Below are 108540 nucleotides of genomic sequence, written 5' to 3' on the forward strand. Positions count from 1 at the left end.
ATCTGCCGCCCAATCCGCACAACGAGCGCTATCTGGCGACCAAACGTGACCGGACGGGGCACCAGTTCTGACAAGCGAGTCGGCCTGAAAGGCGGCATCAGGAGAGCGACGCATGCGACCACGTTTCGGCAAGACGCTTCTGATGCTGCTCCTCGCCGGTTGCACACCTGCCAACGATCCCTTCTTCGACAGCGCGAACCCCGCCCACTGCGCCGCGATCTTCGGGCTCGCGGCCAATCGCGCTCAGCAGGCATCGAACTCCGACGTGGCGGACGAAATGGTGATGCGAGCGACACTGCTGGCAGAGCAGCACGGCGGCGCGGCGTGGATCGAGGCGATCACTCCGGAAGCGCTGGAGATTGCGGCAAGGATGGAAGCCGCGAACGACAGGGAGGCGGAGCTCCGCTGGCTCGACGAATGCACGGCGCAGCAGAATACCGATCCGGCCTTTCAGGCGCGCGTTGCGAGGCGCTGACCGCGTTGGTGCGGAACCCCGCTGGCAAACGCCAGCGGCTCAGCGCATGCGGTCCGGCATCCCGCTCTCCTCTGCCCGAAGCGTGAGCACCTCGACTCCGTTGCCCGTCACCGCGACGGTATGCTCGAACTGGGCGGAAAGCTTTCCGTCGCTTGCCACCACCGTCCAGCCGTCGTCGTTCGTCGACACCTTGCGGCTGCCCTGATTGATCATCGGCTCGATCGTGAAGACCATCCCTTCACGCAACCGCATGCCGGTTCCGGGACGCCCGAAATTGAGCACCTGCGGCTCCTCATGCATCTCGCGACCGATCCCATGACCGCAGAATTCGCGCACGACCGAATAGCCGTGCCGCTTGGCATGGCGCTCGATCGCGAAGCCGATGTCCCCCAGATGCGCGCCGGGCCGGACCTGACGTATCCCCTGCCACATCGCCTCCCGGGCAACCCGCACCAGCCGCCGGGCAGCGGGCGGAGCATCGCCGACGACATAGGTCTTGCTCGAATCGGCGATGAAGCCATTCTTTTCGAGCGTGATGTCGAGATTGGTGATGTCGCCGTCGCGAATGAACTCGGCCGCATCGGGCACGCCATGGCAGACGACATGGTTGATCGAGCAGTTCAGGACATATTCGAAGCCATATTGCCCCTTGCTCGCCGGCCGCGCACCCAGATCATGCGTGATAAAGCGTTCGACCAGGTCATTGACCTGCAACGTCGACATGCCGGCGAGCTGTTGGCGGTCGAGCATCTCGAAAACCGATGCGAGCAGCCGCCCCGATGTGCGCAGGAGCGCCAGTTCCTCAGCCGTCTTGACCATGTCAGCCGTGCGCAAGCTCGGGAATGCGCACCTTCGCCGCCGCAAACTGCATCCGGACGATCTCGTTGAACGAAGCGGTGGGATTGGCCTCGGCGAGCATGCCGATCTTCATCCAATATTCGGCCTGCGCATTGATCGAGCGGCACATGACGGTACTGGCGCGGCGCAGTTCTTCATGCAGCGCGTCGTCGATCTTCACGATTCCCATCACGGCCTCCGGAAACGAGCTAACGATCCGTATATGGATCGTATATTGCTCGGTCAATCAGGAGACCACGGGGGCGAAGACGCCCTCAAAACACAAGCCGAGCGACGTCCTCGAAATCAGCGGCGATGTCATGAACGCCGAGCGCGCGCAGCCGCTCGGCGTGATCGGGAGCGCAATGGCGACCGGCGCAAAGACCGATGACATGCGCGCCCGATGCTACCGCACCCCGTACGCCGACGGGTGAATCCTCCAGGATCACGGTGCGGCGGATGTCGGCGCCGATCGCCTCCGCGGCGTGGAGATAGAGATCCGGCGCGGGCTTTCCCCGTCCGACATGCTCCTTGCCGCTGTAGAGATGCTCACCGAACGCATCGCGGATCCCGAGGTGATCGAGGTGAGTGGCGATCCAGTGAGTCGAACTCGACGAGGCGATCGCTCGCGGGAGCTCGGCCGGAAGACCCCGGATGAAGGCAATGGCGCCGGCGACCGGATCGAGGCCCTCGAGAAGCACGCGCTCATTCTCGGCCACCCGCTCGCCTTCGAAATGCGGCGGAAGCGGGCGTCCGATCCAGCGCTCGACCGCGCTGACGAAGTCCTGGCCCGAAAGGCCCATGAAGTTCGCCATCGAATCTTCGGCACTGGTAGGATGCCCATTGGCGGTCAGGAAATTCGCGATGTGGCGATTGCCCTCATATTCGCTTTCAAGCAGCACGCCGTCGAAATCGAAGAGGATCGCATCGAACTTCATGCGCGCGCTCCGAACAGGGCCGTGCCGACCCGGACGTGGGTGGCGCCCAGCGTGACGGCGGTATCGAAATCGCCTGACATACCCATGCTGAACCCGGCGAGACCATGGTCCCGACCAAGCTTCGCCAGCAGCGCAAAATAGGGCGCGGGCTCGACGCCGAAGGGGGGGACGCACATAAGCCCTGCCACCGGGATTTCGGCGGCGCGCGCTTCGCCAAGAAGCGCGGGAAGATCGGCAATCGCGCAGCCGCCCTTCTGCGGCTCGTCCCCGATATCGACCTGGACGAAGCACGATGGACGGCGATCCGCCTTGTCCATCGCCTTCGCGAGCGCAGTGACGAGCGAACTTCGATCGAGCGAATGGATCGCGTCGAACAGCGCGACGGCGTCATCGGCCTTGTTCGATTGCAACTGGCCGACGAGGTGAAGGTCGATGCCGGGGGTCGCTTCGCGCAGCGCGGGCCATTTGGCGGCGGCCTCCTGCACCCGATTCTCTCCGAAAACGCGTTGCCCCGCGGTGATGAGCGGGCGGATCGCATCGGCTTCATGCATCTTGGAAACGGCAATCAGGGTGACCGCGTCGGGCGATCGCCGAGCGGTCTTCGCGGCACGCGCGATCTCCTGCCGGACGGATTCCAGGCGGTGACGGGCATCGTCGGGTTGCATGAGCCGCGCTATAGGGAGCGTCATGCGCCGCCGCCAGTCCCTGCTCCCTACGATCTGGCTGATGACCGATGAGCGCATGGGGGAGCGACTGTGGGAGGCACTGGAGCGGTTGCCGCGCGGCAGCGGCGTGATCCTCCGCCATTACTCGCTGCCGATCGGGGAGCGCCGCGCCCTCTTCGCCAAGGTGGCACGAGTCGCCCGACGGCGGCGGCTGATATTACTGCGTGCGGGCGAGGGGCCGCTCGGGCCCGAGGAGCATGGCGTGCACGGCCGCACGGCTCGCCGAACGCGTCCGGGGCTGCGCACGATGCCTGTCCATTCGCGGACCGAGGCAATCACCGCGGTCCGCCGTGGTGCCGATGCGCTGTTCGTTTCTCCGGTCTTCGCGACTCGATCGCACCCTGGCGCCAGGGCCCTGGGGCCCGTGGGGCTCGGGCTGATGATCGCGGGACTCGACGTGCCGGTGATCGCACTCGGCGGCATGGACGCGCGTCGCGCGCGCGCGCTCCGCGTTCCGGGACTATATGGCTGGGCGGCAATCGACGCCTGGAGCGCCGCCGATCAGAAGCGGAAGGCTGTTCCGACGTAGACGGCCTGGCTGTCGCGGCGATCGTCGGTGAGCCGCGGCAACCGCTCGCGTTCGCTACGCTCGTAGCGGACTCCGGCAGTGACATCGAGGTTCCGAGTCAGCGAATAGGAGCCCATCACGTCGATCGTCTGGCGCTGGCTTTCCGAGCCGACCAGCTTCGGCGCCGGGCCTTCCACGGGGCGGCTGTTCGAAGCGCTCACTCGCGCGCCGGCGCGGTCGCCGCGATAGCTGACCCCCACTTCGGTGCGCTCGGTACCACCCGGCTGGCTGACCAGATCGACTCGAGTGACATCGGCCGAAACGGCAAACCGCTGCCAGCCCACCGAGGCGCCGAGATTATAAGCGATCGGCGCGAGGCTAAGCGATTCTGGCTGAGCGGCGGCGGCGCGACTACGCTCGGCCTCGCCGACCGTGCGATTGGTTCGCGCGCGAACTGCGACGGTGACTGCGCGGTTGGCGGGGCGGCGGGATGCGCTGGGCGTAAACCGGAAGCCGCGTTCGGCCATGCCGCTCTGCGCGAGCACGGCGGCAAGCTTGGGATCGGCCGCGGCGGGCGTGAAGCTGTCGATGCTCCGGATCATCGAACGGCTCGGCTCCATCGCAGCGACACCGCTCTCGCGCGCCTGAAGCGCAGGCGCAACGGCGACCCCGGCGGCAATCAATGCCCCCAGACCCAGCCCTGCCATCCAGCGCCCCGAAATCATCGTCATTCCTTCCCTGTTGATAAGTGCTACCACGAACCGGCCGCATCGTTCCACTGGCTATGCGAGAATCCTCATGACTGTTGCACAGGGTCCACAGCCCGCAGCGCTTGCGGCGCCCGTGCGACCATCTATAGAGGCTGTTCGAGCCAACTTCTGCCTTGGGATTTGCCGATGAACCGCCTGTTGAGCACTGCGATCCTGGCATCGCTCGCCTGCACCACCGCCGCATGCGGCGGCGGCGACCGGCCGCGCGCCGATCTCGCCGCGTCACAGGTGACGACGATCGGCGTGAACAGCTATCTGTGGCGCGCGAGCCTCGACACGCTGAGCTTCATGCCGCTGCTCCAGACCGATTCGAACGGCGGCGTCATCGTGACCGACTGGTACGTCAATCCGAACGTTCAGAACGAGCGCATGAAGGTGACCGTCACGATCCTCGACCAGGATCTGCGCGCCGACGCGCTGCGAGTCGCCGCACTGCGCCAGGTGAGCCAGAACGGCCAGTGGGTGGAGGCCCCGGTGCAGGCGGCAACGGTGCAGCGGCTGGAGGACATCATCCTCACGCGCGCTCGCGATTTGCGCCGCGCCGCACTCGTACAGGACTGATTTTTCAGGAGTTTCCATGGCGTCGCGTTTCAATCCGCTGAAGGCGGACGCGGCGTGGCAGAAAGTGTGGGAAGAACGCCGCACTTTCGCCGCGCGCGACGATTCGCCCAAGCCGAAATCCTATGTGCTCGAGATGTTTCCCTATCCGTCGGGGCGCATCCACATGGGCCATGTGCGCAACTATACCATGGGCGACGTGCTCGCGCGGTTCCGCCGGATGCGCGGCATGGAAGTGCTCCATCCGATGGGTTGGGACGCGTTCGGCATGCCGGCCGAGAATGCCGCGATGGAGAAGAAGGTCCATCCAGGCGCCTGGACGCGTGAGAATATCGCGACGATGCGTGCGCAGCTGAAGCGGTTGGGCTTCGCGCTCGACTGGAGCCGTGAGCTCGCCACGTGCGAACCCGATTATTACGGGCATGAGCAGGCGCTGTTCCTCGACTTCTACGAGGCGGGGCTCGTCTATCGCAAGGAAGCCTCGGTCAACTGGGATCCGGTCGACCAGACGGTGCTCGCCAACGAACAAGTGATCGACGGCCGCGGATGGCGCTCCGGCGCGCTGGTCGAACGGCGCAAGCTGAGCCAGTGGTTCCTGAGGATCACCGACTTCGCGGACGAGTTGCTCGAGGGATTGCAGGGCCTCGAGCATTGGCCGGACAAGGTCCGGCTGATGCAGGAGAACTGGATCGGCAAGTCCGAGGGGCTGCGCTTCCGCTTTGCCCTTTCCGATGACGGCGACGTCGAGGTGTTCACGACGCGGCCGGACACGATCTTTGGCGCGAGCTTCGTCGCAGTCGCGGCCGACCACCCGATCGCGCAGAAGCTAGGCGAGAGCGATCCTCAAGCCGCCGCCTTCATCGAACAGTGCAAGGCGGGTGGCACCAGCGCTGCCGAGATCGAGACTCAGGAGAAGCTGGGGCTCGATACGGGGCTGCGCGCCACGCATCCGTTTGATCCTGAACTGGAATTGCCGGTTTATATCGCGAATTTCGTGCTGATGGACTATGGCACGGGCGCGGTGTTCGGCGTGCCGGCGCACGATCAGCGCGACTTCGAATTCGCCTCCAAATACGGCCTGCCGATCCGGCGCGTCGTATCCGACGGCACGAAGCAGGCGCCGGAATTCGCGGAAGCCGAAGCCTATACCGGGCCGGGCACACTTGTGAATTCGCACTTCCTGGACGGCATGGACGTTGCCGACGCCAAGCGCGAGGTGATCCAACGCGCGGAAGACGAGGGCTGGGGAACCGGCACGACCGTCTGGCGGCTGCGCGACTGGGGCGTGAGCCGTCAACGCTATTGGGGCACGCCGATCCCGATCATCCATTGCACGCACTGCGGCCCGGTTCCGGTGCCGAAGGACCAGCTTCCGGTGGTGCTGCCCGAGGACGTTTCGTTCGAGATTCCCGGCAACCCCCTGGTGCGGCATCCGAGCTGGAAGCACGTCGACTGCCCCAACTGCGGTGGCAAGGCCGAGCGAGAGACCGACACGCTCGACACGTTCGTCGACTCGTCGTGGTATTTCATCCGCTTCGCCAGCAGCCCCGAAGATCGCCCGTTCGATCCGGCAGTGGCGAACGCCTGGTTGCCGGTAGGCCAATATATCGGCGGGGTCGAGCATGCGATCCTGCATCTGCTCTATGCGCGCTTCTTCACTCGGGCACTCAGCCGCATCGGCAAGCTCGACGTTGCGGAGCCGTTCGCGGGCCTCTTCACCCAGGGCATGGTGACGCACGAGACCTATTTCCGCGGCGAAGGAGGGGAGCGCCAGTGGTACAATCCTGAGGAACTCGACATCTCCGCCGACGGCGCCGTGCTGAAGACGGATCGGCAGCCGGTCTCGATCGGCCGCGTCGAAAAGATGTCGAAATCGAAGAAGAACACTGTCGATCCGACCGAGATCGTCGATCAGTACGGCGCAGACGCCGTTCGCTGGTTCATGCTTTCGGACAGTCCGCCCGAACGCGACCTGGAATGGAGCGAAAACGGAATCGAAGGTGCCTGGCGCTTCGTGAACCGGATGTGGCGGCTTTTCGACGGCCTGTCCGAAGCGGCGGGCGAGGACATCGAGCTTGACCGCAAGCTCCACCGCACGATCGCCGGCGTTGCCGAGGATATCGAGGCGCTCTCGTTCAACAAGGCCGTGGCCAAGCTGTACGAGTTGGTGAACGCGATCGAGAAGGCTTCGCCATCGGCTTCGCGCACGGCGGCCGTGCGCGCGCTGGTGCGGATCGCCGCGCCGATGGTTCCGCATATCGCCGAAGAGGCCTGGGCAGCGATGGGAGAGGACGGGCTGATCGCCGACGCCGCATGGCCCGAGGTCGACCCTTCGCTGCTCGTCGACACCCAGGTGACGATCGCCGTGCAAGTGAATGGCAAGCTGCGCGATACCTTGCTATTGCCCAAGGGCATGGCGCGTGCCGACATCGAAGCGGCAGCGCTCGAATCGGACAAGATCGTGCGGACGCTCGAAGGAAAGGCGCCGAAGAAAGTGATCGTCGTGCCCGACCGGCTCGTGAACATCGTCGCATGAGGGCGTTGGCGGCCCTGATGGCGCTGGCGGCGCTTTCGGGCTGCGGCCTGCGGCCGCTCTATGGCGGCGGCGCATCGGGGCCGGTGCGATCCACACTCGCGGCAGTGTCGGTCGCTCCGATACCGGGTCGTTCGGGATGGCTGGTGGCGCATGCGCTGCGCGATCGGCTCGACGTCGGCAATGACGCTCCGGCGCGCTACCGGCTCGACGTGCGGCTCGACGATCAGATCACCGGTCTTGGCGTGCGGCGCGACGATAGCGTTGCACGCGAGCGTCGCTCGCTGCGTGCCCGCTACCAGTTGATCGACCTGAGCACCGGCGCCGTCGTGCTCGATTCGACCGCGGGTTCGGACGCTGGCATCGATGTGGTCGGTTCCGAATATGCGACGATCGCCGCCGAGCGCAGTGCCCTCGAGCGGCTGTCGAACATCGTCGCCGACCAGATCGTGGCTCGGCTCGCGCGCTACGCCCAGAATGAGGCGCAGTGAAAGTCAACGTCGCGCAGATGCGTGCGCGCATCGCCGCGCCAACCCCCGACATCCGCCTGTATCTGCTGCACGGTCCCGATGAGGCCGGCGCGCAGGCGCTGGGGCAGCAGCTTGCCCAGGCGCTAGGGCCCGAGGTCGAGAAAATTGACGTCGAATCCAAAGCGTTGCGCGATTCCCCCGGGACTCTCGCGGACGAAGCCGCGTCGCTTTCGCTATTCGGCGAGAGGCGGCTGATCCGGGTCCGTGGCGCTGACGACGCTACTGTAGAAGCGGTCACGCTGCTGCTGGACGCCGAGCAGGCCATCAATCCGGTGGTCGCCTTCGGACCCGGACTGAGGACCAGCAGCAAGCTGGTGAAGCTGGCAATCGCCGCGCCGGCCGCATTGGCACTGGCCTGCTATCCGCCCGAAGGACAGGATGCCGTTCGGCTGGCATCGGCACTGGCGCAGGAGCAGGGGCTCCGCCTGACCGGCGACGTGCCGCAGCGGCTCGCAAGCGCCGCGGGCGGGGACAGGGCCGTGCTTGCGCGCGAGATCGAGAAGCTTGCGCTGTTTCTCGATGCAGCGCCCGATCGGAAGCGGGATGCGGATTCGACAACACTGGAAGCGATCGGCGCGGACCTGGACGAATCGGAGCTGTTCGAAGTGATCGAAGCGGCGATCGACGGGCGCGTCGCAACGATCGGCACCGCACTCAGGCGACTGCGCGAGGCGGGCGGCTCAGGTATCCCGCTGCTCCGCCAGCTGGCGCGGCGGCTGATGACACTTGCCGAGCTGCGTGCGCAGGCGGATTCGGGAGTACCAGTCGATCAGCTCGTCGAGCGGATCTTTTTCCGCGAACGTGCCGACACTGCGCGGGCGCTCAAGCGCTGGAACGCGCCCCAACTGGCACGGGCGATAGAGCGGGTCCGCTCCGCCGAGCGCGCGCTGATGCAGACGGCAAATGCAGGCGATGTGATCGCCGAGGCGGAATGCGCCGCGCTGACGCGCGCGGCCGCGCGCATGCGGGGCTAGATTCGGTCTCCGCTCAGCCGCTGGCACACCATGTCGAGCTGGTCGAGCGTCGAATAGCCGAGGGTGAGGGTGCCGCCCTTGGCACCATGGGCGATCCGCACGTTGAGCCCGAGTGCATCGCTCAAATGCCGCTCGAGCGCAGCGATATCGGCATCATTGCCCGGGCCCGCTTCGCTCCGGCTCGCGCCGCGCGGTGAATCGCCGCGCGGCTTCGATTCCCGCGCAAGCCGTTCGGTTTCGCGAACCGAGAGCCCTTTTTCGATTACTCGATGCGCAAGCGATTCGGCGTCAGGCGCACCGATGAGGGCCCGTGCATGGCCCATCTGAAGCCCCCCCTCGACGACCAGACCCTGCACGCCCGGCGGAAGATCGAGCAATCGCATGAGATTGGCGACATGGCTGCGGGACTTATGGACCAGCCGCGCAAGCGCATCCTGGGTGTGGCCGAATTCATCGATCAGCTTGCGATAGGCGTCGGCCTCTTCGATCGCATTGAGATCCTGGCGCTGAATATTCTCGACCAGCGCTATCTCGAGCGTCTCGGCCTCGCTGAGCTCGCGGACGACGACGGGAACCTCGTGGAGCCGCGCCTTCTGTGCGGCGCGCCAACGACGCTCGCCGGCAACGATCTGATATCCCTTGCCGTGCGGCCTGGCGACGATCGGCTGAATCAGGCCGCGCGCCGCGATTGACTGGGCAAGATCGTCGAGCGCGGCTTCGTCGAACCGACGGCGCGGCTGCCCCGGGTGAGGGGCGAGTGCGCTCACCGGCAGCATCCGAATGCCCGTTCCACCGGCCGGCGCTCCCTCTGCGGGCGCTTCCCGTTCGGTATCGCCGAGCAACGCGCTGAGACCACGGCCAAGGCCGGGGCGCGGCTTGCGGGTGGGGGCAGGGGGAGAGGCGCTGGTTTCTTCGGTCATGCGGCCTTCTGGAGCTTGGGCAGGCGATCGATCACTTCGCGTGCGAGAGCGATATAGGCCTCGGAGCCGGCGCAGCGGTGATCGTAGATCAATGCGGGCACACCATGGCTCGGCGCTTCGGAAAGGCGAACGTTGCGCGGGATCACCGTGTCGAAGACGACGCGGCCCAGCACAGCACGCACGTCATCCGAAACCTGATCGGTCAGCCGATTACGCCGATCATACATGGTCAGCGCTACGCCGAGGATCGAAAGCCCCGGATTGAAGCGGCTGCGGATCCGCTCGACAGTCGTGAGCAGCTGGCTCAGTCCCTCAAGCGCGAAAAACTCGCACTGTAGCGGCACAAGCAACGCATGCGCCGCGACCATTGCGTTGATGGTCAGCAGCCCCAGCGATGGCGGACAATCGATCAGCACCACGTCCCAGCGTTCGCTGGTATCGCGGCGCAGCGCGGATTCAAGGCGGTGCGTCCGCGCCTCGAACTCGATTAGCTCGATCTCGGCGCCCGACAGGTCTTGCGTGGCGGGAACGATATCAAGGCCCGGCACCCGCGTCGCGACCGCCACTTCCTCGGGCGCGGCCTCGCCGACGAGCAGATCATAGGTCGAGCGCTCACGCTCGCCACGCCCTATGCCAAGGCCCGTCGATGCATTGCCCTGCGGATCGAGATCGAGCAGCAGGACGCGCTTGCCGGTGGCGGCCAGCGCCGTGCCGACGTTGATCGCCGTCGTCGTCTTGCCGACGCCGCCCTTTTGATTGGCAATGGCGATGCAGATCATCTCGGGCGTACCTCCCGCGCGACCACGATCAGGGACTCGGACTGCGTGATACTCGGTTCCACGTGGAACGAACCTTGCCACGCGCGCCGCGCCGCTTCCACCTCTGATTGCGCATTCCGGCCTTTCGGCAGAAGCCAGAGCGTCGAACGCGTGCTGCAATTGCGCGCTGCGGCGAGCAGCGCAGGGAGCGCCATCACCGCGCGTGCGGTGATAACCGCAGCCGCGAGCGGCACGACGCTCTCGACTCGCATGGCGTGAACTTCGACGCGGTCGCCGATACCGAGCGCGTCTGCGGCCGTGCGGAGAAACTCGGCGCGCTTCGCCCGCGGCTCGATGAGATGCACCGGGCGCTCCGTGAGCAGCGCGACTACCAGCCCCGGCAGGCCCGCACCTGACCCGATGTCGAGCCAGACTCCGTCACCGGCAGGCTCCGCCAGCGGGACGAGCTGCGCCGAATCGACCAGGTGCCGAACCCAGATCGACTCGAGCGTCGAGGCTGCAATCAGGTTCTGGCGGCCCGATTCTGCGATCAGCAATTCGGCGTATTCGGCGAGCCGGGTTTCACGTGGAACACCAAAGGTGCTGCGGACCCACTCGCGTGCCTCCTCCTCGGTCATGCCGCCCTGCGCTTCCGAGCGTGCAGCAGGATCGCGGAAAGCGCGGCAGGGGTGATCCCGCGAATTCGCGAGGCGGCGCCGAGCGTCTCCGGGCGCGCCGCCGAGAGCCGCTCCACCATCTCTGCCGAGAGCCCGGGCACGGCGGCGAAATCCAGCCCAGCCGGCAAGCGGATCGCATCATTCGCGCGTAGCTCCGATACCTCCGCCTCCTGCCGATCGAGATACGGGGCATAGCGCGCATCTTCTTCGGCCTCGGTCAGGACGTCGCCGCGGCAGTTCGCCAGGACCTCCGCTGGCAACAGCTGGGCAGCAGTGACCCCGGGGAAGCGAAGCCACTCGCGGATCGTCCGGCGGGCGCCATCGGCCGCGACCGGTGCACCTCTGGCACGCACAGCACTCGACGTCGTCTCGACGTCGAACGCGGAATCGATCCTGCTCCGCTCCGATTCGCGCTGCGCGAGACGCTCCAGCCGATCGGCACCAAGGCAGCCGAGTGCCCGCGCCACCGGTCCGAGCCGAGTCTCGGCATTGTCGGCGCGCAACCGCAGGCGGTATTCGGCACGCGCGGTGAGCATGCGATACGGCTCCGTCACCCCCTGAAGCACGAGATCGTCGATCATCACCGCAAGATAGCTTGTCGCGCGGTCGAGCTCGAGCGGCGCGATGCCCAGCGCATGGGCGGCGGCGTTCAGACCGGCGACCAGTCCCTGGCCTGCCGCTTCCTCATAGCCTGTGGTGCCGTTGATCTGCCCCGCACAGAACAGCCCGGAGATCGCGCCGAGCGCCAGACGAGAGTCGAGCGCGCGCGGATCGATATGATCATACTCCACTGCATAGCCCGGGACGGTGATCGTCGCGCGCTCCAGCCCGGGAATGCTCGCGACCATCGCCTGCTGCACTTCGACCGGGAGCGACGTGGAGAGCCCGTTGGGATAGACGAAGCTGGTCGCCAGCCCTTCGGGCTCGAGAAAGATCTGATGCCCGTCGCGATCGCCAAAGCGGTGGATCTTGTCCTCGATCGAGGGACAGTAGCGCGGCCCCTGCGCCTCGATTGCCCCGGAGAAGAGCGGCGACCGGTGCAGCCCTGCGCGGATCGCGGCATGGGTCGCGGGAACGGTACGCGTGATGCCGCAGTGGAGCTGCGGGAGCGACCGGACACGGGTGAGCGGCGACATGGTCCAGGGATCCGCATCGGACGGCTGTTCGGCCAAACGACTCCAATCGATCGTGCGCCCGTCGAGGCGGGGCGGGGTCCCGGTCTTGAGCCGAGCCATGGGAAGCGCGAGCGCACGCAACTGCGCGGCGATGCGGCTTGCCGCCGCCTCACCGATCCGGCCGCCATCAAGGCGCTCCTCGCCGCGGAAGATGCGGCCGCCGAGGAAGGTGCCGGTAGCGAGCACGACGGCGGGGGCAGCAAGCAGCGTCCCATCCGCCAAGCGGACGCCCGTCACGCGATCGGACGCGATCTCGAGTGCAGCGGCTTCGCCTTCGACCAGCGTAAGCAGCGGCTGTGCCTTCAGCATCGCCTGAATCGCGGCGGCATAGCGAACGCGGTCCGCCTGAACCCGCGGCCCCTGAACCGCCGTGCCCTTGCTGCGGTTGAGCATCCGATAATGGATCGCCGCGGCGTCGGCGGCGCGTGCGATCAGACCATCGAAGGCATCAACTTCACGGACGAGATGCCCCTTGCCCAATCCGCCGATCGCCGGATTGCACGACATCGCGCCGACCTTGGCGAGATCGAAGCTCAGCAGTGCGGTGCGGGCGCCGCGCCGGGCCGACGCTGCCGCGGCCTCGGTGCCGGCGTGACCGCCGCCGATAACGATTACATCGAACGCGTGCATGCCGCTGCGCTAATCGCTCCGACAGGCGGCGTCAAAGCGGTTCCACGTGGAACATCTATTTGCCGATGCAGAATCGCGCGAACAGCGAATCGAGCATCGCCTCGGTGCTGGCCCTGCCGGTGACGGCATCGAAAGCGCGAAGCCCCGCCCGCAAATGTTCGGCCACGATCAACTCGTCCCCTTCGCGGGATGCGGCCCGCAACGCCCCAGCCGCCTCACCGAGCAGCGCACGCTGCCGTGCATTCAACGCGACATGATCGAGCGGGGGAAGCAGCGATCCCGCACGCGTACCCACCAGTGCCCAAAGCGCTTCCACCGAATCGACGTCGAACGAGGAGACCGAAATATCCTTTGCGGCCGCGTCCGCCTGCCGCTCGGCGAGATCCGCGCGTGCGTGTACCCAGATCACCTGTGGATGCGGTGGCGGGCTGTCCTCTCCGAGCCACAGCAGCATGTCGGCCGTCTCGATCGCCGTCCTCGCGCGGGCTATGCCGATCGCTTCGATCGCATCGTCGGTGGCGTCCGCAAGGCCGGCGGTATCCGTGAGCACATAAGCGGTGCCGTCGCGCACGACCGGGATCTCGATCCGGTCCCGCGTCGTTCCCGCCTGCGGCGAGACGATCGCCGCTTCGCGACCGGCGAGCGCATTCAACAATGTCGACTTGCCGGCATTCGGCGGTCCGGCGAGCACGATGTGCAGCCCGTCGCGCAATCGCTCGACCGGAGGGCGTGCAACCGCCGCCTCGATCTCTGAGGCGAGTCGGGCGGCGCGCGCGGGCAGCGTCGAAGCCGAGCCTGTGCTGTCGGCAACATCGCCCTCGTCGCTGTGGTCGAGCGCCGCTTCGATTTCAGCCGACAAGCCAAGCAGCGCCATGCGCCACCGCTCCACCTCGCGGCGAACGCCGCCTTCGGCCGCGCGCAGCGCGACCCGCCGCTGCGACTCGGTTTCCGCCATGAGCAGATCGCCGAGCCCTTCGGCCTCGCTGAGATCTATGCGGCCGTTGGCAAGCGCCCGCCGCGTGAATTCGCCCGGCTCGGCGGCACGGAGCCCCGGCATTCGACCAAGAACAGCCTCGGTCGCACGAACCACGGCGCGGCCACCGTGCAGGTGCAGTTCGACCAGATCTTCCCCTGTCGCCGAATGGGGCGCGCGAAAGACGAGCAGCAAGGCGCGATCGAGCAGCGTGCCGTCGGCGGGATCGCGCAGCGCGCGCAGCGACGCACGCCGGGGCTCGGGAAGCGCTCCGACGAGCGACTCGACCGCTCCGAACGCATCGGCGCCGCTCAGTCGAAGAACGGCGATCGCGGCGGGCGGCGCTCCGCTGGAGACAGCAAAGATCGTCTCCATCGCCTTCAGCCCGGCTTGCCCCCGCTTTCGAACATCCGGCGCCAGAAGCTCATGCCAGCCTCGCCCATCGGCGCCCAATTGCGCATAAGTGTTTCGATTACCTCGGGATTCTGCGTCCCATCCATCGCCTCGAGCAGCATGCCGACATATCTGTCGTGTACCGCCGTGAAGTCCGGCAATCCCATTGCGCGGCGCGCCTCCTCGGGCGTGCACTCGATCTCTACATTGATCTTCAAGGCTCATCTCCGCTTGAGCGCGCCCGCGCGCGGCTGCTAGCAGCCGGTCTAGGCGGGGCTGCGGCGCAACGGCAAGGGAAGGATTCATGAGCAAGACCATCACCATTGAGGCATCGGACGGCAGCGGGCGCTTCGACGCCTATTGCGCCGAGCCCGAAGGCACGCCGAGAGCGGCGATCGTCGTGATCCAGGAGATCTTCGGCGTGAACGCCGGCATTCGTCGCAAGTGCGACAAATGGGCCGAAGCCGGCTATCTCGCGCTTGCGCCCGATCTGTTCTGGCGGCTCGAGCCGGGGATCGAACTCGATCCGGACGTCGAGCCCGAGTTTCAGCGCGCGCTCGAGCTGATGGGCAAATTCAATCAGGATGCGGGGGTGCGCGACATCGAAGCCGCGATTCGCAAGGCGCGCGCGCTTGTCGACGGAGCGAAGGTGGGTGCGGTCGGCTATTGCCTGGGCGGACGGCTCGCCTTCATGACCGCGGCGCGCACCGATGTGGACGCTAGCGTCGGCTATTACGGCGTCGGGATCGACGGGCTGCTCGGCGAGAAACAGGCGATCGCCAACCCGCTGCTGCTGCACATCCCCGAGGAAGATCACTTCGTCGACAAGCCGACTCAGGCCAAGATGCACGAAGGACTGGACGAGCATCCGAAGGTCACGCTGTACGACTATCCGGGCGAGGACCACGGCTTCGCGACCGAACACGGCAAGCGGCGATCCGAAGAATCGGCGCAGCTGGCGGACAAGCGGACTGCGGAGTTCTTTGCCGAACATCTCGGCTGACTTCGCCGATCAAATCGGAAAACAAAAGGGCGCCTCTCGGGGCGCCCTTTTTTATCCTACTGAAAGAACGAGATTAATCCGATTGTGTGCGCATCGCCGACCCAACCTTCATAGATCATCTTGAAGGCGACGAACACGATCACGGCGAGGCCGAAATAGGCGATCCAGCGATAGCGATCGATCAGCTTGGCGATGAAGTTGGCAGCGAGCCCCATCAGCGCGACCGACAGCAGCAGCCCGACCACGAGGATGCCGGGGTGCTCGCGCGCCGCGCCGGCAACCGCAAGAACATTGTCGAGGCTCATCGACACATCGGCCACGGCGACCGCCCAGGCGGCGCTGGCGAAGCTGCGTGCCGGCTTGAGACCCGAATGCTCGTCGCCTGCGACTTCGTCCGATCCGACGTTGGACGTGTCGTGGCGGATCTCGCGCCAGAACTTCCAGCTCACCCAGAGCAGGAGCAGTCCGCCGGCGAAGATCAGCCCGACGATGCCCATCAGCCAGGTGACGACGAGCGCGAAGGCGATGCGGAGCACCAGCGCCGCACCGATGCCGATCAGAATGACCTTCTTGCGCTGCTCGGCCGGCAGGCCCGCCGCGAGCGCACCGACGACGATCGCATTGTCGCCGGCGAGCACCAGGTCGATCATCAACACCTGGCCGAAAGCGGCCAGCGCCGCCGGATCGCTCAAGTTCGAAAAGTCGTGAACGATATTCGCCCACATGTCGCCGATCGAGCCAGGCCCGGCCGCGGCAACGCCATAGGTGGCGATCGATAGCAGATCCAGCATGCGACTCGGCCCCGCTTACTGGTTCATCGAGTCGAAGAAGTCTTCGTTGGTCTTGGAATCCTTCATCTTGTCGAGCAGGAATTCCATCGCGTCGACGGTGCCCATCTGCATCAGAATGCGACGCAGCACCCACATCTTGGAAAGCGTACCCTTGTCGACCAGCAGCTCTTCCTTGCGGGTGCCCGACTTGCCGACGTCGAGCGCCGGGAAGATGCGCTTGTCCGCCACCTTGCGATCGAGCACGATCTCGGAGTTTCCGGTTCCCTTGAACTCTTCGAAGATCACTTCGTCCATGCGGCTGCCGGTGTCGATCAGCGCAGTGGCGATGATCGAGAGCGAGCCGCCTTCCTCGATGTTACGGGCAGCACCGAAGAAGCGCTTGGGACGCTGCAGCGCGTTGGCATCGACACCGCCGGTCAGCACCTTGCCCGAACTCGGCACGACAGTGTTGTAGGCGCGGCCCAGGCGCGTGATCGAATCGAGCAGGATGACCACGTCCTTCTTGTGCTCGACCAGGCGCTTGGCCTTTTCGATCACCATTTCAGAGACTTGCACGTGGCGCTGCGCGGGCTCGTCGAAGGTCGAGGAAATAACCTCGCCCTTCACCGAGCGCTGCATGTCGGTGACTTCCTCGGGCCGCTCGTCGATGAGCAGCACGATCAGGAAGACTTCGGGATGATTGTCGGTGATCGCCTTGGCGATGTTCTGGAGCAGCACCGTCTTGCCGACGCGCGGCGGCGCGACGATCAGCGCGCGCTGGCCCTTGCCCTGCGGCGCGACGATGTCGATCACGCGCGCCGACTTGTCCTTGATCGTCGGATCATGGGGATCGAGCGTGAGCTTGGATTCGGGATAGAGCGGCGTCAGATTGTCGAAATTGACGCGATGGCGGACTGCCTCGGGATTGTCGAAATTGACCGACACGAGCCGCGTCAGCGCGAAATAGCGTTCGCCGTCCTTCGGACCGCGGATCTCGCCTTCCACCGTATCGCCCGTGCGCAGGCCGAACTTCCGGACCTGATTGGGCGAGACATAGATGTCATCGGGGCCGGCGAGATAATTCGCTTCGGGCGAGCGCAGGAAGCCGAAGCCGTCGGGCAGCACTTCGATCGTGCCTTCGCCCATGATCTGATCGCCCTGCTCGGCCTGCGCCTTGAGGATCGCGAACAGCAGGTCCTGCTTGCGCAGCGTCGACGCACCTTCGACGCCGAGCGCCTCCGCCATTTCGACCAGTTCGGCCGGTGCTTTCTTCTTGAGGTCCTTGAGGTGCATGCAGAGTCCGGAAGCTACGCTTTGCGGGGAGGGCGTCGGTCGGCGAGGTGCTGGAAGCGCTCGAGACGATGCTGGAGGAGTGTGCCGCCGCCGAAAAGCGCACGACGCCAATGCAAGTAAGTCCCGCCCCGGCCCAAGTCAAGCTGGGTTCAGAACCCCTGTTCCGTAAGCCTGTTACCGATCGCGGTCAGCGCAATGCCCTTGTCGCGAATCTGCACTCCACAACGCTCCAGATCGTCCTCGATCTGCTCGGCCCACGCCGATTCGCTGAACCTGCGCACCAGCCCGGCCTCGACATCGAAATCGGGGCTGCGCCCTTCGATACGGCCGAGGAAGTACATGATGCCCACCGTCATGCCGCTCTTCCCCTCGTCGGAAACGGTTTCGCTCGCTGCCGCCATCGCGGCGACGCAGCGAAGATCCTGTTCATTGGCAGCGGCGGTCGCGTCTTGGCCAAGCAGGGCGAGCAGCGTCATAACCAGCATGCAATCACTCTGTCAGAAGGGTTTCACCACCGCCAGGATGACGATCAGCACCACCGCCAGCGCGGGCAGTTCGTTGAGCATCCGCAGCGTGCGGTCCTGAAGATGACCGGCGCCGCGCGCGAGCTTCTTCGAATAGCCGACCGCCCAGCCATGGAAGCCAGTGAGCAGCACGACCAGCAGCAGCTTGGCATGTAGCCAGCCGAGCCCGTCCGCGCCTTCGAACAGGCCCCAGTGAACCGCTAGGACGATGCCGATTGCCCAGACCGCGATCAGCGACGGGGTGAGGATTACTGCGCGGAGCTTGGCTTCGCGCTGGGCCCAGGCGGCCGCTTCCTCCGGCTGCGCCAACGCCGCCTGGTGATGCACCAGATAGCGGGGAAAGAGGAACAGCCCCGCCATCCAGAAGATCACGAAGATGATGTGGGCGGCTTTCACCCACAGATAGGCGCCGCCCAAAAACCCCGTCATCGCCGCTCTCCCCGTACCAGTTCCAGCACCTGCTCGACATATGCGATCGGCGTATCCTGCTGAATGCCGTGCCCAAGATTGAAGATATGCGGCCGCGAGGAAAAGGCGGCAAGGATGCGCTCGGCCGCCGTGCGCAGCGCGGAGCCGCCCGTCACCAACGCAAGCGGATCGAGATTCCCCTGCACCGGCAGCCCCGGCGGCAAGGCGGTGTCCGCCCATTGCGGATCGACGCTCTCATCGAGGCCGATCGCATCGACTCCCGTCTCGCGCGCATAGGCGGCCAGCTTGCCGCCGGCCCCCTTCGGAAAACCGATCACCGGCACGTTCGGCGCGCGATCGCGAAGCGCAGTGACGATCCGCGACGTCGGCGCGATTACCCATTGTTCGAACTGGGCGGGCGAAAGGCTGCCGGACCAGCTGTCGAACAACTGGACCGCTTCGACGCCGGCGGAAATCTGCCCGAGAAGATACTCGATCGTAGTCTCGACAATCCTGTCGATCAGCGCCGCGACAAGTCCGGAATCGCCATAGGCGAGACGCCGCGCCTCCGCCTGCTCGCGGCTTCCCTGGCCTGCGATCATATAGGTCGCGACGGTCCAGGGGCTTCCTGCAAACCCAAGGAACGTCACTTCCGGTGGCAGCTCTGCCGCGACGCGGCGAACCGTCTCATAGATCGGATCGAGCGCCCGCGCGTCGGCGGTGAACCCGTCGAGAACCGATCGTGCCGTAATTGGCGGTGCGAGGCGCGGACCTTCGCCTGCTTCGAACCAGAGTCGCTGGCCGAGCGCCATCGGCACGATCAGGATATCGGAGAACAGGATCGCGCCGTCGAACCCGAACCGACGGATCGGCTGCAGAGTCACTTCTGCCGCAGCCGTGCTGTCGTTCACCAGCTCCAGGAAGCCGCCCTTCTCGGAACGCAAGGCGCGATACTCGGGCAGATACCGCCCGGCCTGACGCATCAGCCAGACGGGAGGCACCGGCTGGCGGGTGCCGCGAAGCGTCGCGAGCAAGGGCTTGGCAGTGTCGGTCTCAGTCAGAGCTCGGTCTTCCTTCATTAAAAGAGAAAGAGAATCTTAGAGATTGTTGAAGGTAGTTGGGGCGTGGAAGCTGTGGCTTATGCGCTTGCCCGCACACTGCCAACAGCTTGACTCTATGCGCGGCATGCGGCGCTCCGGATTCGACGGCCTGATCCCCGGTTTCCACAGCCTGTGGAGGAACGGACCCGGTTGCGTATGAGTCTGTGGATGACGCGCGGCGGAATCGTCGCATTCGGTACGCTTGGTTCATCCCTCGCGTTGCGCTAGCGGTTGTGCGCATGTTTTCCACAGTTCGATCCCGCTCCTGATGCGCCTGCATCTCCATCTGCTTTCCGACTCCACCGGCGAGACACTGGAGAATATCGCCAAGGCCGCGCTTGCCCAGTTCGACGACGTGGAGACTCTCCGGCATTTCTGGCCGATGGTGCGGTCCGAGGCACATCTCGAGCGGATTCTTCAGGAGATCGCCCAGAATCCGGGCATTGTGCTGTTCACTCTGGTCAACAGCGAGACGCGACGCACGCTGGAAAGCCGATGCCGGGCAATGGGCTTGCCGGCGATCGCGCCGCTCGATCCGGTGAGCCATGCGCTTTCCAATCTGCTCGGCCAGGAAGCCAAGGCGCGCCCCGGGCGCCAGCACATGCTCGATGCGGCTTATTTCGAACGCGTCGAGGCGATTCAGTTCACGATCGCGCATGATGACGGAATCGGCGCCGAAGACTGGGAAGAAGCGGATATCGTGCTGGTCGGGGTTTCGCGTTCGTCGAAGACGCCGACCTCGATCTATCTCGCCAACCGCGGATTCCGCGTCGCCAATATCCCGGTGGTGGTCGAATCGCCTCCGCCGCCCGAGCTGTTCGCACTGAAGCGTCCGATGATCGTCGGTTTGACGACCGGCGCCGACCGGCTGGTGCAGATCCGCCGGAACCGGTTGCTTTCGCTCAACCAGCAGATCGAAACCGATTACGTCGCGCGCGATTCCGTGGCGCGCGAAATCGCCTTTGCGCGCCGCATGTTCGCCGACAATGGCTGGCCGGTGATCGACGTGACGCGCCGGTCGATCGAAGAAACGGCGGCTGCGATCATCACTCTGTGCAACGAGCGCAACTTGACGGAACGCGACGCGTGACTCTGATCCTGGCATCGCAGAGCACTGCCCGACGAGCGATGCTCGAAGCAGCCGGTGTCCCGCATGAAGCACTGGCCGCACAAGTGGACGAGGAAAGCGCGAAAGCATCGCTCAAGGCGGAAGGAATCGGTGCGCGCGACCTGGCCGATGCCCTTGCCGAGCTGAAGGCACGTAAGGTCTCGACGCACAATCCCCGGGCATTGGTGTTGGGATGCGATTCGGTCGTGGCGCTCGACGATGGCACGCTGCTGGACAAGCCGACGAGCCGCGAGGACGCCGCCGAGCAGCTGCGCAGCCTGTCGGGTCGGACGCACAGCCTCCATAGCGCCGCCGTGATATGCGAGGCAGGCCGGGCGGTGTGGCGGCATGTCGAGGTTGCAAAGATGCACGTCCGCACGCTCAGCGATGCATTCATTGACTCCTATCTCGTTGCCGAATGGCCGGCGATCTCGGGGTGCGTCGGCTGCTACCGGCTCGAAGGAAGGGGGGCGCAGCTGTTTCTGCGCGTCCAGGGCAGCCATTTCACGGTGCTCGGGCTGCCGCTGCTGCCGTTGCTCGATTATCTGCGCGTTCGGGAGGTGCTGCCGTCGTGAATCCGATTGCCCGAATGCCCTATGCCGAAGTGATCGGCGATCCGATCGCACATTCGAAATCGCCCCTGATCCATCGCTTCTGGCTCGACGCGATGGGAATCGCGGCAGAGTATCGCGCCGAGCGGGTATCGGCAGACGGCCTGAAGGCATATTTCGAGTCGCGACGCGAAGATGATGACTGGTGCGGCTGCAACATCACCATCCCGCACAAGGAAACAGCGCTCGACCATGTCGAGGACCGGGGGGACGTGCGCGGCTCGATCGGCGCGATCAACTGCGTCCTGCGCGCCGAGGATGGAGCGTTGATCGGCACCAATACCGATGCGGCCGGCTTCTATGCTCCGCTAGCCGGCTTTTCTCTGGAAGGAGCGCATGCCGCGGTGATCGGCGCGGGGGGCGCGGCGCGGGCGGTCCTCTTTGCGCTGTCACGAGTCGGGATCGGTCGAGTCACGCTGTTCAACCGCAATGCGCTCAAGGCAGCGGGGCTGCTTGCCACCTTCGGGATCAAGGGGGATGCAGTACCGCTCGATGCGCCGCTGCCACCGGTCGATCTGCTGGTGAATGCGAGCCCGCTGGGCATGGCTGGCCAGCCGCCGCTCGACCTTGATCTCGCGCCGCTCCCCCAGGACGCGCTCGTGTACGACCTCGTCTATGCGCCGCTCGAAACTCCTCTGCTGGCGCGCGCGCGGGCGCGGGAGATCGATACGATCGACGGACTCGAGATGCTGATCGGCCAGGCTGCTCTGGCGTTCGAGCTGTTTTTCGCCGTCCAGCCGCCGCGCGATCGCGACGACGAACTCCGCGCACTGTTGCTGCGATGATCGTGCTGGGGCTCACCGGATCGATCGGCATGGGCAAATCGACGGTCGCGCAGATGTTCGCCGACGAAGGAATCCCCGTGTTCGATGCCGATGCAGTGGTGCACCGGCTCCAGGGGCGGGGGGGCCAATTGGTCGCGGCGATCGAGGCGGCGTTCCCAGATACGACCGGCGAGGCAGGGGTGAATCGCACGGCCTTGGGCGAAGCGGTGTTCGGCGATCCCGCCGCGCTCGCCCGGCTGGAGGCGCTGGTGCACCCCGCCGTCGCCGCCGAGCGAGAGACGTTTCTGGCTGCAAACAGCGATGCGCCGCTCGTGCTGCTGGATATTCCGCTTCTCTTCGAGGGTGATGGCTGGCGGCAGGTCGATAGGATCGCCGTGGTGTCGGCGCCTGCCGAGGTGCAGCGTGCCCGCGTGCTGGCCCGGCCGGGCATGACCGAGGACCGATTCGAAGCCATCCGCGTGAAACAGCTTCCGGACGCGGAAAAGCGCGCACGCGCCGACTTCGTCATTCCGACGGGTGGGTCCCTCGATGCGACGCGAGCGGCGGTGCGTGAGGTGATCGCTTGCCTCACCGGCGCGCCCGAGGAATAAGCAAGCCATGCGCGAAATCGTGTTCGATACCGAAACGACGGGACTGAGCTTTCCGGGCGGCGACCGGCTGGTCGAGATCGGCTGTGTCGAGCTGGTCAATCGCGTGCCCACCGGGCGCAGCTTCCACGCCTATCTGAACCCCGAGCGGCGCATGCCGGCCGAGGCGTTCGCCGTGCACGGCCTTTCCGACGTGTTCCTGTCCGACAAGCCGCTGTTTCCCGATATCTGCGAGAAACTGCTCGAGTTCCTCGGGGATTGCCCGCTGGTCGCGCATAATGCGAGCTTCGACTTCGGGTTTCTGAACGGCGAACTCGGCCGGTGCGGGCGCCCCCAGGTGCACGGCGACCGGATGGTCGATACGCTGACGATCGCTCGCGTTCGGCACCCCGGGGCGAAGCACACGCTGGACGCCCTGTGCACGCGCTATGGCATCGATTTGAGCCAGCGCACGGTGCACGGCGCGCTGCTCGACGCCCAGCTGCTGGCGCAGGTCTATGTCGAGCTGACGGGCGGGCGTCAGATCACTCTGGGTCTCGTCGAGGACGCGCCCGTGATGCCCGAAACGCCGCGCGAGGCGCCTTCGCGGGTGCATGTGCGCCCGGCGCGGCCATTCGCCGCCACGCGCGCAGAGCTAGAGCGGCATGCCGCCTTCGTCGCGACGCTGGAATCGCCGCTGTGGCACGCGGCGGGCTCCAGTTGACGCTCCCCGGGCGGGTGCCTAGGTGCACGCCCTAAACAGCGTTTGGAGAGTATGTCATGGATATCCGCGTTTCGGGCCATCAGGTCGATACGGGAGACGCCTTGCGGGCTCATGTGGACGACCGCCTCCAGGGTATCGCCGACAAATATTTCTCGCGCGCGATTTCGGCCCAGGTCACTTTCGGCAAGGGGCCGCACGACAATGGCTTCACCTGCGACATCGTCGCCCATGTGATGCAGGGGCTGGTGCTCAAGGGGAGCAACAGCGGCATGGATGCGCATGGCGCATTCGACGGCGCGGCCGACAAGATCGAAAAGCAGCTGCGCCGCTACATGCGGCGGCTCAAGGACCGGAACAACAGCCAGCAGATCGCGGCGATCGAAAGCGCCGCCGTCGACAATGCGGGCTATACGGTGTTCGGCAGTGCCGAAGAGGAAGAAGCATCCGATGCGCCGCCGATCGTCGCAGAGACGCGAGTCGACGTGCCGGATGCGAGCGTGTCCGACGCAGTGATGATGCTCGATCTTCGCAATACCAATGCGCTTCTCTTCCGCAACAGCGTTAGCGGCGCCTACAATATGGTGTATCGGCGCGACGACGGCACGATCGGCTGGGTGGAGCCCAATCGCACGTCCTGACCCCGATTCTGCCGCGCCTCCGGCAATCTGGAACTCGAATGACCGATCTCAGCGATTTGCTCTTGCCCGAGGCCGTCGTCGCGGGCTTGACCGTCGGCAGCAAGAAGACACTGTTCCATCAGCTCGGGGTGATCGCGAGCAGTGCCTATGCCGTGGATTCAGAGCAGGTGACTCGTGCGATCTCCGCACGGGAGCGACTTGGATCAACCGGCTTCGGCGGTGGGATCGCCATTCCGCATGGCAAGCTCGAAGGGCTGCGGCGCGTGGTGGGCGTTTTCGCTCGACTGGAACAGCCGATCGACTTCGCGGCAGTCGACGATCTTCCGGTCGATCTGGTGTTTCTGCTGCTGTCGCCGGTGGGAGCGGGTGCCGCGCATCTCAAGGCGCTGGCGCGAGTGTCGCGCCAGATGCGCGACCGCGCCTTCACTGACAAGCTTCGCGGTGCAGGCTCCACCGATGCGCTCTTCGCACTGCTGTCGGCCGTGGAGTCCCGTGACGCTGCCTGATTCCGCTCCGCCCGCCGTCGTGGGCGCCGAGGCGCATTTTCGCGCGCTCGAGTCGCTCTACTCTGCCGCGCCGATCAACCGACTGTTCGAATCCGAGCTCGAGATTCCAGCGAGCGGCTTCGCGCGAATTCTTTTCACCATCGACAGCCGGTTCTTCCACGCCGGCGGCGCCGCGCATGGCACCAGCTATTTCAAGATGCTCGACGATGCGGCCTTCTACGCCGCCAACAGCCTCGTGACCGATCGGTTTCTGCTGACCACCGCGTTCAATCTGCTGTTCACTCGGCCGCTGCGGGAGGGGCCGGTGGTTGCCGAAGGACGTTGGGTAAGCGGGCAGCGGCGCGTGTTCGTCGCGGAGGCGCGACTCGTCGATTCGAGCGGCGAGGAAGCGGCACGCGGTACGGGCACCTTCATGCGGTCCCGGATTCCGCTCGCTACTCTGCCGGGCTATCGCAAGGATGCGGCGTGAGCGACCGGCCCGCCAGCGGCGTGCTGGTGAGCGCACTGATCCGCCGAGTGCATTCCGAAGGAGGCGCTGCCGCAGTGCTCGCCCGCGGCGACGCCCAGGCGGGCGGAATCCTTATCCTGGCGCTGGAACGCGGCGCGAATCCGAGCTTCTACGAGCGTGGCCTGGGACCGCAAGGAAGGGCGGTTCTGCTCGAATCCGGCCCTTCGGATCTGGCGCAGGAAGCCGATGCCACGGCCTATTGGCAGCGGCGGCGCGCGCGCGATCCGGATCTATGGGTTATTGAGCTGGATATCGCAGCGGCGGAACGGTTCGCCGCTGAAACGATCCTTTTCGATTGACTTTGGTGCACTGCGGAAGGATTAGCGCGCCTCGTTAAGATCGCGTTGTGCCTGTCGAGGTGTGAAATCGGCCGGTTACGCAGTCGGGGGGGAACCCGGCAGTCCCTGATTATGAAAAGGGACTGAGCCGCGTACTCACCGCATTCACACGAAGATAGATGAAGCTCACGTTTCGCGCTGCGGCAATCGCGGCTGTGACTTTTTGTGCTGGCGCAGTGGCAAGTGCCACGACGCCGGGGTTCGCATTCGAACTCCAGGACGCGGCCCTCCAACAGTTCAACCCTCAGGAACCCGAAATGGTTCCCCCGCCGCCCGCTGCGGCGGTTCCGCTTCCCGCGATCGGCAATATCCAGACCGGCGACTCGCCTGTCGTCGCCGACGCCTCCGAGGAAGATGCGATCGATGCGGAGTTCGCTTCGCTCTCCGAGGCCGTCGATGCGCAGAACACCGCTGCCGCGGCCGATCGGGAACTCCGCTGCCTTGCGACCGGCGTTTACTACGAGTCGAAGGGCGAGCCGCTGGCCGGCCAGCTGGCGGTGGCCAATGTGATCCTCAATCGCGCAGCCTCCGGCCGCTATCCGCGCTCGGTCTGTTCGGTGCTCACGCAGCGTGGCCAGTTCTCCTTCGTTCGGGGCGGTCGCCTGCCGACGCCGCCGAACGACCGCGCATGGCGGCGCGCGCTGGCCGTGGCGCAGGTCGCTGAGCGCGACCTGTGGGAAAGCCCCGTGCCCGAAGCGCTGTTCTTCCACGCTAATTATGTCTCGCCGAACTGGGGCCGCCCGCGCGTGGCCGCCATCGGCAACCATATCTTCTATCGTTGATCGACGCGGGGGGAAGGGGCGCCCTTCCCCCCGTTCGTGAAACGTTCTAGCGTCCGGCGCATGCGCCAGGAGCCGCTCCCGACCGCCGGCAGATCGGATTCGCCGCTTCCTCTCCAGGCCGGAGACGTGGCGCGCGGAGTCTGCCGGATGCTGCTTCGCCACGACTGCGTGGCGATGGCCGAGGTTTCGCTGAGCGACGGGCGTCGCGCCGACCTGATGGCGCTCGATTCGCGTGGCACCATCGTCATCGTCGAGATCAAAGTGTCACGCGCGGACTTGCTCGGCGACTCGAAATGGACCGATTACCTCGCGCATTGCGACCGCTTCTTCTGGGCGGTGCCTGCGGGATTCGATCATAGTCCGCTCGCGCAGCCAAGCTTCCTTCCAGAGCGCACCGGCATCATCGTGGCGGATAGATATGACGCGGCGATCCTGCGCGAGGCGCAGAGCGTGCCAATGGCGCCAGCGACTCGGCGCAAATGCACGCTTGCCTTCGCTCGACGGGCAGGCCGGCGCCTGCTCCACCTGGTCGATCCCGAAGCCGAGCCGCCGGTCTGAGCGGCTCGCGGGCCCGCAGTCAGCGCAGCGTCGGCCCGGAAACATTCGCCCGCTCGATGCGCGGCGCTGCTTCGAGGAGGTTGCGGATCGACTGCGACCGAACGTCGCGCGCGGCATATTCGCGCGCGGAAAGTCCGGCGAGAAGATCGGGACGGTCCGGGTCGGCACCGGCATCCAGCAACGTGCGGACGAGCTGGTAATCCTCGCGCTGCACCGCGACGATCAACGGCGTCTCCCCACGGGTGTTGGCCAGGTTCACGTCCGCGCCCTTTGCGATCAGTGCCTCGATTCCCTCCAGCCAGCGCAGATTGGCCGAGAGCATCATCGGCGAATTGCCGTCGCTGTCGCGAATGTCGGGGTTGGCGCCGCGCTGAAGCAGGAAGCGAAGGTATGTGAGGTCCTTGCGCTTGGCGACGATGTGCAGCGCGGCCTCGCCGGTCGTTTGGTCACGCGCGTTCACGATCCGCTGGCCCGGAGTGTTGAGGAAGTTCATTACCTCCGTGCCGTCGGCATCGCGAATCGCCTTCAGGAACTTGTAGCCGTCGGAGAAATTCTGCGCCGCTGCGGGGGTGGCGACGAATGCGAGTGCGACGGCTGCTGCGGCGACGCGCACGAGCTTGCGGGACATGACGGAAAGCGACCTCTTGCCTGGGAACCCTTGTAAATCGAAGCCTATCAGATCATTTCCAGCGATACCATGAACAGGATCGCCACTTCGCTCGCCCTGCTGCTCACCGCCGCCTCGCTCTCGGCCTGCGGCAATGGCGGAGAGCCCATGCGGCCGCCGCTCGCCGGTGCCGCGATCGGGGGCCCGTTCGCGCTCACCGACCAGCAGGGGCGGACGGTGCGCGACAGCGACTTCGCCGGCAAGTATCGGATCGTCTATTTCGGCTACACCATGTGCCCCGACGTCTGCCCGGTCGACGTGCAGAACATCGCCGCCGGGCTGCGGGCATTCGAGGCCGCGAACCCGGAGCGCGGCGCCCGGGTGGCGCCGATCTTCATCACCGTCGATCCCGAGCGCGATACGCCCGAGGTGCTGGCGGAATTCACGTCCGCCTTCCATCCGCGTCTCGTGGGATTGACCGGCAGTGAAGAGGCGATCGCCGAAGTCGCCCAGGAATATGCGATCTGGCACGAGAAGCAGCAGTCGCCGGGGAACGACGCCTATCTCGTCAACCACAGCCGCCAGGCCTATCTCATGGGACCCCAAGGCGATCCGATCGCGCTGCTGCACGCCGACGAGTCGCCGGAGGCCGTGGCGGAAGGCCTCGATCGCTGGGTCCAGTGAGCGGCCGCTTCTGGGAAGACGTGCCGCTCGAGCGGCTCGACCGGGCGCAGTGGGAAGCATTGTGTGACGGATGCGGCAAATGCTGCGTCCACAAGCTGGAAGACGAAGATACGGGCGAGCTGCTGCCAACCAATGTCGCCTGTCGGTTGCTCGATCGGTCGAGCGGGCGATGCAGCGACTATCGGCACCGCCATGCCTTCGTCAGCGAATGCGTGCGGCTGACGGCAAGGAGCGTATGGACGATCGATTGGCTCCCTGCAACCTGCGCCTATCGTCTGCGGGCAGCGGGGGAGCAGCTTCCCGAGTGGCACTATCTCGTCTGCGGTGATCCCGAAGCAGTGCACCGCGCAGGCGAATCGACGCGCGGCTGGACCGTATCGGAAGACGATGCGGGCGATTTCGAGCACCATCTCGTCGAACGGGCGCTGTGAACGACATCGAAGTCGTTCGTCATCCGCGCGCGCGGCGAATGAAGCTCTCTTTCGATCCCGCAACCGGCCAGGCACGCTTGACGCTGCCGCCGCGGGTGGCGTTGCGCCACGGCCTCGATTGGGCGGAGGAGAAGCGCGGCTGGATCGAGGCCCAGCGCGCCCGGCTGGCGCCGGCACTGCCGTTCGTGCCGGGCGCGCGGATTCCGTTCGGCGACGCCGAACTCGAAATCGTCACCCTCGATGCGCGCGCGCGCACGCCCCGCCGCGAAGGCAACCGGCTGCTGTGCGGCGGACCGGCGGAAGGGCTGGACAAGCGAGTCGAGCGTTGGCTGCGGAGCGAGGCGCTGGACCTGCTGCGCTCCGAAACCAGCGAACTCGCCGCGCTTGCCGGAGTCACCGTCTCGCGGGTGGCGATCGGCGATCCGCGGTCGCGGTGGGGGAGCTGTGCTTCGTCCGGCGCGATCCGCTACAGCTGGCGGCTGGTGCTTGCACCCGATTTCGTACGCCGAGCGACAGTGGCCCATGAAGTGGCGCATCGCGTCCACATGAATCACGGACCCGCCTTTCATGCACTCACCGCAACGCTGCTCGGATGCGATCCGGCGCCGGCGCGGGCGTGGCTGCGCGCCCATGGCCCCCGGCTACACCGGATCGGCCGCTACTCCTGAGCGATCGTCGGGATCGGCGGCGGAGTGCGCGCGGGCTCGCGCTGGCGGTCGCGCGGATCGCCAATGCCGGCGGAAGGGCCACCCCCTGCAGGCGGCGGCGCGCGATCGGAAGGCGGCGTGAGCGAGGGTTGCCGGGCTTGCGGTTGAGGCTGGGGCGGTAGCGGCTGCTGCTGGGCAGGCACCTCATCCTGAGGCGTGCGGCCAAGTACCCGGTCCATCCAGTCCTGGTCGAGCCGGCCTTCGCCTTCCGCCGGATCGGCAGGCATATCGCCCTCGGGAAGCGGCGCGCCCGAATCGATCGGATTGCCATATTCATCGACGAAGAGGCCGTTGTCCGGCCCTTCATAATAGGCGTCGGCTTCAGGCTCGAGCTGCCACTCGGGAAGTGTCACTTCGGTCGCGAATTCTTCAACCGGTCGGCCGGCAACCGCGGGTCGCATGAAGGCGGCGAATGCCCGGGCGGGAGCAGTGCCGCCGCCCAGACCCGGTACGGCGCGCGCATCGTCGCGCCCCATCCAGACGCCCGTGGTGAGGCCGCTCGAAAAGCCAAGGAACCAGCCATCCTTGTTGGCCGTGGTGGTGCCGGTTTTTCCGGCGACCGGCCGGCCGATCTGCGCCGCGCGTCCCGTGCCGGTATTCACCGCCGTCTGCAGAAGGTCGATCATCTGCGCGGCAACATAAGGCGCCACCAGCACGCGCGATCGATCGACCTGATGAGTATAGATCGTCTCGCCGTTCGCAGTGACTCGCGTGATGCCGTAGGGCGTGACCGCGACTCCGTTCTGGCTGACAGCCGCGAAGGCGCGAGTCATGTCGATCAGCCGCACGTTGGATGTGCCGAGCACCATCGCCGGCTGCGTGTTGATCTCAGTCGTTACGCCGAAGCGGCGCGCCATGTCGGCAACGGTCCCGAAGCCGACTTCGGCACCAAGCTTGGCGGCGACCGTGTTGACCGAATAGGCGAACGCCGTGCGCAGCGACATCTCGCCCGAGAAGCGGCCGGAACTGTTGCGCGGCTGCCATCCGTTGATGTCGATCCGCTCGTCGGTGACCAGATCGTCAGGGCGGTAGCCCGCCTCCAGCGCCGCGAGATAGACAAACAGCTTGAAGGCCGATCCCGGCTGGCGCTCGGCCTGGGTCGCCCGATTGTAGATCGACGAGACATAATCCTTGCCGCCCACCATCGCGCGCACCGCGCCGTCGCGGTCCAGCGAGACGAGCGCACCCTGCACCCCTGTCGGCGCATTGTCGCGGATCGCCGCGTCGGCTGCGCGCTGCATCGCGGGGTCGAGCGTGGTCCAAACTTCCAGTGGCGCTTCGGTTTCGTCGATCAGCACTTCCAGCTGCGGCAGCGCCCAATCGGTGAAGTAGCGCACGCTGTTCTGGCGCGGCTCCGGCGCCAATTCGACCTCCTCGGGATCCGTGGCGGCGGCCTGCGCCGGAGTGATCGTGCCGGTCTCGACCATCAGGCGCAGCACCGTGCTGGCGCGGTCCACCGCCGCCTGAGCGTCGGCAGTGGGCGAATAGCGCGAAGGTGCCTTCACCAGCCCGGCGATGACTGCGGCCTCGGCCAGCGAGAGCTCGGTCGCGTCATGCCCGAAGAAGCGGCGGCTGGCGGCGTCGATGCCGTAGGCGCCGCCGCCGAAATACACCTTGTTCAGATAAAGCTCGAGGATCTGGTCCTTGCTGAACTTGCGCTCCATCGCCAGCGCGAGCACCATCTCGCGCAGCTTGCGGCCGACATCATATTTGTTCGACAGGAAGATCGTACGCGCCACCTGCTGGGTGATGGTCGATGCGCCCTGAAGGCGACGCCCCGTGTTGCGGTTGTCGATCGCGAACTTGGCGATTCGCGCCAGCGCGACCGGATCGACGCCGGGATGCGAATAATATCGCCGGTCCTCGACCGCGACCATCGCATCGCGCATCACTTCGGGGATATCGTCGTGCTCGATCCACTCCCCATAGCTGGGCCCGAGGGAGACCAGGACCGACCCGTCCGAGGCGCGAACGCGGATCATCTGCCCGTTCGGAGACGATTTCAGCTCATGAAAGCTCGGCAGCGACGCGCGCGTCGAATAGACGGCGATCAGCAGCGCCACCGCGCCCAGCAGCGCCAGTGCCGCGCCGACACCGATGGCCCACAGGAAAATGCGCTTCCAGGGCAGGCCCAGGAACGAATGCCAGGCATGACTGGCCTGTTGCGAAAAACTGCTCACGCCTTGACCGGCTCTTCCCGCTCTTTCCGCCTAGGAGACGGCGGATTGGCTGCCGCTAGCAGCACTGTCGTTGCCTGAGCGTGAACGGAAGTCGAGCGCAACCGAATTCATGCAGTAGCGCATCCCCGTCGGCGGCGGGCCATCCGGAAAGACATGGCCGAGATGGCCATCGCAGCGGGCGCAGCGCACTTCGGTGCGGACCATGCCGTGCGTCACGTCGCGATGCTCGTCGACCGCGTCTGGCGTCACGGGTTGCGTGAAGCTGGGCCAGCCCGATCCCGAATCATATTTGTCGGCGCTGTCGAACAGCGGATTGGCGCAGCCGGCGCAGCGATAGACTCCATCGGCCTTGTTGTCGTTGTAGCGGCCCGAAAAGGGCACCTCGGTTCCGGCCTGACGCAGGACGTGAAACTGGTCCGGGCTCAGCTTCCTGCGCCATTCGGATTCGGAAAGATTGATCTGTTCCATGCCCCTGATGTGTGCGCGCAGCACACGCGCGTCAATCGCACAGCGCGCGATTCGCGACGAGCCGGGCGGGCCGGGTGCTTGCGCCGCCCGCCAATGCGCCTAAGCGCTGGTTCGATGGGAGAAACTCCGCACTCGCCAGTCGTTTCCGCTCCGCCCGTGGGGGGCGGACGATTCGACCGGCTGTTCCTGCTCCTGTTCGTCGTGATGCTGGCCAACGCGGCCGGGAACACGGCGATGCAATCGGTTCTGCCCGCGCTCGGTCGCTCGCTCGGCGTGGCCGACAGTATCGTCGCCGCCGCATTCTCGGTCTCGGCGCTGCTCTGGGTGATCGCCGCGCCCTATTGGGCGAACCGCTCGGATCGGCACGGCCGGCGGCAGATGGTGTTGGTAGGCGTCGCCGGCTACACGATCTCGCTGTTTCTGTGCGGTGTCTTCCTCGCGGCCGGGATCAACGGTTGGCTGGCGCCGGTCGCGACCTTCATCGCCTTCGTCGGTGGGCGGCTGATCTACGGCAGCCTCGGGTCGGCCGCACCCCCGGCGGTGCAGGCGCTGGTCGCCGGGCGCACCTCGCGCGCCGAACGCACCAAGGCGCTCTCGCTGCTTGCCTCCGCGTTCGGGCTCGGCACGATTCTCGGGCCTGCGATCGCGCCGTACCTTGTACTCGGCAGCCTCTGGCGGGGCGGACCGGAGATCGGCCTGGCCGGCCCGGCGCTGTTGTTCAGCTTGGCGGGCGTCGTGCTCTGGATCGCCGTCGCGCGCCTGCTTCCGCGCGACGAAGCCGAGGAATCGCATGGTGCGGCGGTGAGCTATCCGACGATCGGCGGGCAGACCTCGGGCGCTAGCGTGACCGCGGCGGCCGCCGAGCGCGCACCCCCTGTCGGCTTCTTCGACCCGCGCGTGCGCGCCTGGATCATCGTCGGCCTGGTCGTCGGGCATGCACAGGCGATGAGCGCGCAGGTGATCGGCTTTCTGGTGATCGACCGTCTTGGCGTCAGCCCGCTGGAGGCGCTGCAGCCGACCGGACTGGTGCTGATGATCGGCGCCGGATCGGCGCTTCTCGCGCAATGGGGCCTCATTCCGCTGTTCGATCTGAAGCCGCGCGGGCTGGTCCTGATCGGTGCCGCAGTCGCAGCCGTCGGGTGCGCCGCGACGGGCTTGGCGAGCAGCCACTATGGCATCGCACTAGGCTATGCGCTGGCGTCGCTCGGCTTCGGATTCGCACGGCCCGGATTTACCGCCGGCTCGTCGCTGGCGGTGGGCCCCGAGGTGCAGGGCTCGATCGCCGGCAAGGTGACGTCGGTCAACGGCGCGGCCTATGTGCTGGGTCCGTCGATCGGCGTGGGGCTCTACCAACTGTGGCGGCCGCTGCCGTATCTCGCGGCAGCGGCCGGGCTGGTGCTGCTCCTGGCCTATGTCTGGTTCAGTCTTCGTGCTTCGTTGCGTCCCGCGCCTGAAGCATCCCCGGAGCAATGAAGCCGATCGGCTGGATCGCCATCGCATCCTGCTTCAGCTTCGCCTTCATCTGCTGATAGTCCCGCTCCATCTCCGGGGTGACGCTGGCACGCGCATCCTGCAGTGCCTCCTCGAAATGCTCCATCGCCACTTCGCTCGTCGCGAGCGAGCGGCGCAGCGCGACGAGTCCCGCGCGACGGACCAGATCCTCCAGGTCGGCGCCGGTGAACCGATCGGTGCGTGCGGCAAGCGCGTCGAGATCGACGTCCGCGGCGAGCGGCATCCGCTCGGTCTGGATCTTCAGGATGCGGCGACGGCCTTCCTCGCCGGGAACCCCGACATAGATCAGCTCGTCGAAGCGACCGGGGCGGAGTAGTGCGGGATCGACCAGATTGGGCCGGTTGGTTGCGCCGATCACGATCACCGATTGCAGCTCCTCGAGCCCGTCCATCTCGGCGAGGATCGTGTTCACCACCCGCTCGGTCGCCTGCGGCTCACCCAGTCCGCCGCCCCGCGCGGGGACAAGCGAATCGAGTTCGTCGATGAAGATGACGCAGGGCGCCACTTGCCGCGCGCGGGCGAAGAGCCGCGCGATCTGCTGCTCGCTCTCGCCATACCATTTGGAGAGCAGGTCGCTCGATTTGGTGGCAATGAAATTCGCCTCCGCCTCGCGCGCGACTGCCTTGGCGAGCAGCGTCTTGCCGGTTCCGGGCGGGCCATAGAGCAGGAACCCCTTGGCCGGACGTATCCCCAGGCGCCGGAAGGCATCGGGATCCTTGAGCGGCAGTTCCACGCCCTCCTTGAGCCGCATCTGCGCGTCATCGAGCCCGCCGACATCCTCCCAGCGAACCTGCGGTGCCTGGACCATCACTTCGCGCATCGCCGAGGGTTGGATGCGCTTGAGCGCCTCGAGAAAATCGTCGCGGCGCACCGAAAGCGAATCGAGCACTTCGGCGGGAATCGTTCCTTCGGCTAGATTGAGCCTGGGCATGATGCGGCGCACCGCGTCGATCGCCGCCTCGCGTGTGAGCGCGGCGAGATCGGCACCGACAAAGCCATAGGTGGTGCGCGCCAGTTCGTTGAGGTCGACGTCCTCGTCGAGCGGCATCCCGCGGGTGTGGATGCCCAGGATCTCGCGGCGGCCGCGCTCGTCGGGAACGCCGACGACGATCTCGCGATCGAACCGGCCCGGACGGCGCAGCGCCTCGTCGATCGCCTCCGGACGATTCGTGGCGGCGATGATCACGACGTTCGCGCGCGCCTCCAGCCCGTCCATCAGCGTCAGCAATTGCGCCACGAGTCGCTTCTCGGCCTCGCCCGAGACGCGATCGCGCTTGGGCGCGATCGAATCGATCTCGTCGATGAACACGATCGAGGGTGCCGACTTGTTCGCCTCCTCGAATACCTCGCGTAGCCGCTTTTCGGATTCGCCATAGGCCGAACCCATGATTTCGGGGCCGTTGATCAGCAGGAAATTCGCGTCGCTCTCGTTCGCCACGGCGCGCGCGAGTCGAGTCTTGCCGGTGCCCGGCGGCCCGTGGAGCAGCACGCCCTTCGGCGGATCGACGCCAAGCCGCTGGAACAGCTCGGGATAGCGCAGCGGCAGCTCGACCATCTCGCGCAGTTGATCGATCGTGTCGGACATGCCGCCGAGATCGTCATAGGTGACGTCGGCGCGACGGCTTTCTTTCGGCTCTTCATAATCGGTGCGCAGCTCGATCTCGGTCTCCGCATCGATGTGAACGATGCCGCGCGGCGTGGTCGACAGTACGTTGAGCCGGATTTCCTGAAGCGCATAGGCAGGCGCACGCAGAAACTGCGCGACGTTCGGCGGAATGTCCGCCACGCGCTGCTGGCCCACCGTGGCGACGGTGTCGCCCTGGCACAGCGGCCGGCCGAGAAACGTGCGCTGGAGAGCGTTGGCCGAGCCGTGGAGCCGCAGATTGGCCTGCGCCGGCGCGAAGACGACGCGCGCCGCCGGCTTCGATTCTGCCTTCCGGATTTCGACCAGATCGCCGGCACCCGCGCCAGCATTGGCGCGCTGAAGCCCGTCGATCCGGAGAATTTCCAGCCCTTCGTCTTCGGCATAGGGCAATACCGCGCGCGCGGGCGTCGCACGCTTTCCCTCGATCTCCACGACATCGCCTTCCTGAAGGCCCAGCGCAGCCATCATGCTGCGCGGCAGACGCGCGAGACCGCGGCCGCTATCCTCGGGACGCGAGTTGGCGACCTGCAGCTTGTGTACGGGCGGTTCGTCGTCGGCCATGTCCACTCCTTGTCGGCTGGCAAGCGCGTAACATAGGAGTGGGGTTCCGCTCCCGCGAGGGCGGGGCGGTGGCAAAAAAAATGGCCGGTCCAACGGACCGGCCTTGAAAGGTTTAGGAGAGGATGCCTGAAAGGCTTGCCGTATGTGCGGTGCGGAAGATCATTGTGCAAGTGCGAAAGGAAACGGCTAAATTGCAACTGATGCAACTGCGCCGAGGTGGGGCGAGTCTCGCTGCGCCGCGTAATGCGCGCGCGGATTGCAATATTTCTTCTCGCAAAAGCATCTGACGCAGCGCACAAGAAGCGGATGCGACGGCTTCCACCACTCACGGCCATCGAGGCATTCGTGCAGGTCGCTCGCCTCGGCTCGGTCAAGGCGGCCGCCGAGGAGCTTGCGCTTTCCTCCCCTGCGCTCAGTCGGCGCGTGCAGTCGCTCGAACGCTTCATCGGCAAACCGCTCTTCGAGCGGCGGCACCAGGCCCTGAAACTCAATACCGACGGCGAGCGGCTGTTGGCGCTCGTCGCGCCAGCGCTCGACTCGATGGCGGATGCGGTCGAGATGATGACAAGTGGCACCGAGTTGCTGCGGCTGCGGCTTGGCGTGCTGCCGCTGTTCGCGACGCAGCGACTGATGCCCCGACTGCCCGAGCTCAAGCGGCGCCATCCGGAGCTGCATCTCGACGTCGATACTGCCGGCCACGGCGTGGCGCGGCTGGGCGACGGGCTGGACGCAGCGATCGTCATCGCGCGCGAAATCGATCCGGGCCTCTATGCGCGGCGCCTTGACCGCAATCGCGTGCACGTGATTGGCGCCCGCACGCTGGTCGAAGGCGCCGATCCGGTGACCGACCCGCGGCAGATCTCCCGCCTGACTGCGCTCGTCCATCGCGACATGCCCGAAACCTTCACCGCCTGGCGCGCGGCAGCGGGCCTGCCGGATCTCGAGCCGGCGGCAGTCGATTTCTTCGATTCGGGCACCCTGATGCTGGAGGCTGCCGCGCAGGGCCTTGGCGTGGCCTTCATGCTCGAATCGCATTTCGAATCGGCGCGTGACGAGCGGCTGGTGCGATTGTTCGATCTGACCGTGGAGAGCCAGTACAGCTATTGGTTCGTCTGCCGGCCGCGCGCACTGACGACGCGGCCGGTACGGCTGTTTCACGATTGGCTGATCGAAGCGCTGGGCTGCGTCGAGCACTAGCGACGGCGCTGCCCGCTCTGATCAGGCAGTGCGCATCTTCACGATCTTGCCGGGATCGCGCGGCGGCTCGCCCTTGGGCAGCGCATCGACATGCTCCATCCCCTCGGTCACTTCGCCCCAGACGGTGTACTGGCCGTCGAGGAAGGTCGCGTCGTCGAGGCAGATGAAGAACTGGCTGTTGGCGCTGTCCGGATCCATCGTGCGCGCCATCGAGCAGATGCCGCGGACATGCGGCTCGCGGCTGAACTCCTGCTTCAGGTTGGGCTCGTCCGAACCGCTCATGCCGGTTCCCGTCGGGTCGCCGCCCTGCGCCATGAAACCGTCGATCACGCGGTGGAACACGGTGCCGTCGTAGAAGCCGCGGTCGGCAAGACCTGCAATCCGCGCGACATGGTTCGGCGCAAGGTCCGGACGGAGGCGGATGTGGACGTCGCCGCCCTCGAGGGTCATCACCAGTGTCTTCGCGTCGCTCATCATCATGCTCCTGGGAAAGGGTTGGCCCGCCCCTAGGCGTCCGGCCTGCGACATGCAAATCCCCGCGACACGCGGTGTCAGCGGCCGTTGGCAGGGCGGCGCGCGCCAGCTAGAGCGGCAACGCAGAGGTGGCGAGGAGGCCGGATATGAGCGAAACCGAATTGCCTCCCGAACCCGCTCTCGACGCAGGCGAGCTCGATGCCGACGACCGGCTGAAGCCCGAATTCGTACGGTCAGTGCTCGACGCCGTCGAAGAGGGGGACACCGAAGCGGCGAAGGCGCGCGTCGAGCCGCTCCATCCGGCGGACATCGCTGATCTGATCGAGCTGACGCCCGCCGATCTCCGGCCCGCGCTCGCCGCCGCATTGTCCGATCGGCTCGACGGCGACGTTCTTGCGGAAATGAACGATTGGGTGCGCGAGGAGCTGCTCGCCGCGCTCGAGCCGCATCAGGTCGCCGATCTTGCCGCCGAACTCGATACCGACGATGCCGTCGCGATCATCGAGACGCTGGAGGAGGAGGATCAGCGAGCGGTGCTGCGGGCGCTCGATCCCGACGATCGCGCCGCCATCGAGGAGGCACTGAGCTATCCCGAGGAGTCCGCCGGCCGGTTGATGCAGCGCGAGCTGATCGCGGTGCCCGAGCATTGGACTGTCGGCGACGTCATTGATTATCTGCGCTCCGACGAAGAGCTGTCGACCGATTTCTGGGAGATCTTCGTCGTCGATCCGGCGCATCGGCCGGTCGGAACCTGCCACCTTTCCTGGCTGCTCAGAACCCCGCGCGTCGTCCAGGTGACCGACGTGATGCGGCGCGAGCAGACGCTGATTCCGGTCGATATGGATCAGGAGGAAGTGGCGCTGCGCTTCCAGAAATACGCCTTGATCTCGGCGGCGGTGATTGATGCGGGCGGGCGGCTGGTCGGGATGATCACGGTGGACGACGTGGTCCACATCATCAGCGAGGAAGCGGGCGAGGACGCCCTGCTGCTCTCCGGCGCGGGCGACGGCGACATCAACGAGCCGGTGCGGGACAGCTATCGCTCGCGCGTTCGGTGGCTGGTGGCGAATCTGTTCACGGCGCTGGTCGCCTCGTTCATCATCGCCCAGTTCGGCGCGGCGATCGAGCAGATGGTGGCGCTGGCGGTGCTGATGCCGATCGTTGCCTCGATCGGCGGCAATGCAGGCACCCAGACGATGGCAATCGCGGTGCGCGCGCTCGCGACCAACCAGCTGACGCAATCGAACACCTTGCGCACCGTCCGGCGAGAGATCGTCGTGGCCTTGCTCAACGGCGCGACGATCGCGGTCCTGCTGGGGATCGGTGCCGCGCTGGTCTTCGCGAATCCGCAGCTCGGCGTCGTTATCGCAGCGGCGATGGTGATCAACGTGCTCGTCGCAGGGCTGGCGGGCGTGCTGGTGCCGGTGACGCTGGAGCGGCTCGGCCAGGATCCGGCGGTCGCCTCGTCGGTGTTCGTCACGATGGTGACCGATTCGATGGGTTTCTTCGCCTTCTTGGGCCTGGCGGTAGCGAGCGGGCTTGTCGGCTGAGGCGCGTGCGCCCAGATCGGAGGCGTGCCCCTACATCTGACCAAGGTGGCCTATGGCCACGACAGTATCGAACATCTCGACGAACGGCTGGCGCTGCGTGCGCGGCAGGGCGAATTCTTCCTCACGACTCGCTATCTGCCCAAGCGGCATGCCGAGATCGCAGGCGGGTCACTCTACTGGATCATCAAGCACAAGCTGGTGGCGCGTTCGCCGATCCTGGGCTTCGGAGAGGCCGAAGGCGGCAAGGTCGCGATCCATTGCGAGCCGCGGCTGGTGCTGGTCCAGGCGCGTCCCAAGCGCGCGCACCAGGGCTGGCGCTATCTCGAGGACGCCGATGCGCCGGCCGATCTGGGGAGCTCCGCCCAAGGGATCGCCGAGATGCCACCCGAGCTCGTGGGGACGCTTGCCGGCCTTGCGCTGATCTGATCGGTCAGCGGGCGAGATCCGGATAGGCTGCTCGGAACGCCGCGACCTTCGGCTTGTCCCAACGCACGATATAGGGATGGTTGGGATTGCGCCGGTAGAAGTCCTGATGGTGCGCCTCGGCTTCGTAGAAGTTGCCCGATTCGATCCGAGTGACGATGCGCGAGGGGAAGGCATTCGCTTCGCTCAGCTGCGCGATATAGGCGGCGGCCGCGCGCCGCTGCGCCGCATTTTGCGGAAAGATCGCAGAGCGGTAGCTGGGGCCGGTGTCGGGGCCCTGTCGGTTCAGCTGCGTGGGATCGTGCGCGACCGAGAAATAGATGCGCATCAGCTGTCCATAGCTCAGCTGGCGCGGATCATAGACGATGCGCACTGCTTCGGCATGGCGCGTCCGCTCGCTCGACACCTGGGCATAGGTCGCGGTGCCGGCGCTGCCGCCGGCATAGCCGCTCGTCACCGAGCGTACGCCGCGCACATTCTCGAAAACCGCCTCAACTCCCCAGAAGCATCCTCCGGCGAATACCGCCGTCTGTAGCGCGCCGGTGCGCGGCACGTCGACGCGCGGCGCAGGGATGGGGACGGCGCGCTCGGCGTGGCCGGAGCCGCTCGAAAGGAGCAGCACGCCCGCACCGGCGGCGGCGGCCAAACTGCTCTTCAGCATCGCTTTTTTCCGAATCTGCATGACTGCAATGTCGGAAGCGCGCGCCAAGTGTGCAAGCAGCACGTCTCTTCGTGCCCGGTTGCAGCCGCTCAGCGACTGCCTATTTCAGCGCAGCGCAGGCCTCCTGAATCCGCGTGCACGCCTCGCGAAGCAGGTCGTCCGAGGTCGCATAGCTGATCCGCATCGCGGGGGAGAGACCGAAGGCTGCGCCATGCACCGCCGCCACGCGCCCCTCGTCGAGCAGATAGCCGACCATCGCTTCGTCGCTGTCGATCTTCTGGCCCTTGGGAGTCGCCTTGCCGATCAGCCCGGAGAATTCGGGATAGACGTAGAAGGCGCCTTCGGGCGTGGGGCAGGTCATGCCGTCGATTGCGTTGAGCATCCCGACCACCAGATCGCGCCGCCGCTGAAATGCCGCCGCGCGATCGGCGAGGAAGCTCTGATCGCCGGTGAGCGCCGCAACTGCCGCCGCCTGCGCGATCGAGCAGGGGTTCGACGTCGATTGCGACTGGAGCTTGGCCATCGCCTTGATCAGCCAGGGCGCGCCGGCGGCAAAGCCGATCCGCCAGCCGGTCATCGCATAGGCCTTCGAGCAGCCGTTCACCGTCAGCACGCGTTCCGCGAGTCCGGGGCACACCTGCGCGATCGTCGCGAACTGGAATCCGTCGTAGACGATATGCTCGTACATATCGTCGGCGAAGATCCACACGTCCGGGTGCCGGGCGAGAACGTCTCCGAGGGCGCGCAGCTCGTCGCGGCTGTAGGCGGCGCCGGTCGGGTTCGAGGGGGAGTTGAGGATCACCCACTTCGTGCGCGACGTGATCGCCGCTTCGAGCTGCTCGGGACGCAGCTTATACTGTTGCTCCGGCCCCGCCTCGACGAAAACCGGCGTGCCGCCCGCGAACTGGACGACATCGGGATAGCTCACCCAATAGGGAGCGGGGATCACGACTTCGTCGCCCGGATCGACGGTGGCGACCATCGCGTTGAATAGCGTGTGCTTGCCGCCGACGTTGATCGAGATCTGATTCCGCTCGAACACCAGGCCATTGTCGCGCCGGAACTTGGCGATCACTGCGTCCTTCAGCTCGGCCGTGCCGTCGACATTGGTGTATTTCGTCTTGCCTGCCTGGATCGCTTCGACCGCCGCCCGCTTCACAAAATCGGGCGTGTCGAAATCGGGTTCGCCCGCGCCCAGCCCGATTACGTCGATGCCCTGCGCCTTGAGATCCATGACGCGGCTCGTCATGGCGAGCGTGGCGGAAGGCTGGATACGGCCGAGGGCGGCGGAAGTCTGCATGTCGATGGCGCCTTTCAGGAAGAGCGCGCGGGCTATACTGTCGCCTTCGCCGGTTCCGCAACCGTAACAGCCGCAACCAGTCCGCGCAGCGCGTTGCCGAGCAGGAAGCCGCCGGCAAGATCGGCGGGCAGAAGGTCGCCTTCGACTGCGCGGCCGCTGTCGATCAGTTCGGCGCGGAGCACTCCGGGAAGAAGGCCGCGCGCCAGCGGCGGTGTCACCAGCCTCCCGTCCCGCTCGACGAAGATCGAAGTGAAGCTGCCTTCGGTGAGATAGCCGTCGTCATCAGTGAACAGCGTTTCGAAGGCGCCAGGAGCGCGGGCAGCATTCCAGAAGCCGCGCCGGCTCGTCTTGTGCGCGAGGCGAAAGTCGTCTCGCGCAACTGGTCGCGCCGCGAGCGCGACGTGCACCGGCCGGGTGGGGAGCTGCGGCATGGGCGCAATTCCGATCGCTATCGCGCCACTCGGCGCGAGCACCAGCCGCACACGCGCCGGCTCGCGAAGACGAAAGGTTGCCGCCTGCAGCTCGTTGCGTGCCGAATGCCGGTCGAACTCGAAGCCGAAGTGCCGTGCACTCGCCTTCAGCCGCGCGAGATGGCGCTCGAGCAGCGGCATGCCGTCTTCGGGATCGAACGCCATGGTTTCGATCAGGTCGAAGTCGGTCTCTCCGTCGGTGACAAATGTGCCCTTCGCCAAGCATTCGCGCCATTCCGCCTCTGCATCCGAATCGGCCACGACACCCGAGCCCAGCCCCATCGCGGCGCCATCCTGCTGCAGGTTCAAGGTACGAATCGCGACGTTGAACATGGCGCCCCCGTCGGCATCAAGGCGGCCGATCGCGCCGGTATAGATGCCGCGCGGGGCGTGCTCGACTTCGGAAATCACCTGCATCGCGCGCAGCTTCGGAGCCCCGGTGATCGAACCGCAGGGGAAGAGAGCCCGCAGCGCATCGATCGCGTCGCGCCCGGGGGCGAGTTCGGCGGTCACGGTGGAAACCATCTGATGGACCGTCGGATAGTGCTCGACCTCAAAGCGCTGCGGCACTGCAACGCTGCCTGCGCGCGCGACGCGTGCCATGTCGTTTCGCATCAGATCGACGATCATCAGATTTTCTGCGCGCTGCTTGGGATCGGCGGCCAGCGACTCGGCCAGCGCCCGGTCGGCCTCGGGACTGGAGCCGCGAGTCGCAGTGCCCTTCATCGGCCGGGCGGTCAGCCGACTGCCCTCCAGCGCGAAGAACAGTTCGGGGGAGAAGGACAGCAGCCAATCGTCTCCCGTCGCCACTAGCGCGCCATAGCCCGCGGCCGCCCGGGCGCGCAGGAGCGCGTAAAGCGCGGCCGGGCTTCCGGCAGTGCGCACCGACGCCCGAAACGTGAGGTTCGCCTGATAGATGTCGCCCGCCGCGATCAGCTCGGCGACCCGCGCGAATTGTGCGCCATAGGCGTCGCGCGCGATCGCTGGTTCGGGTTGGCCTGCCCAGGCGCCGGCGGGATCCGGAAGCAGCGATGGCACCTGCGCTGAAGCGATCTGGCGATAGTCGGCGAAGAGTCCGAACCACAGGAGCGGTGTCCCGGGCGCAGGCAGTTGCGGCCGTCCCTCCGGTGCGATGCCCGCGGCCGCTTCATAGGCGATCCAGCCGGCAGCGTGCAGTCCTTCGGCACGCGCGGCTCCCAGTCGATCAAGCGCCGGGCCGACCGCATCGGCTGTGGACGCAGCCACGATTTCGACGGGCCGGGCATAGAGGCGCGCCGGCGCTCCCTCCGCACGGGCATCGTCGAGCAGCACGAAAGGTGGTTCGGGCAACACCATGAAATAGCGAGATGCAGCCCTTGGGCGTTCGCGGCAAGCCCGTGTTGCCGCCATGGCATCGCGAGTCTATCTCGGATCGATGGCAAATCCCCCGATGCGCGCAGCAATCATCCCGGTAACGCCCCTCCAGCAGAACTGTACGCTGATCTGGTGCACCGAGACGATGCGAGGCGCCTTCGTCGATCCCGGCGGCGATCTGGATCGGCTGCGGCCGGTAGCGCAGCAGCATGGCGTCACCGTCGAGAAAATCCTGCTTACGCACGGGCATATCGATCATTGCGGCGAGGCGGGCGTGTTCGCCAAGGAGTTGGGAGTACCCATCGAGGGGCCGCACGAGGCCGATCGATTCTGGATCGCGCGGCTCGACGAGGACGGGGCGCGGTTCGGCGTGCGCGGGCAGGTGTTCGAGCCCGATCGGTGGCTGGCGGACGGCGATCAGGTGACGGTCGGCAATCTCGTTCTCGACGTCTATCATTGTCCGGGCCACACGCCGGGCCACATTGTCTTCCACCATGCTCCGTCGAAGCTGGCGCTGGTGGGCGACGTGCTGTTCCAGGGATCGATCGGGCGCACCGATTTCCCGCTCGGCGATCACCAGCAGCTGATCGACGCGATCACAACCAAGCTCTGGCCGCTGGGGGGCGAGACGGTGTTCGTGCCCGGCCATGGCCCGGCGAGCAACTTCGCGCATGAGCGGCGGACGAACCCCTTCGTCGCCGATTCGGCGCTGGCGAAAGCCTAGGCGGCGGCGACGATCCATGCCGCCCAGCCGGCGAGCCCGAGCGTGACCAGCATCGTGACAATGGTGCCGCCGGCGCGCAGCGGGTTGGGCGTGGGCCGGTCCATGCCGAAGCCATGTGCCACCCGGCCAACGATATAGAGTGCCGCGACCCCCCATAGCGTTGTGCCCCCGCCACCCGCGAGCTCGACGAGCGCGATCAGGATCAGGACGATCGGCGTATATTCCGCGAAATTGAGCTGCGCCCGCATCCGCGCCTGCAGCCGGGGGTTGCCGCCGTCGCCGATCGAGACTCGCTCGGCGATCCGCACCCGGCCGATCCGCACTGCCAGCCACAGGTTGACCACCGCGGCTGCGGCGGCTGTGGTGAGTGCCACCGGCAGTATCAGGCTCTCCATGCTATTCTCTCTCCCCGTCCGGCATCACCTGCCATGGTGGCCAGTGGCTTGCAACGGCGCGGGAATCGGCTATACGCGCGGGCTCGCTTCGTGACCTGCCCCGCTGCTGGTCCGGTGAGCCGCCGCTCATCCGGAACGACGCTCGGCTGTTGCGGCTCAGAATTCACGCGTTTTCAAGAAGGTGCCGAGATGGCAGTTCCCAAGAGAAAGACCACGCCGTCGCGGCGCGGCATGCGGCGGGCGCACGATGCGCTCAAGCCCGAAGCATTCCAGGAATGCTCCAATTGCGGCGAGCTGAAGCGCCCGCATCACCTCTGCACGGCCTGCGGCCACTATAACGGGCGCGAGATCGTCCCCGTCGAGGGCTGAGACTCGGACGATTGAGGGCCGGCACATCATGACGACAGTCTCGCGAATCGCCGTCGATGCGATGGGCGGCGACGAGGGGATTGCCGTGATGCTGGCGGGGGTCGCGCGTGCGCGCCGCCGTTTCGAAGGCATGGAGTTTCTGCTCGTCGGAGACGAGTCGGCGATTCGCGAGGGCCTGAAGAACCATCCCGGCCTCAGCGCGGCGTCGGAAATCGTCCACGCGCCCGAAGTCGTCGCGCCCGAGGAAAAGCCCAGCCAGGCCCTGCGGCGCGCCAAGACGACGTCGATGGGCATCGCGATCGACCTGGTGAAGCAGGGGCGTGCCGGCGCGGCCGTATCGGCCGGTAACACCGGTGCGCTGATGTCGATGGCCAAGCTGGCACTGCGCACGATGCCCGGCATCGATCGTCCGGCGCTGGCGGCGACGATCCCGAGCCTGGGCGAAAACGACACGGTGATGCTCGATCTGGGCGCGAACACCGAGTGCGATTCGCGCAACCTGGTGCAGTTCGCGGTCATGGGGGCAGCCTATGCCCGCACCGTGCTCGATCTCGATCGGCCGCGCGTCGCACTGCTGAACATCGGCACCGAGGAGCTGAAGGGAACCGATGAGGTTCGCGAGGCCGCCGCGACGATCCGGGCGGCGCCGCATCTGCCGCTCGAGTTTACCGGCTTCATTGAGGGCGACCGTCTGGCGCGCGGCACCGTCGACGTGATCGTGTGCGACGGCTTCTCGGGGAACATCGCGCTTAAGACCGCCGAGGGCACGGCCCGTTTCGTGGCCGACTTGCTGCGCCGCGCGTTCCAGAGTTCGACTCGCTCGAAGATCGGGTTTCTCATCTCGCGCCCCGCAACCGAACTGTTGCGCCATCATCTCGATCCGAACAACCACAATGGCGCCGTCTTCCTCGGGCTCAACGGCCTGGTGGTGAAGAGCCACGGCGGCGCGAACGAGGTCGGGGTCGATACTGCGATCGGAGTCGCCGCGAAGATGGTACGCTCCGATCTGACGCGGCGGATCATCGAGGACCTCGGGAATTTCGAGGCGGAGGCGGCGTGACACTGCGGGCCGTGATCACCGGGACGGGTTCGGCGCTTCCGGCGCGACGCGTCTCCAACGCCGAACTCACCGAGACGGTCGACACCACTGACGAATGGATCGTCGAACGCACCGGCATCCGCTTCCGCCATATCGCCGGACCCGAGGAGACGACGGCGACGCTCGGCACGTCGGCCGCCAAGGCGGCGATCGCGGCAGCGGGCGTGACAGCACAGGACATCGACCTGATCGTCCTCGCCACGGCGACTCCCGACCAGACCTTTCCCGCATCCGCGACCAAGGTGCAGACCGCGCTCGGGATCGACGATTGCGTTGCGTTCGATGTCGCCGCCGTCTGTTCCGGCTTCCTGTATGCGCTCCAGGTCGCCGATTCGATGATTCGCGCGGGCGCGCACCGCCGGGCGCTCGTGATCGGAGCCGAGACGTTCAGCCGCATTCTCGACTGGGAGGACCGCACCACCTGCGTGTTGTTCGGCGACGGCGCGGGCGCAGTGGTGCTCGAGGCGCAGGACAGCGATCCCGAAACGGGACGCGGCATCCTCGCGACTCGGCTGCACGCCGACGGGCGTCATAACGAGCTTCTGTACGTCGACGGCGGACCCTCGACGACTGGGACGGTGGGCAAGCTGCGGATGAAGGGGCGCGAAGTGTTCCGCCATGCCGTCGTCAATCTTGCGACGGTGATGGAGGAATCGCTGACCGCCGCAGGTCTTTCGGCCGATGCTGTGGACTGGGTCGTGCCGCATCAGGCGAATGCCCGCATTCTGGACGCGACAGCACGCAAGCTTGGCCTGGCCCCCGAAAAAGTGATCGTCACCGTGGACGAACACGCCAATACCTCGGCCGCTTCCGTACCCCTCGCGCTCGACGCCGCCGTGCGCGACGGCCGCGTGAAAACGGGAGATTTGCTGGTGTTGGAGGCGATGGGCGGCGGCTTCACCTGGGGTGCCGCGGTGGTCCGTTTCTGATCGGGACTCTCTACGGGTTACTCCCATTTGCGCTCGCGGAACAATCTGATACGTTGTCACCCCTGTCACTCAGGAGGGGGACATGCTGACGATGACTTCCCCGGGTACGCTCACCCGGGCCGATCTCGCCGACGCGCTCCACCGCGAGGTGGGGCTTTCGCGTGCGGATGCCGCGCGAATGGTCGAGCAGATCCTCGCGCATATGTGCGAGGCGCTGGCCGAAGGCGAGAATGTGAAGATCTCCGGCTTCGGCAGCTTCATCCTGCGCGACAAGGGCGAGCGGATCGGGCGCAATCCGAAGACCGGAGTCGAAGTGCCAATCTCGCCGCGCCGTGTCCTCACCTTCCGCGCCAGCCAGATGATGCGTGATCGCATCGTGGCGGGCGGCTGAGGAAGACAGTGCCGGCGCCCGAGAAGGCTGCCGGAGCGCTCCGCACGATCGGCGAGCTTTCGCAGGAGATCGGGCGGCCGCAGCATATCCTGCGCTATTGGGAAACGCGGTTCCCGCAGCTGCGTCCGCTGCAGCGGGCGGGCAACCGACGCCATTATCGGCCCGAGGATGTCGCGCTCGTGCGGCGTATCCACGCGCTGCTGGCGCATGAGGGGTATACGATCCGAGGGGTTCAGCGGCTGCTGGCGGCGGAGCGGTCGACGAAGGGCGGCGGCAGTCGCGCCGGCGCGCTCCAGGCGATCCGCGACTCGCTCGCGCAGGCGCTGGACAGCGACTCCGGCTAGCCGCGATCCGGCCCGAGCCCGGGATCGAGATCTCGCGGGCGCACGAACCGCTCGAGCCGCGCCAGGCCGAGCGCAACGGCTTCCCAGTCGCCGACGTCGAAGTGCATCTGGGCGAGGCTGGCAGTCGGGAATTTGATCTCGACGTCCTCGCGCAGCGAACCGCCGTCCTCGGGCACCAGCGCCAGCACCAGATCCTCGAGCCCCGGATTGTGGCCGATCAGCAGGACATGATCGGCTCCGGCAGGAAGCTCGTGGATCACGTCGAGCAGAGTCGCGGCCGAGGCGAGATAGATGCGCTGGTCCCACGCCGGCGCCAGATCGCTGCCATAGCCGGTGCCGACATGCTCGAGCGTCTCCACCACGCGCACGGCAGGCGAGGCGACGGCATGATCGAACACGAGACCCAGGGCGCGCATGTGGCGCCCCATGGTCTGCGCGGCCCGCTGCCCCTTGGGATTGAGCGGACGATCGAAGTCGCGCGAGACGGGATCGTCCCAGCTCGACTTGGCATGACGGAGCAAGGTGAGTGTCTTCATGGCCTCCCACTCAGGCAGTCGCGGGGGCCTCATGCCGCAAGCCGGCGCCCGAGGAAAGCCGCACGCGCGCAATCGCTTCGTCGAGCGTGACCCGAGCGACCGGCGTGCCCGGCGGAAAGGCAGCGAGCAGCCGCGTCGGCATCGCCGCGGAAAGCAGCACGAAAGTGCCCCGATCGTCGGCGCGGCGAATCAGCCGGCCGAACGCCTGCGCCAGCCGCGCACGTACGATCCGGTCGTCATAGGCCTTGCCGCCGTCGGCGAGCCGGCGCGCGGCGTGGAGCACCGTCGGCTTGGGCCAGGGCACGCCTTCCATCACCACCAGCCGCAGCGAATCGCCGGGCACGTCGACTCCGTCGCGCAAGGCATCGGTGCCGAGCAGCGAGGCGCGCGGATCGTCGCGGAAGATATCGACCAGCGTTCCCGTATCGATCGGATCGACATGCTGGGCATTGAGCGGAAGCCCTTCGCGCGCCAGCCGATCGGCGATCCGGGCATGCACCGCGCGCAGCCGCCGTACCGCAGTGAACAGCCCCAGCGTGCCGCCCCCCGCCGCGACGATCAGCCGCGCATAGGCATTGGCTAGGCCAGGCATGTCGCCGCGCTTCACATCGGTGACGATCAGCACCTCGGCCTGATTGCCATAGTCGAACGGGCTCGGCGCTTCGAAGCGCGCGGGCGTCAGCGGCAGATGAACCGCGCCCGCGCGGGCTTCGGCGACGTCCCAGTCGCCGCCGGCGCGCAACGTCGCCGAGGTTACGAGCGCGCCATGCGCGGGCTTGAGGACGGTCTCGGCGAACGGCTTGGCAGGATCGAGCCAGTGGCGGTGGAGCCCGACGTCGAACTCGCGTCCTTCGATCCGATCGACCGCGAGCCAGTCGACGAACGCCGGGTCGGCGGGGCCGCCGATGCGCGCGATCAGCGCCAGCCAGGCGCCGACGGTGTCGGTGCGCCAGCCGAGCGACGCGATCGCGCCCTCGATCCGCGCGCGCGCCGGCGCGTCCATCCAGTCGGGCGCGTCGGCGAGCACGGCCTCGAGCCGGCGCCCCAGCGTGACGAGCGGGCGCAGCAATGCGTCGAGCGCCTCGCCCGCAGGGCCCGCGGCGTCTACCAGCGCCGCATCGGGCTCGGCGAGTTCGGTTTCGAGGCCGTAGCCCGCATCGCCTTCCTTTTCCGAGCGCGCATAGGTGAGCCCCCGCACCGCCGCGAGCAACGCTTCGATCGGGCCGAACGGCTGTCCTTCGTTCAGCCGCTGGAGCCAACCGTCCGACGGCAGCGCGCGCGCGGCATCGACTGCGGCGGAGATCGCCCGGCCGCCCTCCTCGTCATAGCTGGCGACGTCCGAAAGCCGCGCGGCGAGCCCCCGACGGCGCCCGCGCGATCCCGATTCGGGGCCGGTGACCCAGCGGCGCAGCTCGATCGCCTCCTGCCCCGACAGCGCGGTCGAGAACATCGCATCGGCCGCCTCGAAGAGATGATGCCCTTCGTCGAAGACATAGCGAGTGGGGCGAGTCGTCGCCTCGCGCCCGCGCGCGGCGTTGACCATCACCAGCGCGTGATTGGCGATGACGATATCGGCGTCGGCCGAGGCGCGCGCCGCCCGCTCGATGAAGCATTTCCGATAATGCGGGCAGCCGGCGTAGATGCACTCGCCGCGCCTGTCGGTGAGCGCGGTCGACCCGTTGCGGCGAAAGAGCGTCGGCAGCCAGCCGGGCAGGTCGCCACCCACCATGTCGCCATCGGCGCTATAGGCGGCCCAGCGCGCGACGAGCTGCGCCAGGATCGCCGCGCGGCCGGCGAATCCACCCTGTAGCGCATCCTCGAGATTGAGCAGGCAGAGATAGTTCTCGCGCCCCTTGCGGGTGACAATGCGGCGCTTGCGAGTCGCCGGATCGGGGAACAGCCGCTCGCCCTCATGGCCGAGCTGGCGTTGCAGCGCCTTGGTATAGGTCGAGACCCAGACCGCACCCTCGGCCGATTCGGCCCAGAGCGAGGCGGGGGCGAGATAGCCGAGCGTCTTGCCGATGCCGGTGCCCGCTTCGGCGAGGACCAGATTGGGCGCGTCGCGGCGATCGCGCGGTGCGAAGGCGTGCGCGGCGGCGGCGGCATAGTCGCGCTGGCCCTGGCGGCGCTCGGCGGCGCTGCCGGTGAGCTGCGCGAGCCGGCTGGCGACGGCGCCTTCGTCGAGCGTCACGGTGCGTGGGGCGGGGCGCGGCGGCTGTTCGCTCCATTCGGGCAGCTTCGAGAACAGCCAGCGCTCGGCGCGCTCCGGCTGTGCGATCCGCTGGACGAGCGCGGGGGCCCAGGGCCAGCGCAGCCGCATCAGCGACTGGACGGCGTGCCACGCGCCCTCGCGCTCGGGCCAGTCGGTTTCGGCCATCGCCAGCAGCGACGCCGCGGCTTCGCGCAGGAAGGGCGCGACATCGGCATCGGTTTCGGGCGGCGACAGATCGACCGCACGGGCAAGCCCCTTGGGCGTGGGCACCATGAAGCGCGCGGGGCGCAGAAAGGCGAAGAGCTCGAGCAGGTCGAGACCGGAAAGCTCGGGATGGCCCAGCCGCTGCCCCACCAGCGGCGCGTTGAGCAGCAGCACCGGCGTGTCGGCGGCGAGCCGGATCGCCTCACCGCGTCCGGCGACTCGCGTCTCGCCGTCGGGCGTGGCGATCCACACGCCGGAGTGGCTGGCGTGGATCGCGGGATGCGGGAGGGCGGCCAAACTCACGCAAAACCGCCGAAGGTCGCACTAAAGTCGCACCTCAACGCGCGTGCGCGCTCCCGCGCGCGCGTGGAGGGGTACGCGCGCGTGTGCTCGGATGCGTTGCGTCGCCCGGGCGCAGGCCGATCGATCCGCGCGCTCGCCAGCCGCGCGGAGCATTGAATCAGGACGCACGCGCGCCGCCCGCGACGGCGGACGGCGTGCGCGACGGTGGCGGAGCGGCGGGGAAGAAGACGCGCCATGGCTGCAGTCTTGCACGAAAGTCGCGCTGTAGGACAGGAGTTTGTTCCCTTTTCGTACAGGATTGGCGGCAGGACTTCGGGAAGGGCGCGCGCGCCTCCTTCGGCCCGGCAGGCGGGGGATCGTCCGCCGCAACCATCGCCGAAGGCTTTCGCGCGCGAAATAAACCATAGGCGCTTTCCGCTGGTTGGTGCCGGGAACATCCGAACGGAGGACGAAGATCATGGCCGATACGATCGAGCGCGGCAGCGCTATCGACAGTGCGACGATGCGCGCGTGGCGCATCCACCGTTTCGGGGGAACCGACGCATTCCAGGCTGATACGCTGCCCGTGCCGCAGCCGGGGCAGGGGGCAATCCGGGTGCGGATCCGCGCCACCAGCGTGAACCCGGTAGATTACAAGCTGCGCTCCGGGGCGGCGCCATTCCTTTCCGAAGACGATCTTCCCGCCATCCTCGGCCGCGATGTGGCAGGCGAGGTGCTGGAAGTCGCGCCGGGCGTCGGCGGCGTCGACGTCGGCGACCGCGTGTACGGCATGCCGCAGTTCCCGCGCGGCAGCTATGCCGAGCAGGTGGTGCTGGAGCCGGGCGAATGGGCGCGTGCACCCAAATCGGTTCCGATCGAAACCGCGGGCGCGGTACCGCTCGCGGCGCTCACCGCCTGGCAGGGGCTGTTCGATCAGGGCGGCCTGAAGGAAGGCCAGCGCGTGCTGATCCACGGCGGATCGGGCGGCGTGGGGCATTTCGCGGTGCAGTTCGCGGTGGCGGCGGGCGCCGAGGTGTTCGCCACGGCTTCGGGCGAGCATTGCGACTTCGTGCGCGAGCTCGGCGCCGACCGCGCGATCGATTACAAGGCGGAGCGGTTCGAGGAAATCGTGCGCGACGCCGATCTGGTGTTCGACGTGGTTGGCGGCGAGACGCAGCAGCGCAGCTGGGCGGTGCTGGCCGACGGCGGCATTCTGGTTTCGACGCTGGGCGAGCCGGCGCGCGGCGTGCCGGAGGCGGAGGGGAAGCGCGGCGCCGGATATATGGCGCAGCCCGACAGCGCCCAGCTGCGCCGGATCGCCGACATGATCGACGCGGGCGCAGTGCGCGTCCATGTCGCGCAGAGCTTCGCGCTCGACGACATCGCGGCAGCGCAGCAGGCGGCAGAGAAGAAGGATTTCGTCGGGAAGATCGCAGTGACGGTGTGAGGAGCGATCAGTCCGCCTGCTCGCGCCGCACCACCGCACGGCCCTGAAGCGCGGCGACTGCGTCGAGATAGGTGCAGACGTTGCGCCGGACGAATGCCTGTTCCGAAGGCGGGATTCGTTCGTCCGCCGCGACGACCAGCGCGGTGGCCCGGCGGCGGCATAAAGGTGCGAAGACGCTGGCGCGCATGCAGCGGACCAGGAACTCTGCCTCGAAGCGCGAGACCTTGTCGCCGAGCCATATCGTCCGCTGCGCATCGCCGATGTAGCGGGCACTCTCCGACCGGATGCGCTCATAGGTCCAGGTGAACTCCAGACTGCGAGGGTCGCTCGTCAGGATTTCCGGTTCGTACCCGCAGCTCCGCGTCGAGGAATAATCGATCCATATCGAGGTGCGGAGCAGCGCGTCCGGGGGCGAACGGCCGACCTCGTCGACCAGCGCGCCCGCTTCCCGGGATATATCTGGTCGCCATTCTGCGCAGCCGTCCACGCGGCGCCGATCGCAGCCGCGGTCAGCGGCCCGAACACGAAGCCGAGCACTGCTCCGGCGATCAACAGCACGCCCGTTCGCTTCATCGTGCCCCTCCCTTCGGGGCAAGGCGTTGCACTTTCGCCTGCCCCGCGCCAGATGCGGGCGATCATGACCGATCGATCCGAACTCCGCGCCGCCGCGCTCGCATCCAAGGCCTGGCCCTTCGAAGAGGCGCGCAGGCTGCTCAAGCGCTACGAGAATGCGCCGCCGGCCAAGGGGCATGTGCTGTTCGAATGCGGCTATGGCCCGTCGGGGCTGCCGCACATCGGCACGTTCAACGAAGTGCTGCGCACGACGATGGTGCGGCATGCGTTCGAGACGCTGTCCGACATTCCGACCCGGCTGGTCGAATTCAGCGACGACATGGACGGCATGCGCAAGGTGCCCGACAATGTGCCGAACCAGGAAATGCTGCGCGAGCATCTGGGCAAGCCGCTGAGCCGCGTGCCCGATCCGTTCGGCACCCACGAGAGCTTCGCGGCGCACAACAACGCGCTGCTGCGCGAATTCCTCGATCGCTACGGCTTCGACTATGAATTCGTTTCCTCGACCGAGCGCTATACCAGCGGTGCGTTCGACGATGCGCTGCGCAACGTGCTGCGCAACTATCAGGCGATCCTCGACATCATGCTGCCGACGCTGCGCGCCGAGCGTGCGGCGACCTATTCGCCCGTCCTGCCGGTGAGCCCGAAGAGCGGGATCGTGCTGCAGGTGCCGGTCGAGGTGGTCGATGCCGAAGCCGGGCTGGTGCGGTTCGAGGATGACGGCGAGACCGTCGAGCAGTGCATCTTCAAGGGCGGCGCCAAGCTGCAGTGGAAGGTCGACTGGGCGATGCGCTGGGTGGCGCTGGATGTCGATTACGAAATGTACGGCAAGGACCTGACCGACAGCGGCGTGCAATCGGGCAAGATCGCGCGGGTGCTGGGTGGGCGGAAGCCCGAGGGGCTGATCTACGAGATGTTCCTCGACGAGAAGGGCGAGAAGATCAGCAAATCGAAGGGCAATGGCCTCAGCCTCGAGGAATGGCTGACCTATGGCCCCGAGGAATCGGTCGCCTTCTATGCCTATCGCGAGCCCAAGAAGGCCAAGCAGCTGCACCTGGGCGTCATCCCGCGCGCGGTCGACGAATATTGGCAGTTCCGCGCCAATTATCCCGAGCAGCCGATCGAGCAGAAGCTCGGCAATCCGGTGCACCATATCCACAATGGCGACGTGCCCGCCGAGGCGCTGCCGGTCACCTTCGGGCTGCTGCTCAACCTGGTCGGCGTGATGGGCGAGGCGAGCAAGGAGCAGGTGTGGGGCTATCTCGCCAACTATCTGCCCGATGCCGCGCCGGAAGCGCATCCCGCGCTCGACCGGCTGATCGGCTATGCGCTTGCCTATGCCCGCGATTTCGTCGCGCCGACGCTCAAGCGCCGTGCCCCCGAGGGCGTGGAGATCGAGGCGCTGCAGCGGCTCGACGCCGAGCTGGCGGGCCTGCCGGGGGGCGCATCGGCCGAGGACATCCAGAACATCGTCTATGAGATCGGCAAGACCGGCGGCTTCGAGACTCTGCGCGACTGGTTCAAGGCGCTGTACGAGACGTTGCTCGGATCCGCACAGGGGCCGCGGATGGGGAGCTTCATCGCGCTCTATGGCATCGCGGGCACGCGCGCGCTGATCGCGCAGGCGCTGGCGCGCACGACATAGCGGCTAGGGGAGCGCCGCGGCGATGTCCGCCGGAGCGAGCCAGCGCAGCCGGACCGCGCCGGCGGGCGTGCCAGCGCCGTCGATCGGTTCGGCACGGGCGCCGGCGTCGCGCAGCGCTTCGACGACCGCTTCGACGCGCGCATCGGCGCCCGCGACCCCGATCGGCAGGTTGAGCCGCCGCGCGCCCCACGCCGCGGTGGCGATCGCCTCCCGCCCGTCGCTGTCCGGCCCTTCCGGGCCGAACGGTACCGGTGGCAGCGGCGCCGCAGGCGGCACCAGCGTGACGCTCCAGTCGCTCGCGGCGGCCGCCACGCGCGTCTCCAGCGTGCGATAGGCGGAGAGGCTCGCGCCCGGCAGCGGCTGGGCATTGACGACCGCGCGGCGATTGCCCCGATCGGTGACGACTGCGCTGCCGTCGACCCCGGCGATCAGCGCAAGCTGCTCGGTGACGCGCGCGGCGACCTGATCGGCCGCGCTCTGGCGCGCGCTCGCCTGGGCCGAGGCGATCTGCTCGGCTTCGGCCTGGCCGGCGGTGCCGACCTGGACCTGCTCGATCTCGACGGCGACGTCGCGGCGGACCAGCTGGCGCAGCGTCGCGGCGGCGCCCGCTTCGGCGTCGCGCGAGAACTCCGGGGTCAGCACCGTCGCCTCGACCCGCAGCGGCTCGACGTTGAAGGCGACGTCGATCTGGCTGATCCGGGCGCCGCCTTCGAACTGCGCGAGGACCACGTCGCGCGCGCGGGCCGAAGTGGTCACTTCCCAGGCGATCTGGTTGAGCGTGAAGCCGAGCGGAATGGCGAGCGCGATGAAGCTGCCGAACACCAGCACCGTCTGCAGCATCGTGTGCTGCGGCGAGAGGTGCGCGCCGAAGCCGTAGAAGCGGGCGACGATCGCGGCCGCGCCGACGATCGTCATCAGGTTGGTGAAGAAGAGCAGCGTCGATCCGGCGAACACGGTCCAGTTGAGCGTGGCGAGGCCGAAGCCGATCACCGACAGCGGCGGCATCAGCGCGGTGGCGATGGCGACGCCCACCACCGTGCCCTCGCGGCCGCGCACCATCGCATAGGCCCCGGCGAGCGCGGAGAAGAGCGCCACCATCAGATCGAAGAGATTGGGGCGCGTGCGCGCCGCGATCTCTTCGGTGACGTTCTGGAGCGGCGACAGGGCAACGACGAGCGCGGAGAAGAGCACGGCGAGCACCACGCCGAGCGCGAGCGCGATGCTCGAGGTGCGGATCTCGACTCCGTCGAAGGTGGCGAGGCCGAAGCCCAAGCCGATGATCGGCCCCATCAGCGGCGAAATGAGCATCGCGCCGATCACCACCGCCGGCGAGGAGAGCAGCAGCCCGAGCACCGCGATCCCGGCCGACATCAGCGTCATGAACGCATAGCGGCCGCCCCAGCTGGATTCGCCGCGAAGCTTGTCGATCACCCGGACGTGATCGACCGATTGGACGACATGTTCGCGCCACCAGTCGATCAGGGGATTGCGGCGGATACTGAGACCGGCGGATGCTTCCATTGCCGCCGCTTAAGGGGTTTGCGCAGGCGATTCCAGCCGATAGGAGGAAGGCGGATCAGGGAAGGAGCATGATGGAGCAGAAACCGGCCCGCCGCACGCGCTCGGCGCTGCGCGATTTCCTGCACAGCGAGGCATCGGGCGGCATCGTCCTGATCGCCGCGGCGGTGCTCGCGATGGTGGCGGCGAACCTGCCGGCGACTGCGGACGCCTATTTCGGCTTCCTCCATTTCCATACCGGCCCGGTGATTTCGCCGAAATACGGCGACATGACTGTGCATCTGTGGATCAACGATGCGTTGATGGCGATCTTCTTCCTGCTCGTCGGGCTGGAGATCAAGCGCGAGTTCGTCGACGGCCGGCTCGCGAGCTGGGAACATCGGCGGATGCCGGTGGTCGCCGCAGCGGCCGGGATGGTCGTGCCGGCGGTGATCTATCTCGGCGTCACCTGGGGCGACGACACGCTGGTGAGCGGCTGGGCGATCCCGGCGGCGACCGACATCGCTTTCGCGATCGGCGTGCTGGCGCTGCTCGGCAAGCGCGCGCCTACGTCGCTCAAGCTGTTCCTGACGACGGTGGCGATCGTCGACGACATGGGAGCGGTGGCGATCATCGCAATCGCCTATACCGCCGGGCTCAACACGCTGGCGCTGTTCGCCGCGGCGGTGGTGCTGCTGGTGATGTATGTGCTCAACCGCAGCGGTGTGAAGCGGCTGTGGATCTACCTCGCCTTCGCCGTGGTGCTCTGGTATTTCGTGTTCCTCTCGGGCGTGCACGCGACGATCGCGGGCGTGCTGACCGCGATGATGATCCCGATCACCAAGTCGCCCGCCGCGCCGGACGACGCCGATTCGCCGCTCCACAAGCTGGAGCATGCGATCGCCCCCTGGTCGGCCTATGCGATCGTGCCGCTGTTCGGATTCGCGAACGCCGGCGTTTCGCTCGCCGGCCTCACGCCCGCGGTACTGCTGCTTCCGCTCCCGCTCGGCATCGCGCTGGGCCTGTTCCTGGGCAAGCAGATCGGCATCCTCGGCAGCATCTGGCTGGCCACGCGGCTGCGGTTCGCGCCGAAGCCGTCGGGCTGCACCTGGGCGCAGATCTACGGCGTCTCGATGCTCGCGGGCATCGGCTTCACGATGAGCCTGTTCATCGGCGGCCTCGCCTTCCCGGGCAACGAGCTGCTGGTCGACGAAGTGAAGCTGGGCGTGCTTTCGGGATCGATCCTGTCGGCGCTGGGCGGGTACCTGGTGCTGCGCTTCGCCCCGTCGCCGCGCCGGCTGGCGCTGCACCGGCGCGCGAAGCGACAGCACGCTCCCCGCGTCTGACCCGGCGGTGCGCTGCTTCTTCGACGCGCGTCAACTGGCACATGCGCCCGCGCGCGAGCTGCACAACGGCAGCTATGTGCCCTATGCCGAATCGCCCGCGCGCGCCGAGGCGCTGCGCCGCGCACTGGGGTCCGTCGAGCAGCCCGCGGACCGCGGCGAGGCGCCGCTACGCGCGGTCCATACCGCCGAGTATCTCAATTTCCTCAAGACCGTGGCGGAGCGCTGGCGCGCGGCCGGGCGACCGGGCGATGCCGGCGGCTATGTCTGGCCGGTCGTCGGACGCCGTCCGCTGCGGCTCGAGCGTGTCGACGCGCTGATCGGCCGCTATAGCTTCGACGCATCCACGCCGATCACGCCGGAAACGTGGCAGGCGACCTATTGGGGGAGCCAGAGCGCGCTGGCGGCGACGCAGGCGGTGCTGGACGGCGCACGCACCGCCTTTGCGCTGTCGCGCCCGCCCGGCCATCATGCCGGCGCCGATTATTGCGGCGGCTATTGCTATCTCAACCATGCCGCGGTCGTGGCGCAGGCGGCGCGCGACGCGGGCCGCGCGCGCGTCGCGATCCTCGACATCGACTATCACCACGGCAACGGCACGCAGGACATTTTCTGGGAGCGCGGCGACGTGTTCTACGCGTCGGTCCACGCCGATCCGGCGACCGACTATCCCTTCTACTGGGGGCATGAAGACGAGACCGGCGAAGGCGCGGGTGCCGGCGCGACGCTGAACCTGCCGCTCGCGCAGGGCGCCGCGCTCGAGCAGTTCCGCCGCGCGCAGGGCCGGGCGCTGGAAGCGATCGCGCGCTTCGGCCCGGACTTTCTCGTGCTGAGCTTCGGCGCGGATAGCTATGCCGGAGATCCGATCTCGCACTTCGCGCTGGAAACCGACGATTACGCAGTGCTGGCGCGCGACATCGCGGCATGCGGCTGGCCGACCGCGGTGGTGATGGAAGGCGGCTATGCGGTCGACGCGCTGGGCGCCAATGTGGCGAGCCTGTTGAGCGGGTTCTGAGCGCCGGAGCATGGCGCGGAGCGGCCGTTCCGGCTATCTGGCGGTGTGCCGATCCACGAACTCACGAATAGCAACGCGCATTCGCTCTTCCTGACGATCGAGCCAAGCGGCGCCGAATTCGAGGTACCGTCGCTCGCAACGATCGCTGTGCGCAGCAGTGCGCTGGATGGGCGCCGCGTCTCCTGCTCGCTGACCGACACGCGCATCGACCTTTTCTGCGATGCTGCGTTCGAAATCGACCTAGTGCTGCCGAGGGCATTCGACCGACTGCTTTGGGATCCTTGCGTGGAGCACGGCTGCTGCGGGAGCATCTGCGAAGAAAGCGGCGCGCCGCTCCACGTAGAAAAGCTGCTGCCGGCCACAGGCTCCGTCACCGCCGAGAGCTTCGCGGCTCTGGCGCTCCGTGCGGAGCAGTGGCCCGGTCCTGCCGATCCGCGTTACCCCGTGCATCTCGCTCGGCTCGCGGCGCTCTTCGAGCGCCATATGGGCGCTGCCGAGGTCTCGGCGAGTCAGTTGGCCCGAAACTGCAGGCGCCCCTTCGAAGACGCGTAGGTAGCGCGGTTGCAGTGCCTGTCGCCAAACCTGTTGAGCGGGTTCTGAGCGCCGCCGCCGCTCGCTCAGCCGAGACGGTGATCGAAGTCGATCCCGTCGGGCGCGAAGGAGACGCTGGCGAGCCGCCACTGGTTCGGCACGGCTTCGGGCCAGAAGTCGCGCGGATCGCAGCGCTCGGCGGGCGGTGTGGCGCCATGGACCTGTGCCATGATGTAGCGGCCGGTCTCGCGCAGCCGGATGCGCGCGCCGGGATAGCGCGCCTGAAGATGATCGTGCAGCGCCCGCGCGTCCTCGGCGATGTCGCTGCTGTCGAGCGCGCGGGGTGCCCCGTCGGCAAGCTCGGCGGCCGCGACGCGCAGCGCGCGCAGCCCGTCGTGCGCGATGTCGAGCGCGATCAGCAGCGCCGCGGCCGAATCGGCCCACCACAGGCCGTATCCGACACCGGCGATGCCGACGATCGCGGCAAGGCCGGTCATCCAGTCGGCCTTCTGCATCAGCGCGTCGGTATAGAGCACCTTGTCCTGGATGCGCTTGGCCACCGGCTGCTTCATGCGGCCCAGGATCACCGGCGGCACGACCGAATAGGCGAGCGCCGCCATCATCGGCCAGCCCGCCCACATCCGCTCGCCCGCGATGGTCATCGGACCGATCGTGGGATGTTCGGCCATCAGCAGCTTCATGCCCGAATCGAAGATCAGCCAACCGCCCATGACCACCAGCGCCGACGCGGCGGCGAGGAAGGCGAGGCTGTTCATCCGCAGATGGCCGAACGGCATCCGGCGGTCCGGCGCCTTCTGCTCCCAGTGCAGCGCGATCAGGAACACCGCGGCGGGGACGAGGCCGAGGATGTCCTCGATCCAGGCGGATTTGAGCGCCTGGCTCGATCCGAGCACGAAATAGAGGATCACGATGATCGACAGCTGCCAGCCGAGCGTCCACCATTCGAGGCGGCGCGCGCGGGCGACATCCTGTTCGATTTCGGCGGGGATGCGCTTCAATCCATGCCCCCCAGGTGACGGTCGACGCGCATCAGCCAGCGGTTCTCGCCCGCGCGGACCAGCGCACGCAGGACCGGTGCGGTCTTCTCCGGCTTGCCTCCGCCCGCCGCGCCGCTGACGCCGACGCGTGCCGACCAGGGAGTCTCCCTGGCGAAGCGGCCGATGACGACGTCGATCTCGCCCTGTTCGAGCGCCCGGACCAGCAGCGCGCTGCTGTCCTCGACGGTGTGCAGCGCGACCCCCTCCTCTTCAGCGAGGCGCATCGCAAGGGCATGTTCGCGCGCCATCGTGTCGGCGGGCGCCGAGACGATGCCGGCGCGCAGCTCGCCGCGCGCCTCGACCTGCCGATAGGTGTCGGCAATGTCTTTCGGATAGTCCTGGCAGCCGGCGAGCGCAGCCGCGATCAGCAGCGCAAGCGCGAGGCTCCATCCACGCAGCCGGGGAGCAGCAGGAACACAGAACATAGCCCGCCAACGGCAGGCACGTGCGATTGTTCCTGAACCGTGACGATCAGGCGCAGGCGAGCCGTTCGGCCGTGGTTCGGCGGCGCTCGAGCGACCAGGCGACGAGCCAGATCGCGAAGCCGCCGAGCGCGAGCCCGCTGCCGACCAGCCCGGTCGCAGGCAGGCCCCAGCCGGCGGCGATGGCCATTCCCCCGAGCCATGGGCCGAGCGCATTGGCGGTGTTGAACGCCGAATGGTTGAGCGCGGCGGCGAGCCCCTGGCCCTCGCGCGCGACGTCCATCAGCCGCGTCTGGAGGATCGGGCCGAGCGCGCCGCCCCAGCCGATCGCGAAGACGGTGACGCCAAGGCTCCAGACATTGCCCGCCGCGAGCGTGTAGAGCGCGAGCACGGCCGCGCTCCAGAGCAAGAGGATGCCGGCGGAGAGCAACACCGCGCGATCGGCGAAGCGCGGCACGACGATGTTGCCCGCGGTCATGCCGAGGCCGAACACGGCGAGCACGATCGGCACCACGGCTTCGGAAACCCGCGTCACTTCGAGCAGGGTGGAGGCGACATAGGTGTAGACGCAGAACATGCCGCCGAAGCCGATCGCGCCGACGCCGAGGGTGAGCCAGAGCTGGCCGCTCCTCAACGCCGAAAGCTCGCGCATCGGGCTCGCCTGCGGATCGCCAGGGTCGCGCGGCGCAACCGCCGCGACGCTGAGCGCGGTGGCGAGTGCCAGCCCGGCGACCACGGCAAAGCCCCAGCGCCACCCGGCGGCCTGGCCGAGCCAATTGGCGAGCGGCACGCCGATCACCGTGGCGACGGTGAGCCCGAGGAGCACGTTGGCGACTGCCTGGGTACGCTTTTCGGGCGGCACCAGCGATGCGGCAACGAGCGAGGCGACGCCGAAATAGGCACCGTGCGGCAATCCGCTGAGGAAGCGGAAGAGCAGCATGGTCTCGTAGCTGGGGGCGAGGGCGCTGAGTCCGTTCGCCAGCGCGAACACCGCCATCAGCAGGATGAGGAGCGTTCGCCGCGGCATCCGCGCGCCGAGCACCGCGAGCAACGGCGCGCCGACGACCACGCCGAGCGCATAGGCGCTGATGACATGCCCCGCCGTGGGCGTGTCGATGCCGAGCCCTTCGGAGAAATAGGGCAGCAGGCTCATCGTCGCGAATTCGGTGGTGCCGATCGCGAAGCCGCCCATCGCCAGCGCGAAATGGATGAGCGCGACTCGCGCCGCGGCGGGCGGGGCTGCGGATGCCATGTGTTCGTTTCTCCTGCGGCGAAGGCGCGGAGATGGGGATGCTGCGGTGCAGCAACAAGCGGCTGGTGGCGCAAGCATGATTGCGGGACGCGAAAGCCCGGCTTGTCCGGATCGGCGGCGGGGCGGGACGGGCGTGTGATCAGTGTTTGAAGCAGTTGGCCCGGTGCCACTCGAGGAAATGCGGGTGCGGCCGATCTCTCGCGGCGGCCGGCAGGGCTGCCTTGCCCGTCCGGTTGAGCAATGCCGCCAGACCGTCGTGATCGTTGACCTGGCGCGAGACGAGGATCGAGAGATCGTCGCCGAGCGAAAGCAGCCCGCGGTCGAACATCCAGTGCACCGTGCCCGAAAGTGCCAGCCCGTTGCTGATGCTGTCGGGACCGCCGGCGCTCACGGGCTTGATGTGCGCCGCCTCCACCTCGGCACGGCCACCGCCGTTGATCAGCTTCAAGCCCGTGAACGCGCAGCGCGAATCATAGGCGCGAAGCACGGCGCTGCGGAACGCGCGGTCGCGGTGCACGCGCGACGTCAGCACGCGCGGGCGCTCGACATCGCCATAGTCGAACGCTGCGCGCTCCTCCTGAAGCCGATTGTCGCGCGCTACGTCGACCCGGGGCAGAAGATCTTCCTCGTCGGGAAGGCCGAGACTGACGATGCGCGCGAAATCGGCACGGGAAAGCGGGCGGACCGCCCATTGCGCGTTCACCAGATCGCGCTCGACGGGCGCGCCGTTCACCACGCGCGGAACGGGGTGGCTGAATTCGACGAAATCGCCCGGCGCGATCCGGGCATAGTACATGCCCTCCGCCTCCGCATCGGGAACCACATCGGCAACGCGCGCCACCGCCCAATAGCCGCGCGTGCCGGGCACCTTGACCGGTTCGTAATAGACGATCCAGTCGCCGACGCAGCGTTGCACGCGCGCGAGATATTGGCGCGGGAAGTGATAGCGCTCGGCGGGACTGTCGCGATAGCGGGAGTCCTCGCGATGGATGAAGATGCCGTTCGCCACCTGCTGCCCCCCGTCCGCCCTTCATCGGCAGAAGGCCTGGCTCTGGCAAGCACCGGAAACGAAGCGGGCCGGAATCGCCTGTGCGATTCCGGCCCGGTGCAGGTCGTGATGAGGCGCCTCAGAGCTTCTCGGTCAGCTCCGGGACCACCTTGAACAGGTCGCCGACCAGGCCGATGTCGGCGACCTGGAAGATCGGCGCATCCTCGTCCTTGTTGATGGCGATGATCGTCTTGGAGTCCTTCATGCCTGCCAGGTGCTGGATCGCGCCCGAAATGCCGATCGCGATATAGACTTCCGGAGCGACGATCTTGCCGGTCTGGCCGACCTGATAGTCGTTGGGGACATAGCCGGCATCGACCGCGGCGCGGCTGGCGCCCACGGCGGCGCCCAGCTTGTCGGCGAGCGGCTCGATTACTTCGGTGAACTTCTCGCCCGATCCGAGCGCGCGGCCACCCGAGACGACGATCGCCGCCGAGGTGAGCTCGGGACGCTCGGACTTGGCGAGCTCGGCGCCGACGAAGGTCGACAGGCCCGTGTCCCCCGTGCCCGCAATCGTCTCGACCTCGGCCGAGCCGCCTTCCGCCGCCGCCTTCTCGAAGGCGGTGGTGCGCACGGTGATGACCTTCTTCGCGTCGGACGACTGCACCGTCGCGATGGCGTTTCCGGCATAGATCGGCCGCGTGAAGGTGTCGTCGCCCTCGACCGAGAGGATGTCGGAGATCTGCATCACGTCGAGCAGCGCGGCGACGCGCGGAGCGACATTCTTGCCGGTGGTGGTCGCCGGGAAGAGGATCGCGTCGTGATGGCCCATCAGATCGACGATCAGCGGCGCGACATTCTCGGCGAGCGCATGTTCATAGGCCGCGTCGTCGGCGACATGGACCTTGCCCACGCCGGCGATCTTCGCGGCCTCGGCGCCCACGTCGGCGCAGCCTGCGCCGGCGACGAGAAGATGGACCTCACCGAGCTTCGACGCGGCGGTGACGGTGGCGAGCGTCGCGTCCTTGACGCTCTTGTTGTCGTGTTCGACCCAGACGAGCGTCTTCATTTCGCGACTCCCATGCCCTTGAGCTTCTCGACCAGCGCGTCGACGTCGGCGACCTTGATGCCGGCCTGGCGCTTGGGCGGCTCGGCGACCTTGAGCGTGGTCAGGCGCGGCGAAACGTCGACGCCATAGTCGGCGACGGTCTTCTTCGCGACCGGCTTGGACTTCGCCTTCATGATGTTCGGCAGCGTCGCATAGCGCGGCTCGTTGAGGCGCAGGTCGGTGGTGACGATCGCGGGAAGCTTGAGGTCGACCGTCTCGAGACCGCCGTCGATCTCGCGCGTGACCTTCACTCGGTCGTCGCCCAGCTCGACCTTCGAGGCGAAGGTGCCCTGGCTCCAGCCGAGCAGCGCGGCGAGCATCTGGCCGGTCTGGTTCGAATCGTCGTCGATCGCCTGCTTGCCGAGGATGACGAGATTGGGGCTTTCCTCCTCGACCACCTTGGCGAGCAGCTTGGCGACGCCGAGCGGCTCGACCTCGTCGTCGGTCTGGATCAGGATCGCGCGGTCGGCGCCCATCGCGCGCGCGGTGAGCAGCACGTCGCTCTCGGCCTTGGCGACTCCGATGGTGACGACCACCACTTCAGTAACCGGGCCCTTTTCCTTGAGCCGGACCGCTTCCTCGATCGCGATCTCGTCGAAGGGGTTCATCGACATCTTCACGTTGGCGAGATCGACGCCCGATCCGTCCGCCTTCACGCGGGGTTTGACGTTGTAGTCAAGCACGCGCTTGACCGGCACCAGCACTTTCATCTGCGTCCTTTCCAAGCTTTTAGAGGCCTGTGTCGGCGCTCCAATTGGCTATTTTCCGCCGCTTTCGCAAGTCGGGTACGGAAAACCGCGCCTGACGTAGCGGCAGGCCGCCGAGCGAGCCGGCGCCGGACGAGCCGGCGCCGATGGCGATCAGGCCGCCTGCTTCACTTCGGCGACGATCTTCTTCGCGGCGTCGCCCAGATCGTTCGCCGCCACGATCGGAAGCCCCGAGTTGGCGAGAATGTCCTTGCCCTGCTGCACGTTGGTTCCTTCGAGCCGAACGACGAGCGGGACCGAAAGGTTCACTTCCTTCGCCGCGGCGACGATGCCCTCGGCGATGATGTCGCAGCGCATGATGCCGCCGAAGATGTTGACGAGGATGCCCTTCACGGCCGGATCCGAGAGGATGATCTTGAACGCCGCGGTGACCTTCTCCTTCGATGCGCCGCCGCCGACGTCGAGGAAGTTGGCCGGGAACATGCCGTTGAGCTTGATGATGTCCATCGTCGCCATCGCCAGGCCCGCGCCGTTCACCATGCAGCCGATGTCGCCGTCGAGCTTGATATAGGCGAGATCGTACTTCGACGCCTCGAGCTCCATCGGATCCTCTTCGCTCTCGTCGCGAAGCTCGGCGATGTCCTTGTGTCGGAACATGGCATTGCCGTCGAAACCGACCTTGGCATCGAGCACCATCAGCTTGCCGTCTTCGGTGACGGCGAGCGGGTTGATCTCGATCTGTTCGGCGTCGGTGCCGAGGAACGCGTCGTACAGCTTCGAGGCAGTCGCCGCCGCCTGTTTGGCGAGGTCGCCGGTCAGTTCGAGCGCGGCGGCGACGGAGCGGCCGTGATGCGGCATGAAGCCGGTCGCCGGATCGATGTCGATGCTGTGGATCTTCTCGGGCGTGTCGTGCGCGACGGTTTCGATATCCATGCCGCCCTCGGTCGAGGCGACCATCGAGATGCGGCCGGTGGCGCGATTGACGAGCAGCGCGAGATAGAATTCCTTCGCGATGTCGACGCCGTCAGTGACGTAGAGGCGGTTGACCTGCTTGCCCTCCTCGCCGGTCTGCACCGTGACGAGCGTGTTGCCGAGCATGTCCTGCGCGGCGGCGCGGACCTCATCCTCGGTCTTTGCCAGGCGGACGCCGCCCTTCGCGTCGGGGCCGAGTTCCTTGAACTTGCCCTTGCCGCGGCCGCCGGCATGGATCTGCGCCTTCACCACATAGAGCGGCCCGGGGAGCCTCTTCGACGCGGCGACGGCCTCTTCGACCGTCATGGCGGCATAGCCGGCGGGAACCGGCACACCGAATTTCGCGAGCAGTTCCTTAGCCTGATATTCGTGGATATTCATGGAAGCGGGCGCCCTTCTCTATCTGGAAGACGGAATTCGACGCACGCCTTAAGCACAGCGCCGGGGGCGAATCCACCCCCAGCCGGTCAGCGCGCCTCGTTCGCCAGCCCGGTCGCGCAGAGCGCCGCCGAGCTGGAGGCGACGCTCCAGATCTCCGGGTCGCGAAGCGCGCGCACCCGGCGCAGGAACGTCTCGCGATTCTCCGCGTCGCGCGCCTTTGGCAAGTCGCCGATGCGGCGGAGTTGCGCCAGCGAGAGACGGTCGACCATCCGCTCGGCCATGCAGGCGGCGGTCGGCTCGGCGAGCCCCGCCTCGACAAGGCCAGCCCGCAGCCGAGACTCGGGGGTGGCGCAGCCGGCGAGCAGCGCGGCAGCGCCGAACAGGGCGGCAAGTCTCGCAACCATCATGCGGCCTCGCTATATCGGGGATATGCACTGGGCATCTGGAATCCTTCTGTTCGTCGGCACGGTGATCGCGATGGAGGCGTTCGCCTATGTCGCGCACCGTTGGATAATGCATGGGCCGGGCTGGTTTCTCCATGCCAGCCACCATCGCCCGCGCAGCGGCAACTGGGAATTGAACGACCTCTATGCCGCGATCTTCGCAGTGCCGTCGTTCGTGCTGCTGCTGGGCGGCGTGCAGCTCGGCTGGTGGCCGGGCTTCACCTGGATCGGCGCGGGGATCGCCGCCTATGGCGCTATCTATTTCGGCTTTCACGACGTGATCGTCCACAAAAGGCTGAACCACCGCTATCTGCCGAAATCGCGCTACATGAAGCGGATCATCTCCGCCCACCGGATGCATCATGCAGTGGAGACGAAGCATGGAACGGTGAGCTTCGGCTTCCTGTGGGCGCCGCGGCCCGAGAGGCTGAAGGCGCAGCTCAAGCGGCAGGGCCGCGCCGGCGTCCGCGCTCCGGCGGCGCGGGAGGCCGAGCACGCCGAGCCGACAGCGTGAGAGCCGTCGACTGGATCGGCCGCACGCTGCTGCTGATCCTCGCCGGGCTTGCCACGCTTTCGATCCTCGCCTCGCTCCATTCGGCCTCGAAGCTGCCGCCCGGCTGGCAGGCCGACCGGCAGGCGGCGGTCGGCGATCGCGGCATCGCGGCCGATGCCGGTTCGTCGAGCGGCGGATCACTGGCGCCGCGCGCGACGGGCGTGGCGGAGCCGGCAAGTGCGTTGGAGGACGGTCCCGCCCCGGGCGCGGAGATCGTGGTTCCCGTCAGTGCCGAATCGGCCGCCGCCGATCGGATCGCGCAGTGGCTGGAGGCGCTCACCTATGCCGTGCTGGCGCTGGCCGGCTTCGCCGCCGCCGGGCTGATCGTGCTGCTGCGGATTTCCGGCATGCTCGCGCGCCTCGCCGATCGCGGCTGAGTTGCCGGCCGACCTCGCCTTCTACGCACTGGCGATTCCCGCCGTCGTGCTGCTCGGCCTGTCGAAGGGCGGCTTTGCCGGCATGGGTGCGCTGTCGGTGCCGATGCTGGTGCTGGCGACCGATCCGCTGCGCGCCGCCGCCATCCTGCTGCCGATCCTGATCGTGCAGGATGTCGTTGGGGTGTGGGCGTTTCGGCGCACCGTCGACTGGTATGTGCTTGGCTGGACGCTGCCGGGCGCGGTGCTGGGGATCGCGCTCGGCTATTTCTTCGCCGCATCGGTGACGCCGGAGGCAGTGATGACGGCGGTGGGCGGCATTTCGATCCTGTTCGGCGGATACCGGCTATGGGTCGAGCGGCGCGGCGTGCCCAAGGCGTCGCATGCGCCCGGTTGGGTCGGATCGGCAGCAGGCGTGGCTGCGGGGTTCACCAGCCAGATCGCCCATGCCGGCGGGCCGCCGTTCCAGCTGTGGGTGATTCCGCGCATGCTGCCGCGCGACGTGCTGGTCGGCACGACCGCGATCTTCTTCGCGGTGGTTAATTGGGTCAAGGTGCCCGCCTATGTCGCGCTCGGCCAGTTCACGCCCGCGAACCTCTGGACGTCGGCGGCGCTGATGCCGGTGGCGATCGGATCGACCGTGGCGGGCGTATGGCTGGTGCGGCGCGTGCCGGCGGAGCGCTTCTACACCGCCATCTATGTGCTGATGATCCTGGTGGGCGCCAAGCTGGTGTGGGACGGGCTCGCCTGACCGCTCAGTCGAACAGGCTCGACACCGAGCTTTCCTCGGCGATGCGGCGCATTGCTTCGGCGAGCAGCGGGGCGATGGTGAGGTGGCGGATCTTGGGGCTGTCGGCGATCACCGCGTGATTGCCGATCGAATCGGTGATCACCAGCTCCTGCAGCACCGACGCCTCGACGCGCGCGACCGCGCCGCCCGAAAGCACGCCATGGGTGCAATAGGCGATTACGCCCTCGGCGCCCGCTTCCTTGAGCGCGGCGGCGGCGTTGCACAGCGTGCCGGCCGAATCGACGATGTCGTCCACGAGGATGCAGAAGCGCCCGGTGACGTCGCCGATGATGTTCATCACTTCGGATTCGCCGGGCCGTTCGCGGCGCTTGTCGACGATCGCCAGCGGCGCGTTGTCGAGCCGCTTGGCGAGCGCGCGGGCGCGCACCACGCCGCCGACGTCGGGCGAGACGACCATCAGGTTGCGATCGGAAAAGCGCGAGCGGATGTCCTCGCTCATCACCGGGGCGCCGTAGAGATTGTCGGTCGGGATGTCGAAAAAGCCCTGGATCTGCCCGGCGTGGAGATCGACCGAGAGCGCGCGGTTGGCACCTGCGACGGTGATGAGGTTCGCGACGAGCTTGGCCGAGATCGGCGTGCGCGGGCCGGGCTTGCGATCCTGCCGGGCATAGCCGAAATAGGGGAGCACCGCGGTGATACGCCGCGCCGACGCGCGCTTGAGCGCATCGATCATGATCAGCAGCTCCATCAGATTGTCGTTCGCCGGGAAGCTGGTCGACTGGAGCACGAACACGTCCTCGCCGCGGACATTCTCGAGAATCTCGACGAAGATTTCCTCGTCGGCGAAGCGGCGGACGTTCGCTTCGGTGAGCGGCAGCTCGAGATAGCCGGCGATCGCCTTGGCGAGCGGAAGATTCGAATTGCCGGCGATCAGTTTCATGCGCGCGCCCCGTCTGGCGATGGTGTGATCCGCCCCCCTTAGGACGTCGCCGGAGCGAGGCAAAGGGGCATTGCCGCGTACCCGGCCGCTGCCTAGAGCGGCGGCATGACCGTGATCACGCGTTTCGCGCCGAGCCCGACCGGGCGGCTGCACGTCGGCAATCTGCGCACGGCGCTGCACAACTGGCTGTTCGCCCGGGCGAACGGCGGCCGATTCCTGCTGCGGATCGACGACACCGACCGCGAACGTTCGGAGGAGCGGTTCGTCGACGCGATCTGCGCGGATTTGGCGTGGCTCGGCCTCGTTCCCGACGGCGAGGTGCGCCAGTCGGAGCGGTTCGACCGCTATGAGGCACGCTTCGCGCAGCTGGTGGACGCGGGGCGCGTCTATCCCGCCTATGAGACGCCCGAGGAGCTGGAGCTGCGGCGCAAGGTGCTGCTCGGGCGCGGCCTGCCGCCGGTCTATGATCGCGCGGCGCTGAAACTCGGCGAGGCCGAGCGTGCGGCGCTGGAGGCGCAGGGGCGGCGGCCGCACTGGCGCTTCCGGCTCGACGAAAGCGCGGCGATCGAATGGAAGGATCTGGTGCGCGGGCCGCAGCGGTTCGACCCGGCGGCGCTGAGCGATCCGGTGGTGCGGCGCGCCGATGGCTCATGGCTCTATCTGCTGCCCTCGGTGATCGACGATATCGATCTGGAGGTGAGCCATGTCGCGCGCGGCGAGGATCATGTGTCGAACACCGCAGTGCAGCTGCAGATGTTCGCCGCGCTGGGCGCCGAGCCGCCGGCCTTTGCGCACGCCGCGCTGCTGACCGGAAGCGAGGGCAAGCTATCGAAGCGGCTCGGATCGCTGGGCGTCGACCATTTCCGCGAGGCGGGCATCGAGCCGCAGGCGCTGGTGGCGCTGCTCGCGCGGCTCGGCACGTCCGATCCGGTCGAGCCGTTCGCCACCGTCGAGCCGCTGATCCAGGGGTTCGATTTCGCGCGCTTCGGCCGCGCACCGGCGCGGTTCGACGAAGCCGAGCTGACCGCGCTCAACGCGCGGATCGTCCACCAGCTGCCGTACGCGCTAGTCGCGGCGCGGCTGCCGGGCGGCATGGACGGGGCGGCGTGGGAAGCGATCCGACCAAATCTGGAGCGTGTGGCGCAGGCCGGCGACTGGTGGAGCGTCGTCGAGGGCCCGATCGCGGCGCCGGCACCCGACCCCGAGGACCGGGCATTCCTCACACGTGCCGCCGAGCTGGCGGCGGGCATCGACTGGAGCGACGATCCCTGGCGCGCACTGACGGCGGCGCTGAAGGACGAGACCGGCCGCAAGGGACGCGCGCTGTTCCTGCCGCTGCGCCGGGCGCTCACCGGGCGCGAGCACGGGCCGGACATGGCGGCGCTGCTGCCGCTGATCGGCAGGGAGCGGACGGTAGAGCGGCTCACGGTCAGCTAAAGCGCGGCCGAGGCACGGATCCCGTAGCGGCAGTGCTTTACCTTCGAGCCGTTACGTTGTAACATTACTGTAGCCGGCGACGACCGGCGACGGAGAAGGAGAGCCTGGCCATGTACGCACAACGATCGCAGTTGCAGCGCGGATCGCGGTCCGCCAGCTTCGCGGCGGCACTGGCAGTCAATGCGGCGCTGATCGCGGGGATCATCTATGCCGCGCCGAAGATCACGCCGCCCGAACAGATCACGCGGCTGATCACCAAGAATGTTCCGATCACGCCGCCTCCACCCCCCGTGGAGCCCAAGCCGCAGCCCAAGGCCGAGGCCGACCCGCGGCCGGTGCAGACGCAGGTGTTCGTCCCCGAGCCGGTGGTGCGCCCGATCGACACGCCCACTTCGGTGACGACCACGCCGATCGAGCAGCCCTATCTGCCGCCGCTTCCCTCGCTCCCCATGGGCGGCAGCGGGACAGGCGTGGCGGCCGATCCCGCCCCGACTCCGGCGCCGCCGCCGCTGATCCCGGCGGAGATCGATTCGCGCTATGCGCGCGATCTGCAGCCCGACTATCCCGCCTCCGAGCGGCGTTCTGGAAATGAGGGGATCGTCCAGCTGCGCGTGCTGATCGGCACCGACGGGCGCGTCAAGCAAGTCGAGCGGGTGCGCGCGAGCAGCGACGCCTTTTTTGAAGTCACGCGCCGCCAGGCGCTGTCGCGCTGGCGTTTCCGCCCTGCGACGCGCGGCGGCGTTCCGCAGGAAAGCTGGCAGACCAAGACAGTGCGTTTCGAGCTCGACCGCTAAGGCATAGGGCGCGGGGGCTGGTCGCCGCCCTCGCGCCTCCCTATCTTCGCGCGACATGATGCTGTTGCGCCACTTCACGCCGGTTCGCGCCATTCGCGATCTGCGCTTCTTCTTCGCGAGCCGGAAACGGCACCATTATGTCTTCATGGCGCTCTCGCTGGGGATCGTGCTGGGCATCCTGTTCGCCTTCTGGAAGGATTCCTCGTTCGAGACGCCGTACAAGCGCGAGATCATCTACGTCGAAAGCTGGCCGCTCGACCGCAGCACCGAAGAGATCATCCGGCAGCAGGCGATCGACCTGGAGGAAAAGCGCGCGCGCGAAGCGGAGCTCGAGGAGCGGCGGCGCGAGCGGCAGGCGGAGTTCCAGCGGCTCGACGAGCGGCTGCGCAAATGGGGCTTCTGAACGGCGATTCGCGCTGGATGGCCGCGGCGCTGACGCTCGCCGAGCGCGGCCGCGGCCGCACGGCTCCCAATCCCAACGTCGGCTGCGTGATCGTGAAGGACGGCCGCGTGCTCGGCCGCGGCTGGACCCAACCGGGCGGACGGCCGCACGCCGAGGCAATGGCGCTGGAGGAAGCAGGCGGTGCGGCGCGCGGCGCGACTGCCTATGTGACGCTGGAGCCCTGCGTCCACCGGTCCGAGCGCGGGCCGGCGTGCGCGGTCTCGCTGGCGCAGTCGGGAGTCGCGCGAGTCGTTTACGCGCTCGGCGATCCCGATCCGCGCACTGACGGACGCGGCGCCGAGCTGCTGCGGAGCGCGGGAGTCGATGTGGTCGGCGGAGTGCTGGCTGGCGAGGCGCGGCGCGCGATGGCGGGCTTCCTGATGCGGCAGGCGCACGATCGGCCGCACGTCACGCTCAAGCTCGCGACGTCGCTCGACGGGCGGACCGCGCTTGCCTCGGGCGAAAGCCGCTGGATCACCGGCCCGGAGTCGCGGGCGCACGCGCATCTCGAACGGGCGCGGCACGAAGCGATCCTGGTCGGGCGCGGGACGATCGAGGCCGATGCGCCACGGCTCGACGTTCGCTTGCCGGGCCTCGAAGCGCGCTCGCCGCGTCGCGTGCTGCTGTCGCGCACCGCCGCGCCGCCCGAGGGGTGGGACGTGATTACCGCGCCGGAGGACATCGCGCGGCTCGGGGGAGTCGATCATCTGCTGGTCGAAGGCGGCGCCGAAGCCGCGGCGGCATTCCTGCGCGCCGATCTGGTCGACCGGCTGCTGCTCTATCGCGCGCCGATCCTGATCGGTGTTGGGCGGCCCGCGATCGGCGACATCGGGCTGGCTGCACTGGACGCCGCGCACGGGCGCTGGCGGCTCGACGATGCGCGGGTGCTTGGCAGCGACCGGCTCGAAGTCTACCTGCGCATGCGAGACTGATCATGTTCACTGGAATCATCACCGATATCGGCGCGATCGACGCCGTGGAGAACCGGGGCGACCGGCGTGTGCGCATCGCCACCGGCTATGACACCGCGACGATCGACCATGGCGCCTCGATCGCCTGTTCGGGCGTGTGCCTGACGGTGGTCGACAAGGGGCCGGGCTGGTTCGCGGTCGATGTGTCGGGCGAAACCGTGTCGCGGACCGCGTCGGCGCAATGGCACGAGGGCCGCCGCCTCAACCTCGAACGCGCACTGAAGGTGGGCGACGAGCTCGGGGGGCACATCGTTACCGGCCATGTCGACGGTGTCGCGACCGTCCTGGGCGTGTGTCCCGAAGGCGATTCACGGCGGATCGGCTTCACGGTTCCGGCGAGCCTCGCTCCCTATCTCGCCGCCAAGGGCTCGGTGACCGTCGACGGCGTCTCGCTGACCGTCAACGACGTCGCCGACCAGCCCGACGGCACGACGCATTTCTCCGTCAACATCATTCCGCACACCGCCGAGGTCACCACGCTCGGCGACCTCGAAACGGGGCAGCAGGTCAATATCGAGATCGACGTGCTCGCCCGCTATCTGCAACGCATGGAGGCCGCCCGTGGCCAACGCTGAACTCGCCCGCCTGCCGCATGGATTCCTCTCGAGCCCCGAGGAGCTGATCGACGAGGCCCGCAACGGCCGGATGTTCATCCTGGTCGACGACGAGGATCGCGAGAACGAAGGCGATCTCGTCATTCCTGCACAGATGGCGACTCCCGACGCGATCAACTTCATGGCGAAATACGGCCGCGGCCTGATCTGTCTCGCGATGACCAAGGCGCGCGTCGACACGCTGGGGCTCGATCTGATGAGCCGGTCGAACGGCACCCGGCACGAGACGGCGTTCACTGTCTCGATCGAGGCGCGCGAGGGCGTGACCACCGGCATCTCCGCCGCCGATCGGGCGCGGACCATCTCGGTCGCGATCGACCACGCCAAGGGCGCCGACGATATCGTGACGCCCGGCCATGTCTTTCCGCTGGTGGCGCGCGAAGGCGGGGTGCTGGTGCGCGCCGGGCACACCGAAGCGGCGGTCGATCTGGCGCGGCTCGCCGGGCTCAATCCGGCGGGCGTGATCTGCGAGATCATGAAGGACGACGGGACGATGGCGCGGATGGACGATCTCGTCCCCTTCGCCCAGTACCACAACCTCAAGATCGGCACGATCCGCGACCTGATCGCCTATCGCCGCCGCCACGACCATCTCGTCGAGAAGCGCGCCGAAGCGCGGTTCGCCAGCGAATGGGGCGGCGACTGGACTGCCATGACCTTCTGGAACAAGGCGACCGGAAGCGAGCAGATCGCGCTGGTGAAGGGCCGCATCGACCCCGAAAAGCCGACGCTGGTGCGCATGCACGCGCTCTCTCCCTTCGCCGACCTGTTCGGCGAGGGCGGCGATCGCGGCGGGATGCTGCGCCGCTCGATGCAGATCATCGCCGAGGAAGGGGCGGGCGTGGTCGTCGTGATCAACAAGCCGCGCGCCGACGCCTTCACCATGGCGCTGCAGGCGCGGGCGGGCACCTTGGCCGCGAAGGAAATGGACGAGCTGCGCGACTATGGCGTCGGTGCGATGATCCTGGCCGAACTCGGGGTGCACGATATGGTGCTGCTCACCAACAGCCATCACACGCTGGTCGGGCTCGACGGCTATGGCCTGTCGATCGTCGGCGAGCGGCCGGTCGATTGCGGGAACTGATCCGATGGCCAATTTCCTGATCGTCGAGGCACGCTTCTACGATCATCTGAACGATCTGCTGCTCGAAGGCGCGCGCGCCGCGATCGAGGCGGCGGGGCATACGCACGAGACGGTGACCGTCCCCGGCGCGCTCGAGATTCCCGGCGCGGTGGCGATGGCGGCGGAGACCGGCCGCTACGACGGCTTCGTCGCGCTGGGCGTGGTGATTCGCGGCGAAACCTATCATTTCGAGATCGTCTCGAACGAAAGCGCACGCGGGTTGATGGCGCTGACGATGGACGGGATCCCGATCGGCAACGGCATCCTGACGGTCGAGAACGAGGCCCAGGCGCTCACCCGCGCCCGGCCGGACGAAAAGGACAAGGGCGGCGAGGCGGCGAAGGCGGCGCTCGCGATGTTCGCGTTCAAGAATCGCTTCGCATGACCGCGCCGACGTTGGTCACGCCGCGGCTGATCCTGCGGCCGTTGACCGGCGCGGACTTCGACGACTGGGTGGCCTTCCACGGGGATGCCGAGACGATGCGCTTTCTGGGTGGGCCGCAGCCACGCAGCGTGGCGTGGCGAAGCCTGTGCGCGATGGCGGGCGCCTGGACGATCCGCGGCTTCGGCATGTTCGCGGTCGAGGAGCGGGCGAGCGGCCGCTGGGTCGGGCGCGTCGGGCCGTGGCAGCCCGAAGGATGGCCGGGGACTGAAGTCGGCTGGGGCGTCGCGCCGGCGTTCTCGGGCAGAGGCTATGCCTTCGAGGCAGCGGTGGCGGCGATCGACTTTGCCTTCGACGTGCTGGGTTGGGACGATGTGATCCACACCATCCATCCGGATAATGCGCGCTCGATCCGCCTTGCCGAGCGGCTTGGATCGACGCGGCGGCAGCTGGTCGCCCTGCCGCCGCCGCTCGATCACATGACTGTCATCGCCTGGGGCCAGCGCGCCGCCGATTGGCACGCGCGCCGGCCCGGCATCGTTCAGGCGCCGGCGGTTTCCAGCGCCGGATAGTCGGTATATCCCTCCGGGCCGGACGTGTAGAAGGTCCTCGGATCGGGCGTGTTGAGCTCGGCACCGGTGCGCAGCCGCTCGGGCAGGTCCGGATTGGCGATAAACTTGCGGCCGAACGCGATGGCGTCGGCAAGGCCCGAATCGAGATCGGCCTGCGCGGTTTCGAGCGTGTAGTCCTGGTTGAGCACCAGTGGACCGGCGAAGACCTTGCGGATCTTCGGCGAAAGCTTGGGGACGCTGGTGCTGCCGAACGTGCCGTCGGGAGCCTGCTCGCGCAGCTCGAGAAAGGCGATGCCCAGTTCCGCCAGCGCGGCGGCGGCGGGCACGAACACCGACTCGGGATCGCTGTCGTCGCAGCCTTGCGTCTCGCCGTTGGGCGAGAGGCGCACGGCGACGCGCCCGGCACCAGCCTCGGCGATCAGCCGCTCGGTCGCTTCGCGGAGCAGGCGGATGCGATTTTCGGGCGAGCCGCCATAGTCGTCGTCCCGGAAATTGTTGCCGTCGCGCAGAAACTGGTCGATCAGATAACCGTTCGCGGCGTGGAGCTGGACCCCGTCGAACCCGGCTTCGATCGCATTGCGAGTCGCCGCGCCATAATCGTCGAGCACGCGGGCGATATCGTCCCGCGTCGCGGCGCGCGGCTCGGCATAGGGATTGGGTTCCTTGTGATAGGGCGCGGTGCGGGCCGAGCTCGACAGCGGCTGCATTCCGATCACGTCGGGCCGCGAAAGACGGCCCATGTGCCAGAGTTGGGTGACGATCCGCCCGCCGGCGCGGTGCACCGCCTCGGTCACCGGCTTCCACGCCTCGACCTGCTCGCGCGTCCACAGCCCCGGCGCGTTCGGCCAGCCGAGCCCTTCGCGGCTGATCCCGGTGGCTTCGGAGATGAGCAGGCCGGCGCCGGCGCGCTGACTGTAATAGTCGGCCATGATCGGCGTCGGCACATGATCGTCGGTGGCGCGGCCGCGCGTGAGCGGCGCCATGAGAATGCGATTGGGAGCGGAAATCGCGCCGAACGCGATCGGATCGAACAGACTGGGCAAGAAACTTCCTCCTGAACCATGGGACGCAGCTGCATTTGGGGCGCTACACCACGCCATGCACGAGTCGCCGCCCGCAAGAAAATCTTCCCCCATGCAAAGCGGCGGCGCGCCGGCGGCTGCGCTGGTGGCGATCCTGCTCGCCAATGTGGCGCTTGCATTCGGGCCACTGTTCGTGCGGCTGGCCGATGTCGGGCCGGTCGCCGCGGGCTTCTGGCGGTTGACGCTGGCGGGGCCGGTGCTGCTCGGCGCCGCCTGGGCGATGGGAAGCGCGCCGATCCGCTCGTCGCGCGGATTATGGGGCGTGCTTGCGATCGCAGGCGTCGCCTTCGCCGCCGATCTGGCGAGCTGGCACATCGGAATTCACCGCACGACGCTGGCGAATGCGACGCTGTTCGGCAATTCGGCGACCTTGATCTATCCCATCTACGGCTTTCTCGCCGCGCGCATGTGGCCAACGCGGCCGCAAGCGGCGGCGCTGTTGCTGGCCGCGATTGGCGCCGGGCTGCTGCTCGGCCGCTCGGCGGAGCTGTCGCCGCGCAACGTGGCGGGGGATCTGCTCTGCCTGCTCGCGGGCGTGCTCTACGCCATCTATTTCATCTTCATGGCGCGGGCGCGCACGCGGCTGGCGCCGGTGCCTGCGCTGGCGCTTTCTTCCTTCGCGTCGATGGGCCCGCTGCTGTTGCTGTCGCTGGCACTCGGCGAACAGATCTGGCCGCAGAATTGGGGCCCGGTGATCGGCCTGGCGCTGTGCAGCCAGCTGATCGGACAGGGCCTGATGATCTATGCGCTTGGCCATGTGTCGCCGCTGGTGGTCGGGCTGACGCTGCTGCTCCAGCCGATCGTCTCCGGCGCGATCGGCTGGAGCCTCTATGGCGAGCAACCCGCGGCGACCGACTGGATCGGTGCGGCGCTGGTGGCGGCGGCGCTGGTGCTGGTGCGGCAGCGGCCGCAGCGCGGCGTTCCGCTTGCACCGACCGGCGCAGGGCTTAAGTCGGAGGGCTGAAGGAGATCCGGTCATGGCCCATCCCGAGCTGAACGATGCAACGCTCGACGAAGTCCGCGAGGCGCTGGCGCCCGAGGTCGCGCTGAACGCCGCTTTCGACGGCTGGAGCGCGCAGGCGGTGGCGCAGGCCGCGGACACGCTGGGCCTCGATCGCGACGTCGCGGCGCTCGCCTATCCCGGCGGGGCCGTCGAGATGATCGACGCCTGGTTCGCGCATATCGATTCGGCGATGGCCGCGCGCTTCACCGACGCGCAGCTGTCGGCGATGAAGATCCGCGAGCGGATCACGGCGCTGGTCGAGGCGCGGCTCGATCTTCTGGCGGGCAATCGCGAGGCGCTGCGGCGAGCGCTTGCTATCCTGGCGATGCCGCAGAATGCGGCGCGCGCGGCGCGGCTCGGCTGGCGTTCGGCGGACCGGATGTGGCGGCTCGCGGGCGACACCGCGACCGATTACAACCATTATACCAAACGCGCGATTCTGGGCGGCGTCTATGCCGCGACGATCGCCGTGTTCGTCAACGACGAAAGCGAGGACTGGGTGGAGACGCGCGGCTTCCTCGGCCGGCGGATCGACGGCGTGATGCGGTTCGAAAAAGCCAAGGCGCGGCTGCTCGGCCGCGGCCAGCACCGGCCGAGCCTCTCGCGCTTCATTGGGCGGCTCCGCTATCCGGCGGTGTGACCGCTGCGACGCGCGCGAGACCGCGACTCCGCACAAAGCGCTTTGCAGCGCAGCGCGTTATTGATAATCAGTCGCAGCAATGGCCACTGCTCCCGCTCTCGACACCGTCCGCAGCCTGATCGACTTGCCGCGCCACTGCCCTGCCGCAGTGAATCGCGTCGATTGGCACGCGCTTTCCGAACCCGAAGCCCGGCGGCTCCGCGAGTTCGGGCTCGACGAAGGAATCGAAATCGCCTTGCTCCACCGTTCGGGCGTGTGGGGCGGCCCGGTCGGGGTGCGGATCGGGCGCATGACAGTGGCATTGCGGCGGCACGTGGCCGCCGCGATCCATGTTTCCGCGGACGGCGGCTGAGCCCATGAATCCTGCACCGCTGGTGGCCCTCGTCGGCAATCCCAATGCCGGCAAAAGCGCCCTGTTCAACGCACTGACCGGCGCCCGCCAGAAGGTGGGCAATTATCCCGGCGTAACGGTGGAGCGCCACGCAGGCCGCATGGCGCTTGCCGACGGTCGCCCGGTCGAGCTGGTCGACTTGCCCGGCACCTACAGCCTCGAGCCGTCGAGTCCCGACGAGCGCGTGACGCGCGACGTGGTGTTCGGGCGACAGGCGGGCGAGCGGCGGCCGGATGCGATCGTGGTGGTGGTGGACGCCGCCAACCTCGACAACCACCTGCGCTTCACGCTTCAGCTCATCGAACTGGGTCTGCCGGTGATCGTCGCGCTGAACATGGTGGATCTCGCCGAGCGCGACGGGTTGACGCTCGACGCGGCGGTGCTCGAACGCGAGCTGGGGGTGCCGGTGGTGCCGACCGTGGCGGTGCGCCGCCGCGGGCTCGAGCCGTTGCGCGAGCGGCTGGGCGAGCTGCTGCGCGCGCCGAACGCCAGGGCGCCTGCGCCCGATGCGGCTCCGCGCGATATTTCGTTGTTGCAGCGCCGCGCGCGGCAGATCGCCAAGGCCGCGACGGTTTCCGAAACCGCCGGCCGGCGCTGGTCCGCGCGCATCGATTCGGTCGTGCTGAATCCGGTGGCGGGGCCGCTGATCCTGCTCGCGCTGATGTTCGTGATGTTTCAGGCGGTGTTCGCCTGGTCCGAAGCGCCGATCGGCTGGATCGAATCGCTGGTCGGCTGGGTCGGCGAAACCGTGGCGGCGGCCCTGCCCGAGGGGCTGATCCGATCCGCGTTGGTCGACGGCGTGATCGAAGGCGTCGGCGCGGTCGTCGTCTTCCTGCCGCAGATCCTGATCCTGTTCCTCTTCATCCTGGTGCTGGAGGCGTCGGGCTATATGGTCCGCGCGGCGTTTCTGATGGACCGGCTGATGGCGGGCGTCGGCCTGTCGGGCCGGGCGTTCATTCCGCTGCTGTCGTCCTTCGCCTGCGCGGTGCCGGGCATCATGGCGACCCGCACGATCAGCGACGAACGCGAGCGGCTGGCGACGATCCTCATCGCGCCGCTGATGACCTGCTCGGCACGGCTGCCGGTCTATACGATCATCATCGCCGCCTTCATTCCCGACACGGCGGTGGCTCCGGGCGTGGGGCTGCAGGGGCTGGTGCTGTTCGCGCTCTATCTCTTCGGCATCGTCGGCGCGATGATCGCGGCGCTGCTGCTGCGGCGAACGGTGACCAAGGGCGCATCCTCGGGCTTCATGATGGAAATGCCGAAATACCAGTGGCCGCGCCCGCGCGATCTGGTGCTGGGCCTGTGGCAGCGTGCCGAGATCTTTCTGAAGCGCGCCGGCGGGATCATCCTGATCACCACGATCGTGCTGTGGGCGCTGCTCAGCTTCCCGCAGGCGCCCGAGGGGCGAAGCCAGGTCGAGTATTCGATCGCGGGGAGGATCGGCGGGGCGATCGAGACGGTGGTGGCGCCGATCGGCTTCAATCGCGATATCGCGCTCGCACTGCTGCCGGCGATGGCGGCGCGCGAAGTGGCGGTCTCGGCGATCGCCACCGTCTATGCGATCGACGATCCCGAAGGCGCGGCGGGCCAGGCGGACATCCGCGAGAATCTGCAGACGCGCTGGAGCCTGCCGACGGCACTGGCATTCCTCATGTGGTTCGTGTTCGCCCCGCAGTGCATCTCGACGATCGCGATCACTCGGCGCGAGACGAACGGCTGGCGCTGGCCGCTGTTCATGATCGGCTATCTCTTTGCCCTAGCCTATGTCGCGGCGGGCGTTACATACTGGTCGGCCAGAGCGATCGGTTTGTAACGGGAGAAGAAGCGCATGTCGGGTTCGGTGAACAAGGTGATCCTGGTCGGCAATCTGGGCCGCGATCCGGAGAGCCGGACGTTCCAGAACGGCGGCAAGGTGGTCAATCTGCGCATCGCGACCAGCGAGAACTGGAAGGATCGCAACACCGGCGAGCGGCGCGAGAAGACCGAATGGCATTCGGTCGCGATCTTCAACGAGGGGCTCGCCAACGTCGCCGAACGCTATCTGCGCAAGGGCAGCAAGGTCTATATCGAGGGCCAGCTCCAGACCCGGAAGTGGCAGGACCAGTCGGGCAACGACCGCTATTCGACCGAAGTGGTGCTGCAGGGCTTCAACTCGGTGCTGACGATGCTCGATTCGCCGGGTGGCGGGCAGGGCGGCGGTGGCGGCGCGCGCGGCGGTGGCGACTGGGGCGGCGGCGGTGACGATTTCGCCGGCCAGTCCTCGAGCCGCGGCGGCGGCTTCGGCGGTGGCGGCGGGTCGCGCGGCGGCGGCAGCGACTTCCCCGACGACCTGGACGACGACGTCCCCTTCTGAGGCGCTCCCGAGAGGGAAGGGGAACCTTCCTCCCGCTTCGTGCACTGGCGTTCCAACAGGAGGAGAACCCCCATGGAACGCGTCGCCCGACTAGAGACTTTCGCGCGAATCGGCTATCTCGCCCGCGCAATCGTCTATTTCCTGATCGGCTATATCACGCTCGCCACCGGCCAAAGCGAAGGTACGGCAAGCATTCTCGAGGACATTCAGGATCTGCCCGCCGGCACCGTGCTGCTGGCGTTCACTGCGCTGGGGCTGTTCGGCTATGGCGTCTTCCGGCTCTATGGCGCGGCGATCGATATCCAGGGTGAAGGTGACGACGCCAAGGGGATCGGCAAGCGGATCGGACATGCCGCCAGCGGCATCGCGCATCTGATCCTCGCCTTTCTGGCGGCCAAGATCGCCTTCTCCGACGGAGGCGGCGGCGGCTCGGGCAGCGGCAGCACCAGTTCGGAAGCCGCGCAGACCGTGCTTGCGCTGCCGGGCGGCACTGCGGTGCTCGTGCTCGTCGGCATCGGCTTCCTGCTGGGCGGCGTCAATCAGGGGGTGAAGGCGGCGACGGGCAAGTTCATGCGCCTGCTCGATGCCGATGCGCCGGGCTGGACCGAATGGATCGGCCGCATCGGCTATGCCGCGCGGGCCGCGGTGTTCGTGGCGCTCGGCTGGCAGATCCTGCAATCGGCGTTCGGCGGCGATACCGGCGATCTGAGCTTCGAGGCGGCTCTCCAGTCGATGCGCGAGATCGGCTGGCTCTACACCGCCGTCGCGGTGGGGCTGCTGGTCTTCGGAATCTTCAGCCTGGTGATGGCGCGCTATCGCCGAATCCGGAACGAGAATGTGATCGAACGCGTGAAGAACAAGGCTGTGCCGCTGCTCTAGGAGCGGCATGCCGGGCGGCGTCAGGCCTCGACGATCGGGGCCGCGCCGAACCTGCCCGCCTGATAGTCGATCACCGCCTGGCGGATCTCCTCGGCACTGTTCATCACGAAGGGGCCGTGCGCGACGACCGGCTCGTCGATGGGATCGGCATGGCCGAACAACAGCACGGCGCCCTCGGCCGAGCCGATCGTCACCCGATCGCCCTCGGCGAGCTCGGCGAGGGTGAAATGGGGCACCGAAGCGTCGCCGATCTGCGCGGCGCCGCGGGCGACATAGAGGAAAACGTCGCGCCCGGAGAGCCCATCGAGGACAAGCTCGGCGCCGGGCGCAAGCTCGATCCAGCTCAGGAACACGCCGGTCAGCGAGTCGACCGGGCCGCGCGCGCCGTGCCACTCGCCCGAAACGAGGTGGAGCGTCGCGCCGCCTGCGGCGACGGCGGGGATCGCGTCCGCCTGCGCGCCGACATAGCGCGGATCGGTCATCTTCAGCCGCGCGGGCAGGTTCACCCAAAGCTGGAGGATCTCCATCGGGCCGCCGTCGCGGCGGAATTCCTCGGGCGAAACCTCGGCATGCACGATGCCGCTCCCCGCGGTCATCCACTGGATGCCGCCGGCGCGGATCACGTTGGCATGCCCGACGGAATCGGTGTGGGCGAGCGCGCCTTTGAGAATGAAGGTCACGGTCTCGAACCCGCGATGCGGATGCGGGCCGAAAGGAAGGCCCGAATTGCCCGGCGGGTAGGTCTGGGGTCCATGGTGGTTGAGGAACAGAAAGGCGCCGATGCGGTCGATCGCCGGGCCGGGGACCGGCCGGCGCGTCACCAGATCGCCGATGTCGTCGCGCAGCGCCGGGTGCAGTCGGCGAATGGTCCGATCGGTCATGCTGTCCTCTCCTCACGCCGCAGCTGGAAAACGGCGTGCTCGGCGAACAGATTCGCCATCGCCGCGCCGCGCTGCCGGCCTCCTGCAAGGAACCAGCAGCCGTCGACTGCGATCCCCCGCCCGCGCACCAGATCGCGGAAATCCTCGATCGTGAGGTGGTGGATGTTCGGCGTGTCGAACCAGGCGCTCGGCAGCTCGCGCGTCACCGGCATCCGCCCGCGCGCCAGCAGCGACGCTCGCATCCGCCAGTGCGCGAAATTGGGGAAGGAGACGAAGGCCTGCCGCCCGATGCGCAGCAGATGCTCGAGCACCAGGTCCGGGCGCCGCGTGGTCTGGAGCGTCTGGCTGAGGATCGCGACGTCGAATGCGCCGTCCGGATAGTCGGCGAGGTCGATGTCGGCATCGCCCTGCACGACCGAGAGCCCGCGCGTCATCGCCGCGGCGACGTTGCCGGCGTCGATCTCGAGCCCGCGTGCGTCGCAGCCGTGCCGGTCGCGCAGCGCGGCCATCAGCGCGCCGTCGCCGCAGCCGATGTCGAGCACCCGGCTGCCCGGCGCGACATTGGCGGCGATGATCGCGAGATCGGGTCGCAGCTCGGTCATCAGCGCTCTCCCGCGCGGAGAAATCCGCCGATCATGCGCGACAATTCCGGGTTCTCGAGCAGGAAGGCGTCATGGCCGAAGGGCGAGGAGAGTTCGACGAAGCTGGTCGGCGCCGCGGCGGCGTTGAGCGCATGGACAATCGCGCGCGAATCGGCGGTGGGATAGAGCCAGTCGGTGTCGAAGCTGACGACGCAGAAACGCGCCTTCGACGCGCGGAAGGCGTTGGCGAGCAGCCCGCCATGCTCTTCGGCGAGGTCGAAATAGTCCATCGCCCGGGTGATGTAGAGATAGCTGTTGGCGTCGAACCGGTCGACGAAGCTGATCCCCTGATGCCGCAGATAGCTTTCGACCTGGAAATCGGCGTCGAAGCCGAAGGTCTTGGCTTCGCGCGCCTGGAGCTTGCGCCCGAACTTGGCAGTGAGCCCGGCTTCGGAAAGATAGGTGATGTGCGCTGCCATGCGCGCGACAGCGAGGCCGGCGGTCGGCGGGTCACCGGCCGCATAATAGTCGCCGCCGTTCCAGCGCGGATCGGCCATCACCGCTTGCCGCCCGACTTCGTGAAAGGCGATGTTCTGGGCCGAATGGCGCGCGGTCGATGCGATTACGACCGCTGCCGTGACGCGATCGGGGAAGGTCGCCGCCCAGCTGAGCGCCTGCATCCCGCCCATCGATCCGCCGACCACCGCATGCAGCCGCGCGACGCCGAGATGGTCGAGCAGCAAAGCCTGTGCGCGCACCATGTCGCGGATGGTGATCACCGGAAAACCCATGCCCCAGGGCCTGCCGGTCGCCGGGTTTGTGCTCGCCGGGCCGGTCGAGCCCATGCAGCTTCCCAGTACATTGGCGCAGATGACGAAGAACCGGTCGGTATCGATCGGCTTGCCCGGTCCGACCATGCGGCTCCACCAGCCCGGCTTGCCGGTGCGCGGATGTTCGGACGCGACATGCTGGTCGCCGGTGAGCGCATGGCAGACGAGGACGGCATTGCCGCCATCGGGCGCCAGCGCGCCATAGGTTTCATAGGCGATATCGACCGGCGACAGCAGCACGCCGCCGTCGAGCCGCAGCGGCCCCGGCAGCGTCACCGTGCGGCCAAGGCCGAAACGCGCATCTCCACTCATCGGAGTGCAGGTGCGGCGCGCGCGGGTCCGCGTCAAGCGGCGGCGCGAATTGCGGCGCTGCCGATCAGGGTTTCGGCCGCCAGGCGCCCGGTCTGCGCGCCGCCGTTCATATAGCCGGGCCAGGCATCCGACAGATGCTCGCCGGCGAAGGTGATCGGGCCGACGATGGCCTGCTGCCGTTCTGCCGGATCGTGCGACTCCACCCAGAAGAGCGGCGCAAATCGGGTGAGCTGGCCCGGCCGATAGTTGCTGTAGGCGCCAAGCGTGAGCGGGTCGCGGCACCAGCGGGTGGCGCGGACTTCGCTGGTCAGGTGCTCGGCGAAGCCGGGGATGGCGAGCACACTCCGCGCGGCGAACGCTGCGGCGCGGGCGTCCGCCGGGCCGGCGCAATCGACCTGATCGCCGCCCAGATACCAGGTCCATACCGGCGCCGCGGCGCCGGGAACCGAGCCGTCCCAGCCGAGCGCATAGCCGGCCTCCGGGTCGGCGTCCCACAGCTCGCCGCCCGCTCCCAGCGCGGCGCGCGCCGGCCGGCCCCGAGTAGCCGCCTGCACCTTCTCGTTTCGGCCGAGTTCGACCGTCTCGATGAAGTGGCGCCACAGCGGCGGGAGCGGCACGCCGAAATGGATCTGGCGCAGGATCGGGGCGGGCACGGCGACGATCACGCGATCGGCATGCGCCGTGCTGCCGTCGAGGAAGGAAAGGCGCAGGCCGCCGCGAATCGAGTCGATCCGCAGCAGGCGGCGTCCGGTGGTGATATGCGCCGCGTGGCGCGCGGCGATGGCGTCGGTCAGTGCGCCGCTGCCGCCGTCGAGGACGAACTGCTCGTCGCTGCCGCCCAGCACCTCGACTCGGCGGCCGTCGACGGTGGGAAGGTTGAAGATCAGCTCGAGCGCCGACGCGTCCTGCGGTTCGGCACCATATTCGGTCCGCGCGGTCGCTTCGAGCAGGCGGCGGACCCAGGGCTGGGGCAGCTTGTCGGCATGCCGATCGAGATAGTCGGCCACCGAAAGCCGGTCGAGGGCAGGCGCGACGCGGGCATAGTCGGCATCGAGCCGGTCGGCGTCGGCGCCGATCCGGGCCGCGATCGGGCGCAACGCCTCGGCGAGCGCGTCCGGCGGCACGAGCGCGCCGTTCGCCACGAGCAGCGATCGGTGCGGCGCTTCCTTGCGGTCGAGCAGCGCGATCCCGAATTCGGCGGCGAGCATGTGGATGTCGCGGTGATCGCTGTTCACCAGCTGTCCGCCCTGTTCGAACGGCGTGCCGCCGTCGGCGGGGCGCCAGGTGAACATGCGGCCGCCGATCCGCCCGCGCGCTTCGTAGAGATGCGCGTCGACGCCCGCCGCGCGCAGCCGGTGAAGTGCGGTGAGCCCGGCGATGCCGCCGCCGATGACCGCGACGCGGCCGCCGGTGAAAGCGTGCGCGGGGCGCGGCATCGCCGCCACGGTCGCGGCGGCGGCGAGGCCTTTCAGCAAGGCGCGGCGCGGCAGGGGCTGGCCGCCGGGCTGCGGCAGCGTCTCGCCCGCCGCGGCACAGTTCGCGCGTCGCGCCGTTTCCAGCGCGCGCCACAGCGTGCCGCCTGCTCGCATCCCCGTCCCCTTCCGCTGCCCCGGGGACACTTCCTACCCCCGCGACCTTGCCATCCGGTAAGCGTTCCGCCAATCCGCCCGCATGAGCGCACCCCAACCCAAACCCTGGATCCTCGACATCGCCCCCTATGTTCCCGGGCGGTCGACCACCGACAGCGGCGCAAAGGCCGCCAAGCTCTCGTCGAACGAGAACCCGCTCGGCACGCCCGAGGCCGCTCGCGATGCCTTTGCGGCGGCGTGCGGCAATCTGGAGCGCTATCCCGACGCGGGGGCGACGGCGCTGCGCGAGGCGCTGGCGGCGAAGCACGGCCTTGATCCCGCGCGGATCATCTACGGCACCGGATCGGACGAAGTGCTGCATCTCGCCGCAGGTGCGTTCGCCGGGCCGGGCGACGAAGTGATCTTCGTCCGCTACGGCTTCGCAGTGTACGAGATCGCGGCGCGGCGCGTTGGCGCAAGCCCGGTGGTGGCGCCCGATCGCGACTATGCAACCGATGTCGACGCGATCCTCGCCTGCGTCACCGATCGCACGCGTGTCGTCTATGTCGCCAATCCGAACAATCCGACCGGAACGCACAGTTCGCGCGCGGAGATCGCCCGGCTGCACGCGGGGCTGCCGTCCAGCGTGCTGCTGGTGCTCGACCATGCCTATGCCGAATATCTGACGCCGGAGGACGACGACGGCGGGCTGGAGCTCGCGAAGACGGCGCCGAACGTGCTGGTGACGCGCACCTTCTCGAAGATCTACGGCCTTGCCGCCGAACGGATCGGCTGGGGCTATGCCGCGGCGCCGGTGATCGACGCGATGCATCGCATTCGCGCGCCCTTCAACGTCACCATCGCCGGCCAGCGTGCGGCGATCGCCGCGCTGGGCGCCGACGAATTCGTCGACGAGAGCCGCAGTCACAATGCGCAGTGGCGCGCCTGGCTGGACGAGCAGGTGGCGGCGCTCGGCAATGCGGGGCTGCGCGCGGTGCCGTCGCAGGCGAATTTCCTGCTGGTGCTGTTCGAAGGCGCGGTGAGCGCCGAGACCGCATACAAGGCGCTGATGGAGCGCGGCTACATCGTGCGCTGGCTGCCCGGGCAGGGGCTGCCGCACGGCCTGCGCATCACCATCGGCACCGAGGAGGAGGTCCGCGGGCTCGCCGCCGCGCTGCGCGAGATCGTGGGCGGCTGATGCTGCCCTTCGCCCGCGTCACCGTGATCGGGCTGGGGCTGATCGGCTCGTCGGTCGCCCGTGCCGTGCGCGCGCAGATGCCGGGCGTACGGCTGACCGGCTATGACGCCGATGCGGAAGTGCGCGATACCGCGCAGCGGCTCGGCCTGTGCGACGATATCGCCGACAGCGCCGGGGCGGCAGTGACCGACGCCGATTTCGTGATCCTCTGCGTGCCCGTCGGCGCGATGGGAGCGGCCGCCGCCGAGTTCGCGGACGATCTGCCGCCCGATGCGATCGTCAGCGACGTGGGATCGTGCAAGGCCAGCGTTGCCGAAGCGCTGGCGGCGGCGCTGCCGGGCGCGACGATCATTCCCGCGCATCCGGTCGCGGGCACCGAGCAGAGCGGCCCCGAAGCGGGCTTCGCGAGTCTCTTCCAGCATCGCTGGTGCATCGTCACTCCGCCCGAGGGCGCCGATCCGCTGGCGGTGGAGCGCGTGGCGGAATTCTGGCGGCGGCTGGGTGCCGAGGTCGAGCGGATGGAGCCCGCGCATCATGATCTGGTGCTGGCGATCACCAGCCATCTGCCGCACCTGATCGCCTATACGATCGTCGGCACCGCATCGGATCTCGAGCAAGTCACGCGCTCGGAGGTCATCAAATATTCGGCCGGCGGCTTTCGCGACTTCACCCGGATCGCGGCATCGGATCCGACGATGTGGCGCGACGTGTTCCTCGCCAATCGCGAGGCGGTGCTCGAGATGCTCCAGCGCTTCTCCGAAGACCTTTCGGCGCTCCAGCGGGCGATCCGATGGGGCAAGGGCGATGAGCTGTTCGAACTGTTCAGCCGCACGCGCGCGGTGCGCAGGAGCATCCTCGAGCAAGGGCAGGACGATGCGCGGCCGGACTTCGGCCGGTCGCACGACTGACGCTCAGCGGCGCTCGGCCTCGTCGAGCGCGTTGATCCCCGCCTGAACCAGCGCCTCGGCCTCGTCGCGCGGCAGGCCGGGTGGAAACGGCTCGCCGAAGCGGATGCGGATCACGCCGCGGCGCATCCGACCGCCACGCGACCAGACATGGCCCGATTGCACCGCCACCGGCACCACCGGCAGCTGGAGCGCACGATAGAGCCCGGCAAAGCCAGATTTGATCGGCGGCGTTTCGCCGGGCGCGACGCGGGTGCCCTCGGGAAAGATCAGCACCGATCGGCCGGCTTCGCGCGCCTTTTGCCCCTCGCGCATGATCATCCGCAGCGCCTTGGCGGAAGCGGATCGGTCGACCGGGATCACCCCATAGACTTTCGACGCCCAGCCCCAGACGGGGATCTTCAGCAGCTCGCGCTTCATCACGATCGCCGGGCCGTCGATCCGCCGGGCGAGCTCTAGCGTCTCGAAATAGCTCTCGTGCTTGGCCGCGAAGAGAGTCGCGCCCCGGGGCGGCGCACCTTCGATCACCACGCGCGCACCCGCGATCCCACGCACGCACCAGTTGAGGAACGTCGCCCAGCCGTGGGTATAGGCGATCAGCGCGCGCTGCCCGAACAGCGCCGCAAGCGGCGCGCAGAGCACGATCGGAACCGACAGGCCGTAGAAGACCAGCTGGAAGAGAAAGGTGCGCAATCGGCTATCCTAGCCTGCGCCGACGAGCAATGCGACGCGGCGAACGAGATATTTGTGATATTCCCGCAGCAGCGTCGAGAGGCGCGGGCTGGTGCGCACCGGATCGCCCATCAGCTCGACTTCCTCGTTGAGCGCATGGCGCAGCTCGAGCCGCGCGCGGGGCATGTGCCAGTCCGACGTCACCAGCCGCACCGTGCGATAGCCATGGGCGTGCACCCATTCGGCGGTTTCCTCGGCGTTCGATCGGGTGTCGACTGCCTGATGCCCCAGATCGATGCAGCATTCGAACAGCGAATCATCGACTTGATACTCCGCCGCGAGTTCGCGCGGGCGGACTTCGGGTGCGACGCCGCTCACCAGCATCCGCTCGGCGCCGCGCTGGTGCATCAGCGCAAGGCCGCGATCGATCCGGCCGGGGCCGCCCGTGAGCACGACGATCGCATCGGTGCGCTGCGGCTCGAGCGGACCGCCGAGCGACATCAGGAAGAGCGCGAAGCCCAGGCCCCAGGCGATCACCGCCGCCGCCGCCAGTCGCCAGATCACAAGGTCTTCCCCAGCGCTCGCAGGACCGCCGTCCGCGCGGCGAAGGTCGCGAGCAGCGCGAAGGCGATCGGCAGCATCAGGAGCAGGAACCAGTCGCGCTGCTGCAGCGCCACCCCGCTCAGCATCTCCGAACCGATCGTGCCGATCCGCGTCTGGAGGAATGCCACCAGCCCGATCGCCACCGCAGCGCCGACGAGCCCGCCGAGCAGCGTATCGAACGCGATCCGCCGCTGAAAGAGGCGCGCCACCTGCACATCGGTCGATCCCAGCATGTGGAGCACTTCGATCGTGTCGCGGTGCGTGTCCAGCCCCGATCGTGCCACCAGCAGAACGACCGCGGCGGTCGCGACCGCCATGAGCAGCACCAGCCCCGTCGCCAGCCAGCTGAGCGTGGTCATGAAACTCCGCACGGGCGACAGCCATTGTGCGTGGCGATCGACTCGTGCGTTCGGCGCGATCGCGCGCGCCGTCTGTTCGACCCGCGCGGCCGTTGCCGGGGCCGCATCGGCCAGATCGACGTCGATCATCGCCGGCATCGGCAGATCGGCGTCGAGCCCGGCGTCGCCGAGCCAGGGGCGGAGCAGTTCGGCGAGCCGCTCGCGATCGACTTCCTCGGCGCGAACCACGCCGGGCAGGGCGCGGAACGCCGCCACCATCTGCGCCGCCTCGCGGTCGCGCGCGTCCGCGTCCGGCTCGACGATCTGGACCGTGAGGCGGCCCGAGAGCTGCCGGTCGAGCGAAGCGGTCGCCGCGACCATGCCCAGCCCCAGTGCGCCCGCGAGCACGGTGAGGAACAGCATGATCGCCATGATCCAGCGCATCGCGCGGGTGTGCCGCCCCGCGTCGAGCAGCCGCCGGTCGGGAGCGGTGGGATTGAGGCTGAACTTCACGCCGCCGGTCCGGCCGGGTGGCGCAGTGCGCCGGTGGGGTCGCTCAGCCGCCCCTTGTCGAGCCGCATCATGTGCGCGTTCGGGATACGGTTGAGCAAATGAAAGTCGTGCGTCGCGACGACGACGGTGGTGCCGAGCCGGTTGAGCGAATCGAACAGGTGCAGCAGCCGCTCGGCCATGTCGGGATCGACGTTTCCGGTGGGTTCGTCGGCGACCAGAATCTCCGGACGGCCGATCACTGCGCGGGCGATGGCGATCCGCTGCTGTTCCCCGCCCGAGAGCGTGGGCGGCTTGGCCTTGCCGCGTCCCTCCAGACCCACCCAGGCCAGCATCTCGCGCACCGGCGCCTCGATGTCGCCCTCGGGCATGCCGGCGACGCGCAGCGGCAGGGCGATATTGTCATAGGCGGAAAGGTGCGGGAGGAGCCGAAAGTCCTGGAAGACGACGCCGATGCGGCGGCGAAAGCCGGGCAGGCGCTTGCGCGGCAGCAGCACCGTGTCCTCGCCGAACAGGCGGACGATGCCGCGGCTCGGCCGTCGCGCGAGATAGAGCAGCTTGAGCAGCGACGTCTTGCCGGCCCCCGAGGCGCCGGTGACGAAATAAAAGGCGCCGGTGGTGAGCGCGAAGCTGACGTCCGACAGCGTCTCGGGGCCGGTGCCATAGCGCAGCCCGACATTCTCGAATTGAACGATATTGGCCATTGCCGGCGCCCGGCCGCTCCCCGTCTGCGAGGATCAAGCCATCGCACAGCCGCCGGTCCCGCTCAAGCGCGCCGGCGAGCGCCCTGATCCGCCGGGCTATTTGAGCAGCACCAGCTCCTCGGCCATGCTCGGGTGCAGCGCGACCGTATTGTCGAAGTCGGCCTTGGTCAGCCCCGCCTTCACCGCGACCGCCGCCGCCTGCAGGATTTCGGGCGCGTCCGGCCCGATCATGTGCAGCCCGACCACGCGGTCGTTCGTCGCGTCGCACACCATCTTGTAGAGCGCCCGCTCGTGCCGGTCGGCAAGCACGTCCTTCATCGCGCGAAAGTCGGAGGTATAGATTTTGACCGAGCCGAGCCTGTTCTTCGCCTCGCCCTCGGTCATCCCCACGCCCGCCATCGGCGGATGGCTGAACACCGCGGCGGGGATGCAGTCGTAATCGACTCGCGTCGGCTTGCCGCCGTAGATCGTGTCGGCGAACGCCTGCCCCTCGCGGATCGCCACGGGAGTCAGCTGCACGCGGTTGGTCACATCGCCCACCGCATAGATGCTCTCGACCGCCGATCGGTTGTCGGCATCCACTTTCACCGCGCCCTTGGCGTCGATCTCGACGCCGGCCTCGGCCAGCCCCAGTCCCTCGGTGTTCGGCACGCGCCCGGTGGCGAACAGCACGCAATCGACGACCATGTCCTCGTGATTGGTCATCGAAACCCTCAGGCAGCCGTCATCCATCTTCTCGATGCCGCGGAATTCGGCATGGAAGCGGAAGTCGATCCCCTTGGTCATGCTGATCTGGAGCAGCCGATCACGGATCGATTCGTCATAGCCGCGCAGGATCACGTCCGATCGGTTGATCAGAGTCACCTTGGTGCCGAACTGATTGAAGATGCCGGCGAACTCGTTGGCGATATAGCCGGCGCCCGCGATCAGGATGCGCTTGGGCAGGCGGTCGAGGTGGAACACTTCGTTCGACGTGATGCCATGTTCGTGCCCCGGGCATGGAGGCACCGAGGGCCGCGCGCCGGTCGCGATCAGGATGCGTTCGGCGCGCACGGTGCGCCCGCTCGCCAGCGTCACTTCGTTCGGGCCCGAGACCGCCGCTCGCTCGAGGATCATCTCGACGCCATGACTATCGAGCGTCTGGCTATACGCCTTGTTGAGCCGGTCGACCTCGGAGAGGACATTGTCACGCAGCGTCGCCCAGTCGAATTCGCACGGTTCGGGCACGTTCCAGCCGAACCGGCGGGCGTCTTTCAGATCCTCGGCGAAATGCGCGCCATAGACGAGCAGCTTCTTGGGAACGCAGCCGCGGATGACGCAGGTGCCGCCGACGCGATACTCCTCGGCGATCGCCACTTTCGCGCCGTGCGCGGCCGAAACGCGCGCCGCGCGCACGCCGCCCGAACCGGCACCGATGACGAAGAGATCATAGTCGTATTCGGCCATGGAGCCCCCGAAACTGCCGCTCGCCCCGAGCCTGTCGAGGGGCGGGCCGCCAGCGATGTGGCGCTTGCGGAGAAACGGGCTTTCGACAGGCTCACCCGAATGCGTCGTCGATCGGCAGATAGGCGGCTGGCGGCACGATGCCAACCGCGCGGCGCTAGCGCTTGCGCACGAATTCCGCGCGCAGCACCAACCCCTTGATCCCCTCGTACTTGCAATCGATCTCCTGGCTGTCGCCGGTGAGGCGGATCGATTTGATCAGCGTCCCGCGCTTCAGCGTCTGTCCGGCGCCCTTGACCGTGAGATCCTTGATGAGCGTCACCTGGTCGCCGTCGGCGAGCAGATTGCCCACCGAATCGCGCACCTCGACCTGCTCGGCGGAGTGCGCCCTGGCCGCAGCCTCGGCGGCGGGAATCCACTCCCCGCCCGCCTCGTCATAGACATAGTCCCCGTCGCTCGCCGCGCCGCTCATGCGCCCAGCGCTCGTGCGATCAGGTCGTTGGTCGAAGGATCGAAGTCGAGGTCGCCGGCATCCGCCGCCTTGGCCATTTCCTTGCCCAGCTCGACTCCGAACTGGTCGAACGGATTGATGCCGGTCAGCACTGCGTTCACGAAGGTGCGATGCTCATAGAAGGCGAGCAGCGCGCCCAGCGTGCGCGGGTCGAGCCGGTCGAGCAGCAGCGTCGAGGAAGGGCGGTCGCCGGGATAGGCGCGCGCCGCATCGTCGTTCGCGCGCCCAGCCATCAGCGCGGCTCCTTGCGCGAACATGTTGAGCAGAAGCTGGCGGTGATGCGCCTCGGACAGCACGTCTTCCTGCTCGACCACGCCGAGAAATTCGACCGGCACCAGATGGGTGCCCTGATGAAGCAGCTGGAACACCGCGTGCTGCGCGTCGGTGCCCACTCCGCCCCAGGTGATCGGCGCGGTCGGCCACTCGACCGGCGCGCCCTCTGCGGTCACGCGCTTGCCGTTGGATTCCATCTCGAGCTGCTGGAGATAGGAAGGGAGCAGCGCCAGCCGCTCGTCATAGGCGAACACGCCGCGCGTCTCGGCGCCGCGTAGCTGCGTATAGTAGAGGTCGGCGAAGGCCGCGAGCACCGGCGCGTTGCGCCGCGTCGGAGTAAGCCGGAAATGGCGGTCCATCTCGGCGGCGCCCTCGAGCAGCTCGGCGAAAGCATCCCAGCCGAGTGCCAGTGCCGCCGGAAAGCCGATCGACGACCACAGCGAATAGCGCCCGCCGACGCTTTCGCTGAACGGCAGGATGCGCGTCTCGTCGACTCCCCAGGCGACTGCCTTTTCGGGCGAGGCGGTCAGCGCCACCACCTGGCCATAGGGATCGCTGACGCCGCCCTCGGCCATCCAGGCGATCGCGCTTTCGGCGTTGAGCATCGTCTCGGTGGTGGTGAAGGTCTTCGATGCGATCGCGAGCAGCGTCGCCTTGGGATCGAATTCGTCCATCGCCGCTTCGAGCGCCATGCCGTCGACGTTGGAAACGATCGCGACGTCGTAGCGCGATGCGTCGCGGCCGAGCGCGTCGACCAGCAGCTCGGGGCCGAGCGCCGATCCGCCGATGCCGATGTGCAGGATGTGGCGCACCGGCCCCAGCGCCTCGGCCTCGATCGCGTCGATCAGCGCGCGCATCCGCTCGTGCTGCGCCTTGGCGCGCGCGACGCTTTCGGCGGCGCCTTCATAGCGTTCGGCACTGTGTTCGGCGGCGCGGCCTTCGGTGGCGTTCACCACCTCGCCCGCGAACAGCGCGTCACGCTTCGCCGCCAGCCCCATCGCATCGGCCAGCGCGGCGAAGCGCTCGACCGCCTCGCGCGAGAGATGCGTCTTCGACCAGTCGAAATGAATCCCCGCCACACCGGCGGTGAACAGCGCCAGCCGTTCGGGGTCGTCGGCGAACAGCGTGGTCAGCGGCACGCGCTCCAGCGCCTTGAGGTCGGTCCAGTCGGGGCGTGCCATGCGGGTCTCCTTTCGGCTTGCGGATGCAGGCCGAACGCATCCCCTATCGTCCCGTTTCCGGCGCCGCCACTCCCATCGCGCGCTTGACGCCATGGCCCCCGCACAGCAGAGCTTGCGCCATGGACGACACCGCCCCCGCCGACGCCCGCGACCCGGCAGCGACCAAGCCGAAGAGCGAATGGCGCGATCTCGCCTCGTTCCTGCTCAAGCTCGCGCTGGTCGTCTTCATCGTGCGCAGCTTCATCTTCTCGCCGTTCAGCATTCCCAGCGAATCGATGATGCCGCGGCTGCTGATCGGCGACTATCTGTTCATCACCAAGTGGAACTACGGCTATTCGCGCCATTCGCTGCCGTGGAGCCTGCCGCTGATCCCCGGCCGCGTCTTCCCCGACACGCCCGAACGCGGCGACGTCGTTGTCTTCAAGGCGCCGCCGACGGATAATACCGACTGGATCAAGCGCGTTGTCGGCCTGCCGGGCGACACGGTGCAGATGCGCCAGGGCCAGCTCATCCTCAACGGCCAGCCGGTCCCGCGCGAGCGGATCGCCGATTTCACCATCCCGCTCTCGCCCAACTACGGCCTCGAGCGCTGCGATCCCGAGTTCCGCGACGTCGACGCGAGCGGCGAGGCGGTGTGCCGCATCCCCCGCTATCGCGAGACGCTGCCCGGCGGCCGCAGCTATGAAGTGCTCGACATGGGCATGCGCCGGTCGGACAATACCATCGTCTACACCGTGCCCGAAGACCATGTGTTCCTGATGGGCGACAATCGCGACAATTCCGCCGACAGCCGCTTCACCCATGCCGAGCGCGGCATCTCGTTCGTTCCGCTCGAAAATCTGCAGGGCAAGGCAGTCGTCACCTTCTGGTCGACCGACGGCAGCGCCAACTGGTTCCTGCCCTGGACCTGGTTCACCGCGGCGCGGTGGGATCGCATCGCGGAGGGCTTTTGACGCCCGATCTGGGGGGCTGGCTCGCCGGGGTGTTCGGGGAGCGCCCCCGCGATCTCGGGCCTTTCGAGCGCGCTCTGACGCACGGCAGCCAGGCCGCGGCCAATTACGAACGGCTCGAATTCCTCGGCGATCGCGTGCTCGGCCTGATCGTTGCCGAATGGCTGTTCGAACGCCATCCCGCCGAGCCCGAAGGCGCCCTGTCGCGCCGCCTCAACACGCTGGTGACCGGCGCGGTCTGTGCCGATGTCGCCCGCGAGCTCGGCGTCGTCCCGCACCTGCGTCTCGGCAAGCAGGCACGCGACGACGGCGCGGCCGACAGCGACAATGTCCTCGGCGACGTGATGGAGGCGCTGATCGGCGCCTGGTATCTCGACGCCGGCCTCGATTCCGCCCGCGCCTTCGTCCGCCGCGCCTGGGGCACGCGGATCGACGCGCAGCTCAAGGCGCCCAAGCATCCCAAGTCGGCGCTCCAGGAATGGGCCGCCGCGCACAATCGCCGTCCGCCCGAATATGAAGTCGTCGATCGCTCGGGCCCGGGGCATGCGCCGCGTTTCACCGTCCGGGTGTCGATCGGCAAGCTCGCCGAGGCGCGTGCGCAGGGCACCAACAAGCAGGAGGCCGAGACCGCCGCGGCGGCGGCGCTGCTCGCCGAGCTGGAGGCGAAATAGCCGCCGCACGGCGCCCTTCGACAAGCGCGGGGCAACGCGCCTAGAATGGGGCTCGCCCCGTCGTCCATCCGTCCGGGCTGAGCCTGTTCCAGCCCGCCTCTTGAGTAGCGAACCATCGTGCCCGATTCTTCCGTCTCCACTCCACGCTGCGGCCTGATCGCCGTGGTCGGCGCGCCCAATGCCGGCAAGTCCACTCTCGTCAATGCGCTCGTCGGCCAGAAGGTCGCGATCGTCAGCCCCAAGGCGCAGACCACGCGCACCCGGCTGATGGGCATCGCAATCGAAGGCGACACCCAGCTGCTGCTGGTCGATACGCCGGGCATCTTCGATCCCGCGCGCCGACTCGATCGGGCGATGGTCGCCGCCGCCTGGGAAGGCGCCGAGGGCGCCGACGCGATCGCCTTCGTCGTCGACGGCAAGGGCGGCCTCGGCCCCAAGGTTTCGGGCATCGCCGAGCGGCTCGCGCATCGCCGCGAACCCAAGCTGCTCATCCTCAACAAGGTCGACATCGCCGACAAGCCGCGCCTGCTCGGCCATGCCGCCCGGCTCAACGAGCTGCTGCCGTTCGACGAGACCTTCTTCGTCAGCGCCGCGACCGGCGATGGCGTGGCCGAGCTCAAGTCCGCGCTCGCCGCGCGCATGCCCGACGGGCCGTGGCACTTCCCCGAGGATCAGGTTTCCGACGCGACCGACCGGATGCTCGCCGCCGAAGTGACGCGCGAGCAGCTCTATCTCCAGCTCCATGCCGAGCTGCCCTATGCCAGCGCGGTCGAGACCGAGAAGTACAGCGAGCGCGCCGACGGCTCGGTCGAGATCCACCAGCAGATCCTGGTCGCGCGCGAAACCCAGCGCGCGATCGTGCTCGGCAAGGGCGGCAGCCGCATCAAGGAGATCGGCGCCCGCGCCCGCGCCGAGCTCAATCGTCTTCTGGGAGTCCCCGTTCACCTCTATCTTCACGTGAAAGTAAGCCCGAAGTGGGAAGAGGATCGCTCGCTCTATCGCGAGATCGGATTGGACTGGGTCGAATGAGCCGGAAACTGAACGTCGCGATCGTGCAGGATGTGCCGATCCCCTTCGCCGTCGAGCCGGGAGTGCGGCACGCCGCGCGGCTGGCCGAGAGGGCGGCGGCGAACGGCGCGCAGCTGATCGCCTTCGCCGAAACCTTCCTCGGCGGCTATCCGCTCTGGCTCGATCATGCGCCCAAGGCCGCGCTGTGGGACCATCCGGGCACCAAGCAGCTCCACGCGATCCTGCTCGAACAGGCGCTGCGCGGCCGCGACCCGCGCCTCAAGCCGCTCCAGCGTATCGCCGACCGCACCGGGGCGCTGATCTCGATCGGCGGTCACGAACGCCTCCGCTCGAGCCTGTTCGACACCCAATATCTCTTTCGGCCCAACGCGCCGCCGATGCTTCACCGCAAGCTGGCGCCCGGTCATGCCGAACGCATGATCTGGGGTTGCGGCGATGGATCGACGCTGACGCTGGACGAAGCGAAGTGGGGCAGCGTCGGCCAGCTCATCAGCGGGGAGCATTGGATGCCGCTCGCCCGCGCGGCGATGCACCACAGCGCCGAATCGGTGCATGTCGCCGCCTGGCCGGCGGTGCAGGATCTCCATCTGATGGCCTCGTGCCACTATGCGTACGAGGGCCGCTGCTTCGTGCTGGCCGCGGGCGCGGTGCAGGATCGGCAGGATCTGCTCGACGGGCTCGAGATGGTCGGCGGCAACGCCGCGGGCAGGGCGCTGCTCCAGAGCATGCCCCAGGGGCGGCTTCAGCACGGCGGCAGCGCGATCGTCGCTCCCGACGGCGTCGTGCTCGCCCGGGCCGGCCACGAACCCGAGATGCTGCACCAGTCGATCGATCTGTCCGAAATCGAGTTCAACCTCGCGACGCTCGACGTCGACGGCCATCACGCCCGCCCCGACATCTTCGAGCTGATCGTCGATCGCCGCGCCAGGCAGGGCCTTTCCGACAGGCCCGAGGACGAAGGCGACAGCGACTGCGAAACCCAGGCGGCCTAGACAGGCTGGTGGAGGGGGCGCCTCACGCGGCGCGTCAATTTCCGCTCGTGTTGCGCGTAGTCGAGACACCATTGGGGCGGAGCGCACTCGGCACGTCCCTCGACCGTGCTCGGGACGAGCGGTTACTCGCCTCCCAGAACCTCGTCGACCCATTGCGGCACCAGCACCCCCGCCGGCCCCTGGCGGCTCTCGTCGAACCAATGGCTGCCCTCGCTCGGCTCGAGGTTGAGTTCGAGCGTGCGGACGCCGCTCCTCCGCGCCTCCTGCACGAAGCCCGCAGCCGGATAGACTGCGCCCGACGTGCCGATCGAAACGAACAGATCGGCCGCGTCCAGCGCCGCCGCGATCGCGTCCATCTGATAGGGAATCTCACCGAAGAAGACGATGTCGGGCCGCAGCATCGCCTCGCCGCAGCCCGTGCAGTCGGTGCCCGGCGGTAGCGCCGTCTCCCAGCCTTGCCGCGCGCCGCACATCGCGCACAGCGCCGATCGCAGCGCGCCGTGCATATGGATCAGCCGCTTCGCTCCGGCGCGCTCGTGCAGATCGTCGACATTTTGCGTCACGATCAGCAGCCCGCCGCTCCATTCGGCATCGAGCCGCGCCAGCGCGCTATGCGCCGGGTTGGGCTGCACGCTCGCCAGCTTCGCGCGCCGCTCGTCGTAGAAACGGTGCACCAGCTCGGGATCGCGGCGCAACGCCTGCGGCGTGCAGACGTCCTCGACACGATGGCCTTCCCACAGTCCGCCCGGCCCGCGAAAGGTTGCGACGCCGCTCTCCGCAGAGATGCCGGCGCCGGTCAGGATCACGATGTTGCGGATGGGGTCGGCCATGCCCGTGTCTTCGAACAGCGGTTGCGCCCGCGCAACCCCTGCATTCCCTCTGTCCTACAGCCCCCGGCCTGTGTCATGGAGCGGAGCATGGCACTGTACCACTCGTCGTTGCGACCGGCCCCGTCCGATCGCATACGCCTCGCGCGCCTGCGCGCACGGGCCCGCACGCGCGCGTTGAGGTGCGACCTTAGTGTGACCTTCGACGGGAATCCGCGGCTATGACGACGATCGGGATCTACGGCAGCCTCGGGCGGATGGGACGTGCGATCGCCGAGGAGGCGCCGGGCCTTGGCGTACGCGTCGCCGGGGGTGCCGATATCGGTGACGATCCCGCGCCCCTCGCCCGGACGTGCGACGCGCTGGTCGATTTTTCCACGCCCGCCGCGCTCGAGGCGCACCTTGCCGCCGCCCGCGCGGGCGGCACGCCGATCGTCGTCGGGACTACCGGCCTGGGCCAGCGGCACCAGGCGATGCTCGACGAAGCGGCGCAGGACATCGGGGTGCTTCAGACCGGCAATACGTCGCTCGGCGTCACGCTGCTCGCGCATCTGGTGCGCGAGGCGGCGGCGCGGCTCGGGAGCGAGTGGGACATCGAAGTCGTCGAGATGCATCATCGCAACAAGGTCGATGCGCCGTCGGGAACGGCGATTCTGCTCGGCGAGGCCGCCGCCGAGGGGCTGGGCACGTCGCTCGGCGAAGCGAGCGTGATCGGCCGTGCAGGCCTAACCGGCGCGCGCGCCGACGGCACGATCGGCTTCGCGTCGCTGCGCGGCGGCACGGTCGCGGGCGATCACCATGTGATCTTCGCGGGCACTGGCGAACGGATCGAGCTGGGCCATATCGCCGAGGATCGCGCGATCTTCGCGCGCGGTGCGGTACGGGCGGCGCTGTGGCTCGCGGATCAGCCGGCGGGGCGCTACACCATGGATCAGGTGCTGGGCATGTGAAGAAGGCCGACGTCGTCGATTTCTTCGCGCGGCTGGCCGAAGCCAATCCGCATCCGGAAACCGAGCTCGAATCGGTCAACACCTATACGCTGCTCGTCGCGGTCGTCCTCTCGGCGCAGGCGACCGACGCGGGAGTGAACAAGGCAACCCGGCGCCTCTTCGCGCAGGTCGATACCCCGGAGGGGATGGTGGCGCTGGGCGAGGAGGGGCTCAAGGAGCACATCAAGACGATCGGCCTGTTCAACACCAAGGCAAAGAACGTCATCGCGCTCAGCGAAGCGCTGATCGCCGACCATGGCGGCGCCGTGCCCGAGGACCGCGACGCGCTGGAGCGGCTTCCCGGTGTCGGCCGCAAGACCGCAAATGTGGTGATGAACACGGCGTTCGGGCACGAGACCTTCGCGGTCGATACCCACATCTTCCGCGTCTCGAACCGGACGAAGCTCGCGCCCGGCAAGACGGTGCTGGCGGTGGAAAAGAAGCTGGAGCGGGTGGTGCCCGCTCCCTTCCGCCTCCATGCCCATCACTGGCTGATCCTGCACGGCCGCTATGTCTGCAAGGCGCGGACGCCCGAATGCTGGCGCTGCATCGTTGCCGATCTCTGTGCGTTCCGTCCCAAGACCCCGCCGCCCAAGGCGCGCCGCAAGCCGGCGCCAGGAGGAAACTGACATGCGCATCGTGCTGATCCCCGCCGCCATTCTGTTCGCCGCCGCGCCCGGTGCGGCAAGCCAGCAGGCGGAGGCTCCGGCGGCGACGCCCACCGGCGCGCCGCGCAATTGCGTCGCGCTCACCCAGATCCGTCGTACCGAGGTGCACGGCGACAGGATCATCGATTTCGTGCTCCGCGACGGCCAGGTGCTCCGCAACGAGCTGCCGCTGGCATGCCCGGGCCTCGGCTTCGAGGAGCGGTTTTCCTATCGCACTTCGACCGGCCAGCTCTGCTCGGTCGACACGATCGAGGTGCTCCGGTCGCCGGGGCTCAGCGGCGGCCCGACCTGCGGCCTCGGCATGTTCCAGCCGGTCGAGCGGGCTGCGGCCGAGTGAATCGAAACGTCTGGCGCACCGCCGCGGGCTTTGCTAGGCGCATGCACCACGCACCCGTAGCTCAGCTGGATAGAGCGCTGCCCTCCGAAGGCAGAGGCCACAGGTTCGAATCCTGTCGGGTGCGCCAGACTTCTCTCCGCGCCGCGCTTGCCGGCGCCTTGTCCCGGGGCAAGGCACGACCTAGGTGTCGGGGATGACCCAGCAGCAGACCGACGCCGCGCTCGCTTTTGCCGACTCGCACCTCGACGACAGCCTGGAGCGCCTGTTCGCGCTGATGCGGATCCCCTCCGTATCGACCGATCCCGCCTATGCCGGAGACTGTAGCCGCGCCGCCGAAACGCTGGCGCAGGAACTGGGCGAACTCGGCTTCGACGCGCGGGTCGCGCCGACGGGCGGCCATCCGATGGTGGTCGCGCACCATGAGGGGCCGGGGCCGCATGTGCTGTTCTACGGCCATTATGACGTGCAACCGGCCGATCCGCTCGAGCTGTGGAAGCGCGATCCGTTCGATCCGGCGATCGAAACGCGCGCCGACGGCAGCAGGGCGATCACCGGTCGCGGCGCCAGCGACGACAAGGGCCAGCTGCGGACCTTCATCGAGGCCTGCCGGGCGTGGAAGGAGACGACGGGCGCGCTGCCCTGCCGCGTTTCGATCCTCTTCGAAGGCGAGGAGGAATCGGGCTCCGAGAGCCTCGAACCCTTCCTCCACGCCCATGCCGAGGAACTGACCGCCGATTTCGCGCTGATCTGCGATACCGGCATGTGGGATCGCGACACGCCGGGGCTCACCATCGGGCTGCGCGGCATGGCGGCGGGCGAAGTGACGATCCAGGCAGCGTCGCGTGATCTGCATTCGGGTCTGTACGGCGGCCCCGCACGCAATCCGATCGCGGTGCTGGCGAACATCCTCGCGGACCTGAAGGATGCCGAGGGTCGCGTGACGCTGCCCGGCTTTTACGACGGGGTTCACCCGGTCGAGCCGCAGGTCAGCGCCGCGTGGAAGAAGCTCGGCTTCGACGCCTCGGACTTTCTCGGCGAAGTCGGTCTGAGCGTCCCGGCGGGTGAGGAAGGCATCAATGCGCTCGAGCAGAGCTGGGCACGGCCGACCGCCGAAGTAAACGGGATCTGGGGCGGCTATACCGGTGAAGGCTTCAAAACCGTCATTCCGGCGCAGGCGCATGCCAAGGTTTCGTTCCGGCTCGTCGGCGATCAGGATCCCGATCAGGTGTGGAGCGCGTTCGAGCAGCATGTCCGCGATCGGCTGCCCGCCGATTGTTCGGCCAGCTTCAACCCGCGCGGCGGCTCGCGTGCCATCCGGCTCGCTGCCGACAGCGCGCCGCTCGCCGCTGCACAGGCGGCGCTGGACGCGGAATGGGGCAAATCGGCGCTGCTTGCCTCGGGCGGCTCGATTCCCGTCGTCAGTTCGATCGCGCGGATCCTGGGGATGGACACGGTGATGGCCGGTTTCGCGCTCAACGACGACAATATCCATTCGCCCAACGAGAAATACGAGCTCAAGAGCTTCCAAAAGGGCATTCGCTCCTGGGTCCGGATTCTCGCGGAGATCGGTGCATCACGGGCCGCTGCGCGCCGTGACGTGGCTGTGGCAACGGAGTGACGCGGGGCTGAAAATCGTTCGCGGGAGCTACCGGGGGAAGCTGCCTTGCGGTAGAATGGCGCCGCTGCGCTTGTGGGGGCCGCGTGATGATCCGTCGCTTGTTTCCTGCCGCAATTCTGCTCGCTGGTCTTTCCGCCTGTTCGGCCGATGCGCCTGCATCGACAACCGAGGCCGAGACCAAGACCGAACTCCCCAGCGAAGCGCTGTCGCCTGCCGTTGCCGCACCGGCCGCGTATCGGCCGGATGCGGGGAGCGCCGCGCCGCTACGCGACTGGCTGATCGGCGCATGGTCCTATGAGGGCAGCTGCGCCAGCGACTTCTTCGTGCGCTACGATGCCGACGGCAGCGTCGCCAATGCAGGCGATACGGGCAGTTGGACGCTCGACGGCGACACCGTGACCGAACGGATCACCGAACGCTTCGAGCCGGATGAGGACAGTGAGGCCGGCGGCGGCGAACCCGAAGTCCGCAGCTATCGCATCGAGCGCACTGGGGCGGACAGTGGGACGATCGTGATCGACGACCGCCGTGTGCCGATCATTCGCTGTTGACCGCTGCCGGGGCGGCGGCGATAGCGAACGCCATGGTTCCCCTTTCGTTCGCAGGCCGCACGCTGCTGGCGCTTCCGGAGGCCGCGCTCTTCTGGCCCGAGCGCCGTGCGCTGCTGCTCGCGGACCTGCATCTCGAAAAGGCGAGCTGGTTCGCTGCGCGCGGACAGATGCTGCCGCCCTATGATTCGCTCGCGACTCTCTGCCAGGTCGAAGCGCTGGTCGCGCGGACCGGCGCCGAGGAACTCTGGTGCCTGGGTGACAGCTTCCATGATCCCGAAGGCTGCGCCCGCCTGCCTTCCGCCGCACGCGAGCGGCTGACGGCGCTCACCGCTCGGCTGCGCTGGACCTGGATCACCGGCAATCACGACGCCGTCTATGTCGATCACTGCGGCGGAGCGGTGTGCGACGAAGCCGAAGTCGACGGGCTGCTGCTGCGCCACATCGCCGATCCGTCCGAGCGGCGGCCCGAGCTTTCCGGGCATTTCCATCCCAAGCTGCGCGTCACCGTGCGCGGACGCCAGGTGGCGCGCCGGTGCTTCGTGGCGAGCCGCAGCAAGCTGATCCTTGCGGCGTTCGGGGCACTGACCGGCGGACTCGATGCGCATGATCCGGAAATCGCGCGTGCATTGGGCGAGCCGGGCCAGGCGCTGGTGCCGGTCGCAGATCGCTTGCTGCGCTTTCCGCTCGCCGCCTGAAGCCCTTCAGCGCTGCCCTTCGATCCCGCCTTCGCACGAGACCGGCGCGGGACCGGAAACACGGCACTGGCCGGGACCGGCGATCGCCACCGTTCCCAGTGACCGTGCGAGCACGCGCGCCGAATAGCGGGCGTGCGCCGTGATCGGGCCGGTGGTCTCGGCGACGATCGACACGTCGCCCGCCTCGAGCGCCTGCGCGTCGATCGATCCGGCGCCATTCGAGCGAAGGCGCGCTTCCCCTGCTGTTCCGGCAAGGGCGATCCGGCCGGTGCCGATCAGAGTCGCCGACAGGTCTTCGGCGCGCACGTCCGCCACTTCGACAGTGCCGGCGCCGTTCACGCTCACCTCCGCCCGCGGCATGTGCATTTCGGCGATGTGCAGCTCGCCGCCGCCGTTCACGGATGCCGCGCGCAGCCGCGGCACCTCCACCTCGACGACCGGCGAGGCTCCCGCGGAATCACGTCCACCGGCCGCCGGGTCGCTGCCACCGCTCACCACCAGCGTCGAGCCGGATACGTGCACGTCGAGCGCCTCCAGCGCCCGCCGCCCGCCGCGTGCGCGGGCCTTGGCGGTCATGCCGGGGGTGACGTGCACCTCGAACGGGCCATCGACTCGAACCCGTTCGAACCCGGAGATGAGATAAGTGCGGTCCTGGGGCGCCGCCGCCGAAATCAGCAGCAGAAGGAACAGCGGTACGGGCAGCAGGCGGCGCATGGCGACGGCATCGCACCCTTGCCCGCCCGCGTGCAAGTCCCGTTCAGCCGCAGCGCGCCGAGCCGGAGCCGTTCGCCCGCACCGAGCAGCGCGCATTTGCACCCAGCTCGGCATCGCCCGAACCCGCGATCGAGACTGAGGCGTCGCCATCGACATTCGCACTGACGTCGCCCGAGCCGGCGATCGAAACCTGTGCCGCATCGGCGGTGAGCCGCTCGGCATCGATGTCGCCGGAACCGGAGACCGAGGCGTCGAGAGCGCGCGTGCGCCCCGCCGCACTAAGGTCGCCCGAGCCGGAAACCGATAGTTCGACGCGTTCGGTCGCCAGCTCCGCGAGGTCCAGATCGCCGGAACCGGAAACGGCGCCGCGAAAATCGCCTTCGGCCCTCGCGACCCGCATGTTGCCCGATCCGCTGACGCTGGCGGCGGTAATCCGCGGCATCGTCACATAGACGTGTGCATCGTCATCCGAAAACCAGTTGCCGTTTGAGCTGCGCCGCGAGATGCGGAGCATGCCGTCGACCACCTCGATTTCCAGACGATCGAGCGCGCGGGCATCGCCCTCGGCGCGCACTGCGAACTGCTCGCCGATCGCGACGTCGACATCGTCCGATCCCCGTAGCTCGACGCCGGTGAAATTGCTCGCGTCGAAGTTTCGCACTTCCGCAGTGCCGCCATTGGACACGGCGCGTGCCTCGCGTTCGGCGTCGGGGCCGCCGCAGGCGGCCAGCGGCAGCAGGATGATGGCGGCTAAGGCGCGCATTGGCATTCCTCCGATTGTGTATTGTAGACGCAATACACCTTGGTGGGCGTGAAGAAAAGGGGCAGCCGTTGCCGGCCGCCCCTCCTGCTTCCCGGATCCGATGCCGCGGCTCAGGCCGCGGTCTTTTCCTTGTTCTGATTGTGGATCGCCGCGGCCTTGTTCAGGATCTCGAGGATCTTCTGGAGCGCGGCAGGCTCGTCGACTTCCTCCATCGCGGCCAGTTCGCGGGCCAGGCGGCTTGCCGCGGCCTCGAAGATCTGGCGCTCGGAGTAGCTCTGCTCGGGCTGATCGTCGGCGCGGAACAGGTCGCGGACCACTTCGGCGATCGACACGAGGTCGCCCGAATTGATCTTCGCCTCATATTCCTGGGCGCGGCGCGACCACATGGTACGCTTCACCTTCGGCTTGCCCTTGAGCGTGTCGAGAGCTTCCTTCAGCGTCTTGTCCGAGGAGAGCTTGCGCATGCCGACGCTTTCCGCCTTGTTGGTCGGAACGCGCAGCGTCATTTTCTCTTTCTCGAACCGCAGCACATAGAGCTCGAGCTGCATGCCCGCGATTTCCTGTTTCTGCAGCTCGATCACACGGCCTACGCCGTGCTTGGGGTAAACGACGTAATCGCCGACATCGAAGGACAGCGCCTTGGCAGCCATGTGCGTGTAGCCTTTCCGTGAACACGGCCCCGGGGATTGCAGTCTCCACCCGCTTCGGTTAGCCGACCCGGGCAGGCGCAGACGGGGCACCTTACTCATACGTCCTCGGGCAGAGGCGAATCCCTGCCGCGACGCAGCCCGTTTAACATAGCCGTAATAAAATTACCAGCGTGGAGCACCCGAGCGAGCGCGGAAAAGTGCGTCTCATGGGCCCAGCCGGGAGAATTTTTCGAAGGGCGTGCGAACCCCCGCCCAGCTCAGTCGCCGCTACCGGGCTCGGGCGAGAAATACTTCTCGAACTTGCCCGCCTCGCCCTTGTGTTCGTCGGCGTCGTCGGGCGTTTGACCACTGTTCGAAGTGACGTTCGGCCACTGTTCGGAATAGGTCTTGTTGAGCTCGAGCCATTGCTCCAGCCCGTTTTCCGTATCCGGAAGGATCGCTTCGGCAGGGCATTCGGGCTCGCACACGCCGCAGTCGATGCACTCGCTGGGATTGATGACGAGCATATTCTCGCCTTCGTAGAAGCAGTCGACCGGACAAACTTCGACGCAATCCATGTACTTGCACCGGATGCAGGCGTCGGTGACGACATAGGTCATGGGTCGATCGGCTCCACTCGCGAAGGGTTTTCTCTGCTATGCATCCGCTCCGGGCGCGTCAACGGCCTTGGACGCAAGGGTTTCGAGGGGGGTGTAAAGCGCGGCTGCTTCGGCGGGCGGACCCCGCCGCGCGGGCAGCGCCTCGATGCGCACGACCCGCACCTTCCCGAGATGGCTAACGAAGGCCAGAATGTCGCCGACACGCACCGGGACATGCGCCCGATCGACGCGGCGGCCGTTGATGCGCAGCCGCCCGCCCTCCGCCAGCGCGCGCGCATAGGTGCGCGACGCCGAGATCCGGGACCACCAGAGAAATCGGTCGAGACGCATCGTCGCATCCGGCGGCCGGTCAGCCATTGCGCAGGCCCAGCTCGGCCAGCGCGGCGAACGGCCCGTCGCGCGGCGCCGCTTCGGGCGCGCGCGGCGGCACGAGTCCCTTCCAGACCCAGCGCTGCGGCTCGCCTTCCCGGCTGCGTGCGGTGCGGAAGCCGAGTTGCGCCATCAGCCGCGCGAGCGTCGCCGGCTGCATGCCGATCGACGTCGCGAGTGCCGGATCGGGGGCGAATGGCTTGCGCCCCTCGCGCGCTTCATGGGCGGCGCGCGCCACGCGTTCCGCCATATCGATTCGCACGGCCTGCTGCCCTAGCGGTCGAAAGCCATGCGCCAGATCGGCGCCGGAGTCGCCGCGCGGGAGCACGGTAGCGCCTTCGCGCGGCGCTTCGACGATTCCCATCAGCAGCCGGCGCCAGCGGGCCGCTGCGGGCTTGAGCAGGGCGGGTGCGAACAGGTCGAGCGTGCCGATGGTGAAACCGATGCTGCGCAATCGCTTGCGTGCGTGCGCATCCAGCGCCTCGATCTGCGCCGCGATGGCACGGCGCGGCAGCAGCCCGCCCGCATCGAGCAGCGCAGTCGCCACTGCCCGGAGCGGCGCCCCGGCAGCCGGATCACGCGTGATCGAATCGAGCTTGGCCAGCGGCGGCAGATGCGCTGCCATCTGGCTCGCGAACCAGCGATCCAGTCGCTGCTGGACTGCCGCGCGCTGCGGTGGTTCGAGCACGTCGAGCGTGCGGTCGAGCACGATCTTGGGGGTGGTGAGCGTCAGGCCGCGCTCCAGGATCGCGACGCGCGTCGCTCCCCAGAGGATCGATCGATCGCCCGCATCGGATGGCGCAAGCGCAAGCGCATCATCCGTCGCCTCGGCGAGCGCCACGCCGCGCCGGTGCAGCTCGCGGCCGAGCCGCTTCTCGGCCGCTGCGAGCAGCATGCGCTTGTCCGCCGCCGTGGCGTCCGCCGCCACTCTGAAGCGGAAGCCCTCGAGATGGCCGAGGTGATGCTCCTCCACGCTCACTTCACCCCCGGGTCCGATCGTCACCGGCAGGTTCGAGGCATCGGCGCCAATCTGGCGCAGCAGCATCGTGGTTCGGCGATCGACGAAGCGTTGCGTGAGGCTCGCGTGCAGCGCGTCCGAGAGGCGCTCCTCGATCGCACGTGTGCGCTCGGCCCAGTGCGCGGGCTCGGCGAGCCAATCGGCGCGTTGCGCGATATAGGCCCAGCTGCGCGCCGCCGCGATCCGCCCGGCAAGCGTCTCAACATCGCCCTCGACGCGATCGAGCCGGGCGATCTCGTCGGCGAACCACTGGTGCGGCACATGACCATTTGCTTCGGACAAATGCGTGAAGAGCCGACCGACGAAGCGGGCGTGCGGATCGGCCCCCAGCTTGCGGAAATCGGGGAGCCCGCATGCCGCCCACAGCCGCTTCACCATCGCGGGCGAACGCACCCGGGTGCGCACCCAATCCTGCTCGGCGAGCCGCTTGAGCACCGCAAGATCGACTGCTTCGGGCGCCGCGCGCAGCACTGCATCGCGTGGCTCGGCCTCGAGGCTTGCGACCAGCGCGTCGATGCTCGCGAAATCGGGTTCGCCGTCGCGCCAGTAGAGCCGTTCCAGCCTCGGCACCTGATGCCCCTCGATCGCCAGCACTTCTTCCGGGGTGAAGGCGCCGGGCCCCTGTTCGTGCAGTCCGCCGAACGTGCCGTCCTTCTGGTGCCGCCCCGCGCGCCCTGCGATCTGCGCCATTTCGGCCAGGGTCAGCCGTCGCCGGCGCCGCCCGTCGAACTTGTGGAGCGAGGCGAAGGCGACATGGGCGACATCCATGTTGAGGCCCATGCCGATCGCATCGGTCGCTACCAGATAGTCGACTTCGCCTGCCTGGAACATCGCGACCTGCGCATTGCGGGTGCGAGGCGACAGCGCACCCATCACCACCGCCGCGCCGCCGCGCAGGCGCCGCAGCGCCTCCGCAACGGCATAGACTTCCTCGGCGCTGAACGCGACCACCGCCGAACGTCTCGGCAGCCGAGAAAGCTTGCGCGCGCCGCCATAGCTGAGCGTCGAGAAGCGCGGCCGCGAGAGGATCTCCGCTTCGGGCACCAGCGCCTTGATCATCGGCCGCAGCGCATCCGAGCCGAGGAGCATCGTCTCTTCCCGACCACGTGCGCGCAGCAGACGATCGGTAAACACATGGCCGCGCTCCGGATCGGCGCCGAGTTGCGCTTCGTCGAGCGCGACGAACGCCACCTCCCTTTCGATCGGCATCGATTCGGCCGTGCACAGGAACCAGCGTGCGCCCGGTGGGCAGATCTTCTCCTCACCGGTGATCAGCGCAACTTCGCGCGGTCCCTTGATCCGTACCACTCGGTCATAGACTTCGCGCGCGAGCAGCCGCAGCGGAAAGCCGATCATGCCGCTGGCATGGCCGGTCAGCCGTTCGACGGCCAGGTGCGTCTTGCCGGTATTGGTGGGTCCCAGAACGGCCGTGACGGAAGTGCGCTCGAACTGGCTCATGGCGAGTCGCAACATCGTGCCGACTCAGGCGCTACGCAACAGCCCAGAGTTGCGAATCACCGTTAACCATGTTGGATTTGTTGGCGAAACCGCAAATAGCTTCCCTTCATCTTCGCTCTGGCACGGTTGGCCGCAGCTG

123 protein-coding genes and 1 tRNA gene (1 of these 124 cut by a window edge) are annotated in these 108540 nt (G+C 67.8%); 67 read left to right on the plus strand and 57 right to left on the minus strand.

What is annotated here, in order from left to right:
- Both ribA and H7V21_RS09300 read left to right on the plus strand, forming a co-directional pair.
- Positions 1-71, plus strand: partial view of a GTP cyclohydrolase II gene (gene ribA / locus H7V21_RS09295; RefSeq protein ID WP_188056456.1) — the end only. It extends 967 nt beyond the left edge of the window; the window shows 71 of its 1038 coding nt (coding positions 968-1038); its start codon lies beyond the left edge, outside the window; it ends in the stop codon at positions 69-71.
- 41 nt (positions 72-112) lie between these two features.
- Entirely contained in the window at positions 113-475 is a 363-nt protein-coding gene (locus tag H7V21_RS09300) for a hypothetical protein (RefSeq protein ID WP_188053293.1), read from the plus strand.
- A 39-nt stretch (positions 476-514) separates the two neighbouring features.
- Here H7V21_RS09300 and map read toward each other — a convergent pair whose 3' ends face one another.
- The 4 genes from map to H7V21_RS09320 form a co-directional block, all read right to left on the minus strand.
- Positions 515-1294 carry a type I methionyl aminopeptidase gene (gene map, locus H7V21_RS09305; protein WP_188053295.1) on the minus strand — a complete coding sequence of 260 codons (780 nt, stop codon included), beginning with the start codon at positions 1292-1294 and terminating at the stop codon, positions 515-517.
- A 1-nt stretch (position 1295) separates the two neighbouring features.
- The gene (locus H7V21_RS09310) at positions 1296-1502 is read right to left on the minus strand and encodes a ParD-like family protein (protein WP_188053298.1); all 207 of its coding nucleotides are present in this window, start codon (positions 1500-1502) and stop codon (positions 1296-1298) included.
- An 85-nt stretch (positions 1503-1587) separates the two neighbouring features.
- Complete coding sequence (locus H7V21_RS09315; protein ID WP_188053299.1) at positions 1588-2250, minus strand: HAD family hydrolase; 663 nt, start codon at positions 2248-2250, stop codon at positions 1588-1590.
- Positions 2247-2915 carry a YggS family pyridoxal phosphate-dependent enzyme gene (locus H7V21_RS09320; protein ID WP_188053301.1) on the minus strand — a complete coding sequence of 223 codons (669 nt, stop codon included), beginning with the start codon at positions 2913-2915 and terminating at the stop codon, positions 2247-2249. Before H7V21_RS09320 ends, H7V21_RS09315 begins: the two co-directional genes overlap by 4 nt.
- A 22-nt stretch (positions 2916-2937) precedes the next feature.
- Between H7V21_RS09320 and H7V21_RS09325 the strand changes: the two genes are divergently transcribed.
- Positions 2938-3504, plus strand: coding sequence for a thiamine phosphate synthase (locus H7V21_RS09325; protein WP_262503800.1), 567 nt, complete (start codon positions 2938-2940; stop codon positions 3502-3504).
- On the opposite strand, the gene H7V21_RS09330 is transcribed toward H7V21_RS09325, so the two are convergent.
- The gene (locus H7V21_RS09330) at positions 3477-4214 is read right to left on the minus strand and encodes a porin (protein ID WP_262503801.1); all 738 of its coding nucleotides are present in this window, start codon (positions 4212-4214) and stop codon (positions 3477-3479) included. The two genes, H7V21_RS09325 and H7V21_RS09330, sit on opposite strands and share 28 nt — an antisense overlap.
- 165 nt (positions 4215-4379) lie before the next feature.
- Between H7V21_RS09330 and H7V21_RS09335 the strand changes: the two genes are divergently transcribed.
- The 4 genes from H7V21_RS09335 to holA are packed head-to-tail and all read left to right on the plus strand — an operon-like array spanning position 4380 to position 8848.
- Positions 4380-4814, plus strand: coding sequence for a DUF3576 domain-containing protein (locus H7V21_RS09335; RefSeq protein ID WP_188053303.1), 435 nt, complete (start codon positions 4380-4382; stop codon positions 4812-4814).
- A gap of 16 nt (positions 4815-4830) precedes the next feature.
- A complete protein-coding gene (gene leuS / locus H7V21_RS09340; RefSeq protein ID WP_188053305.1) occupies positions 4831-7347 on the plus strand; it encodes a leucine--tRNA ligase in 2517 nt (838 codons plus the stop codon).
- The gene (gene lptE / locus H7V21_RS09345; protein ID WP_188053307.1) at positions 7344-7835 is read left to right on the plus strand and encodes an LPS assembly lipoprotein LptE; all 492 of its coding nucleotides are present in this window, start codon (positions 7344-7346) and stop codon (positions 7833-7835) included. Before leuS ends, lptE begins: the two co-directional genes overlap by 4 nt.
- Positions 7832-8848 carry a DNA polymerase III subunit delta gene (gene holA, locus H7V21_RS09350; RefSeq protein WP_188053309.1) on the plus strand — a complete coding sequence of 339 codons (1017 nt, stop codon included), beginning with the start codon at positions 7832-7834 and terminating at the stop codon, positions 8846-8848. Before lptE ends, holA begins: the two co-directional genes overlap by 4 nt.
- Here the strand turns inward: holA and H7V21_RS09355 are convergent.
- The 6 genes from H7V21_RS09355 to H7V21_RS09380 are packed head-to-tail and all read right to left on the minus strand — an operon-like array spanning position 8845 to position 14592.
- Positions 8845-9768: a ParB/RepB/Spo0J family partition protein gene (locus H7V21_RS09355; RefSeq protein WP_188053311.1), complete on the minus strand. Its 924-nt coding sequence runs from the start codon at positions 9766-9768 to the stop codon at positions 8845-8847. The two genes, holA and H7V21_RS09355, sit on opposite strands and share 4 nt — an antisense overlap.
- Complete coding sequence (locus tag H7V21_RS09360) at positions 9765-10547, minus strand: ParA family protein (protein ID WP_188053313.1); 783 nt, start codon at positions 10545-10547, stop codon at positions 9765-9767. Before H7V21_RS09360 ends, H7V21_RS09355 begins: the two co-directional genes overlap by 4 nt.
- Positions 10544-11164: a 16S rRNA (guanine(527)-N(7))-methyltransferase RsmG gene (gene rsmG, locus H7V21_RS09365; protein ID WP_188053315.1), complete on the minus strand. Its 621-nt coding sequence runs from the start codon at positions 11162-11164 to the stop codon at positions 10544-10546. The genes H7V21_RS09360 and rsmG overlap by 4 nt, the downstream gene beginning before the upstream one ends.
- A complete protein-coding gene (mnmG, locus tag H7V21_RS09370; protein ID WP_188053317.1) occupies positions 11161-13008 on the minus strand; it encodes a tRNA uridine-5-carboxymethylaminomethyl(34) synthesis enzyme MnmG in 1848 nt (615 codons plus the stop codon). Before mnmG ends, rsmG begins: the two co-directional genes overlap by 4 nt.
- 55 nt (positions 13009-13063) lie before the next feature.
- Positions 13064-14356, minus strand: a complete 1293-nt coding sequence (gene mnmE / locus H7V21_RS09375; protein ID WP_188053319.1) for a tRNA uridine-5-carboxymethylaminomethyl(34) synthesis GTPase MnmE — start codon at positions 14354-14356, stop codon at positions 13064-13066.
- A 5-nt stretch (positions 14357-14361) separates the two neighbouring features.
- Positions 14362-14592 carry a DUF6489 family protein gene (locus H7V21_RS09380; RefSeq protein ID WP_188053321.1) on the minus strand — a complete coding sequence of 77 codons (231 nt, stop codon included), beginning with the start codon at positions 14590-14592 and terminating at the stop codon, positions 14362-14364.
- Positions 14593-14678: 86 nt separating this feature from the next.
- Here H7V21_RS09380 and H7V21_RS09385 point away from each other — a divergent pair, with 86 nt between their 5' ends.
- On the plus strand, positions 14679-15377 hold the full coding sequence (locus H7V21_RS09385) for a dienelactone hydrolase family protein (RefSeq protein ID WP_188053323.1): 699 nt from the start codon (positions 14679-14681) through the stop codon (positions 15375-15377).
- Positions 15378-15433: 56 nt separating this feature from the next.
- Here the strand turns inward: H7V21_RS09385 and H7V21_RS09390 are convergent, their stop codons facing one another.
- The 5 genes from H7V21_RS09390 to hemE all read right to left on the minus strand — a co-directional run bounded on the left by H7V21_RS09390 (position 15434) and on the right by hemE (position 19451).
- Positions 15434-16168 carry a TerC family protein gene (locus tag H7V21_RS09390; RefSeq protein ID WP_188053325.1) on the minus strand — a complete coding sequence of 245 codons (735 nt, stop codon included), beginning with the start codon at positions 16166-16168 and terminating at the stop codon, positions 15434-15436.
- A gap of 15 nt (positions 16169-16183) precedes the next feature.
- Positions 16184-17440: a transcription termination factor Rho gene (gene rho / locus H7V21_RS09395; protein WP_188053327.1), complete on the minus strand. Its 1257-nt coding sequence runs from the start codon at positions 17438-17440 to the stop codon at positions 16184-16186.
- Between the two features lie 149 nt (positions 17441-17589).
- Positions 17590-17925: a hypothetical protein gene (locus tag H7V21_RS09400; RefSeq protein ID WP_188053329.1), complete on the minus strand. Its 336-nt coding sequence runs from the start codon at positions 17923-17925 to the stop codon at positions 17590-17592.
- Between the two features lie 12 nt (positions 17926-17937).
- Positions 17938-18393: a CopD family protein gene (locus tag H7V21_RS09405; RefSeq protein WP_188053331.1), complete on the minus strand. Its 456-nt coding sequence runs from the start codon at positions 18391-18393 to the stop codon at positions 17938-17940.
- Positions 18390-19451, minus strand: coding sequence for a uroporphyrinogen decarboxylase (gene hemE / locus H7V21_RS09410; protein ID WP_188053333.1), 1062 nt, complete (start codon positions 19449-19451; stop codon positions 18390-18392). The genes H7V21_RS09405 and hemE overlap by 4 nt, the downstream gene beginning before the upstream one ends.
- Positions 19452-19740: 289 nt before the next feature.
- Here hemE and H7V21_RS09415 point away from each other — a divergent pair, with 289 nt between their 5' ends.
- The 11 genes from H7V21_RS09415 (at position 19741) to H7V21_RS09465 (ending at position 26596) form a co-directional block, all read left to right on the plus strand.
- On the plus strand, positions 19741-20562 hold the full coding sequence (locus tag H7V21_RS09415; protein WP_188053335.1) for a pyruvate, water dikinase regulatory protein: 822 nt from the start codon (positions 19741-19743) through the stop codon (positions 20560-20562).
- A gap of 38 nt (positions 20563-20600) precedes the next feature.
- Positions 20601-21155, plus strand: a complete 555-nt coding sequence (locus tag H7V21_RS09420) for a Maf family protein (protein WP_262504083.1) — start codon at positions 20601-20603, stop codon at positions 21153-21155.
- A 14-nt stretch (positions 21156-21169) separates the two neighbouring features.
- A complete protein-coding gene (locus tag H7V21_RS09425) occupies positions 21170-21976 on the plus strand; it encodes a shikimate dehydrogenase family protein (RefSeq protein WP_188056459.1) in 807 nt (268 codons plus the stop codon).
- The gene (gene coaE / locus H7V21_RS09430) at positions 21973-22566 is read left to right on the plus strand and encodes a dephospho-CoA kinase (protein WP_188053339.1); all 594 of its coding nucleotides are present in this window, start codon (positions 21973-21975) and stop codon (positions 22564-22566) included. Before H7V21_RS09425 ends, coaE begins: the two co-directional genes overlap by 4 nt.
- 7 nt (positions 22567-22573) lie before the next feature.
- Positions 22574-23266, plus strand: coding sequence for a DNA polymerase III subunit epsilon (gene dnaQ, locus H7V21_RS09435; protein ID WP_188053341.1), 693 nt, complete (start codon positions 22574-22576; stop codon positions 23264-23266).
- 56 nt (positions 23267-23322) lie between these two features.
- The gene (gene hpf / locus H7V21_RS09440; protein ID WP_188053343.1) at positions 23323-23904 is read left to right on the plus strand and encodes a ribosome hibernation-promoting factor, HPF/YfiA family; all 582 of its coding nucleotides are present in this window, start codon (positions 23323-23325) and stop codon (positions 23902-23904) included.
- A 38-nt stretch (positions 23905-23942) separates the two neighbouring features.
- Complete coding sequence (locus H7V21_RS09445; protein ID WP_188053345.1) at positions 23943-24410, plus strand: PTS sugar transporter subunit IIA; 468 nt, start codon at positions 23943-23945, stop codon at positions 24408-24410.
- Positions 24397-24879, plus strand: coding sequence for a PaaI family thioesterase (locus H7V21_RS09450; RefSeq protein ID WP_262503803.1), 483 nt, complete (start codon positions 24397-24399; stop codon positions 24877-24879). Before H7V21_RS09445 ends, H7V21_RS09450 begins: the two co-directional genes overlap by 14 nt.
- Entirely contained in the window at positions 24876-25217 is a 342-nt protein-coding gene (locus H7V21_RS09455; RefSeq protein WP_188053349.1) for a DUF1491 family protein, read from the plus strand. Before H7V21_RS09450 ends, H7V21_RS09455 begins: the two co-directional genes overlap by 4 nt.
- Before the next feature lie 296 nt (positions 25218-25513).
- Complete coding sequence (locus tag H7V21_RS09460; RefSeq protein WP_262503804.1) at positions 25514-26038, plus strand: cell wall hydrolase; 525 nt, start codon at positions 25514-25516, stop codon at positions 26036-26038.
- Positions 26039-26098: 60 nt separating this feature from the next.
- Complete coding sequence (locus H7V21_RS09465) at positions 26099-26596, plus strand: MmcB family DNA repair protein (protein WP_188053353.1); 498 nt, start codon at positions 26099-26101, stop codon at positions 26594-26596.
- A 19-nt stretch (positions 26597-26615) separates the two neighbouring features.
- On the opposite strand, the gene H7V21_RS09470 is transcribed toward H7V21_RS09465, so the two are convergent.
- Entirely contained in the window at positions 26616-27224 is a 609-nt protein-coding gene (locus tag H7V21_RS09470; RefSeq protein ID WP_188053355.1) for an ankyrin repeat domain-containing protein, read from the minus strand.
- Positions 27225-27371: 147 nt separating this feature from the next.
- Between H7V21_RS09470 and H7V21_RS09475 the strand changes: the two genes are divergently transcribed.
- Genes H7V21_RS09475 through H7V21_RS09485 form a run of 3 tightly spaced genes read left to right on the plus strand, consistent with a single transcriptional unit; the run spans position 27372 to position 28986 of the window.
- The gene (locus H7V21_RS09475) at positions 27372-27887 is read left to right on the plus strand and encodes an SCO family protein (RefSeq protein ID WP_262503806.1); all 516 of its coding nucleotides are present in this window, start codon (positions 27372-27374) and stop codon (positions 27885-27887) included.
- Positions 27884-28318 carry a YcgN family cysteine cluster protein gene (locus H7V21_RS09480; RefSeq protein ID WP_410482657.1) on the plus strand — a complete coding sequence of 145 codons (435 nt, stop codon included), beginning with the start codon at positions 27884-27886 and terminating at the stop codon, positions 28316-28318. Before H7V21_RS09475 ends, H7V21_RS09480 begins: the two co-directional genes overlap by 4 nt.
- Positions 28319-28356: 38 nt before the next feature.
- The gene (locus H7V21_RS09485; RefSeq protein ID WP_188056461.1) at positions 28357-28986 is read left to right on the plus strand and encodes a M48 family metallopeptidase; all 630 of its coding nucleotides are present in this window, start codon (positions 28357-28359) and stop codon (positions 28984-28986) included.
- Here H7V21_RS09485 and H7V21_RS09490 read toward each other — a convergent pair.
- Both H7V21_RS09490 and msrB read right to left on the minus strand, forming a co-directional pair.
- Positions 28977-31205, minus strand: a complete 2229-nt coding sequence (locus H7V21_RS09490) for a transglycosylase domain-containing protein (protein ID WP_410482658.1) — start codon at positions 31203-31205, stop codon at positions 28977-28979. The two genes, H7V21_RS09485 and H7V21_RS09490, sit on opposite strands and share 10 nt — an antisense overlap.
- 30 nt (positions 31206-31235) lie before the next feature.
- Positions 31236-31673: a peptide-methionine (R)-S-oxide reductase MsrB gene (gene msrB / locus H7V21_RS09495; RefSeq protein ID WP_188053359.1), complete on the minus strand. Its 438-nt coding sequence runs from the start codon at positions 31671-31673 to the stop codon at positions 31236-31238.
- A 114-nt stretch (positions 31674-31787) separates the two neighbouring features.
- Here msrB and H7V21_RS09500 point away from each other — a divergent pair, with 114 nt between their 5' ends.
- Positions 31788-33146, plus strand: a complete 1359-nt coding sequence (locus H7V21_RS09500) for an MFS transporter (RefSeq protein ID WP_188053361.1) — start codon at positions 31788-31790, stop codon at positions 33144-33146.
- On the opposite strand, the gene H7V21_RS09505 is transcribed toward H7V21_RS09500, so the two are convergent.
- On the minus strand, positions 33094-35391 hold the full coding sequence (locus tag H7V21_RS09505) for a CDC48 family AAA ATPase (protein ID WP_188053363.1): 2298 nt from the start codon (positions 35389-35391) through the stop codon (positions 33094-33096). The genes H7V21_RS09500 and H7V21_RS09505 overlap by 53 nt on opposite strands.
- Positions 35392-35697: 306 nt before the next feature.
- Here H7V21_RS09505 and H7V21_RS09510 point away from each other — a divergent pair, with 306 nt between their 5' ends.
- Positions 35698-36588: a LysR substrate-binding domain-containing protein gene (locus H7V21_RS09510; RefSeq protein ID WP_188053365.1), complete on the plus strand. Its 891-nt coding sequence runs from the start codon at positions 35698-35700 to the stop codon at positions 36586-36588.
- A gap of 21 nt (positions 36589-36609) precedes the next feature.
- On the opposite strand, the gene H7V21_RS09515 is transcribed toward H7V21_RS09510, so the two are convergent.
- Complete coding sequence (locus H7V21_RS09515; RefSeq protein WP_188056463.1) at positions 36610-37062, minus strand: peptidylprolyl isomerase; 453 nt, start codon at positions 37060-37062, stop codon at positions 36610-36612.
- A gap of 146 nt (positions 37063-37208) precedes the next feature.
- Between H7V21_RS09515 and mgtE the strand changes: the two genes are divergently transcribed.
- Together mgtE and H7V21_RS09525 are read left to right on the plus strand one after the other, a co-directional pair.
- On the plus strand, positions 37209-38612 hold the full coding sequence (mgtE, locus tag H7V21_RS09520) for a magnesium transporter (protein ID WP_188053367.1): 1404 nt from the start codon (positions 37209-37211) through the stop codon (positions 38610-38612).
- Between the two features lie 24 nt (positions 38613-38636).
- A complete protein-coding gene (locus H7V21_RS09525) occupies positions 38637-39038 on the plus strand; it encodes a DUF1489 family protein (protein ID WP_188053369.1) in 402 nt (133 codons plus the stop codon).
- A 4-nt stretch (positions 39039-39042) separates the two neighbouring features.
- Here H7V21_RS09525 and msrA read toward each other — a convergent pair whose 3' ends face one another.
- The 3 genes from msrA to pabB all read right to left on the minus strand — a co-directional run bounded on the left by msrA (position 39043) and on the right by pabB (position 42801).
- Positions 39043-39696, minus strand: coding sequence for a peptide-methionine (S)-S-oxide reductase MsrA (msrA, locus tag H7V21_RS09530; RefSeq protein ID WP_188053371.1), 654 nt, complete (start codon positions 39694-39696; stop codon positions 39043-39045).
- Positions 39697-39796: 100 nt separating this feature from the next.
- Positions 39797-40996: a pyridoxal phosphate-dependent aminotransferase gene (locus H7V21_RS09535; RefSeq protein WP_188053373.1), complete on the minus strand. Its 1200-nt coding sequence runs from the start codon at positions 40994-40996 to the stop codon at positions 39797-39799.
- Positions 40997-41028: 32 nt separating this feature from the next.
- A complete protein-coding gene (gene pabB, locus H7V21_RS09540; RefSeq protein WP_188053375.1) occupies positions 41029-42801 on the minus strand; it encodes an aminodeoxychorismate synthase component I in 1773 nt (590 codons plus the stop codon).
- A gap of 79 nt (positions 42802-42880) precedes the next feature.
- On the opposite strand from pabB, the gene H7V21_RS09545 reads away from it, so the two are divergent.
- Positions 42881-43543: an MBL fold metallo-hydrolase gene (locus H7V21_RS09545; protein ID WP_316714741.1), complete on the plus strand. Its 663-nt coding sequence runs from the start codon at positions 42881-42883 to the stop codon at positions 43541-43543.
- Here H7V21_RS09545 and H7V21_RS09550 read toward each other — a convergent pair.
- Positions 43540-43938 carry an MAPEG family protein gene (locus H7V21_RS09550; RefSeq protein ID WP_188053376.1) on the minus strand — a complete coding sequence of 133 codons (399 nt, stop codon included), beginning with the start codon at positions 43936-43938 and terminating at the stop codon, positions 43540-43542. The two genes, H7V21_RS09545 and H7V21_RS09550, sit on opposite strands and share 4 nt — an antisense overlap.
- Positions 43939-44127: 189 nt before the next feature.
- Here H7V21_RS09550 and rpmF point away from each other — a divergent pair, with 189 nt between their 5' ends.
- The 5 genes from rpmF to H7V21_RS09575 all read left to right on the plus strand — a co-directional run bounded on the left by rpmF (position 44128) and on the right by H7V21_RS09575 (position 47070).
- A complete protein-coding gene (rpmF, locus tag H7V21_RS09555; protein WP_188053378.1) occupies positions 44128-44307 on the plus strand; it encodes a 50S ribosomal protein L32 in 180 nt (59 codons plus the stop codon).
- A 28-nt stretch (positions 44308-44335) separates the two neighbouring features.
- Positions 44336-45367: a phosphate acyltransferase PlsX gene (gene plsX, locus H7V21_RS09560; protein WP_188053380.1), complete on the plus strand. Its 1032-nt coding sequence runs from the start codon at positions 44336-44338 to the stop codon at positions 45365-45367.
- Positions 45364-46335, plus strand: a complete 972-nt coding sequence (locus H7V21_RS09565; RefSeq protein ID WP_316714745.1) for a beta-ketoacyl-ACP synthase III — start codon at positions 45364-45366, stop codon at positions 46333-46335. The genes plsX and H7V21_RS09565 overlap by 4 nt, the downstream gene beginning before the upstream one ends.
- Before the next feature lie 91 nt (positions 46336-46426).
- Positions 46427-46726, plus strand: coding sequence for an integration host factor subunit alpha (locus H7V21_RS09570; protein ID WP_188056466.1), 300 nt, complete (start codon positions 46427-46429; stop codon positions 46724-46726).
- A gap of 8 nt (positions 46727-46734) precedes the next feature.
- Positions 46735-47070, plus strand: coding sequence for a MerR family transcriptional regulator (locus tag H7V21_RS09575; protein WP_188053382.1), 336 nt, complete (start codon positions 46735-46737; stop codon positions 47068-47070).
- Here the strand turns inward: H7V21_RS09575 and H7V21_RS09580 are convergent.
- Positions 47067-47606 carry a SixA phosphatase family protein gene (locus H7V21_RS09580; RefSeq protein ID WP_188053384.1) on the minus strand — a complete coding sequence of 180 codons (540 nt, stop codon included), beginning with the start codon at positions 47604-47606 and terminating at the stop codon, positions 47067-47069. The two genes, H7V21_RS09575 and H7V21_RS09580, sit on opposite strands and share 4 nt — an antisense overlap.
- Positions 47607-47616: 10 nt before the next feature.
- Positions 47617-50319: an ATP-dependent DNA helicase gene (locus H7V21_RS09585; RefSeq protein ID WP_188056467.1), complete on the minus strand. Its 2703-nt coding sequence runs from the start codon at positions 50317-50319 to the stop codon at positions 47617-47619.
- A gap of 463 nt (positions 50320-50782) precedes the next feature.
- On the opposite strand from H7V21_RS09585, the gene H7V21_RS09590 reads away from it, so the two are divergent.
- A complete protein-coding gene (locus tag H7V21_RS09590; RefSeq protein ID WP_188053386.1) occupies positions 50783-51751 on the plus strand; it encodes an NADP-dependent oxidoreductase in 969 nt (322 codons plus the stop codon).
- Positions 51752-51758: 7 nt separating this feature from the next.
- On the opposite strand, the gene H7V21_RS09595 is transcribed toward H7V21_RS09590, so the two are convergent.
- Positions 51759-52238: a hypothetical protein gene (locus H7V21_RS09595; RefSeq protein WP_188053388.1), complete on the minus strand. Its 480-nt coding sequence runs from the start codon at positions 52236-52238 to the stop codon at positions 51759-51761.
- A gap of 150 nt (positions 52239-52388) precedes the next feature.
- Here H7V21_RS09595 and H7V21_RS09600 point away from each other — a divergent pair, with 150 nt between their 5' ends.
- The gene (locus tag H7V21_RS09600) at positions 52389-53969 is read left to right on the plus strand and encodes a lysine--tRNA ligase (protein ID WP_188053390.1); all 1581 of its coding nucleotides are present in this window, start codon (positions 52389-52391) and stop codon (positions 53967-53969) included.
- A gap of 3 nt (positions 53970-53972) precedes the next feature.
- On the opposite strand, the gene H7V21_RS09605 is transcribed toward H7V21_RS09600, so the two are convergent.
- Positions 53973-55490, minus strand: coding sequence for a DUF389 domain-containing protein (locus H7V21_RS09605; RefSeq protein WP_188053392.1), 1518 nt, complete (start codon positions 55488-55490; stop codon positions 53973-53975).
- A gap of 68 nt (positions 55491-55558) precedes the next feature.
- Here H7V21_RS09605 and nhaA point away from each other — a divergent pair, with 68 nt between their 5' ends.
- Genes nhaA through H7V21_RS09620 form a run of 3 tightly spaced genes read left to right on the plus strand, consistent with a single transcriptional unit; the run spans position 55559 to position 58376 of the window.
- Positions 55559-56812, plus strand: a complete 1254-nt coding sequence (gene nhaA / locus H7V21_RS09610; RefSeq protein ID WP_410482659.1) for a Na+/H+ antiporter NhaA — start codon at positions 55559-55561, stop codon at positions 56810-56812.
- A gap of 7 nt (positions 56813-56819) precedes the next feature.
- The gene (locus H7V21_RS09615) at positions 56820-57824 is read left to right on the plus strand and encodes a histone deacetylase family protein (RefSeq protein ID WP_188053394.1); all 1005 of its coding nucleotides are present in this window, start codon (positions 56820-56822) and stop codon (positions 57822-57824) included.
- 45 nt (positions 57825-57869) lie between these two features.
- Complete coding sequence (locus tag H7V21_RS09620) at positions 57870-58376, plus strand: hypothetical protein (RefSeq protein ID WP_188053396.1); 507 nt, start codon at positions 57870-57872, stop codon at positions 58374-58376.
- Between the two features lie 65 nt (positions 58377-58441).
- Here the strand turns inward: H7V21_RS09620 and H7V21_RS09625 are convergent, their stop codons facing one another.
- The 8 genes from H7V21_RS09625 to H7V21_RS09660 all read right to left on the minus strand — a co-directional run bounded on the left by H7V21_RS09625 (position 58442) and on the right by H7V21_RS09660 (position 65650).
- On the minus strand, positions 58442-59374 hold the full coding sequence (locus H7V21_RS09625) for a cation diffusion facilitator family transporter (RefSeq protein ID WP_188053398.1): 933 nt from the start codon (positions 59372-59374) through the stop codon (positions 58442-58444).
- Positions 59371-59838: a hypothetical protein gene (locus tag H7V21_RS09630; RefSeq protein ID WP_188053400.1), complete on the minus strand. Its 468-nt coding sequence runs from the start codon at positions 59836-59838 to the stop codon at positions 59371-59373. Before H7V21_RS09630 ends, H7V21_RS09625 begins: the two co-directional genes overlap by 4 nt.
- Before the next feature lie 46 nt (positions 59839-59884).
- Positions 59885-61087, minus strand: a complete 1203-nt coding sequence (locus H7V21_RS09635; protein WP_188053403.1) for an MFS transporter — start codon at positions 61085-61087, stop codon at positions 59885-59887.
- A 139-nt stretch (positions 61088-61226) separates the two neighbouring features.
- Positions 61227-62096: an HNH endonuclease gene (locus H7V21_RS09640; protein ID WP_188053404.1), complete on the minus strand. Its 870-nt coding sequence runs from the start codon at positions 62094-62096 to the stop codon at positions 61227-61229.
- A gap of 118 nt (positions 62097-62214) precedes the next feature.
- Positions 62215-63144, minus strand: a complete 930-nt coding sequence (locus tag H7V21_RS09645) for an electron transfer flavoprotein subunit alpha/FixB family protein (protein WP_188053405.1) — start codon at positions 63142-63144, stop codon at positions 62215-62217.
- Complete coding sequence (locus tag H7V21_RS09650; protein ID WP_188053406.1) at positions 63141-63893, minus strand: electron transfer flavoprotein subunit beta/FixA family protein; 753 nt, start codon at positions 63891-63893, stop codon at positions 63141-63143. Before H7V21_RS09650 ends, H7V21_RS09645 begins: the two co-directional genes overlap by 4 nt.
- Before the next feature lie 150 nt (positions 63894-64043).
- Complete coding sequence (sucC, locus tag H7V21_RS09655; RefSeq protein ID WP_188053407.1) at positions 64044-65243, minus strand: ADP-forming succinate--CoA ligase subunit beta; 1200 nt, start codon at positions 65241-65243, stop codon at positions 64044-64046.
- Positions 65244-65329: 86 nt separating this feature from the next.
- Positions 65330-65650: a hypothetical protein gene (locus H7V21_RS09660; protein WP_262503807.1), complete on the minus strand. Its 321-nt coding sequence runs from the start codon at positions 65648-65650 to the stop codon at positions 65330-65332.
- A 22-nt stretch (positions 65651-65672) separates the two neighbouring features.
- On the opposite strand from H7V21_RS09660, the gene H7V21_RS09665 reads away from it, so the two are divergent.
- Genes H7V21_RS09665 through H7V21_RS09675 form a run of 3 tightly spaced genes read left to right on the plus strand, consistent with a single transcriptional unit; the run spans position 65673 to position 67364 of the window.
- Complete coding sequence (locus H7V21_RS09665) at positions 65673-66200, plus strand: sterol desaturase family protein (protein ID WP_188053408.1); 528 nt, start codon at positions 65673-65675, stop codon at positions 66198-66200.
- Entirely contained in the window at positions 66197-66616 is a 420-nt protein-coding gene (locus tag H7V21_RS09670) for a hypothetical protein (protein ID WP_188053409.1), read from the plus strand. The genes H7V21_RS09665 and H7V21_RS09670 overlap by 4 nt, the downstream gene beginning before the upstream one ends.
- 1 nt (position 66617) lies before the next feature.
- Positions 66618-67364, plus strand: coding sequence for a sulfite exporter TauE/SafE family protein (locus H7V21_RS09675; protein WP_188053410.1), 747 nt, complete (start codon positions 66618-66620; stop codon positions 67362-67364).
- Between the two features lie 4 nt (positions 67365-67368).
- On the opposite strand, the gene H7V21_RS09680 is transcribed toward H7V21_RS09675, so the two are convergent.
- Positions 67369-68304 carry a ribose-phosphate pyrophosphokinase gene (locus tag H7V21_RS09680; protein WP_188053411.1) on the minus strand — a complete coding sequence of 312 codons (936 nt, stop codon included), beginning with the start codon at positions 68302-68304 and terminating at the stop codon, positions 67369-67371.
- A 105-nt stretch (positions 68305-68409) separates the two neighbouring features.
- On the opposite strand from H7V21_RS09680, the gene gltX reads away from it, so the two are divergent.
- The 8 genes from gltX to H7V21_RS09720 all read left to right on the plus strand — a co-directional run bounded on the left by gltX (position 68410) and on the right by H7V21_RS09720 (position 74639).
- Entirely contained in the window at positions 68410-69741 is a 1332-nt protein-coding gene (gltX, locus tag H7V21_RS09685) for a glutamate--tRNA ligase (RefSeq protein ID WP_188053412.1), read from the plus strand.
- Between the two features lie 110 nt (positions 69742-69851).
- Positions 69852-70535, plus strand: a complete 684-nt coding sequence (locus H7V21_RS09690) for an energy transducer TonB (protein ID WP_188053413.1) — start codon at positions 69852-69854, stop codon at positions 70533-70535.
- 55 nt (positions 70536-70590) lie between these two features.
- A complete protein-coding gene (locus tag H7V21_RS09695) occupies positions 70591-70938 on the plus strand; it encodes a hypothetical protein (RefSeq protein ID WP_188053414.1) in 348 nt (115 codons plus the stop codon).
- 17 nt (positions 70939-70955) lie between these two features.
- The gene (gene ribD / locus H7V21_RS09700) at positions 70956-71909 is read left to right on the plus strand and encodes a bifunctional diaminohydroxyphosphoribosylaminopyrimidine deaminase/5-amino-6-(5-phosphoribosylamino)uracil reductase RibD (RefSeq protein WP_188056470.1); all 954 of its coding nucleotides are present in this window, start codon (positions 70956-70958) and stop codon (positions 71907-71909) included.
- 2 nt (positions 71910-71911) lie between these two features.
- Positions 71912-72523, plus strand: coding sequence for a riboflavin synthase (locus H7V21_RS09705; protein WP_188053415.1), 612 nt, complete (start codon positions 71912-71914; stop codon positions 72521-72523).
- Positions 72510-73646, plus strand: coding sequence for a 3,4-dihydroxy-2-butanone-4-phosphate synthase (gene ribB, locus H7V21_RS09710; RefSeq protein ID WP_188053416.1), 1137 nt, complete (start codon positions 72510-72512; stop codon positions 73644-73646). Before H7V21_RS09705 ends, ribB begins: the two co-directional genes overlap by 14 nt.
- Positions 73647-73650: 4 nt before the next feature.
- Positions 73651-74070 carry a 6,7-dimethyl-8-ribityllumazine synthase gene (ribH, locus tag H7V21_RS09715; RefSeq protein ID WP_188053417.1) on the plus strand — a complete coding sequence of 140 codons (420 nt, stop codon included), beginning with the start codon at positions 73651-73653 and terminating at the stop codon, positions 74068-74070.
- Positions 74067-74639 (plus strand): GNAT family N-acetyltransferase, encoded by a 573-nt coding sequence (locus tag H7V21_RS09720; RefSeq protein ID WP_188053418.1) that lies wholly within the window; start codon positions 74067-74069, stop codon positions 74637-74639. Before ribH ends, H7V21_RS09720 begins: the two co-directional genes overlap by 4 nt.
- On the opposite strand, the gene H7V21_RS09725 is transcribed toward H7V21_RS09720, so the two are convergent.
- Positions 74609-75682 (minus strand): alkene reductase, encoded by a 1074-nt coding sequence (locus H7V21_RS09725; RefSeq protein WP_188053420.1) that lies wholly within the window; start codon positions 75680-75682, stop codon positions 74609-74611. The two genes, H7V21_RS09720 and H7V21_RS09725, sit on opposite strands and share 31 nt — an antisense overlap.
- 55 nt (positions 75683-75737) lie before the next feature.
- Here H7V21_RS09725 and H7V21_RS09730 point away from each other — a divergent pair, with 55 nt between their 5' ends.
- The 6 genes from H7V21_RS09730 (at position 75738) to H7V21_RS09755 (ending at position 80993) form a co-directional block, all read left to right on the plus strand.
- Positions 75738-76685, plus strand: a complete 948-nt coding sequence (locus H7V21_RS09730; protein WP_188053422.1) for a DMT family transporter — start codon at positions 75738-75740, stop codon at positions 76683-76685.
- Between the two features lie 13 nt (positions 76686-76698).
- Entirely contained in the window at positions 76699-77364 is a 666-nt protein-coding gene (locus H7V21_RS09735) for a COQ9 family protein (protein WP_188053424.1), read from the plus strand.
- 79 nt (positions 77365-77443) lie between these two features.
- Positions 77444-77716, plus strand: a complete 273-nt coding sequence (locus tag H7V21_RS09740; protein ID WP_188053426.1) for a FeoA family protein — start codon at positions 77444-77446, stop codon at positions 77714-77716.
- 4 nt (positions 77717-77720) lie between these two features.
- The gene (gene feoB / locus H7V21_RS09745; protein WP_188053428.1) at positions 77721-79574 is read left to right on the plus strand and encodes a ferrous iron transporter B; all 1854 of its coding nucleotides are present in this window, start codon (positions 77721-77723) and stop codon (positions 79572-79574) included.
- A 15-nt stretch (positions 79575-79589) separates the two neighbouring features.
- Positions 79590-80114: a single-stranded DNA-binding protein gene (ssb, locus tag H7V21_RS09750; RefSeq protein ID WP_188053430.1), complete on the plus strand. Its 525-nt coding sequence runs from the start codon at positions 79590-79592 to the stop codon at positions 80112-80114.
- Between the two features lie 72 nt (positions 80115-80186).
- Entirely contained in the window at positions 80187-80993 is an 807-nt protein-coding gene (locus H7V21_RS09755; RefSeq protein ID WP_188053432.1) for a DUF1206 domain-containing protein, read from the plus strand.
- Positions 80994-81013: 20 nt separating this feature from the next.
- Here H7V21_RS09755 and H7V21_RS09760 read toward each other — a convergent pair whose 3' ends face one another.
- Genes H7V21_RS09760 through H7V21_RS09775 form a run of 4 tightly spaced genes read right to left on the minus strand, consistent with a single transcriptional unit; the run spans position 81014 to position 85186 of the window.
- The gene (locus H7V21_RS09760) at positions 81014-81874 is read right to left on the minus strand and encodes a pirin family protein (protein ID WP_188053434.1); all 861 of its coding nucleotides are present in this window, start codon (positions 81872-81874) and stop codon (positions 81014-81016) included.
- Positions 81871-82476: a methionine biosynthesis protein MetW gene (gene metW / locus H7V21_RS09765; RefSeq protein WP_188053436.1), complete on the minus strand. Its 606-nt coding sequence runs from the start codon at positions 82474-82476 to the stop codon at positions 81871-81873. Before metW ends, H7V21_RS09760 begins: the two co-directional genes overlap by 4 nt.
- Positions 82476-83597 carry a homoserine O-acetyltransferase MetX gene (locus tag H7V21_RS09770; protein ID WP_188056471.1) on the minus strand — a complete coding sequence of 374 codons (1122 nt, stop codon included), beginning with the start codon at positions 83595-83597 and terminating at the stop codon, positions 82476-82478. Before H7V21_RS09770 ends, metW begins: the two co-directional genes overlap by 1 nt.
- A gap of 32 nt (positions 83598-83629) precedes the next feature.
- On the minus strand, positions 83630-85186 hold the full coding sequence (locus H7V21_RS09775; protein ID WP_188053438.1) for a flavin monoamine oxidase family protein: 1557 nt from the start codon (positions 85184-85186) through the stop codon (positions 83630-83632).
- A gap of 82 nt (positions 85187-85268) precedes the next feature.
- Here H7V21_RS09775 and hisC point away from each other — a divergent pair, with 82 nt between their 5' ends.
- Both hisC and H7V21_RS09785 read left to right on the plus strand, forming a co-directional pair.
- Entirely contained in the window at positions 85269-86363 is a 1095-nt protein-coding gene (gene hisC, locus H7V21_RS09780) for a histidinol-phosphate transaminase (RefSeq protein ID WP_188053441.1), read from the plus strand.
- Positions 86363-87271: a prephenate/arogenate dehydrogenase family protein gene (locus H7V21_RS09785; protein ID WP_188053443.1), complete on the plus strand. Its 909-nt coding sequence runs from the start codon at positions 86363-86365 to the stop codon at positions 87269-87271. Before hisC ends, H7V21_RS09785 begins: the two co-directional genes overlap by 1 nt.
- Positions 87272-87274: 3 nt before the next feature.
- Here H7V21_RS09785 and H7V21_RS09790 read toward each other — a convergent pair whose 3' ends face one another.
- The 7 genes from H7V21_RS09790 to pgi all read right to left on the minus strand — a co-directional run bounded on the left by H7V21_RS09790 (position 87275) and on the right by pgi (position 93503).
- Positions 87275-87961 (minus strand): lysophospholipid acyltransferase family protein, encoded by a 687-nt coding sequence (locus H7V21_RS09790; RefSeq protein WP_188053445.1) that lies wholly within the window; start codon positions 87959-87961, stop codon positions 87275-87277.
- Positions 87962-87970: 9 nt separating this feature from the next.
- Positions 87971-88504: a YdcF family protein gene (locus H7V21_RS09795; protein ID WP_188053447.1), complete on the minus strand. Its 534-nt coding sequence runs from the start codon at positions 88502-88504 to the stop codon at positions 87971-87973.
- A complete protein-coding gene (locus H7V21_RS09800) occupies positions 88501-89394 on the minus strand; it encodes a cell division protein FtsX (protein ID WP_188053449.1) in 894 nt (297 codons plus the stop codon). Before H7V21_RS09800 ends, H7V21_RS09795 begins: the two co-directional genes overlap by 4 nt.
- Complete coding sequence (ftsE, locus tag H7V21_RS09805) at positions 89391-90095, minus strand: cell division ATP-binding protein FtsE (RefSeq protein WP_188053451.1); 705 nt, start codon at positions 90093-90095, stop codon at positions 89391-89393. Before ftsE ends, H7V21_RS09800 begins: the two co-directional genes overlap by 4 nt.
- A 96-nt stretch (positions 90096-90191) precedes the next feature.
- Positions 90192-91541 (minus strand): glutathione-disulfide reductase, encoded by a 1350-nt coding sequence (gene gorA, locus H7V21_RS09810; RefSeq protein WP_188053453.1) that lies wholly within the window; start codon positions 91539-91541, stop codon positions 90192-90194.
- A 154-nt stretch (positions 91542-91695) separates the two neighbouring features.
- Entirely contained in the window at positions 91696-92010 is a 315-nt protein-coding gene (locus tag H7V21_RS09815; RefSeq protein WP_188053455.1) for an alkylphosphonate utilization protein, read from the minus strand.
- Entirely contained in the window at positions 92007-93503 is a 1497-nt protein-coding gene (pgi, locus tag H7V21_RS09820; RefSeq protein WP_188053457.1) for a glucose-6-phosphate isomerase, read from the minus strand. Before pgi ends, H7V21_RS09815 begins: the two co-directional genes overlap by 4 nt.
- A gap of 119 nt (positions 93504-93622) precedes the next feature.
- Here pgi and lepB point away from each other — a divergent pair, with 119 nt between their 5' ends.
- The 4 genes from lepB to H7V21_RS09840 all read left to right on the plus strand — a co-directional run bounded on the left by lepB (position 93623) and on the right by H7V21_RS09840 (position 97145).
- Positions 93623-94456 carry a signal peptidase I gene (gene lepB / locus H7V21_RS09825; RefSeq protein WP_188053459.1) on the plus strand — a complete coding sequence of 278 codons (834 nt, stop codon included), beginning with the start codon at positions 93623-93625 and terminating at the stop codon, positions 94454-94456.
- The gene (gene rnc / locus H7V21_RS09830; protein WP_262503809.1) at positions 94453-95124 is read left to right on the plus strand and encodes a ribonuclease III; all 672 of its coding nucleotides are present in this window, start codon (positions 94453-94455) and stop codon (positions 95122-95124) included. Before lepB ends, rnc begins: the two co-directional genes overlap by 4 nt.
- Before the next feature lie 117 nt (positions 95125-95241).
- A complete protein-coding gene (era, locus tag H7V21_RS09835; protein ID WP_188053461.1) occupies positions 95242-96153 on the plus strand; it encodes a GTPase Era in 912 nt (303 codons plus the stop codon).
- The gene (locus tag H7V21_RS09840; protein WP_188053463.1) at positions 96150-97145 is read left to right on the plus strand and encodes a nitrilase-related carbon-nitrogen hydrolase; all 996 of its coding nucleotides are present in this window, start codon (positions 96150-96152) and stop codon (positions 97143-97145) included. Before era ends, H7V21_RS09840 begins: the two co-directional genes overlap by 4 nt.
- Positions 97146-97267: 122 nt before the next feature.
- On the opposite strand, the gene H7V21_RS09845 is transcribed toward H7V21_RS09840, so the two are convergent.
- Complete coding sequence (locus H7V21_RS09845) at positions 97268-97975, minus strand: NAD-dependent deacylase (protein ID WP_188053465.1); 708 nt, start codon at positions 97973-97975, stop codon at positions 97268-97270.
- Positions 97976-98193: 218 nt separating this feature from the next.
- On the opposite strand from H7V21_RS09845, the gene dapB reads away from it, so the two are divergent.
- From dapB to pdeM, 7 genes are all read left to right on the plus strand, one after another.
- Positions 98194-98922 (plus strand): 4-hydroxy-tetrahydrodipicolinate reductase, encoded by a 729-nt coding sequence (dapB, locus tag H7V21_RS09850; protein WP_188053467.1) that lies wholly within the window; start codon positions 98194-98196, stop codon positions 98920-98922.
- The gene (gene nth, locus H7V21_RS09855) at positions 98919-99590 is read left to right on the plus strand and encodes an endonuclease III (protein ID WP_188053469.1); all 672 of its coding nucleotides are present in this window, start codon (positions 98919-98921) and stop codon (positions 99588-99590) included. The genes dapB and nth overlap by 4 nt, the downstream gene beginning before the upstream one ends.
- A gap of 1 nt (position 99591) precedes the next feature.
- The gene (locus tag H7V21_RS09860; RefSeq protein ID WP_188053471.1) at positions 99592-99966 is read left to right on the plus strand and encodes a hypothetical protein; all 375 of its coding nucleotides are present in this window, start codon (positions 99592-99594) and stop codon (positions 99964-99966) included.
- Positions 99967-100016: 50 nt separating this feature from the next.
- A tRNA-Arg gene (locus tag H7V21_RS09865) sits at positions 100017-100093 on the plus strand.
- A gap of 66 nt (positions 100094-100159) precedes the next feature.
- Positions 100160-101584 carry a M20/M25/M40 family metallo-hydrolase gene (locus H7V21_RS09870; protein ID WP_188056473.1) on the plus strand — a complete coding sequence of 475 codons (1425 nt, stop codon included), beginning with the start codon at positions 100160-100162 and terminating at the stop codon, positions 101582-101584.
- Between the two features lie 86 nt (positions 101585-101670).
- The gene (locus tag H7V21_RS09875) at positions 101671-102135 is read left to right on the plus strand and encodes a hypothetical protein (RefSeq protein ID WP_188053473.1); all 465 of its coding nucleotides are present in this window, start codon (positions 101671-101673) and stop codon (positions 102133-102135) included.
- A 32-nt stretch (positions 102136-102167) separates the two neighbouring features.
- On the plus strand, positions 102168-102830 hold the full coding sequence (pdeM, locus tag H7V21_RS09880) for a ligase-associated DNA damage response endonuclease PdeM (protein WP_188053475.1): 663 nt from the start codon (positions 102168-102170) through the stop codon (positions 102828-102830).
- Positions 102831-102836: 6 nt separating this feature from the next.
- Here the strand turns inward: pdeM and H7V21_RS09885 are convergent, their stop codons facing one another.
- The 6 genes from H7V21_RS09885 to H7V21_RS09910 form a co-directional block, all read right to left on the minus strand.
- The gene (locus H7V21_RS09885) at positions 102837-103544 is read right to left on the minus strand and encodes a GIN domain-containing protein (RefSeq protein WP_188053477.1); all 708 of its coding nucleotides are present in this window, start codon (positions 103542-103544) and stop codon (positions 102837-102839) included.
- Between the two features lie 43 nt (positions 103545-103587).
- The gene (locus tag H7V21_RS09890; RefSeq protein WP_188053479.1) at positions 103588-104307 is read right to left on the minus strand and encodes a head GIN domain-containing protein; all 720 of its coding nucleotides are present in this window, start codon (positions 104305-104307) and stop codon (positions 103588-103590) included.
- A gap of 110 nt (positions 104308-104417) precedes the next feature.
- Positions 104418-104957 (minus strand): CarD family transcriptional regulator, encoded by a 540-nt coding sequence (locus H7V21_RS09895; RefSeq protein ID WP_188053481.1) that lies wholly within the window; start codon positions 104955-104957, stop codon positions 104418-104420.
- A gap of 257 nt (positions 104958-105214) precedes the next feature.
- Positions 105215-105556 carry a ferredoxin FdxA gene (gene fdxA / locus H7V21_RS09900; RefSeq protein WP_188053483.1) on the minus strand — a complete coding sequence of 114 codons (342 nt, stop codon included), beginning with the start codon at positions 105554-105556 and terminating at the stop codon, positions 105215-105217.
- A 36-nt stretch (positions 105557-105592) separates the two neighbouring features.
- Positions 105593-105913, minus strand: a complete 321-nt coding sequence (locus H7V21_RS09905) for a S4 domain-containing protein (protein ID WP_262503810.1) — start codon at positions 105911-105913, stop codon at positions 105593-105595.
- On the minus strand, positions 105906-108401 hold the full coding sequence (locus H7V21_RS09910; protein ID WP_188056475.1) for a helicase-related protein: 2496 nt from the start codon (positions 108399-108401) through the stop codon (positions 105906-105908). Before H7V21_RS09910 ends, H7V21_RS09905 begins: the two co-directional genes overlap by 8 nt.
- Between the last annotated feature and the right edge of the window lie 139 nt (positions 108402-108540).

This window comes from Sphingosinithalassobacter sp. CS137 (genome assembly GCF_014334115.1).
Classification (GTDB): domain Bacteria; phylum Pseudomonadota; class Alphaproteobacteria; order Sphingomonadales; family Sphingomonadaceae; genus Sphingomonas.

Bases quoted from the DNA above. Each gene is read 5' to 3' on its own strand.
- H7V21_RS09320 (WP_188053301.1), bottom strand. From the start codon at position 2,915: ATGCAACCCGACGATGCCCGTCACCGCCTGGAATCCGTCCGGCAGGAG.
- H7V21_RS09660 (WP_262503807.1), bottom strand. From the start codon at position 65,650: ATGATGGTTGCGAGACTTGCCGCCCTGTTCGGCGCTGCCGCGCTGCTC.
- H7V21_RS09590 (WP_188053386.1), top strand. From the start codon at position 50,783: ATGGCCGATACGATCGAGCGCGGCAGCGCTATCGACAGTGCGACGATG.
- H7V21_RS09580 (WP_188053384.1), bottom strand. From the start codon at position 47,606: ATGAAGACACTCACCTTGCTCCGTCATGCCAAGTCGAGCTGGGACGAT.
- lptE (WP_188053307.1), top strand. From the start codon at position 7,344: ATGAGGGCGTTGGCGGCCCTGATGGCGCTGGCGGCGCTTTCGGGCTGC.
- H7V21_RS09650 (WP_188053406.1), bottom strand. From the start codon at position 63,893: ATGAAAGTGCTGGTGCCGGTCAAGCGCGTGCTTGACTACAACGTCAAA.
- H7V21_RS09465 (WP_188053353.1), top strand. From the start codon at position 26,099: ATGCGCCAGGAGCCGCTCCCGACCGCCGGCAGATCGGATTCGCCGCTT.
- H7V21_RS09315 (WP_188053299.1), bottom strand. From the start codon at position 2,250: ATGAAGTTCGATGCGATCCTCTTCGATTTCGACGGCGTGCTGCTTGAA.
- H7V21_RS09360 (WP_188053313.1), bottom strand. From the start codon at position 10,547: ATGATCTGCATCGCCATTGCCAATCAAAAGGGCGGCGTCGGCAAGACG.
- gorA (WP_188053453.1), bottom strand. From the start codon at position 91,541: ATGGCCGAATACGACTATGATCTCTTCGTCATCGGTGCCGGTTCGGGC.
- H7V21_RS09845 (WP_188053465.1), bottom strand. From the start codon at position 97,975: ATGGCCGACCCCATCCGCAACATCGTGATCCTGACCGGCGCCGGCATC.
- H7V21_RS09550 (WP_188053376.1), bottom strand. From the start codon at position 43,938: ATGGAGAGCCTGATACTGCCGGTGGCACTCACCACAGCCGCCGCAGCC.
- msrB (WP_188053359.1), bottom strand. From the start codon at position 31,673: ATGGAACAGATCAATCTTTCCGAATCCGAATGGCGCAGGAAGCTGAGC.
- H7V21_RS09470 (WP_188053355.1), bottom strand. From the start codon at position 27,224: ATGTCCCGCAAGCTCGTGCGCGTCGCCGCAGCAGCCGTCGCACTCGCA.
- H7V21_RS09690 (WP_188053413.1), top strand. From the start codon at position 69,852: ATGTACGCACAACGATCGCAGTTGCAGCGCGGATCGCGGTCCGCCAGC.
- H7V21_RS09420 (WP_262504083.1), top strand. From the start codon at position 20,601: ATGCTCGAAGCAGCCGGTGTCCCGCATGAAGCACTGGCCGCACAAGTG.
- H7V21_RS09605 (WP_188053392.1), bottom strand. From the start codon at position 55,490: ATGGAAGCATCCGCCGGTCTCAGTATCCGCCGCAATCCCCTGATCGAC.
- H7V21_RS09740 (WP_188053426.1), top strand. From the start codon at position 77,444: ATGGCCACTGCTCCCGCTCTCGACACCGTCCGCAGCCTGATCGACTTG.
- ftsE (WP_188053451.1), bottom strand. From the start codon at position 90,095: ATGGCCAATATCGTTCAATTCGAGAATGTCGGGCTGCGCTATGGCACC.
- H7V21_RS09445 (WP_188053345.1), top strand. From the start codon at position 23,943: ATGACCGATCTCAGCGATTTGCTCTTGCCCGAGGCCGTCGTCGCGGGC.
- H7V21_RS09870 (WP_188056473.1), top strand. From the start codon at position 100,160: ATGACCCAGCAGCAGACCGACGCCGCGCTCGCTTTTGCCGACTCGCAC.
- msrA (WP_188053371.1), bottom strand. From the start codon at position 39,696: ATGCTGAAGAGCAGTTTGGCCGCCGCCGCCGGTGCGGGCGTGCTGCTC.
- H7V21_RS09860 (WP_188053471.1), top strand. From the start codon at position 99,592: ATGCGCATCGTGCTGATCCCCGCCGCCATTCTGTTCGCCGCCGCGCCC.
- H7V21_RS09720 (WP_188053418.1), top strand. From the start codon at position 74,067: ATGACCGCGCCGACGTTGGTCACGCCGCGGCTGATCCTGCGGCCGTTG.
- H7V21_RS09695 (WP_188053414.1), top strand. From the start codon at position 70,591: ATGATGCTGTTGCGCCACTTCACGCCGGTTCGCGCCATTCGCGATCTG.
- H7V21_RS09485 (WP_188056461.1), top strand. From the start codon at position 28,357: ATGAAGCTCTCTTTCGATCCCGCAACCGGCCAGGCACGCTTGACGCTG.
- mnmG (WP_188053317.1), bottom strand. From the start codon at position 13,008: ATGCACGCGTTCGATGTAATCGTTATCGGCGGCGGTCACGCCGGCACC.
- H7V21_RS09840 (WP_188053463.1), top strand. From the start codon at position 96,150: ATGAGCCGGAAACTGAACGTCGCGATCGTGCAGGATGTGCCGATCCCC.
- pabB (WP_188053375.1), bottom strand. From the start codon at position 42,801: ATGGTGTTGCCCGAACCACCTTTCGTGCTGCTCGACGATGCCCGTGCG.
- H7V21_RS09645 (WP_188053405.1), bottom strand. From the start codon at position 63,144: ATGAAGACGCTCGTCTGGGTCGAACACGACAACAAGAGCGTCAAGGAC.
- H7V21_RS09405 (WP_188053331.1), bottom strand. From the start codon at position 18,393: ATGACGGGGTTTTTGGGCGGCGCCTATCTGTGGGTGAAAGCCGCCCAC.
- H7V21_RS09910 (WP_188056475.1), bottom strand. From the start codon at position 108,401: ATGAGCCAGTTCGAGCGCACTTCCGTCACGGCCGTTCTGGGACCCACC.
- H7V21_RS09570 (WP_188056466.1), top strand. From the start codon at position 46,427: ATGACTTCCCCGGGTACGCTCACCCGGGCCGATCTCGCCGACGCGCTC.
- mnmE (WP_188053319.1), bottom strand. From the start codon at position 14,356: ATGGAGACGATCTTTGCTGTCTCCAGCGGAGCGCCGCCCGCCGCGATC.
- H7V21_RS09600 (WP_188053390.1), top strand. From the start codon at position 52,389: ATGACCGATCGATCCGAACTCCGCGCCGCCGCGCTCGCATCCAAGGCC.
- H7V21_RS09325 (WP_262503800.1), top strand. From the start codon at position 2,938: ATGCGCCGCCGCCAGTCCCTGCTCCCTACGATCTGGCTGATGACCGAT.
- ribH (WP_188053417.1), top strand. From the start codon at position 73,651: ATGGCCAATTTCCTGATCGTCGAGGCACGCTTCTACGATCATCTGAAC.
- H7V21_RS09310 (WP_188053298.1), bottom strand. From the start codon at position 1,502: ATGGGAATCGTGAAGATCGACGACGCGCTGCATGAAGAACTGCGCCGC.
- plsX (WP_188053380.1), top strand. From the start codon at position 44,336: ATGACGACAGTCTCGCGAATCGCCGTCGATGCGATGGGCGGCGACGAG.
- H7V21_RS09425 (WP_188056459.1), top strand. From the start codon at position 21,170: ATGCCCTATGCCGAAGTGATCGGCGATCCGATCGCACATTCGAAATCG.
- H7V21_RS09475 (WP_262503806.1), top strand. From the start codon at position 27,372: ATGCGGCCGCCGCTCGCCGGTGCCGCGATCGGGGGCCCGTTCGCGCTC.
- map (WP_188053295.1), bottom strand. From the start codon at position 1,294: ATGGTCAAGACGGCTGAGGAACTGGCGCTCCTGCGCACATCGGGGCGG.
- dapB (WP_188053467.1), top strand. From the start codon at position 98,194: ATGACGACGATCGGGATCTACGGCAGCCTCGGGCGGATGGGACGTGCG.
- H7V21_RS09895 (WP_188053481.1), bottom strand. From the start codon at position 104,957: ATGGCTGCCAAGGCGCTGTCCTTCGATGTCGGCGATTACGTCGTTTAC.
- nhaA (WP_410482659.1), top strand. From the start codon at position 55,559: ATGATGGAGCAGAAACCGGCCCGCCGCACGCGCTCGGCGCTGCGCGAT.
- H7V21_RS09400 (WP_188053329.1), bottom strand. From the start codon at position 17,925: ATGCTGGTTATGACGCTGCTCGCCCTGCTTGGCCAAGACGCGACCGCC.
- lepB (WP_188053459.1), top strand. From the start codon at position 93,623: ATGGACGACACCGCCCCCGCCGACGCCCGCGACCCGGCAGCGACCAAG.
- H7V21_RS09755 (WP_188053432.1), top strand. From the start codon at position 80,187: ATGGAACGCGTCGCCCGACTAGAGACTTTCGCGCGAATCGGCTATCTC.
- ssb (WP_188053430.1), top strand. From the start codon at position 79,590: ATGTCGGGTTCGGTGAACAAGGTGATCCTGGTCGGCAATCTGGGCCGC.
- H7V21_RS09680 (WP_188053411.1), bottom strand. From the start codon at position 68,304: ATGAAACTGATCGCCGGCAATTCGAATCTTCCGCTCGCCAAGGCGATC.
- pdeM (WP_188053475.1), top strand. From the start codon at position 102,168: ATGGTTCCCCTTTCGTTCGCAGGCCGCACGCTGCTGGCGCTTCCGGAG.
- H7V21_RS09300 (WP_188053293.1), top strand. From the start codon at position 113: ATGCGACCACGTTTCGGCAAGACGCTTCTGATGCTGCTCCTCGCCGGT.
- H7V21_RS09460 (WP_262503804.1), top strand. From the start codon at position 25,514: ATGGTTCCCCCGCCGCCCGCTGCGGCGGTTCCGCTTCCCGCGATCGGC.
- H7V21_RS09635 (WP_188053403.1), bottom strand. From the start codon at position 61,087: ATGGCATCCGCAGCCCCGCCCGCCGCGGCGCGAGTCGCGCTCATCCAT.
- H7V21_RS09875 (WP_188053473.1), top strand. From the start codon at position 101,671: ATGATCCGTCGCTTGTTTCCTGCCGCAATTCTGCTCGCTGGTCTTTCC.
- feoB (WP_188053428.1), top strand. From the start codon at position 77,721: ATGAATCCTGCACCGCTGGTGGCCCTCGTCGGCAATCCCAATGCCGGC.
- H7V21_RS09885 (WP_188053477.1), bottom strand. From the start codon at position 103,544: ATGCGCCGCCTGCTGCCCGTACCGCTGTTCCTTCTGCTGCTGATTTCG.
- pgi (WP_188053457.1), bottom strand. From the start codon at position 93,503: ATGGCACGCCCCGACTGGACCGACCTCAAGGCGCTGGAGCGCGTGCCG.
- rsmG (WP_188053315.1), bottom strand. From the start codon at position 11,164: ATGACCGAGGAGGAGGCACGCGAGTGGGTCCGCAGCACCTTTGGTGTT.
- H7V21_RS09760 (WP_188053434.1), bottom strand. From the start codon at position 81,874: ATGACCGATCGGACCATTCGCCGACTGCACCCGGCGCTGCGCGACGAC.
- hisC (WP_188053441.1), top strand. From the start codon at position 85,269: ATGAGCGCACCCCAACCCAAACCCTGGATCCTCGACATCGCCCCCTAT.
- H7V21_RS09415 (WP_188053335.1), top strand. From the start codon at position 19,741: ATGCGCCTGCATCTCCATCTGCTTTCCGACTCCACCGGCGAGACACTG.
- rho (WP_188053327.1), bottom strand. From the start codon at position 17,440: ATGCACCTCAAGGACCTCAAGAAGAAAGCACCGGCCGAACTGGTCGAA.
- hemE (WP_188053333.1), bottom strand. From the start codon at position 19,451: ATGAAGGAAGACCGAGCTCTGACTGAGACCGACACTGCCAAGCCCTTG.
- gltX (WP_188053412.1), top strand. From the start codon at position 68,410: ATGACCGTGATCACGCGTTTCGCGCCGAGCCCGACCGGGCGGCTGCAC.
- H7V21_RS09330 (WP_262503801.1), bottom strand. From the start codon at position 4,214: ATGACGATGATTTCGGGGCGCTGGATGGCAGGGCTGGGTCTGGGGGCA.
- H7V21_RS09705 (WP_188053415.1), top strand. From the start codon at position 71,912: ATGTTCACTGGAATCATCACCGATATCGGCGCGATCGACGCCGTGGAG.
- fdxA (WP_188053483.1), bottom strand. From the start codon at position 105,556: ATGACCTATGTCGTCACCGACGCCTGCATCCGGTGCAAGTACATGGAT.
- H7V21_RS09335 (WP_188053303.1), top strand. From the start codon at position 4,380: ATGAACCGCCTGTTGAGCACTGCGATCCTGGCATCGCTCGCCTGCACC.
- H7V21_RS09770 (WP_188056471.1), bottom strand. From the start codon at position 83,597: ATGAGTGGAGATGCGCGTTTCGGCCTTGGCCGCACGGTGACGCTGCCG.
- leuS (WP_188053305.1), top strand. From the start codon at position 4,831: ATGGCGTCGCGTTTCAATCCGCTGAAGGCGGACGCGGCGTGGCAGAAA.
- H7V21_RS09545 (WP_316714741.1), top strand. From the start codon at position 42,881: ATGGCAAATCCCCCGATGCGCGCAGCAATCATCCCGGTAACGCCCCTC.
- H7V21_RS09500 (WP_188053361.1), top strand. From the start codon at position 31,788: ATGGGAGAAACTCCGCACTCGCCAGTCGTTTCCGCTCCGCCCGTGGGG.
- H7V21_RS09630 (WP_188053400.1), bottom strand. From the start codon at position 59,838: ATGTTCTGTGTTCCTGCTGCTCCCCGGCTGCGTGGATGGAGCCTCGCG.
- H7V21_RS09505 (WP_188053363.1), bottom strand. From the start codon at position 35,391: ATGGCCGACGACGAACCGCCCGTACACAAGCTGCAGGTCGCCAACTCG.
- H7V21_RS09355 (WP_188053311.1), bottom strand. From the start codon at position 9,768: ATGACCGAAGAAACCAGCGCCTCTCCCCCTGCCCCCACCCGCAAGCCG.
- H7V21_RS09385 (WP_188053323.1), top strand. From the start codon at position 14,679: ATGAGCAAGACCATCACCATTGAGGCATCGGACGGCAGCGGGCGCTTC.
- dnaQ (WP_188053341.1), top strand. From the start codon at position 22,574: ATGCGCGAAATCGTGTTCGATACCGAAACGACGGGACTGAGCTTTCCG.
- H7V21_RS09775 (WP_188053438.1), bottom strand. From the start codon at position 85,186: ATGCGAGCAGGCGGCACGCTGTGGCGCGCGCTGGAAACGGCGCGACGC.
- coaE (WP_188053339.1), top strand. From the start codon at position 21,973: ATGATCGTGCTGGGGCTCACCGGATCGATCGGCATGGGCAAATCGACG.
- H7V21_RS09390 (WP_188053325.1), bottom strand. From the start codon at position 16,168: ATGCTGGATCTGCTATCGATCGCCACCTATGGCGTTGCCGCGGCCGGG.
- rpmF (WP_188053378.1), top strand. From the start codon at position 44,128: ATGGCAGTTCCCAAGAGAAAGACCACGCCGTCGCGGCGCGGCATGCGG.
- H7V21_RS09890 (WP_188053479.1), bottom strand. From the start codon at position 104,307: ATGCGCGCCTTAGCCGCCATCATCCTGCTGCCGCTGGCCGCCTGCGGC.
- H7V21_RS09515 (WP_188056463.1), bottom strand. From the start codon at position 37,062: ATGAGCGACGCGAAGACACTGGTGATGACCCTCGAGGGCGGCGACGTC.
- H7V21_RS09510 (WP_188053365.1), top strand. From the start codon at position 35,698: ATGCGACGGCTTCCACCACTCACGGCCATCGAGGCATTCGTGCAGGTC.
- H7V21_RS09735 (WP_188053424.1), top strand. From the start codon at position 76,699: ATGGCCCATCCCGAGCTGAACGATGCAACGCTCGACGAAGTCCGCGAG.
- H7V21_RS09665 (WP_188053408.1), top strand. From the start codon at position 65,673: ATGCACTGGGCATCTGGAATCCTTCTGTTCGTCGGCACGGTGATCGCG.
- metW (WP_188053436.1), bottom strand. From the start codon at position 82,476: ATGACCGAGCTGCGACCCGATCTCGCGATCATCGCCGCCAATGTCGCG.
- mgtE (WP_188053367.1), top strand. From the start codon at position 37,209: ATGAGCGAAACCGAATTGCCTCCCGAACCCGCTCTCGACGCAGGCGAG.
- H7V21_RS09785 (WP_188053443.1), top strand. From the start codon at position 86,363: ATGCTGCCCTTCGCCCGCGTCACCGTGATCGGGCTGGGGCTGATCGGC.
- H7V21_RS09535 (WP_188053373.1), bottom strand. From the start codon at position 40,996: ATGCAGACTTCCGCCGCCCTCGGCCGTATCCAGCCTTCCGCCACGCTC.
- hpf (WP_188053343.1), top strand. From the start codon at position 23,323: ATGGATATCCGCGTTTCGGGCCATCAGGTCGATACGGGAGACGCCTTG.
- H7V21_RS09815 (WP_188053455.1), bottom strand. From the start codon at position 92,010: ATGAGCGGCGCGGCGAGCGACGGGGACTATGTCTATGACGAGGCGGGC.
- H7V21_RS09730 (WP_188053422.1), top strand. From the start codon at position 75,738: ATGCACGAGTCGCCGCCCGCAAGAAAATCTTCCCCCATGCAAAGCGGC.
- ribD (WP_188056470.1), top strand. From the start codon at position 70,956: ATGGCCGCGGCGCTGACGCTCGCCGAGCGCGGCCGCGGCCGCACGGCT.
- H7V21_RS09905 (WP_262503810.1), bottom strand. From the start codon at position 105,913: ATGGCTGACCGGCCGCCGGATGCGACGATGCGTCTCGACCGATTTCTC.
- sucC (WP_188053407.1), bottom strand. From the start codon at position 65,243: ATGAATATCCACGAATATCAGGCTAAGGAACTGCTCGCGAAATTCGGT.